Source organism: Mangrovibacter phragmitis, assembly GCF_001655675.1.
In the GTDB taxonomy this organism is placed as follows: domain Bacteria; phylum Pseudomonadota; class Gammaproteobacteria; order Enterobacterales; family Enterobacteriaceae; genus Mangrovibacter; species Mangrovibacter phragmitis.
In genome coordinates this window covers 1-115,343 of record NZ_LYRP01000005.1, presented here as the reverse complement: position 1 = coordinate 115,343, position 115,343 = coordinate 1, and the positions used below count along the sequence as shown (strand labels likewise).

General features: G+C 50.0%; 106 protein-coding genes, 1 tRNA gene and 5 pseudogenes (1 of these 112 running past the window's edge). 54 read left to right on the top strand and 58 right to left on the bottom strand.

Annotated features, from left to right (window positions below; all coding sequences use genetic code 11):
• The 3 genes in view from A9B99_RS08215 to A9B99_RS08205 are tightly spaced (at most 9 nt apart) and all read right to left on the bottom strand, a layout consistent with a single transcriptional unit that may run on beyond the window.
• Positions 1 to 1,083, bottom strand: the 5' portion of a protein-coding gene (locus A9B99_RS08215; protein ID WP_064596459.1) for an AtzE family amidohydrolase. It extends 306 nt beyond the left edge of the window; the window shows 1,083 of its 1,389 coding nt (coding positions 1-1,083); it begins with the start codon at positions 1,081 to 1,083; the stop codon falls past the left edge of the window.
• Positions 1,080 to 1,268, bottom strand: coding sequence for an oxalurate catabolism protein HpxX (hpxX, locus tag A9B99_RS08210; RefSeq protein WP_064596457.1), 189 nt, complete (start codon positions 1,266 to 1,268; stop codon positions 1,080 to 1,082). The genes A9B99_RS08215 and hpxX overlap by 4 nt, the downstream gene beginning before the upstream one ends.
• 9 nt (positions 1,269 to 1,277) lie before the next feature.
• On the bottom strand, positions 1,278 to 2,864 hold the full coding sequence (locus A9B99_RS08205; RefSeq protein WP_064596455.1) for a gamma-glutamyltransferase family protein: 1,587 nt from the start codon (positions 2,862 to 2,864) through the stop codon (positions 1,278 to 1,280).
• A gap of 113 nt (positions 2,865 to 2,977) precedes the next feature.
• Here A9B99_RS08205 and A9B99_RS08200 point away from each other — a divergent pair, with 113 nt between their 5' ends.
• From A9B99_RS08200 to uraH, 5 genes and pseudogenes are all read left to right on the top strand, one after another.
• Entirely contained in the window at positions 2,978 to 3,817 is an 840-nt protein-coding gene (locus tag A9B99_RS08200) for a MurR/RpiR family transcriptional regulator (protein WP_064596453.1), read from the top strand.
• Positions 3,818 to 4,028: 211 nt separating this feature from the next.
• A complete protein-coding gene (locus A9B99_RS08195; RefSeq protein ID WP_064596452.1) occupies positions 4,029 to 5,273 on the top strand; it encodes a pyridoxal-phosphate-dependent aminotransferase family protein in 1,245 nt (414 codons plus the stop codon).
• 11 nt (positions 5,274 to 5,284) lie between these two features.
• Positions 5,285 to 6,517, top strand: a pseudogene (gene hpxK / locus A9B99_RS08190) (allantoate amidohydrolase); the annotation flags it as partial.
• On the top strand, positions 6,506 to 7,027 hold the full coding sequence (gene uraD, locus A9B99_RS24175; protein ID WP_269448061.1) for a 2-oxo-4-hydroxy-4-carboxy-5-ureidoimidazoline decarboxylase: 522 nt from the start codon (positions 6,506 to 6,508) through the stop codon (positions 7,025 to 7,027). The pseudogene hpxK and the gene uraD, both read left to right, overlap by 12 nt.
• Entirely contained in the window at positions 7,024 to 7,359 is a 336-nt protein-coding gene (uraH, locus tag A9B99_RS08185) for a hydroxyisourate hydrolase (RefSeq protein ID WP_064596450.1), read from the top strand. Before uraD ends, uraH begins: the two co-directional genes overlap by 4 nt.
• A gap of 45 nt (positions 7,360 to 7,404) precedes the next feature.
• Here the strand turns inward: uraH and A9B99_RS08180 are convergent, their stop codons facing one another.
• Both A9B99_RS08180 and fadE read right to left on the bottom strand, forming a co-directional pair.
• Complete coding sequence (locus A9B99_RS08180) at positions 7,405 to 8,178, bottom strand: amidohydrolase (RefSeq protein ID WP_064596449.1); 774 nt, start codon at positions 8,176 to 8,178, stop codon at positions 7,405 to 7,407.
• A 135-nt stretch (positions 8,179 to 8,313) separates the two neighbouring features.
• Positions 8,314 to 10,758: an acyl-CoA dehydrogenase FadE gene (gene fadE / locus A9B99_RS08175; RefSeq protein ID WP_064596448.1), complete on the bottom strand. Its 2,445-nt coding sequence runs from the start codon at positions 10,756 to 10,758 to the stop codon at positions 8,314 to 8,316.
• A gap of 226 nt (positions 10,759 to 10,984) precedes the next feature.
• Between fadE and lpcA the strand changes: the two genes are divergently transcribed.
• The gene (gene lpcA / locus A9B99_RS08170; protein WP_064596447.1) at positions 10,985 to 11,566 is read left to right on the top strand and encodes a D-sedoheptulose 7-phosphate isomerase; all 582 of its coding nucleotides are present in this window, start codon (positions 10,985 to 10,987) and stop codon (positions 11,564 to 11,566) included.
• An 80-nt stretch (positions 11,567 to 11,646) separates the two neighbouring features.
• Complete coding sequence (locus A9B99_RS08165; RefSeq protein ID WP_064596525.1) at positions 11,647 to 12,414, top strand: class II glutamine amidotransferase; 768 nt, start codon at positions 11,647 to 11,649, stop codon at positions 12,412 to 12,414.
• Here the strand turns inward: A9B99_RS08165 and dpaA are convergent.
• On the bottom strand, positions 12,385 to 13,122 hold the full coding sequence (gene dpaA, locus A9B99_RS08160; protein ID WP_064596445.1) for a peptidoglycan meso-diaminopimelic acid protein amidase: 738 nt from the start codon (positions 13,120 to 13,122) through the stop codon (positions 12,385 to 12,387). The two genes, A9B99_RS08165 and dpaA, sit on opposite strands and share 30 nt — an antisense overlap.
• 508 nt (positions 13,123 to 13,630) lie before the next feature.
• On the opposite strand from dpaA, the gene A9B99_RS08155 reads away from it, so the two are divergent.
• The 8 genes from A9B99_RS08155 to dinB all read left to right on the top strand — a co-directional run bounded on the left by A9B99_RS08155 (position 13,631) and on the right by dinB (position 21,068).
• Complete coding sequence (locus A9B99_RS08155; RefSeq protein ID WP_064596443.1) at positions 13,631 to 14,974, top strand: Na(+)-translocating NADH-quinone reductase subunit A; 1,344 nt, start codon at positions 13,631 to 13,633, stop codon at positions 14,972 to 14,974.
• Between the two features lie 2 nt (positions 14,975 to 14,976).
• The gene (locus A9B99_RS08150; RefSeq protein WP_064596441.1) at positions 14,977 to 16,215 is read left to right on the top strand and encodes an NADH:ubiquinone reductase (Na(+)-transporting) subunit B; all 1,239 of its coding nucleotides are present in this window, start codon (positions 14,977 to 14,979) and stop codon (positions 16,213 to 16,215) included.
• Entirely contained in the window at positions 16,208 to 17,002 is a 795-nt protein-coding gene (locus A9B99_RS08145) for a Na(+)-translocating NADH-quinone reductase subunit C (RefSeq protein WP_064596439.1), read from the top strand. The genes A9B99_RS08150 and A9B99_RS08145 overlap by 8 nt, the downstream gene beginning before the upstream one ends.
• Positions 16,995 to 17,633, top strand: a complete 639-nt coding sequence (locus A9B99_RS08140) for an NADH:ubiquinone reductase (Na(+)-transporting) subunit D (RefSeq protein WP_064596438.1) — start codon at positions 16,995 to 16,997, stop codon at positions 17,631 to 17,633. The genes A9B99_RS08145 and A9B99_RS08140 overlap by 8 nt, the downstream gene beginning before the upstream one ends.
• A 6-nt stretch (positions 17,634 to 17,639) precedes the next feature.
• Positions 17,640 to 18,236 (top strand): NADH:ubiquinone reductase (Na(+)-transporting) subunit E, encoded by a 597-nt coding sequence (gene nqrE, locus A9B99_RS08135; protein WP_064596436.1) that lies wholly within the window; start codon positions 17,640 to 17,642, stop codon positions 18,234 to 18,236.
• A gap of 12 nt (positions 18,237 to 18,248) precedes the next feature.
• Positions 18,249 to 19,472 carry an NADH:ubiquinone reductase (Na(+)-transporting) subunit F gene (gene nqrF, locus A9B99_RS08130; protein ID WP_064596434.1) on the top strand — a complete coding sequence of 408 codons (1,224 nt, stop codon included), beginning with the start codon at positions 18,249 to 18,251 and terminating at the stop codon, positions 19,470 to 19,472.
• Between the two features lie 14 nt (positions 19,473 to 19,486).
• Positions 19,487 to 19,711, top strand: coding sequence for a (Na+)-NQR maturation NqrM (nqrM, locus tag A9B99_RS08125; RefSeq protein ID WP_036104449.1), 225 nt, complete (start codon positions 19,487 to 19,489; stop codon positions 19,709 to 19,711).
• A gap of 301 nt (positions 19,712 to 20,012) precedes the next feature.
• Positions 20,013 to 21,068, top strand: coding sequence for a DNA polymerase IV (dinB, locus tag A9B99_RS08120; RefSeq protein ID WP_064596524.1), 1,056 nt, complete (start codon positions 20,013 to 20,015; stop codon positions 21,066 to 21,068).
• Positions 21,069 to 21,316: 248 nt separating this feature from the next.
• Here the strand turns inward: dinB and pepD are convergent, their stop codons facing one another.
• Positions 21,317 to 22,774 (bottom strand): beta-Ala-His dipeptidase, encoded by a 1,458-nt coding sequence (pepD, locus tag A9B99_RS08115; RefSeq protein ID WP_064596432.1) that lies wholly within the window; start codon positions 22,772 to 22,774, stop codon positions 21,317 to 21,319.
• 267 nt (positions 22,775 to 23,041) lie between these two features.
• Here pepD and gpt point away from each other — a divergent pair, with 267 nt between their 5' ends.
• The 3 genes from gpt to crl all read left to right on the top strand — a co-directional run bounded on the left by gpt (position 23,042) and on the right by crl (position 25,315).
• On the top strand, positions 23,042 to 23,500 hold the full coding sequence (gene gpt / locus A9B99_RS08110) for a xanthine phosphoribosyltransferase (RefSeq protein ID WP_064596430.1): 459 nt from the start codon (positions 23,042 to 23,044) through the stop codon (positions 23,498 to 23,500).
• A gap of 111 nt (positions 23,501 to 23,611) precedes the next feature.
• Positions 23,612 to 24,856 (top strand): esterase FrsA, encoded by a 1,245-nt coding sequence (gene frsA / locus A9B99_RS08105; RefSeq protein WP_064596428.1) that lies wholly within the window; start codon positions 23,612 to 23,614, stop codon positions 24,854 to 24,856.
• 57 nt (positions 24,857 to 24,913) lie between these two features.
• On the top strand, positions 24,914 to 25,315 hold the full coding sequence (gene crl / locus A9B99_RS08100; RefSeq protein WP_064596425.1) for a sigma factor-binding protein Crl: 402 nt from the start codon (positions 24,914 to 24,916) through the stop codon (positions 25,313 to 25,315).
• A 99-nt stretch (positions 25,316 to 25,414) separates the two neighbouring features.
• Here crl and phoE read toward each other — a convergent pair whose 3' ends face one another.
• Positions 25,415 to 26,494, bottom strand: a complete 1,080-nt coding sequence (gene phoE, locus A9B99_RS08095) for a phosphoporin PhoE (protein ID WP_064596422.1) — start codon at positions 26,492 to 26,494, stop codon at positions 25,415 to 25,417.
• A 287-nt stretch (positions 26,495 to 26,781) separates the two neighbouring features.
• On the opposite strand from phoE, the gene proB reads away from it, so the two are divergent.
• From proB to A9B99_RS08080, 3 genes are all read left to right on the top strand, one after another.
• Positions 26,782 to 27,885, top strand: coding sequence for a glutamate 5-kinase (gene proB / locus A9B99_RS08090; protein ID WP_064596420.1), 1,104 nt, complete (start codon positions 26,782 to 26,784; stop codon positions 27,883 to 27,885).
• 10 nt (positions 27,886 to 27,895) lie between these two features.
• The gene (gene proA, locus A9B99_RS08085) at positions 27,896 to 29,149 is read left to right on the top strand and encodes a glutamate-5-semialdehyde dehydrogenase (RefSeq protein WP_064596418.1); all 1,254 of its coding nucleotides are present in this window, start codon (positions 27,896 to 27,898) and stop codon (positions 29,147 to 29,149) included.
• 113 nt (positions 29,150 to 29,262) lie between these two features.
• Positions 29,263 to 29,338 (top strand) — tRNA-Thr (locus A9B99_RS08080).
• A gap of 14 nt (positions 29,339 to 29,352) precedes the next feature.
• On the opposite strand, the pseudogene A9B99_RS08075 reads toward A9B99_RS08080, so the two are convergent.
• Positions 29,353 to 29,691, bottom strand: a pseudogene (locus A9B99_RS08075) (tyrosine-type recombinase/integrase); the annotation flags it as partial.
• A gap of 4 nt (positions 29,692 to 29,695) precedes the next feature.
• Between A9B99_RS08075 and A9B99_RS24485 the strand changes: the two are divergent.
• The 5 genes and pseudogenes from A9B99_RS24485 to A9B99_RS08055 all read left to right on the top strand — a co-directional run.
• Positions 29,696 to 29,782: pseudogene (locus tag A9B99_RS24485) on the top strand (hypothetical protein); the annotation flags it as partial.
• 593 nt (positions 29,783 to 30,375) lie between these two features.
• The gene (locus tag A9B99_RS08070; protein WP_064596416.1) at positions 30,376 to 31,557 is read left to right on the top strand and encodes a deaminase domain-containing protein; all 1,182 of its coding nucleotides are present in this window, start codon (positions 30,376 to 30,378) and stop codon (positions 31,555 to 31,557) included.
• 341 nt (positions 31,558 to 31,898) lie between these two features.
• Positions 31,899 to 32,357, top strand: coding sequence for an STM2901 family protein (locus tag A9B99_RS08065; protein WP_064596414.1), 459 nt, complete (start codon positions 31,899 to 31,901; stop codon positions 32,355 to 32,357).
• Positions 32,351 to 32,683 carry a DUF1493 family protein gene (locus A9B99_RS08060; protein WP_064596412.1) on the top strand — a complete coding sequence of 111 codons (333 nt, stop codon included), beginning with the start codon at positions 32,351 to 32,353 and terminating at the stop codon, positions 32,681 to 32,683. The genes A9B99_RS08065 and A9B99_RS08060 overlap by 7 nt, the downstream gene beginning before the upstream one ends.
• Before the next feature lie 18 nt (positions 32,684 to 32,701).
• Positions 32,702 to 33,188: pseudogene (locus tag A9B99_RS08055) on the top strand (Hcp family type VI secretion system effector).
• Positions 33,189 to 33,220: 32 nt separating this feature from the next.
• Here A9B99_RS08055 and A9B99_RS08050 read toward each other — a convergent pair.
• A complete protein-coding gene (locus A9B99_RS08050; RefSeq protein ID WP_064596410.1) occupies positions 33,221 to 33,400 on the bottom strand; it encodes a site-specific integrase in 180 nt (59 codons plus the stop codon).
• 273 nt (positions 33,401 to 33,673) lie between these two features.
• Here A9B99_RS08050 and yafN point away from each other — a divergent pair, with 273 nt between their 5' ends.
• Both yafN and A9B99_RS08040 read left to right on the top strand, forming a co-directional pair.
• A complete protein-coding gene (yafN, locus tag A9B99_RS08045; protein WP_064596408.1) occupies positions 33,674 to 33,967 on the top strand; it encodes a type I toxin-antitoxin system antitoxin YafN in 294 nt (97 codons plus the stop codon).
• Positions 33,964 to 34,368 (top strand): type II toxin-antitoxin system YafO family toxin, encoded by a 405-nt coding sequence (locus tag A9B99_RS08040; RefSeq protein WP_064596406.1) that lies wholly within the window; start codon positions 33,964 to 33,966, stop codon positions 34,366 to 34,368. The genes yafN and A9B99_RS08040 overlap by 4 nt, the downstream gene beginning before the upstream one ends.
• 612 nt (positions 34,369 to 34,980) lie before the next feature.
• Here A9B99_RS08040 and A9B99_RS08035 read toward each other — a convergent pair.
• Positions 34,981 to 35,658 carry a hypothetical protein gene (locus tag A9B99_RS08035; protein WP_064596405.1) on the bottom strand — a complete coding sequence of 226 codons (678 nt, stop codon included), beginning with the start codon at positions 35,656 to 35,658 and terminating at the stop codon, positions 34,981 to 34,983.
• 897 nt (positions 35,659 to 36,555) lie between these two features.
• Between A9B99_RS08035 and gap the strand changes: the two genes are divergently transcribed.
• Positions 36,556 to 37,557, top strand: coding sequence for a type I glyceraldehyde-3-phosphate dehydrogenase (gap, locus tag A9B99_RS08030; RefSeq protein WP_064596521.1), 1,002 nt, complete (start codon positions 36,556 to 36,558; stop codon positions 37,555 to 37,557).
• Between the two features lie 69 nt (positions 37,558 to 37,626).
• Here the strand turns inward: gap and A9B99_RS08025 are convergent, their stop codons facing one another.
• Genes A9B99_RS08025 through A9B99_RS08010 form a run of 4 tightly spaced genes read right to left on the bottom strand, consistent with a single transcriptional unit; the run spans position 37,627 to position 42,422 of the window.
• A complete protein-coding gene (locus A9B99_RS08025) occupies positions 37,627 to 38,445 on the bottom strand; it encodes an alpha/beta fold hydrolase (protein WP_064596403.1) in 819 nt (272 codons plus the stop codon).
• A 48-nt stretch (positions 38,446 to 38,493) separates the two neighbouring features.
• The gene (locus A9B99_RS08020) at positions 38,494 to 40,125 is read right to left on the bottom strand and encodes an MFS transporter (RefSeq protein WP_064596401.1); all 1,632 of its coding nucleotides are present in this window, start codon (positions 40,123 to 40,125) and stop codon (positions 38,494 to 38,496) included.
• Complete coding sequence (locus A9B99_RS08015) at positions 40,109 to 40,540, bottom strand: DoxX family protein (RefSeq protein ID WP_064596518.1); 432 nt, start codon at positions 40,538 to 40,540, stop codon at positions 40,109 to 40,111. The genes A9B99_RS08020 and A9B99_RS08015 overlap by 17 nt, the downstream gene beginning before the upstream one ends.
• Before the next feature lie 4 nt (positions 40,541 to 40,544).
• Positions 40,545 to 42,422: an amidohydrolase gene (locus A9B99_RS08010; protein WP_064596399.1), complete on the bottom strand. Its 1,878-nt coding sequence runs from the start codon at positions 42,420 to 42,422 to the stop codon at positions 40,545 to 40,547.
• 272 nt (positions 42,423 to 42,694) lie between these two features.
• Between A9B99_RS08010 and A9B99_RS08005 the strand changes: the two genes are divergently transcribed.
• The 5 genes from A9B99_RS08005 to A9B99_RS07985 all read left to right on the top strand — a co-directional run bounded on the left by A9B99_RS08005 (position 42,695) and on the right by A9B99_RS07985 (position 49,935).
• A complete protein-coding gene (locus A9B99_RS08005; RefSeq protein ID WP_036104379.1) occupies positions 42,695 to 43,381 on the top strand; it encodes a hydrolase in 687 nt (228 codons plus the stop codon).
• A gap of 62 nt (positions 43,382 to 43,443) precedes the next feature.
• A complete protein-coding gene (locus tag A9B99_RS08000) occupies positions 43,444 to 43,686 on the top strand; it encodes a DUF1427 family protein (protein WP_051691267.1) in 243 nt (80 codons plus the stop codon).
• 2 nt (positions 43,687 to 43,688) lie between these two features.
• Positions 43,689 to 43,943, top strand: coding sequence for a XapX domain-containing protein (locus A9B99_RS07995; RefSeq protein WP_064596515.1), 255 nt, complete (start codon positions 43,689 to 43,691; stop codon positions 43,941 to 43,943).
• Positions 43,944 to 43,981: 38 nt separating this feature from the next.
• Positions 43,982 to 44,365: a response regulator transcription factor gene (locus A9B99_RS07990; protein ID WP_064596397.1), complete on the top strand. Its 384-nt coding sequence runs from the start codon at positions 43,982 to 43,984 to the stop codon at positions 44,363 to 44,365.
• A complete protein-coding gene (locus A9B99_RS07985; protein ID WP_064596395.1) occupies positions 44,365 to 49,935 on the top strand; it encodes an ATP-binding sensor histidine kinase in 5,571 nt (1,856 codons plus the stop codon). Before A9B99_RS07990 ends, A9B99_RS07985 begins: the two co-directional genes overlap by 1 nt.
• Here A9B99_RS07985 and A9B99_RS07980 read toward each other — a convergent pair.
• From A9B99_RS07980 to A9B99_RS07965, 5 genes are all read right to left on the bottom strand, one after another.
• Entirely contained in the window at positions 49,932 to 50,552 is a 621-nt protein-coding gene (locus A9B99_RS07980; protein WP_064596393.1) for a response regulator transcription factor, read from the bottom strand. The genes A9B99_RS07985 and A9B99_RS07980 overlap by 4 nt on opposite strands.
• 573 nt (positions 50,553 to 51,125) lie before the next feature.
• Positions 51,126 to 51,605, bottom strand: a complete 480-nt coding sequence (locus A9B99_RS07975) for a hypothetical protein (RefSeq protein ID WP_064596391.1) — start codon at positions 51,603 to 51,605, stop codon at positions 51,126 to 51,128.
• 45 nt (positions 51,606 to 51,650) lie between these two features.
• Positions 51,651 to 51,788 (bottom strand): ash family protein, encoded by a 138-nt coding sequence (locus A9B99_RS24170; protein WP_231889166.1) that lies wholly within the window; start codon positions 51,786 to 51,788, stop codon positions 51,651 to 51,653.
• Between the two features lie 253 nt (positions 51,789 to 52,041).
• Entirely contained in the window at positions 52,042 to 52,488 is a 447-nt protein-coding gene (locus A9B99_RS07970; RefSeq protein WP_064596389.1) for a hypothetical protein, read from the bottom strand.
• Positions 52,489 to 52,679: 191 nt separating this feature from the next.
• Positions 52,680 to 53,513 carry an oxidoreductase gene (locus A9B99_RS07965; protein ID WP_064596387.1) on the bottom strand — a complete coding sequence of 278 codons (834 nt, stop codon included), beginning with the start codon at positions 53,511 to 53,513 and terminating at the stop codon, positions 52,680 to 52,682.
• Between the two features lie 196 nt (positions 53,514 to 53,709).
• Here A9B99_RS07965 and A9B99_RS07960 point away from each other — a divergent pair, with 196 nt between their 5' ends.
• The 3 genes from A9B99_RS07960 (at position 53,710) to A9B99_RS07950 (ending at position 56,206) form a co-directional block, all read left to right on the top strand.
• Complete coding sequence (locus A9B99_RS07960; protein ID WP_369935528.1) at positions 53,710 to 54,618, top strand: AraC family transcriptional regulator; 909 nt, start codon at positions 53,710 to 53,712, stop codon at positions 54,616 to 54,618.
• Between the two features lie 135 nt (positions 54,619 to 54,753).
• Entirely contained in the window at positions 54,754 to 55,230 is a 477-nt protein-coding gene (locus tag A9B99_RS07955) for an NUDIX hydrolase (RefSeq protein WP_064596510.1), read from the top strand.
• Between the two features lie 85 nt (positions 55,231 to 55,315).
• The gene (locus tag A9B99_RS07950; RefSeq protein ID WP_064596385.1) at positions 55,316 to 56,206 is read left to right on the top strand and encodes an oxidoreductase; all 891 of its coding nucleotides are present in this window, start codon (positions 55,316 to 55,318) and stop codon (positions 56,204 to 56,206) included.
• A gap of 99 nt (positions 56,207 to 56,305) precedes the next feature.
• On the opposite strand, the gene A9B99_RS24165 is transcribed toward A9B99_RS07950, so the two are convergent.
• Entirely contained in the window at positions 56,306 to 56,497 is a 192-nt protein-coding gene (locus tag A9B99_RS24165; RefSeq protein WP_064596383.1) for a YnfU family zinc-binding protein, read from the bottom strand.
• Between the two features lie 321 nt (positions 56,498 to 56,818).
• Between A9B99_RS24165 and cspE the strand changes: the two genes are divergently transcribed.
• Together cspE and ymcF are read left to right on the top strand one after the other, a co-directional pair.
• On the top strand, positions 56,819 to 57,031 hold the full coding sequence (cspE, locus tag A9B99_RS07940; RefSeq protein WP_064596381.1) for a transcription antiterminator/RNA stability regulator CspE: 213 nt from the start codon (positions 56,819 to 56,821) through the stop codon (positions 57,029 to 57,031).
• Positions 57,032 to 57,050: 19 nt separating this feature from the next.
• Complete coding sequence (gene ymcF, locus A9B99_RS24160) at positions 57,051 to 57,233, top strand: cold shock small protein YmcF (protein WP_231889165.1); 183 nt, start codon at positions 57,051 to 57,053, stop codon at positions 57,231 to 57,233.
• A 283-nt stretch (positions 57,234 to 57,516) separates the two neighbouring features.
• On the opposite strand, the gene A9B99_RS07935 is transcribed toward ymcF, so the two are convergent.
• The 3 genes from A9B99_RS07935 to A9B99_RS07930 form a co-directional block, all read right to left on the bottom strand.
• A complete protein-coding gene (locus A9B99_RS07935) occupies positions 57,517 to 60,696 on the bottom strand; it encodes an HD domain-containing phosphohydrolase (RefSeq protein WP_064596379.1) in 3,180 nt (1,059 codons plus the stop codon).
• A gap of 309 nt (positions 60,697 to 61,005) precedes the next feature.
• Positions 61,006 to 61,098: a YoaK family small membrane protein gene (locus A9B99_RS23815; RefSeq protein WP_156519022.1), complete on the bottom strand. Its 93-nt coding sequence runs from the start codon at positions 61,096 to 61,098 to the stop codon at positions 61,006 to 61,008.
• Positions 61,099 to 61,396: 298 nt separating this feature from the next.
• Positions 61,397 to 63,295, bottom strand: a complete 1,899-nt coding sequence (locus A9B99_RS07930; protein ID WP_064596377.1) for a methyl-accepting chemotaxis protein — start codon at positions 63,293 to 63,295, stop codon at positions 61,397 to 61,399.
• Between the two features lie 524 nt (positions 63,296 to 63,819).
• Between A9B99_RS07930 and A9B99_RS07925 the strand changes: the two genes are divergently transcribed.
• Entirely contained in the window at positions 63,820 to 64,455 is a 636-nt protein-coding gene (locus A9B99_RS07925; RefSeq protein ID WP_064596375.1) for a DsbA family protein, read from the top strand.
• Positions 64,456 to 64,673: 218 nt separating this feature from the next.
• On the opposite strand, the gene A9B99_RS07920 is transcribed toward A9B99_RS07925, so the two are convergent.
• From A9B99_RS07920 to A9B99_RS07905, 4 genes are all read right to left on the bottom strand, one after another.
• Positions 64,674 to 66,293, bottom strand: coding sequence for a carboxylesterase/lipase family protein (locus tag A9B99_RS07920; protein WP_197499263.1), 1,620 nt, complete (start codon positions 66,291 to 66,293; stop codon positions 64,674 to 64,676).
• Between the two features lie 22 nt (positions 66,294 to 66,315).
• Positions 66,316 to 67,671, bottom strand: a complete 1,356-nt coding sequence (locus A9B99_RS07915; protein ID WP_064596373.1) for an aryl-sulfate sulfotransferase — start codon at positions 67,669 to 67,671, stop codon at positions 66,316 to 66,318.
• A 629-nt stretch (positions 67,672 to 68,300) separates the two neighbouring features.
• Positions 68,301 to 68,843 (bottom strand): chorismate mutase, encoded by a 543-nt coding sequence (locus A9B99_RS07910; RefSeq protein WP_156519021.1) that lies wholly within the window; start codon positions 68,841 to 68,843, stop codon positions 68,301 to 68,303.
• Between the two features lie 348 nt (positions 68,844 to 69,191).
• Positions 69,192 to 70,619, bottom strand: a complete 1,428-nt coding sequence (locus tag A9B99_RS07905) for a hypothetical protein (protein ID WP_156519020.1) — start codon at positions 70,617 to 70,619, stop codon at positions 69,192 to 69,194.
• Positions 70,620 to 71,203: 584 nt separating this feature from the next.
• On the opposite strand from A9B99_RS07905, the gene A9B99_RS07900 reads away from it, so the two are divergent.
• The gene (locus A9B99_RS07900; RefSeq protein WP_064596368.1) at positions 71,204 to 71,656 is read left to right on the top strand and encodes an acetyltransferase; all 453 of its coding nucleotides are present in this window, start codon (positions 71,204 to 71,206) and stop codon (positions 71,654 to 71,656) included.
• A gap of 11 nt (positions 71,657 to 71,667) precedes the next feature.
• Here A9B99_RS07900 and A9B99_RS07895 read toward each other — a convergent pair whose 3' ends face one another.
• Together A9B99_RS07895 and A9B99_RS07890 are read right to left on the bottom strand one after the other, a co-directional pair.
• Complete coding sequence (locus tag A9B99_RS07895) at positions 71,668 to 72,252, bottom strand: helix-turn-helix domain-containing protein (protein WP_064596366.1); 585 nt, start codon at positions 72,250 to 72,252, stop codon at positions 71,668 to 71,670.
• Positions 72,253 to 72,496: 244 nt separating this feature from the next.
• Positions 72,497 to 73,405, bottom strand: a complete 909-nt coding sequence (locus A9B99_RS07890; RefSeq protein WP_064596364.1) for a LysR family transcriptional regulator — start codon at positions 73,403 to 73,405, stop codon at positions 72,497 to 72,499.
• 160 nt (positions 73,406 to 73,565) lie between these two features.
• Between A9B99_RS07890 and A9B99_RS07885 the strand changes: the two genes are divergently transcribed.
• On the top strand, positions 73,566 to 73,973 hold the full coding sequence (locus A9B99_RS07885) for a nuclear transport factor 2 family protein (protein ID WP_064596362.1): 408 nt from the start codon (positions 73,566 to 73,568) through the stop codon (positions 73,971 to 73,973).
• Positions 73,974 to 74,137: 164 nt separating this feature from the next.
• Here the strand turns inward: A9B99_RS07885 and A9B99_RS07880 are convergent, their stop codons facing one another.
• The 19 genes from A9B99_RS07880 to A9B99_RS07790 all read right to left on the bottom strand — a co-directional run bounded on the left by A9B99_RS07880 (position 74,138) and on the right by A9B99_RS07790 (position 90,360).
• A complete protein-coding gene (locus tag A9B99_RS07880; protein ID WP_064596360.1) occupies positions 74,138 to 75,367 on the bottom strand; it encodes a beta-ketoacyl-ACP synthase in 1,230 nt (409 codons plus the stop codon).
• Entirely contained in the window at positions 75,364 to 76,095 is a 732-nt protein-coding gene (locus A9B99_RS07875) for a 3-ketoacyl-ACP reductase FabG2 (protein ID WP_064596358.1), read from the bottom strand. The genes A9B99_RS07880 and A9B99_RS07875 overlap by 4 nt, the downstream gene beginning before the upstream one ends.
• Positions 76,092 to 76,568 (bottom strand): ApeP family dehydratase, encoded by a 477-nt coding sequence (locus tag A9B99_RS07870; protein ID WP_064596357.1) that lies wholly within the window; start codon positions 76,566 to 76,568, stop codon positions 76,092 to 76,094. The genes A9B99_RS07875 and A9B99_RS07870 overlap by 4 nt, the downstream gene beginning before the upstream one ends.
• The gene (locus tag A9B99_RS07865) at positions 76,565 to 77,734 is read right to left on the bottom strand and encodes a beta-ketoacyl-[acyl-carrier-protein] synthase family protein (protein ID WP_064596355.1); all 1,170 of its coding nucleotides are present in this window, start codon (positions 77,732 to 77,734) and stop codon (positions 76,565 to 76,567) included. The genes A9B99_RS07870 and A9B99_RS07865 overlap by 4 nt, the downstream gene beginning before the upstream one ends.
• Before the next feature lies 1 nt (position 77,735).
• Positions 77,736 to 78,323, bottom strand: coding sequence for a DUF3261 domain-containing protein (locus tag A9B99_RS07860; protein ID WP_064596353.1), 588 nt, complete (start codon positions 78,321 to 78,323; stop codon positions 77,736 to 77,738).
• Positions 78,320 to 80,629: an MMPL family transporter gene (locus A9B99_RS07855; protein ID WP_405027743.1), complete on the bottom strand. Its 2,310-nt coding sequence runs from the start codon at positions 80,627 to 80,629 to the stop codon at positions 78,320 to 78,322. Before A9B99_RS07855 ends, A9B99_RS07860 begins: the two co-directional genes overlap by 4 nt.
• Positions 80,616 to 81,221: an outer membrane lipoprotein carrier protein LolA gene (locus A9B99_RS07850; RefSeq protein WP_064596350.1), complete on the bottom strand. Its 606-nt coding sequence runs from the start codon at positions 81,219 to 81,221 to the stop codon at positions 80,616 to 80,618. The genes A9B99_RS07855 and A9B99_RS07850 overlap by 14 nt, the downstream gene beginning before the upstream one ends.
• Complete coding sequence (locus tag A9B99_RS07845; RefSeq protein ID WP_064596349.1) at positions 81,218 to 81,640, bottom strand: acyl-CoA thioesterase; 423 nt, start codon at positions 81,638 to 81,640, stop codon at positions 81,218 to 81,220. The genes A9B99_RS07850 and A9B99_RS07845 overlap by 4 nt, the downstream gene beginning before the upstream one ends.
• Positions 81,641 to 81,643: 3 nt before the next feature.
• A complete protein-coding gene (locus A9B99_RS07840; protein WP_064596347.1) occupies positions 81,644 to 83,335 on the bottom strand; it encodes a glycosyltransferase family 2 protein in 1,692 nt (563 codons plus the stop codon).
• Positions 83,326 to 83,679: an ApeI family dehydratase gene (locus A9B99_RS07835; protein ID WP_064596345.1), complete on the bottom strand. Its 354-nt coding sequence runs from the start codon at positions 83,677 to 83,679 to the stop codon at positions 83,326 to 83,328. The genes A9B99_RS07840 and A9B99_RS07835 overlap by 10 nt, the downstream gene beginning before the upstream one ends.
• Positions 83,666 to 85,030 (bottom strand): AMP-binding protein, encoded by a 1,365-nt coding sequence (locus tag A9B99_RS07830; RefSeq protein WP_064596343.1) that lies wholly within the window; start codon positions 85,028 to 85,030, stop codon positions 83,666 to 83,668. The genes A9B99_RS07835 and A9B99_RS07830 overlap by 14 nt, the downstream gene beginning before the upstream one ends.
• Positions 85,027 to 85,560 carry a COG4648 family protein gene (locus A9B99_RS07825; protein WP_064596504.1) on the bottom strand — a complete coding sequence of 178 codons (534 nt, stop codon included), beginning with the start codon at positions 85,558 to 85,560 and terminating at the stop codon, positions 85,027 to 85,029. Before A9B99_RS07825 ends, A9B99_RS07830 begins: the two co-directional genes overlap by 4 nt.
• A 51-nt stretch (positions 85,561 to 85,611) precedes the next feature.
• Positions 85,612 to 85,872, bottom strand: coding sequence for an acyl carrier protein (locus tag A9B99_RS07820; protein WP_064596341.1), 261 nt, complete (start codon positions 85,870 to 85,872; stop codon positions 85,612 to 85,614).
• A 13-nt stretch (positions 85,873 to 85,885) separates the two neighbouring features.
• Positions 85,886 to 86,143, bottom strand: a complete 258-nt coding sequence (locus A9B99_RS07815; RefSeq protein ID WP_036104525.1) for a phosphopantetheine-binding protein — start codon at positions 86,141 to 86,143, stop codon at positions 85,886 to 85,888.
• Complete coding sequence (locus A9B99_RS07810) at positions 86,124 to 86,927, bottom strand: lysophospholipid acyltransferase family protein (RefSeq protein WP_064596339.1); 804 nt, start codon at positions 86,925 to 86,927, stop codon at positions 86,124 to 86,126. The genes A9B99_RS07815 and A9B99_RS07810 overlap by 20 nt, the downstream gene beginning before the upstream one ends.
• On the bottom strand, positions 86,924 to 87,646 hold the full coding sequence (locus A9B99_RS07805; protein ID WP_064596337.1) for a beta-ketoacyl synthase chain length factor: 723 nt from the start codon (positions 87,644 to 87,646) through the stop codon (positions 86,924 to 86,926). Before A9B99_RS07805 ends, A9B99_RS07810 begins: the two co-directional genes overlap by 4 nt.
• A gap of 64 nt (positions 87,647 to 87,710) precedes the next feature.
• Positions 87,711 to 88,769, bottom strand: coding sequence for a class I SAM-dependent methyltransferase (locus tag A9B99_RS07800; RefSeq protein WP_064596335.1), 1,059 nt, complete (start codon positions 88,767 to 88,769; stop codon positions 87,711 to 87,713).
• 68 nt (positions 88,770 to 88,837) lie between these two features.
• Complete coding sequence (locus tag A9B99_RS07795) at positions 88,838 to 89,224, bottom strand: lipoprotein (RefSeq protein WP_064596501.1); 387 nt, start codon at positions 89,222 to 89,224, stop codon at positions 88,838 to 88,840.
• A gap of 356 nt (positions 89,225 to 89,580) precedes the next feature.
• On the bottom strand, positions 89,581 to 90,360 hold the full coding sequence (locus A9B99_RS07790) for a helix-turn-helix transcriptional regulator (protein WP_064596333.1): 780 nt from the start codon (positions 90,358 to 90,360) through the stop codon (positions 89,581 to 89,583).
• A 160-nt stretch (positions 90,361 to 90,520) separates the two neighbouring features.
• Here A9B99_RS07790 and A9B99_RS07785 point away from each other — a divergent pair, with 160 nt between their 5' ends.
• From A9B99_RS07785 to A9B99_RS07765, 5 genes are all read left to right on the top strand, one after another.
• Entirely contained in the window at positions 90,521 to 91,288 is a 768-nt protein-coding gene (locus A9B99_RS07785) for a class I SAM-dependent methyltransferase (RefSeq protein ID WP_064596499.1), read from the top strand.
• A 321-nt stretch (positions 91,289 to 91,609) separates the two neighbouring features.
• Complete coding sequence (locus tag A9B99_RS07780; RefSeq protein ID WP_064596332.1) at positions 91,610 to 92,839, top strand: MdtA/MuxA family multidrug efflux RND transporter periplasmic adaptor subunit; 1,230 nt, start codon at positions 91,610 to 91,612, stop codon at positions 92,837 to 92,839.
• A complete protein-coding gene (locus A9B99_RS07775) occupies positions 92,836 to 96,042 on the top strand; it encodes an efflux RND transporter permease subunit (protein ID WP_064596330.1) in 3,207 nt (1,068 codons plus the stop codon). The genes A9B99_RS07780 and A9B99_RS07775 overlap by 4 nt, the downstream gene beginning before the upstream one ends.
• Positions 96,042 to 99,143: a multidrug efflux RND transporter permease subunit gene (locus tag A9B99_RS07770; RefSeq protein ID WP_064596328.1), complete on the top strand. Its 3,102-nt coding sequence runs from the start codon at positions 96,042 to 96,044 to the stop codon at positions 99,141 to 99,143. The genes A9B99_RS07775 and A9B99_RS07770 overlap by 1 nt, the downstream gene beginning before the upstream one ends.
• A gap of 3 nt (positions 99,144 to 99,146) precedes the next feature.
• Positions 99,147 to 100,547, top strand: coding sequence for an efflux transporter outer membrane subunit (locus tag A9B99_RS07765; protein ID WP_064596325.1), 1,401 nt, complete (start codon positions 99,147 to 99,149; stop codon positions 100,545 to 100,547).
• Between the two features lie 33 nt (positions 100,548 to 100,580).
• On the opposite strand, the gene A9B99_RS07760 is transcribed toward A9B99_RS07765, so the two are convergent.
• The 6 genes from A9B99_RS07760 to A9B99_RS07735 form a co-directional block, all read right to left on the bottom strand.
• A complete protein-coding gene (locus tag A9B99_RS07760; protein ID WP_064596323.1) occupies positions 100,581 to 101,531 on the bottom strand; it encodes a Gfo/Idh/MocA family protein in 951 nt (316 codons plus the stop codon).
• Between the two features lie 124 nt (positions 101,532 to 101,655).
• Positions 101,656 to 102,819 (bottom strand): acetylornithine deacetylase, encoded by a 1,164-nt coding sequence (gene argE / locus A9B99_RS07755; protein ID WP_064596321.1) that lies wholly within the window; start codon positions 102,817 to 102,819, stop codon positions 101,656 to 101,658.
• Positions 102,812 to 103,486 (bottom strand): DUF1028 domain-containing protein, encoded by a 675-nt coding sequence (locus A9B99_RS07750; protein WP_064596320.1) that lies wholly within the window; start codon positions 103,484 to 103,486, stop codon positions 102,812 to 102,814. The genes argE and A9B99_RS07750 overlap by 8 nt, the downstream gene beginning before the upstream one ends.
• Entirely contained in the window at positions 103,483 to 103,917 is a 435-nt protein-coding gene (locus tag A9B99_RS07745; protein ID WP_064596318.1) for a RidA family protein, read from the bottom strand. The genes A9B99_RS07750 and A9B99_RS07745 overlap by 4 nt, the downstream gene beginning before the upstream one ends.
• Before the next feature lie 33 nt (positions 103,918 to 103,950).
• On the bottom strand, positions 103,951 to 105,219 hold the full coding sequence (locus A9B99_RS07740; RefSeq protein WP_064596316.1) for a flavin-containing monooxygenase: 1,269 nt from the start codon (positions 105,217 to 105,219) through the stop codon (positions 103,951 to 103,953).
• Between the two features lie 178 nt (positions 105,220 to 105,397).
• Entirely contained in the window at positions 105,398 to 106,318 is a 921-nt protein-coding gene (locus A9B99_RS07735; protein WP_064596314.1) for a LysR substrate-binding domain-containing protein, read from the bottom strand.
• A 515-nt stretch (positions 106,319 to 106,833) separates the two neighbouring features.
• Between A9B99_RS07735 and A9B99_RS07730 the strand changes: the two genes are divergently transcribed.
• The 7 genes and pseudogenes from A9B99_RS07730 to A9B99_RS24155 form a co-directional block, all read left to right on the top strand.
• Complete coding sequence (locus tag A9B99_RS07730) at positions 106,834 to 108,354, top strand: amino acid ABC transporter permease/ATP-binding protein (protein ID WP_064596312.1); 1,521 nt, start codon at positions 106,834 to 106,836, stop codon at positions 108,352 to 108,354.
• 28 nt (positions 108,355 to 108,382) lie between these two features.
• Positions 108,383 to 109,255 carry a phytanoyl-CoA dioxygenase family protein gene (locus A9B99_RS07725; protein WP_064596309.1) on the top strand — a complete coding sequence of 291 codons (873 nt, stop codon included), beginning with the start codon at positions 108,383 to 108,385 and terminating at the stop codon, positions 109,253 to 109,255.
• A 21-nt stretch (positions 109,256 to 109,276) separates the two neighbouring features.
• Positions 109,277 to 110,113, top strand: coding sequence for an ABC transporter substrate-binding protein (locus A9B99_RS07720; protein ID WP_064596306.1), 837 nt, complete (start codon positions 109,277 to 109,279; stop codon positions 110,111 to 110,113).
• Positions 110,114 to 110,155: 42 nt separating this feature from the next.
• Complete coding sequence (locus A9B99_RS07715; RefSeq protein WP_064596304.1) at positions 110,156 to 110,887, top strand: class II aldolase and adducin N-terminal domain-containing protein; 732 nt, start codon at positions 110,156 to 110,158, stop codon at positions 110,885 to 110,887.
• 96 nt (positions 110,888 to 110,983) lie between these two features.
• Positions 110,984 to 111,601 carry a LysE family translocator gene (locus A9B99_RS07710; RefSeq protein ID WP_064596302.1) on the top strand — a complete coding sequence of 206 codons (618 nt, stop codon included), beginning with the start codon at positions 110,984 to 110,986 and terminating at the stop codon, positions 111,599 to 111,601.
• Positions 111,602 to 111,735: 134 nt separating this feature from the next.
• Positions 111,736 to 112,233 (top strand): hypothetical protein, encoded by a 498-nt coding sequence (locus A9B99_RS07705; protein ID WP_064596300.1) that lies wholly within the window; start codon positions 111,736 to 111,738, stop codon positions 112,231 to 112,233.
• A gap of 123 nt (positions 112,234 to 112,356) precedes the next feature.
• Positions 112,357 to 112,638, top strand: a pseudogene (locus tag A9B99_RS24155) (Bcr/CflA family drug resistance efflux transporter); the annotation flags it as partial.
• Between the two features lie 96 nt (positions 112,639 to 112,734).
• On the opposite strand, the gene A9B99_RS07695 reads toward A9B99_RS24155, so the two are convergent.
• The 3 genes from A9B99_RS07695 to A9B99_RS07685 all read right to left on the bottom strand — a co-directional run.
• Complete coding sequence (locus A9B99_RS07695) at positions 112,735 to 113,676, bottom strand: GGDEF domain-containing protein (RefSeq protein ID WP_064596496.1); 942 nt, start codon at positions 113,674 to 113,676, stop codon at positions 112,735 to 112,737.
• Between the two features lie 22 nt (positions 113,677 to 113,698).
• On the bottom strand, positions 113,699 to 114,505 hold the full coding sequence (locus A9B99_RS07690; RefSeq protein ID WP_064596494.1) for a hypothetical protein: 807 nt from the start codon (positions 114,503 to 114,505) through the stop codon (positions 113,699 to 113,701).
• Positions 114,506 to 115,001: 496 nt separating this feature from the next.
• The coding region (locus tag A9B99_RS07685) for a fumarate hydratase C-terminal domain-containing protein (RefSeq protein WP_197499262.1) at positions 115,002 to 115,343 on the bottom strand (342 nt) is incomplete at its 5' end.

Below are 115,343 nucleotides of genomic sequence, written 5' to 3'. Positions count from 1 at the left end.
CAACGGGAGTGTTATATCGCGGAACCAGGCCCGGAAGCGTTGTGCCTGGGTATACCAGGCTGAAGGCGTCATCGCACCCGCAAGCAGACGATCTCTGGAATTTGGTTCAAATTCTTCCGGCTTTGTGCGCAGCAAAGGTAAATAGTGGTTGCCACCTTCTGCAGCAGAGAGCAGGAAAGCGGCTGAACGTGCCATTTCGGCCTGCGGCAGTGTAATGCTCTCTGCTGCCTGTAATCCTCTGGCAACCCGGTTGACGGCATCTCTGGCATCGTTATCGCACCAGGTGTCAAAATAATCGCCCAGAACAACGCAACGTAAAGGCCGTTCCGGCGTCAAATCTTGCCCGATTAATGCCGGGGCGCGGCGCGCCTGAAAGTGATCATGAGGATCATCACCCTGAAGCACATCATAAACCAGGGCCAGATCTTCCACATGGCGCGCCATAGGGCCAATATGATCAAGGCTCGCGACAAAAGGCTGGCTACCACTGCGGGAAAGACGGCCGAAGGTCGGTTTCAGGCCAAAAATGCCACACAACGAGGAAGGCACACGAATTGACCCGTTGGTGTCAGTGCCCAACGAGAAATTCACCAGCCCGGCGGCAACTGCAGCGGCAGAACCACCAGAAGACCCTCCGGCGACCCGGCTAAGATCATGGGGATTATGGGTTGCCCCATAGTGTGTGTTCTCGGTAGTAAAGCCGTAGGCATAAGCATCCATATTGAGTGCCCCTGCCAGGGACGCCCCTGCGTGCTGTAATTGCCTGATGGCGAAAGCATCATGGCTGGCTGGTGGGTTATCGCGAAATAATCGGGCACCGGCCAGAGTGGTTATCCCGCTAATATCAAATAAATTTTTAACAGCATAGGGAACACCCGCAAGTGGGGGGAGTTCCTCATTACGGGCAATGCACTGGTCTGTATGTGCGGCTTCATCCAGCATGCGCTGCTGGGTAACATGGGTAAACGCGTTGATAGCCGGATTCATGCGTTCAATGTCTGCAAGTGCCTGTGTTGCCAGCTCAGTGGCAGAAAATGATTTCTCGCGCAGGCCTTGTTGAATATCACTTATCCGCAAACTCATAACTGATATACCCCTGCGACTTCCTGGCGCTGGTCCAGCTTAAAGTCCATTAATGGTTGTGCCATCTCATTAATACGGCGCAACTGTACTTCCAGCTCTGCCCGGCGTGCATCATCCAGCGGCATATCCAGTATTTGGGCCATTAACGTAATATAGCCAGGCCAGTCAAAATCGGTTGTTTGCATGTTCTCTCCTTAAAATCCGGCGGCACTGCCATTGCTGCGTGGGTCGTAAGCACCTTCCAGCATACCGTTGGTATGGCGCACAATTGCTCCGGCATGGCCAACGGCCTCGCTGAAGTCATCCAGCGCTTCCACTTCGTGGCCCATGGCGCGTAAGGCTTCAAATGTTCGTGGGCTGAAGCGGTTCTCCAGTTTCAGGCTGTCGGAAGATTGCCCCCAGGTGCGGCCCAGCAGCCAGCGGGGAGCGGAAACGGCTTGTTGAAGTGGTACACCTTGCAGTACATAGCGCGTAAACAGTGCGGCCTGGGTTTGTGGTTGCCCGTCACCTCCCATTGAGCCGTAAACCATTACTCTGCCATCGGCCAGGCGCACAGCCGCCGGGTTGAGCGTGTGAAAAGGTTGCTTGCCAGGCGATAAGGCCAGAATATGTTGGGGATCCAGGCTGAATGCTGCCCCGCGGTTTTGCCACAGCACACCGCTTTGAGGCAGCACCACTCCGCTGCCAAATTCATGGTAAATGCTCTGAATAAAAGAAACCGCTAATCCGTTATTATCAATAACGCCCATCCATACGGTATCTCCCGGGCCTTTACCGGTTCCCCAGGGAGCCGCCTGGTTATCATCAATTTCAGCTGCCATATTTTCTAAATTTTCCGGATCAAGCAGACTTTGTACCGGGCGGGTAACATGGCGAGGATCCGTAATATACTGATCCCGAAGAGCAAATGCTTTTTTCGTGGCTTCAACAATCCGATGAATCGTTTGTACTTCGCTCGCCTGTGTCATTTCCATCCCGGCTGTAATACCCAGAATGGCCAGCGAAACCAGCCCCTGAGTCGGAGGCGCAAGGTTATAGACATCACCTTGTGGGTGAGACAGGTGTAATGGTAACCGGCGGTGGGCACGGTGTGCGGCCAGGTCCTGCAATGTAACCGGGATGCCCAATTCTTCCAGTTCCTGGGCCATCTGGCTGGCGAGGGGGCCGCGGTAAAAACTCTCCAGGCCTTCTGTTGTTAAACGCGTGAGTGTTTGCGCCAGGCGTGGCTGACAAAAACGGCTACCGGCAATTGGCACTTCACCGCGGGAAAGAAATGTCTGCGCGAATCCCGGCACGTTTACCAGCTCATGGTATTTCCCCTGAGTGGCAATCGCCTGTGATTGCGTGACGGGTATCCCGTCTGACGCATAGCGAATGGCATCGGCCAGTAAACGGGAAAGAGGAAGTTGCCCGCCACCTAATTCCTGTGAAATCTGCAGCGCTTCCTGCCAGCCACTGACAGTACCTGGCACGGTTAGTGCAGCACGAGGGCCACGGTGAGGAATATGTGTTTCATTGGCGTAGAATTCCATTGAAGCCAGGGAGCCTGCCGCACCACTCGCGTCGATGGCGACTGGTTCGCCTTCAGGTGGAACAATTAACCAGAAACCATCGCCACCAATACCATTCATATGCGGGTAGGTGACGGCAATGGTGGCAGCCGCAGCCACCATGGCTTCAATTGCATCACCACCGTGACGTAATACGGACAGGGCGGTTTCACTCGCCAGGTGGTGTGGCGTAACTGCCATACCTGAAGGGGCCATGTTGCTTTGTATCATCGTTTATGTCTCTTGCTCAGGGGTACATTAATAATAAGCAAGAGGCGTTCCAGAATGACGCGAAATGTTTCATTATACTCAAGTCCGTTGCAACAAAAGTTACAGGAGAATCCATGAAACAACTGGATGAGCGTCTTAGGGCCAGCTATGCCCAGCTTTCCCCACAAGAACAGCGAGTGGCCGGGTTTATCATGGATCACTTCGATGACTTGATAAGCTATAACAGTGCTGAACTGGCAAGGCTGAGTGGGGTTTCGAAAGCGACAGTCAGCAGGCTGTTTAAACGCCTGGGGTATGACCGCTATAAAGTCATGCGTGATGAATTACGTACATTGCGCCAAAGCGGTATGCCCCTGACAGAAAACCGTGATGCGGTGCAGGGCAACACACTGCTGGCACGTCACTATAAACAAGAAATGGCGAACCTGACGCACTGGGTCAACACCCTTGATGCTACACAATTCAGCAGTATTATTTCTGCTTTGGCGGCCGCAAAACGTATTCTGATTGTTGGCTTACGTAACAGTTGGCCTGTCGCTCTGCACCTGCGCCAGCAATTGCTGCAAAGCCGTGGCAATGTCTATGTACTTCCTCAGCCCGGGCAAACTTTGTCTGAAGAGTTGGTAGACATCAGCCCCAGTGATTGTGTTGTTATGGTGGCCTTTCGCCGCCGCCCGCGCATTATCCGCCCAATACTCAATGACCTGGCGCAGCGTGGTATTCCGCTGCTGGTCATCAGTGAGCCGCAGGCCAGTACTCTGAAAGGCATTGGTGGCTGGCATCTTGAAGCTCCACTCGACAGCGTGTCGGCATTTGATTGCTACAGCAGTGCAATGAGCCTGGTAAATTTATTGGCAAATGCACTGTTACACCACAGCCTGGCAGATGGCAGGCAACGTATCCATCAGATAGCGGAACTGTATGGTTCTCTTGATGAACTGGAACAACGTTGAATTGCACTACCGTGGTGCCATTGCACCACGGTAGTGCTCGTTTTTGGGTCGTTCTTTCTCATTGTTCCTGCTGTAACTTTTCTAAAAAATAAATATTTTACCTGTAGTTATGGCGCTGGTTGTTTTTGTTTTGCTATGGCACATTAGTTGCAGAAGTTTTTATTAAGAATCTTTTGTTTCACTGAGAATTGTCCATATCAAAGGAATCATCATGTCCGACACCCAGCTATATCCACAAATCAATCCTCCTCACCGGTTATTGATGGGACCGGGTCCAATTAATGCTGACCCTCGCGTTTTACGTGCTATGTCCAGCCAACTGATCGGCCAGTATGATCCGGTGATGACGGGATACATGAATGAAGTGATGGCTTTATACCGAGGTGTCTTTCGCACTCAAAACCAGTGGACGATGCTGGTGGACGGCACATCTCGTGCCGGTATTGAAGCCGTGCTGGTGTCAGCAATTCGTCCTGGCGATAAAGTTCTGGTGCCCGTTTTTGGCCGTTTTGGCCATTTGTTGTGTGAAATTGCCCGGCGATGCCATGCAGAAGTGCATACCATTGAAGTTCCCTGGGGAGAGGTATTTACCCCGGATCAAATCGAAGATGCTATCCGGCAGGTGAAACCCCGTCTGCTGCTGACGGTTCAGGGCGATACCTCAACCACAATGTTACAGCCGTTGGAAGAATTAGGTGCGATTTGCCGTCGCCATGGCGTGTTGTTTTACACCGATGCCACAGCTTCGCTGGGGGGGAACCCATTGCAGGCAGATGAGTGGGGCCTGGATGCCGTTTCCGCGGGGTTACAAAAATGCCTGGGCGGGCCTTCCGGGAGTTCTCCGGTAACGCTCAGCCCTGAAATGGCCAGTGTCATCAGCAAGCGGCGTTGCATCGAGCAAGGGATACGCAGTGCATCTCATGAAGATGGCGACGATGAAATGATCTGGTCCAACTATTTTGATCTGGGCATGATCATGGATTACTGGGGACCAGAGCGCCTCAACCACCACACTGAAGCAACCAGCATGTTATTTGCCGCGCGCGAGTGCGCACGCATCATGCTGGAAGAAGGCATGGACAATATTATTGCCCGCCACGCGTTACACGGCCGGGCCATGGTGGCTGGCATTCAGGGCATGGGCTTGTCAGTATTTGGTGATATTGCCAATAAAATGAACAATGTAATGGGCGTGGTTATTCCGGAAAATGTTCATGGCGAAGCGGTGCGCAAAACACTACTGGAAGACTTCCATATTGAAATTGGCACGTCATTTGGCCCATTGCAGGGCAAAATCTGGCGTATTGGCACCATGGGCTATAACGCCCGTAAAGATTGTGTTCTGCAAACGCTGGCGGCGCTGGAAGCCGTGCTTAACCGCCAGGGCTTTCGCACCACGCAAGGTGCGGCGATGCAGGCTGCATGGGATATCTATGATGCGGAGGCGCGCCCATGACAGTAATGGCAATGCCCGACGAACAATCCCGCCAGGCGGCCAGCCGCATTATGGCGCGCAGCGATACGCTGGCGTTAATTTCTCAAACCCCGGGGCAACTTACCCGGGTTTTCCTGTCGCCTGAACATCTGCGCGCAAATCAGCAAGTTGCCCGCTGGATGGAAGAGGCGGGTATGACCACCTGGCAGGACGCCACTGGAAATATCTGTGGCCGCTATGAAGGCGCAACGGAAGGCGCGAGTGCTGTATTACTGGGCTCACACCTGGATACTGTCAGAAATGCCGGGCGTTATGATGGCATGCTGGGAGTACTGACAGCCATTGAAGTGGTTGACTGGCTTAACCGGCAAGGAAAACGCCTGAACCAGGCAATTGAAGTCATTGGCTTCTCTGACGAAGAAGGTACGCGCTTTGGCATTACCTTGCTGGGTAGCCGGGGAATAACCGGAACCTGGCCGGAAAACTGGCTGGAATGCCAGGACAATGAAGGTATTACTGTTGCTCAGGCGATGGTACAGGCAGGGCTTGATCCCGCAAGAATTGGTATGGCGGCTCGTAACCAGGAGGATTTTACCGCCTATCTTGAACTGCATATCGAGCAGGGACCGGTGCTGGAGCAGGCTGATTTCCCGCTGGGTGTAGTGACAGCAATCAATGGTGCTCACCGTTTGCGTTGTTGTTTTACCGGCCAGGCCGGGCATGCCGGTACAGTACCGATGGCGCATCGCCATGACGCACTTGCCGCCGCTGCCGCCTGGATTCACCGGGTGGAACAGATAACCCTGGCAAGCGGTGGCGACAATGTAGCAACGGTTGGTACGGTTAACTGTTTGCCAGGCGCCGTCAATGTTATTCCTGGCTCAGTGGAACTGACCCTGGATATTCGCAGCCCATCGGATGACAGCCGGGATGCACTGTTGTCGCAATTGCTGGCACAGGCAGAAAACATCGCCAGTCAGCGAGGGTTGTCCTTCACTCACGACACTTTCTATTCTATTCCGGCAACGCCATGCTCCCCGATATTACAGGCAGCATTGAGTGAAGCGGTTGCTTCTGCTCAGGGCAAAGCGCTTTCTCTGCCAAGCGGGGCAGGGCATGATGCTATTGCTGTTGCAGAGCGCTGGCCTGTCGGTATGTTGTTTGTTCGCTGCGAGAAAGGCATCAGCCATCATCCGGCAGAATCGATAACTGAAGCTGATGTTGCTGTCGCGATGAAAGCATGGAGCCAGGCGGTGTGCGCGGTTGCAGAAGCCCCAACGCCACTGGTGCGGTTTAACCAGGCGGATAGCCAGGCTGCAACGGCTATGATTCAGGCTTGCGTTGCAATTCCTGCCTGGCAGGATGCGCTGGTTGCCGGCCGGCCTTATTCGTCGTTTACTGCATTGAAAAAGCACGCTGTTGCGTTAGCTGCAACCTGGCAAACAGCAGAGCTTAATCAGGCGCTCAGTGCTCACCCCCGCATTGGCGAGCGGCCAACAGGTAAGAGTGAGGAAGCGCAGTTATCGCGCGGCGAACAGGCTGCGGTGAATACTGCAGACCAGGAGCTTGCACAGGCGCTGGCAAAAGGGAATGCCGATTACGAAGCGCGCTTTGGGCGAGTTTTCCTTATTCGTGCAAAAGGGTTATCCGGGCACGATATTTTGCAGGCGTTACAGCGCCGGATGAAGTCGAACCCGGAACAAGAAACTCAGGAAGCGCTTGAGCAGTTACGTCAGATTACGTTATTACGCCTTGAAGGAGTTTTCTTACCATGAGTACGCTCAGCACACATATTCTGGATACGGCTATCGGGAAACCGGCTGTGGGTGTATTGATTAGCCTGGAACAGCTTCAGGCGGGTGAGTGGGTAACGTTAACACAGGGTGAAACAGATACCGATGGCCGCCTGAAAAACCTCGGCGGTGGGGAATTAGGGCCTGGGCAGTACCGGCTGGTCGCGCAAACCGGTGAATATTTTGCGGTTACACAACGTGAAACGCTCTACCCGGTAGCGCAAATTGACCTGATTTTGCCTGCAGATAATCTGCACTACCACTTACCCTTTTTGATTTCCCCCTGGTCATGGTCAACCTACCGGGGAAGTTGAATGCAGGCTAAAACCCCCTCATGCCAGTGCATGAGAGGGCGTGCATCACGGGTTAAGCGTGAAGTTATCCGCATCACGCCAGGCCGGGAATTTTTCCCGGTACTCCTGCAACGCAGTGAGTGAGAGCTCGGCATCAATACGGGCAGCATGGTGAGGATCACAGGAGGCAATGATTTCCCCTTGTGGTGAGATAACCCGGCTGTCGCCCCGGTAATGGTGGCCATTGCCATCGGTTCCCACCCGGTTACAACCTGCAACCCAGGCCTGGTTTTCAATGGCCCGGGCAGCCAGTAACGTTTGCCAGTGCTGTGAGCGGGGCGCTGGCCAGTTGGCAACATACAAAGCCAAATCGTAATCACCGTGGTTGCGAGACCACACCGGGAAACGCAGGTCATAGCATACTAACGGTAAAATCCGCCAACCACGCCATTCAACAATTACTCTGGTATTGCCAGCCTGATAATACTGGTGTTCATCTGCCATACGGAACAGGTGCCGTTTATCATAATGGCTGACTCCACCTTGCGGAGTAACCAATAAAAAGCGGTTCACCGCCCCTGATTCGGTTTGCAATGCGGCACTGCCTGCAATCATTGCGTCACACTGGCTGGCCTTTTCTTTCATCCACTCAATAACCTGGGCTTCAGGCATGGACTGCTGTGCGGCTTCCATCGCAAATCCGGTCGTAAACATTTCAGGCAGGACAATCAAATCTCGCCCTGACAGCTTATCCATCACCACATCAAAATGGCGCAAATTGGCGGAACCATCCATCCAGACCAGCGGTTGTTGCAACAGGGTAATTTTCAAACCAGACACCGTCAGCGCTCCACATTTATTCAGCGATTATCACACTGTATCAGACAATAACGCGTTTGACCGCGAATAAAAACCGCACCTGTAGCCAGGTGCGGTTTGCGATATGTGTAACTGTGGTAACGGATTTAATGCAAATCAGGCAGCCTGGTCTTTATGGCTGGGCTCGTGAAACTTTACCGGCTGAGTCGCCAGCGCGTCTGGCTCAAACTCATCGACGTTAATACTGCGTAACCGGCTGGCTTCCGCCTGTTGCAATATTTGTGCTTCTTCTTCCGTTATTTCCCCGGCAGCCAGCGCTGATTTCGCCAGTGCGTCAAGGCGGGTAAATGACAGGTTTTTACCCCGGCTTTCGCAGATCCGTTTATGAACGGGCTCAGCGGCAATAACATCCTGCAGCGCGGCCTCCATCAGGCCTGCCGGGTTATGCTCGCATGGCTCCAGAAACTGACCGCGTCCGAGACGGTCACGGGTCGCGCTGGGTTGTTGCAGAATTTGCGCAACCTTGCTGTCCAGTTTATCAGAGGGTGCCTGATGGCGGCGGCCAAGCGGGAACACCACCACACGCAACAAACGGGCAACGGCTTTATTCGGGAAATTACGTAACAGGTCGTCAATGGCCTGTTCGGCCTGATACAGTGCATCCTGAACTCCCCAGTGCACCAGTGGTAAATCTTCCTGGTGGCGGCCTTCATCTTCATAGCGTTTCAACGCCGCAGAGGCCAAATACAACTGGCTGAGAATATCGCCAAGCCGCGCCGAAATACGCTCACGGCGTTTCAGGCTCCCACCCAGAACGGCCATAGATACATCTGACAGTAATGCCAGGTTGGCACACAGCTTATTCATTTGTTGGTAATAACGGCGGGTAGCATCGCGTGTTGGTGCAGCACTGGTACGGCCATTCGTCAGGCCCAGCCAGAAGCTGCGTACTTTATTGCTGCCCACATGGCCAATGTGGCGGAAAAGCAGTTTATCAAACGCGTTCACATCATTATTTTGGGCTGCGGCCATTTCATCCAGAACATACGGATGGCAACGAATCGCGCCCTGGCCGAAAATCATCATGCTGCGGGTCAGAATATTGGCACCCTCAACGGTAATGGCAATAGGCGCGCCCTGGTAAGCCCGGGCAAGGAAGTTGGATTCACCCAGCATGATACCTTTACCGCCTGCCACATCCATGGCATCAATAATGGAACGCTGGCCACGGTGTGTGCAGTGGTATTTCACAATTGCCGACAGCACTGCCGGTTTTTCACCCATAACAATCGCGTAGGTAATTAATGAGGCAGCGGCATCCATCACCCAGGCATTACCGGCAATGCGCGCCAGTGCTTCTTCAATCCCTTCCATTTTACCAATGGAAACTTTGAACTGGCGGCGAATATGCGCATAAGCCCCGGTTGCCATTGCAACAGATTTCAGGCCACCAGTTGAGTTGGATGGCAGAGTAATCCCGCGTCCGACAGACAGGCATTCAACCAGCATACGCCAGCCCTGGCCCGCCATTTTCGGGCCACCAATAATATAATCGATAGGGACAAACACATCGTTACCACGCGTAGGGCCATTCTGGAAAGGCACATTCAGCGGGAAGTGGCGGTGACCAATTTCAACGCCTGGCGTAGAAGTTGGAATTAACGCACAAGTAATGCCCAGCTCCGTTTCTTTGCCTAATAAGTTATCCGGGTCAGAAAGTTTAAACGCCAGTCCCAGAACCGTAGCAATGGGCGCCAGGGTGATATAGCGCTTATTCCAGGTCAGGCGCATGCCCAACACTTGCTCACCTTGCCATTCACCCATGCAGACAACGCCCGTATCCGGAATTGCTCCTGCATCAGACCCGGCTTCCGGGCTGGTAAGCGCAAAACAGGGAATTTCCTGGCCACGAGCCAGGCGTGGTAAGTAATGGTTTTTTTGCTCTTCAGTACCGTAGTGTTGCAGTAATTCACCCGGCCCAAGAGAGTTGGGAACGCCAACTGTAATAGCCAGAATGCCAGAAACGCCTGAGAGCTTTTGCAATACTTTAGCCTGTGCGTAAGCCGAGAATGCCAGACCGCCATACTCTTTCTTGATAATCATCGCGAAGAAACGATGTTCTTTCAGGTAAGCCCATAATTCTGGAGGGAGGTCTGCCATTTCATGGGTTATCTGAAAATCATTCGCCATGCGGCAGGCTTCTTCTACCGGGCCATCCAGGAAAGCCTGTTCTTCGGGGGTTAATACGGGCTGTGGGTAGTTATGTAATTTTTTCCAGTCAGGTTTCCCCTGAAACAGGTCACCTTCCCACCAGGTGGTACCGGCATCAATAGCCTCTTTTTCGGTACGCGACATAGGGGGCATCACTTTGCGGAAAGTGCGAAATACTGGCGCTGAAATCAACGATTTGCGCATGGGGGCGAAATTAAAAGGCACCAGCATAATCAATAGCGGTAATAGCACCCAGGCAGACCAAAGCCCGGCAGCAGCAAGACCTGCGGTCCATAGCAACAGAATCAGGCTGCTCAGCGGCAGCGACAGACGGTGATAAAACACCGCACCGAGCAAAACAAACGTTGCAACAATACTCAATATCAACATAAGAAAAGCTCCCTTCTTGTAGGAGGTCTGACCACTTGATGTAATTATGGTTGTAGTGGATGTGCATTTCTTTATCAATCTCTTTACAAAATAATTACAACCTGGTTCACAATGTTCACTACCGGAGTCTGAAAAAAAACGTTTCATCCGGGCAGCAGCGCTTCTCGCTGTTCACGCTATCCGGTAAACTTCGGATTGATATTTTTAATACTGAAGGATATTCCATATGTACCAGGATTTGATTCGTGGTGAGCTGAATGAAGCAGCCGAAACTCTGGCTAACTTTTTGAAAGATGATGGAAATATTCATTCCATTCAGCGTGCGGCAGTGATGCTGGCAGACAGCTTCAAAGCCGGGGGCAAAGTGCTCTCTTGCGGTAATGGCGGTTCTCATTGTGACGCAATGCATTTTGCTGAGGAGCTTACCGGGCGCTATCGTGAAAACCGTCCTGGCTATCCGGCAATCGCTATTTCTGATGTCAGCCACCTTTCCTGCGTCAGCAATGACTTCGGCTATGACTATGTCTTTTCCCGTTACGTAGAAGCTGTTGGCCGTGAAGGGGATGTACTGTTGGGTATTTCTACTTCCGGTAACTCAGGCAACGTGATTAAGGCTATTGAAGCGGCAAAAGCGAAAGGCATGAAAGTCATTACGCTGACGGGTAAAGATGGCGGCAAAATGGCGGGCAGTGCTGATGTGGAAATCCGTGTGCCGCATTTTGGCTATGCAGATCGTATTCAGGAAATCCATATTAAAGTTATCCATATTCTGATTCAGCTAATTGAAAAAGAGATGGTAAAAGCCTGAGCCAGCTAAGGGCAATGGCGCAGTAGCTCTTGGCGGCACAGGTTTTGCGTATTGTGCCGCTGGCAGGTGTGAGGTGTTTTATGTGTGAATTGCTCGGGATGAGCGCGAATGTGCCCACCGATATTTGCTTTAGTTTTACCGGGCTGGTTCAGCGTGGCGGCGGAACCGGTCCTCATAAAGATGGTTGGGGAATTACGTTCTACGAAGGGAAAGGGTGCCGGACCTTCAAAGATCCACAACCCAGTTTTCGTTCGCCCATTGCCCGCCTGGTGCAGGAATATCCCATCAAATCATGCTCGGTAATTGCGCATATCCGTCAGGCCAATCGTGGCAAAGTTGCGTTGGAAAATACCCATCCTTTTACCCGTGAGTTGTGGGGGCGTAACTGGACATACGCACACAATGGGCAACTGAAAGGCTACCATTCTCTGGATACGGGGCATTTTCGCCCGGTAGGGGAAACGGATAGCGAATATGCTTTTTGCTGGTTACTGCACAAGCTTAACGAGCGCTACCCGCGCACGCCTGGTAACATGCCTGCGGTGTTTCGCTACATTGCACAACTTGCGGGGGAACTGCGGGAAAAAGGCGTATTCAATATGCTGTTATCCGACGGGCGTTATGTCATGGCCTATTGTTCCACCCGGTTACACTGGATAACCCGTAGAGCACCATTTGGCGTAGCGACCTTACTGGATCAGGATGTCGAAATCGACTTCCAGAAAGAGACCACACCAAATGATGTGGTCACTGTTATTGCGACACAGCCTTTAACCGGCAATGAAACCTGGACTCAAATTGAGCCCGGTTCATGGGCACTATTTTGCCTGGGGGACCGTATAGTTTGAGGCCAGTTGCGGTTGGGTGGCGTTCATATTGGGCGCGCCCACAACATAATGGCCATTGACCACGGAAACCACTGGCGGCTGGTGGTATTTGGCAAAATAGTCGTAACCAGGTTTCAGTTCTTCCCAAAACTTAATGTAGTAAGAGTATTTATGACGCGCCATATTGGCGTCTGTCATGCGGAAAGGGAAGATATTCACTTCAACCCGCTGTTGCCCAAAAATAATAGCACCGGTAACAAACTGGAATATTTCATCAATATTCGAGTTAGTCATTGCATAGCAACCAATGGATACACAGGCACCATGGATCATCAGGTACTTGCCGTCATACCCGTGTTCCCGGTCATAGGTGTTAGGGAAGCCAATGTTAATCGCTTTATAAAAGCGGCTGTCAGGCTTTAGTTGGCTGCGCCCAACAGAATAGAAGCCTTCAGGGCTTTTAAAATCGCCCATACGCCGTTTTGGCCCCAGGCCACCAGAATAGTCGCAGATGTGATAGCTGTTCATCAACTGATAGCGTTCACCCATCTTGACGTACAGTTCAAGAATGCGTTCTTCCTTGAAGATCTGGATATAAACCGGAGAGCCCATTAATTGCTTTTTCATTTCTGCGCTAACGGGTTTTGCCATTGAGCCACCGGAAATGTCACTGGCAAACGACAAGAGGGGCATCAGAAGCATCGCAAATACAAGTGCGATTTTACGCATACTGCTATATTCCTTGATAAACCTGAAAATCATCGCCAGATTGGCTAAGAGGACCCAAAATCAGATTATTCTGCCTGATCGGGCTCACATTAACACCACTGTTAATTTTCGCAAGCCCTTGAATGGGCTGTTTGGCAGATAATTGTGTAATGGTTGTTATGACAAGCATATTTTTATTCTGCACTTTGCGAGTTTGTTCTCACTCCCTGATTTTGGATTGGGTTTTTGGCATGCAAGACTGACGATTAATGGTACTATCTTGCGGGCTAAAAGTAGCTTCATAGTTAAACCCGGTGAGTTGATTGATGGCCGGCGGATAAGATAAGAAAGGACGCTTTCCTGGGATTCACAAACGGCACACACCTTTTGGTACAAGGCGTGCCGTGCGTATTTTACTGCATTGTTACTCCTCCTTCTCTTAACCCTCAGGCTGTACACCTTTCATCACTACTCTGGCGTCAGTGGCTTTATGCTGGCGGAATTACGTTAAAAACTGCGTGATAACCATATGATTAAAATTAAAAAAGGTCTCGACCTGCCCATCGCAGGCCGGCCCATCCAGAAAATTTATGATGGTCCCACCATCAGTCATGTGGCTGTGCTCGGCGAAGAATATGTCGGCATGCGCCCTTCTATGCGAGTCAAAGAAGGCGAACAGGTCCGTAAAGGGCAGCCACTCTTTGAAGATAAAAAAAATCCCGGGGTTATTTTTACTGCGCCTGCCAGTGGCACTGTGGTTGCCATTAACCGTGGTGAACAGCGCGTGTTGCAGTCAGTCGTCATTAAAGTTGAAGGCGCGGAGCAGGTGACTTTTAACCGCTATGAGCCAAATGACCTCGCTGAACTCTCCCGGGAAACGGTAGAGCAACAGCTACTGGTTTCTGGGTTATGGGTAGCATTACGCACGCGTCCATTCAGTAAAGCCCCCACTCCGGGTTCAGAACCCCTGGCCATTTTTGTTACGGCAATAGATACCAACCCGCTTGCCGCAGACCCACAACTGATTATTCACAGTGAACGGGAAATGTTTAATGCCGGGTTGTCGGTACTTGCCCGCCTGACCAAAGGCAAAGTGCATGTTTGCCAGGCAAGTGGTGGCAAACTTGGTGGGCATTCATCTGGTCAGGTTACATTTAATGAGTTCGCCGGGCCTCATCCCGCTGGTCTGCCGGGTACTCATATTCATTTCCTTGAACCGGTAAGCCTTCAAAAGCAGGTCTGGCACCTGAATTACCAGGATGTTATCGCCATCGGTAAGCTGTTTATCAATGGGGAATTATCTTGTGAACGCGTTGTGGCGCTGGGAGGCCCGCAAGTACAAAATCCGCGCCTGGTGCGTACCTGCCTTGGTGCATCACTGGAAGAACTGGTAAAAGGCGAACTGGCCGAAGGTGAAAACCGTGTTCTGTCAGGCTCTGTCCTTAACGGGCACATTGCACAAGGCCCGCATGCCTGGTTAGGCCGTTTTCATTTGCAGGTCTCGGTATTACTTGAAGGGCGCGAGAAAGAGTTGTTCGGCTGGGTCATGCCGGGTAAAGACAAATTCTCGATTACCCGTACCACCCTGGGTCACTTCCTGAAACATAAACTGTTTAACTTCTCGACAGATACCAACGGTGGTGAGCGCGCAATGGTACCTATTGGTAACTATGAGCGTGTGATGCCTCTCGACATTCTGCCCACCTTGCTGCTGCGCGACCTGCTTGCTGGCGATACAGACGGCGCTCAGGCGTTAGGGTGCCTTGAACTGGATGAAGAGGACCTCGCATTGTGCACCTATGTGTGCCCGGGGAAATATGAATATGGCCCGGTATTACGCCAGGTATTAACCCGTATCGAGCAGGAAGGATAACCATGGGCTTAAAACAGTTATTTGAAAAGATTGAGCCGCATTTTACTAAAGGCGGCAAGCTGGAGAAGTATTATCCCCTGTTTGAAGCGACGGCAACAGTGTTCTATACACCAGGGACAGTCACTAAAGGCGCATCGCATATTCGTGATGCCATTGACCTGAAGCGCATGATGATTCTGGTCTGGTTCTCTGTGTTTCCTGCCATGTTTTGGGGAATGTATAACGTTGGGCAGCAAACTATCCCGGCGCTTAATAAACTCTATTCTCCTGAACAACTGCAACAGGTTATCGCCAGTGACTGGCATTATACTGTTGCCCAGTGGCTGGGAGTGAGTTTCGCACCCGATGCTGGCTGGTTAAGCATGATGCTACTGGGAGCCGTTTTCTTTGTTCCCATCTACCTGACTGTTTTTATCGTCGGTGGTTTCTGGGAAGTGCTGTTTGCCATTATTCGCAAGCATGAGGTGAACGAAGGTTTCTTTGTTACCTCGATTCTGTTTGCGCTGATTGTTCCGCCCACATTGCCTTTGTGGCAGGCGGCACTGGGGATCTCGTTTGGTGTGGTTATTGCTAAAGAGATTTTTGGCGGCACCGGGCGTAATTTCCTCAACCCTGCACTGGCCGGTCGTGCCTTTCTGTTCTTTGCATACCCTGCGCAGATTTCAGGAGACCTGGTCTGGACGGCTGCCGATGGCTTCTCTGGCGCCACACCGCTTTCACAGTGGGCAAGCCACGGTGGGCAGGCGCTGGTAAATGTCACGACAGGTCAGCCGGTCACCTGGCTGGATGCTTTTCTCGGCAACATTCCCGGTTCCATTGGTGAAGTCTCTACACTGATGATAATCATTGGTGGGGCCATCATCATGTTTGGCCGCGTGGCTTCCTGGCGCATTGTGGCTGGTGTTCTTATCGGGATGATAGCGACCGCAACCTTATTCAACCTGATTGGCTCTGCCACGAACCCTATGTTCGCGATGCCGTGGTACTGGCATTTAGTCCTGGGTGGTTTCGCTTTTGGCATGATGTTCATGGCAACCGATCCCGTTTCCGCCTCTTTTACTGACAAAGCCAAATGGAGTTATGGCCTGCTGATTGGCGTCATGTGTGTCTTGATAAGGGTAGTAAACCCGGCTTACCCGGAAGGTATGATGCTGGCAATTTTGTTTGCTAACCTTTTCGCGCCGTTGTTCGACTACCTGGTAGTGCAGGCTAACATCAAACGGAGGAAATCTCGTGGCTGAGAAAAAAAGTAACGATAGCATCGGCAAGACATTGCTGGTTGTGCTGCTACTTTGTCTGGCCTGTTCCGTTGTGGTGGCAGGTTCTGCCGTAGGGTTAAAACCGCGCCAACAGGAACAGAAGTTGCTGGATAAGCAACGTAATATTCTGGATGTTGCAGGTCTGGTGAAACCGGGCATGAGCAGTGAAGCTGTGAAGAAAATTTACAGCTCGCGCATTGAACCGCGGTTGCTGGATTTGCAGAGTGGCCAGTTAACAGACAAAGATCCTGCGTCATTTGACCAGGCAGCAGCATTGCGCTCCGCCGACCAGAGTATTGCGTTGAGTGCTTCGCAAGATCCGGCAGGCATTAAACGGCGCAGTAATTTGGTTGAAATTTACCTGGTAAAAGGCGAAGACAACAAAATTCAGGAATTAGTGTTGCCAGTATATGGCAATGGTTTGTGGTCCATGATGTACGCCTTTGTAGCGCTGGATATCGACGGCCGTACTGTCAAGGGAATCACCTATTACGACCAGGGAGAAACTCCGGGGCTGGGTGGTGAAGTTGAAAACCCGAGCTGGCGGCAAAAGTGGGTGGGGAAAACACTGTTTGATGATAGTGGTAAACCTGCTATTCGCGTAGTGAAAGGTGGTGCGCCACAAGGCGATAAACACGGTGTGGATGCCTTATCAGGTGCAACGCTGACCTCAAACGGCGTGCAACACACCTTCGATTTTTGGCTGGGTAAATTAGGTTTTGGGCCATTCCTGAAACATGTCCAGGAAGGGGGGCTGAACAATGGCTGATGCTGCTGGTTTGAAAGAAATTAAACGGGTAGTTGTTTCTCCGTTAGTGGACAACAACCCGATTGCCTTGCAAATTCTTGGGGTTTGCTCCGCGCTTGCCGTTACGACCAAACTGGAAACGGCGTTTGTGATGACGCTGGCAGTAACGCTGGTTACGGCGTTTTCCAGTATGTTTATCTCCATGATTCGCCACCATATTCCTAACAGTGTGCGTATCATAGTGCAGATGGCAATTATTGCATCACTGGTGATTGTCGTGGACCAGTTGCTCAGGGCTTTCGCTTACGAAATTTCCAAGCAGTTATCAGTATTCGTCGGCCTGATTATCACGAACTGTATTGTGATGGGGCGTGCTGAAGCCTATGCAATGAAATCCCCGCCACTGGCAAGCTTTATGGACGGTATCGGTAATGGCCTGGGTTACGGTGTCATTCTGATTATCGTTGGTTTTTTACGTGAACTGATTGGCAGCGGGAAACTGTTTGGTGTCACTGTGCTGCAAACCGTACAAAACGGTGGCTGGTACCAACCAAATGGCATGTTTTTGCTCGCACCCAGTGCGTTTTTCATCATTGGCCTGCTGATTTGGGGAATTCGCACCCTCAAACCCGCTCAGCAGGAAAAGGAGTAACCGCCAATGGCTCACTATATTAGCTTGTTTGTCCGCGCTGTTTTTGTGGAGAACATGGCGTTAGCCTTCTTCCTTGGCATGTGCACCTTCCTGGCTGTATCCAAAAAAGTCTCCACGGCATTTGGCCTGGGCATTGCCGTTACGGTGGTGCTGGGCATTTCTGTACCCGTGAATAATCTGGTCTACAACCTGGTTCTGCGTGATGGTGCGCTGGTCAGTGGCGTGGATCTCAGCTTCCTGAACTTCATTACTTTTATTGGGGTGATCGCGGCACTGGTGCAGATTCTGGAGATGATCCTGGATCGCTTTTTCCCTGCGCTCTATAACGCGCTGGGGATCTTCCTGCCATTAATTACGGTGAACTGCGCTATTTTCGGTGGGGTTTCGTTCATGGTGCAGCGTGATTACAACTTTGGTGAATCGATTGTTTATGGCATTGGTTCAGGTGTGGGCTGGATGCTGGCGATTGTTGCTTTGGCAGGTATTCGTGAAAAAATGAAGTATGCCAATGTACCCGCAGGGTTGCGTGGTCTGGGCATTACCTTTATCACCACCGGGTTAATGGCACTGGGCTTTATGTCTTTCTCTGGTGTGCAGCTATAAGGGCGGAAATGTATGGAAATTATTCTTGGCGTAGTGATGTTTACGCTGATTGTCCTGGCGCTGGCGCTGTTGATTCTTTTTGCAAAATCAAAGTTGGTCAACTCTGGTGATGTTCTGATTGAAGTAAATGGCGATGCTGACAAACAGTTTCGCGCGTCAGCTGGCGACAAACTGCTGAATACGTTATCCGGGCAGGGCATTTTTGTTTCATCTGCCTGTGGTGGCGGTGGTTCCTGTGGCCAGTGCCGGGTGAAAATTAAGCAAGGTGGGGGCGATATTCTGCCTACTGAGCTTTCCCACATATCAAAACGTGAAGCCCGCGAAGGTTGCCGCCTGGCCTGCCAGGTTGCAGTAAAGCAGGATATGCAAATTGAGCTTCCGGAGGAAATTTTCGGGGTCAAAAAATGGGAATGCGAAGTTATCTCTAACGATAACAAAGCCACTTTCATTAAAGAGCTGAAGTTACGGATTCCGGACGGTGAAGATGTACCGTTTCGGGCTGGCGGTTATATTCAGATTGAGTGTGACCCGCATGAAGTGGCGTATAGCGATTTCGATGTACCAGAAAAATACCGTAGCGACTGGGATAAATTCAATTTATTCCGTTACCGCTCTGTAGTGAAAGAACCCTGTGTTCGTGCTTATTCCATGGCGAACTATCCGGATGAAAAAGGCATTATCATGCTGAATGTGCGTATTGCCACGCCGCCGCCAGCAAAACCTGATCTCCCACCGGGCATTATGTCTTCGTATATCTGGTCACTTAAGCCTGGCGATAAAGTGACGATTTCCGGGCCATTTGGGGAGTTTTTCGCCAAAGAAACCGATGCGGAAATGGTATTTGTGGGTGGTGGTGCGGGAATGGCGCCAATGCGTTCTCATATTTTCGACCAGTTAAAACGCCTCAGCAGCAAGCGTAAAATCAGCTTCTGGTACGGTGCGCGCTCCATGCGTGAGATGTTCTACCAGGACGAGTTTGAACAACTGGCACGGGATAACCCGAATTTCACTTTCCATGTTGCGTTGTCTGAACCGCTGCCAGAGGACAACTGGACAGGGTACACCGGGTTTATCCACAATGTTCTTTATGAAAACTACCTGCGGGATCACGAAGCGCCTGAAGACTGCGAGTTTTACATGTGTGGGCCACCAGTAATGAATGCTTCTGTCATTCGTATGCTGAAAGAACTGGGTGTGGAAGACGAAAACATCATGCTGGATGACTTCGGCGGCTGATAAGGGGAAGAAAAGTGCTCACTGTTTTTGTAGCCACATTTGCCATTTTTTTACTGGTTATTCTGGGTATGTCTCTTGGCTGGTTGTTTAAGCGCAAGGCAATCCAGGGGAGTTGCGGTGGCATAACAACGTTGGGGCTGGAAAAAGTGTGTAACTGCCCGGAACCTTGTGATGCGCGTAAAAAGCGTATGGCTGAAGAAGCCCGGGCAGCACAACGCGAGAAAGCACGTATTCTCTAAAAGTAAGCCTTTACTTACCTGCCCGCTCAGCCGGGCAGGTAAGTAGCATGTATCACTGCTGTTCTGAGCCCGGTTTTTCTGGCTGGTTTTATCCTGGCCTGAACCTGAATCCTTCACCTGATATCTTTGGTCTTAGTCCTTTTACTTGACTTCTCTTTGAAGCCTTCCTGGGCTTAACGGCTTTATTACTGAAGAGTAAGCACTGACTTACTCTTTCTCACCCCATCTGGTAAGAAAATCACTATTACACTTCTCACTGCCAATAAACATGCTGTATATTTACACAGTGATTGGAGGGGGAATGCGTAAAATAATACATGTCGATATGGACTGCTTTTTTGCAGCCGTCGAAATGCGCGATAACCCGGCACTGCGCGATATTCCCCTGGCAATAGGGGGCAGCCGGGAAAGACGTGGCGTTATCAGCACCGCGAATTACGTTGCGCGTAAATTCGGTGTGCGTAGTGCTATGCCAACGGCTACCGCACTGAAGCTGTGCCCCCAACTTACATTATTACCCGGGCGTTTTGAGGCGTATAAAGAAGCATCACGGCATATTCAGTCGATTTTCTCTCGTTATACCAGCCTCATAGAACCCCTTTCATTAGATGAAGCCTATCTGGATGTGACGGACAGCACCCTCTGCCAGGGGTCAGCAACCTTGATTGCTCAGGAAATCCGCCAGACGATTTTTAATGAGCTTCAGCTAACCGCTTCTGCTGGTGTGGCTCCGGTTAAATTTCTGGCAAAAATAGCCTCAGACCTCAATAAACCCAATGGGCAGTATGTGATAACTCCCCGGCAGGTACCTGAATTCCTCGCAACCCTTAAGCTGGGGAAAATCCCCGGCGTGGGTAAAGTTACTGCCGGGAAACTGGAAAGTATGGGCTTACTCACCTGTGCGGACGTTCAGCAGAGTGACCTTGCACTACTGTTACGCCGTTTTGGGAAGTTCGGCCGGGTTTTGTGGGAACGCAGCCACGGAATTGATGAGCGCGCCATCAGTAACGACAGGCAGCGTAAATCGGTAGGTGTGGAGCGCACGCTGGCAGAAGATATTCATGACTGGCAGGCCTGTGCTGACATTATTGAACAGCTCTATCCTGAACTGGAACGCCGTCTGGCAAAAGTAAAACCTGACCTGCGCATAGCCCGCCAGGGCATCAAACTGAAGTTTGATGATTTTCAGTTAACCACTCAGGAACATATCTGGCCGAGCCTGAATAAAACAGACTTACTGGATACCGCGCGCAAAACCTGGGAAAGCCGCCGTGGTGGGCGGGGAGTACGGCTGGTGGGGTTGCATGTAACATTACTGGACCCGCAACTGGAACGCCAGTTAGTACTGGGGCTGTAACTGCTTCAGCATCAGAACACCATGCCGGTAAAGTTGGTTGGCTATGGCACAAAAAACGCCCTGTGTTAGCAGGGCGTTGAGTCTGATAACTCACCTCATGTCCGCACAGAACGAGAGGATGTCACCCAATAAAAACCAGGAAAATCAATTCATTGATTTTCGGCTGCTAACCAAAAAGAAGGAAAAACCACGCTTTTTCCTTCTTTTTCATCAATCTGAACGCCCTGTGTTAGCAGGGCGTTGAGGGTTTATTTAGCCGGGATTGATTTCAGCAACTCGGTCAGCAGCACCCAGTACTGGCCTACACTTTCGATATGCACTTGCTCATCGGGTGAGTGTGGCCCGGTGATGGTTGGCCCAATAGAAACCATGTCCATGTCCGGGTAAGGTTTTTTGAACAACCCGCATTCCAGGCCTGCGTGAATCACCATGATATTTGGCGTTTTGTTGAACAGGCGCTGGTAAGTTTCCCGCACCAGATGCATCACCGGTGAATTGGCATCTGGCTGCCAGCCAGGGTAACTACCTTTGGCGACAACATCTGCGCCGGCTAATTCGCCCAGGGAAGTCAGCATGCTGACAACGTAATCTTTCCCGCTGTCGATCAGTGAGCGAATCAGGCAAATAATTTCTGCTTTATTCTGCTCCATCGTAACGACACCGACATTCAGGGAGGTTTCAACCACGCCTTTAACGGCATCTGAATTGCGGATAACACCATTCGGTGTGGCATTCAGCAGGCTGATGAACTTGTCCTGGCTTTCACGAGTGAGAGCGGCGTTAGTCGTGGTAACCGGCTCAAGCAGAATAGTGAGGTTTTTCTCAACAGCAGCCAGCTCATTTTTCAGTGTGGCAAGGTAAGACTCAACCTGTTGTTTGAATGCCGCCACCTGCTCCTCTGCAACCGCAACGACGGAGAAAGCTTCACGCGGGATAGCGTTGCGCAACGTGCCGCCGCTGAATTCCACCAGGCGAAGCCCCAGATTACGTGCGTTATCGCTCAGGAAGCGCGCCAGCAATTTGTTTGCGTTACCCAAACCCACATGGATCTCACCACCGGAGTGGCCGCCTTTCAGACCTTTAAGCACCAGATTAAACGCCTGATAGCCAGCAGGAATGGCTTCACGGCTTAATGGCAGCGTGGTGATAAAATCAATCCCACCGGCGCAACCCATATAAATCTCGCCTTCTTCTTCGGAATCGGTGTTGATCAGAATATCAGCCTGCAACCAGCCAGATTGCAGACCAAAGGCGCCATCCATACCGGCTTCTTCTGTCATGGTCAGCAGCACTTCCAACGGGCCGTGCTCAACGCTGTCGTCAGCCAGAACCGCCAGAGCTGAAGCCATACCGATACCGTTATCCGCGCCGAGCGTAGTGCCACGGGCTTTTACCCATTCGCCATCAATCCAGGGCTGAATCGGGTCTTTAGTGAAATCATGAACGGTGTCGTTGTTTTTCTGCGGCACCATATCCAGATGAGCCTGTAATGCAACAGGTTTGCGGTTTTCCATACCTTTGGTGGCAGGTTTACGCAACAAAATATTCCCAACCTGATCACGCTCTGCGTGCAGGCCTTTGTCTTTTGCCCAGGACAGGATGTGTTCAGCCAACTGTTCTTCATGATAAGAAGGGTGAGGGATAGAACAAATTTTCGCGAAAATATCCCACAAAGGTTGGGGAGATAACTGGGACAGTTCAGACACGACGAGTCTCCTTGACAGCGAGTTGCCAGTCAGTGCTGGCAGCCCGGGTTAAGCAAATAAAAAGAACCGGTAACTTGCGGGTAACCGATCCTTGCACGTTGGCGTGAGAATACCATTATATTATCCGGGTGGGGGTGTTTCCGGGCACAAAAAACTGCGCAGCTTTGCGCAACACTGGTTTTTAGTGCGCCAGATCTCTATAATCTCGCGCAACCCAATTTTCCCCTGAACACTTTTTAAGCCGTTTTTACTGGCCGGGACATTCACATGAGCGAAAAATACGTTGTCACCTGGGACATGCTGCAGATTCACGCACGGAAACTGGCAAGCCGCCTGCTGCCTGCTGAACAGTGGAAAGGCATTATTGCTGTGAGCCGTGGGGGCCTGGTGCCAGGTGCGCTGCTGGCCCGTGAACTGGGCATTCGCCATGTTGATACCGTGTGTATCTCCAGTTATGACCATGACAACCAGCGTGAAATGAAAGTACTGAAACGCGCAGAAGGCGATGGCGAAGGCTTCATCGTTATCGACGACCTGGTTGATACCGGTGGCACTGCGGTTGCGATTCGCGAAATGTACCCGAAAGCACATTTTGTTACTATTTTTGCCAAACCTGCGGGCAAACCGCTGGTTGATGATTATGAAATTGATATTCCACAAAATACCTGGATTGAACAGCCGTGGGATATGGGCGTTGTCTTCGTACCGCCGTTAGCTGGCCGTTAATTCAGCCTCATCAGTTTGGTAAAAACACGCGCCCGTTTGTCGGGCGTTTGTTTTTTTTAGCGCCTGACAAGATACAATAGGCAACATGACCTGTTCATGGAGGCCGTCATTATGTCAGAGGAAAACCTCAGCGTTTCGTTATTTAAGCCCCGTTTTAAGCACCCGGAAACTTCCACTCTGGTGCAACGTCCTCGTAATGATAAACCCCCCATGGTTGAGTCCACTCTGGATGGGTCGACGGTGCCTCACTGGTACCGCATGATAAACCGACTGATGTGGATTTGGCGTGGTGTGGACCCGCGAGAAATCATTGAAGTGCAGGCCCGTATCGCCGTCTGTGATGCTGAGCGCACCAGAGATGACTGGATAGACACCGTTATTGGTTACCGCAGTGGGAACTGGATTTACGAATGGTCCCGCCAGGCGATGTCCTGGCAACAACAGGCGACTCAGGAAGAGAATAACGCGCAGTCAGGCAAACTTTGGCTCAAAGCCGCAAATCTGTACAGCATTGCCGCTTATCCTCACCTCAAGGGAGACGAGCTGGCAGAACAGGCGCAAACCCTGGCTAACCGGGCTTACGAAGAAGCCACTCTGCGTCTGCACGGTGAATTACGCCAGCTTGAATTTCGGATCCCGGGCGGCAGCCCGATAACTGGCTTTTTGCATATGCCTGAAGGTGAAGGCCCCTGGCCGACAATTCTGATGTGCGGCGGGCTGGATTCACTGCAAAGTGATTACTATCAACTTTTCTCCCGTTACTTCGCTCCGCGCGGTATTGCGATGTTGACGATTGATATGCCCTCGATTGGTTTCTCATCTAAATGGAAACTGAACCAGGATTCCAGCCAGCTTCACCAGCATGTTTTGCAGCACCTCACCAATATTCCCTGGGTTGATCACACCCGGGTTGCCGCATTTGGTTTCCGTTTTGGTGCCAATGTGGCTGTGCGCCTGGCCTACCTGGAAAGCCCGCGTCTGAAAGCTGTGGCCTGCCTGGGGCCGGTGGTACACAGCCTGCTGAGCACTCCTCAGCGCCAGCGCAATATTCCGGATATGTATATTGACGTGTTAGCCAGCCGCCTGGGTATGATGAATGCCACCAATTCTATTTTAAGCACAGAGTTAAATCGCTACTCACTGAAAACGCAGGGTTTACTTGGGCGTCGCTGCCCCACGCCAATGCTTTCCGGCTACTGGGATAATGACCCGTTCAGCCCGGAGGAAGACTCGCGTTTAATCGCGTCGTCATCTTCAGATGGTAAGTTGCTCGCAATACCTTTTAACCCGGTTTATCGCAACTTTGATAAGGCACTGAATGATATTGTCGACTGGATCAGCAAACGTCTGGGTTAAAGGATTGATAAATTCTGTTTATTTGGTAAAACATTTAAACGACTAAAGGAGACCAAAATGACGTTACCAGGTGGACACCCACGGGGCCGGTTGCTAAAAAAATTTGCTGCCCTTGGCCCGTATTTGCGTGAAGAACAGTGTGACGAGAACCGTTTCTTTTTTGATTGCCTGGCGGTGTGCGTTAACGTGAAGCCCGCTCCCGAAAAACGTGAGTTCTGGGGCTGGTGGATGCAAGTAGAGGCGCTTGAGACACACTTTGCCTATTCCTATCAATTTGGCTTGTTTGATAAAGAAGGCGTTTGGAATCCGTCTCCTGTTAAAGATAAAAATACAAACGAGGAAATTGAGAAAACACTGCGCACTTTCCATGCCAACCTCACCAAACTGCTGGATTCCTTTAATATCAAACTGCTCCCCGCCGAAGACTTTGACGAAAAACCAGTGCAGCTTTCTGCCTGAATTCACTCCATAAAAAACCCCAGTAGCAAGCAGGGCGCTATTGGGGGGAAGCAGTGGTATTGCTGCCCGCCATATTTATGGCGGGCTGTTTTAATGCCATCAGAACTGGTAAGTCATCCCCACAGCCACGATGTCGTCGGTGCTGATTTTAAGGGCGGTTGTTTTCGCGTTTTTATCAATCTGGTTGATTTTGTAATCAACAAACGCGGACATGTTTTTATTGAAGTAGTACGTTGCGCCCACGTCTACATAGTTAACCAGGTCCTGGCTGCCAATCCCTTCGATATCTTTCCCTTTCTGGGAAACATAACCAATGGATGGACGCAGGCCGAAGTCAAACTGATACTGCGCAACAGCTTCAAAGTTCTGTGTTTTGTTCGCTGCACCCATAAACGCGGCTGACGTACCGCTGATTGGCGTCATGTTACGGGTTTCAGAATACATGACTGCCAGATAAATATTGTTGGCGTCATATTTCAGGCCAGTTGCCCAGGCTTCTGCTTTATCGCCAGTACCCAGTACCTGTTGTTTCTGCAACAGGGTACGGTTAGAAACGGTATACGCACCGCCAACACTCAGGCCAGTATCGCCGATGGCATAAGTCAGTGCAGAGCCGAAACCATCGCCATTATCTTTGCTGTAAGAGCTACGGTCATTTTTACCCTGGTACTGCAGGGTTAAATCCAGACCATCAACCATCCCGAAGAAATCGTTATTGCGATAAGTTGCCAGGCCGCTGGAGCGCTGGGTCATAAAGTTATCGCTTTTCGCGGAGGAATCACCGCCGAATTCCGGGAACATATCGGTCCAGGCTTCTACGTCGTACAGCGCACCCAGGTTACGGCCATAGTCCAGCGAGCCATACTGAGCGAATTTCAGGCCAGCAAACGCCAGACGTGTTTTCTGGCTGGAGGTGCTTTCTGGTTGGTTACCAGCAAACTGTTCTTCCCAACGGCCATAACCAGTCAGTTGATCGTTAATCTGAGTTTCACCTTTGAAGCCCAGACGCACGTAAGTTTGATCGCCGTCTTTACTGGAATCGTCGCTGAAGTAATGTTCAGCTTTCACTTTGCCGTACAAATCCAGTTTATTACCATCTTTGTTGAAAACCTCTGCTGCGTGAGAAGCGGAAGCAGTCATTACACCCATCATCATTAATGCCAAAGTGCTCTTTTTCATTGGTCTTTCCTGTTTTGTTTTTTAACGCGCGACAATCGCGGGCAAGAGGAGCCCGGAGAAAACAGGGAGTTTTTTAACGTTATGGGATGAAAGAATTATGACATTTGCAGAAAAATTCTAAAATTTTGTCATTTATTTTTACTGTCATTAACATGTAAACATTACCCGGTATTTTTCCTCATTTTGCTCTTTTTCCGTTGTTTTCCCTGCTGCCTGTTGGCAAGGCTCGCGAGTCCTGTTACAACGTCATCAGTTTTTCTTTTTATTTGTTGAAACGGCAGAACACCATGAGTAATAGCCAGACACTGGTGGTTAAACTGGGAACCAGTGTATTAACTGGCGGCTCCCGCCGCCTGAACCGGGCCCATATTGTTGAATTAGTGCGCCAGTGCGCGCAGTTACACAGTGCCGGGCACCGGATTGTGATTGTCACCTCTGGCGCTATTGCGGCAGGGCGTGAGCATCTCGGGTATCCGGAATTGCCTGCAACCATTGCGTCCAAACAATTGCTGGCGGCAGTGGGCCAGAGCAGGCTGATTCAGTTGTGGGAACAGTTGTTTTCCATTTACGGTATTCATGTAGGGCAGATGCTGTTGACCCGAGCTGACATGGAAGACCGCGAGCGTTTCCTGAATGCGCGTGACACACTGCGTGCGTTGCTGGATAACCGCATTGTGCCGGTTATCAACGAAAACGACGCTGTTGTCACATCGGAAATAAAAGTGGGCGATAACGACAATTTATCGGCACTGGCCGCGATTCTTGCAGGCGCAGATAAATTACTGCTCCTGACCGACCAGCAAGGTCTGTTTACCGCAGATCCACGCAATAACCCCACCGCCGAACTGATTAAAGAAGTGCATGGCATTGATGACACATTACGGGCTATTGCCGGAGACAGCGTGTCTGGCCTTGGCACCGGTGGCATGAGTACCAAACTGCAGGCGGCTGATGTCGCCGGGCGTGCAGGTGTTGAAGTGGTAATTGCCGCGGGCAGCAAACCTGGGGTTATCAGCGATGTGATGGAAGGTATCTCTGTTGGTACTCGTTTCCACCCTTTAGATACGCCGCTGGAAAACCGCAAACGCTGGATTTTTGGTGCGCCTCCGGCGGGTGAAGTGATCATTGATGATGGCGCGCTCAACGCGCTGGAAGCCCGTGGCAGCTCGCTTTTGCCTAAAGGTATCAAAGAGGTGACCGGCAATTTCTCCCGTGGCGAAGTTATTCGCATTCGCAGCCTGGACGGGCGCGATGTGGCCCACGGCGTCACCCGCTATAACAGTGATGCACTGCGCCGTATTGCTGGTCACCACTCACAACAAATCGACGCCATCCTTGGTTATGAGTATGGTCCTGTCGCCGTTCACCGCGACGATATGATAGTCAAATAAGGAACGCCGGATGCTGGAAGATATGGGTAAAGCGGCCAAAGCCGCGTCTTACCGCCTGGCGCAGTTATCTGCCCGGGAAAAAAATGCTGCGCTGGAAATGATTGCCGACAACCTGGAAGCCCAGGCCGCAACCATTCTTGCTGCCAATGAACAGGATCTTGCTGAAGCCCGTGAAAACGGCCTGAGCGAAGCCATGCTGGACCGCCTGCAACTCAACCCTGCGCGGTTAAGCGGTATTGCCAGTGATGTTCGCCAGGTGTGCCGCCTGGCAGACCCGGTGGGGCAGATGATTGATGGCGGAATGCTGGACAGCGGCCTGCGCATTGAGCGCCGCCGTGTTCCCCTGGGCGTAGTGGGCGTTATCTATGAAGCCCGCCCTAACGTGACTGTGGATGTGGCGTCCCTGTGCCTGAAAACCGGTAATGCCGTTATTCTGCGTGGCGGGAAAGAAACCTGGCGCACCAACGCCGCAACCGTGCGGGTTATTCAGTCTGCACTTGAAGCCTGTGGGTTGCCTGCCGGCGCAGTGCAGGCCATTGAGAGCCCGGATCGTGCCCTGGTCAATGAAATGCTGCGCATGGATCAGTATATTGACATGCTGATCCCACGCGGCGGCGCTGGCTTACATAAATTGTGCCGTGAGCAATCGACTATTCCGGTGATCACCGGCGGAATTGGTGTCTGCCATATTTTTGTCGATGAATCTGCTGATATCGCTCCCGCCCTGAACGTGATTGTCAACGCCAAGACACAACGCCCCAGCACCTGCAATACGGTTGAAACGCTGCTGGTGCACACGGCAATTGCAGACCGTTTCCTGCCAGAACTGAGTAACGTCATGGCACAGCGTGGCGTAACGCTGCATGCCGACGCGGCTGCGCTGGTGGCATTGTCGTCCGGCCCGGCAACTGTTGTACCTGTGAAAGCGGAAGAATACGACAACGAATTCCTGTCGCTGGATTTGAACGTGAAGCTGGTAAGCGGCCTGGACGATGCCATCGACCATATCCGTGCGCATGGCACACAGCATTCCGACGCGATTCTGACGCGCACATTGCGCAATGCCGACCGTTTCGTGAATGAAGTGGATTCCTCAGCCGTTTATGTGAATGCCTCCACACGCTTTACCGACGGCGGGCAGTTTGGCCTGGGAGCGGAAGTGGCTGTCAGCACACAGAAACTGCATGCCCGTGGCCCGATGGGCCTGGAAGCACTGACCACCTATAAGTGGATTGGTTACGGCGACGATACAATTCGTGCGTGATCTCACCGGGGTGATGCAAAAATAGCCGTTTGATTCACAGAGTTATTGACGCATCCCCCGGTTAGTTTTAACCTTGCAGCCCGTGAGTTACGCTCGTAACCACATCCAGCAGTGCCGATATAGCTCAGTTGGTAGAGCAGCGCATTCGTAATGCGAAGGTCGTAGGTTCGACTCCTATTATCGGCACCATTAAAATCAATTAGTTATTCATCATTAGTACCATCCTTATTTTCGATGTGGGACATATTTGGGACAGAAATCTCAAAAATCGAGTCAATTTGCCGCGCATGTTCAGTCAGATGATTAGGTGCCAGGTGAGCATACCGGCGAACCATTTCAATTGACTCCCATCCACCCATTTCCTGTAATACCGAAATAGGTACTCCGGCCTGAACCAGCCAGCTTGCCCAGATGTGCCGCAGGTCATGGTCTTGAATCCCTGTACGTTTTAATGCAACCCTTCATGCTGTATTCGTGTCAAAACGCATCTTCCTGACAGCAGATGATTTGGTTCCATTTGGCCTGGTGCTGCTTTCCCTGTAGTCGCTGTTCCCTCCGCTGAGTGAAGCGCGTGAGTGGGTGGATAAATTTACCCACTGGTACAACGAAGAGCACAGTCACAGCGGGATACGGTATGTGACGCCGGGACAGCGTCACCGTGGTGAAGATAATGCCCTGCTAAAACAGCGTGATGACCTGTACCGGATGGCACAGAAAGCCTATCCCGAACAATGATCAGGCAGAACGAGAAACAGGCAAACGGAAGGCCCGGTAACACTGAATCCGGCGCGGCAAAAACAGGCTACTTAAATTAACCCGGGGGCCAACTACCTTGACACTTACCGGTATCTCCAGGCCGGTTAACAGAAAGATCGACTTAACCTTTTTTTGAATTGAGCTGTCTGTGTATTTTGTTAACCGATTTAGCAACTGGCACTCCTTATGCTAAGCTAATTTATGGCTGGTTGTGGTCATTTTTAATAGTCTGGCTTTGTGCCTGGCCCGACCACAGGGTTGAAGCCAAAGATCAAGGGATATCTTGTTTGCCCGGACGACATTATATTGACAATGCTTTCACAGCGTTTGGTAGTGTGTGACAGGGAATACAGCTGTTTTATTCCGGCCATAAAAATACTTAACTTTCAGAAAAATATCAGTCAACTGCAAAGGTTATTTATTTTTCAAAGGCAGAACATTGAATAGAACCAACCTAAAAGGTTTGAGATATGTATGAACAAATCAAGATGCTGAAACAGAATAAATGCAGGGCGGTTATTCATTCTATCTCTCAGCGGAAAGGGGTAAACAGACAAGGTTTTTGCATTGCAGATAATCGCCTGGAAAGTGTTGCACAAAGAAAAACTCAGGAACCAGGTAACGATTTTTCTATCCAGAAACATAATGATAAAGAAAACGTTGCGAATAGCTCTAAGCCAACTTTTGAAAACAATTCGTATTATTCAATAGATGTTGAAAAATCATATGGTAATTCGGATAAATATACCCAGTTAAGAGCAATTAAAAATAACTCATTAGAACTAATTCCAGAGCAGGTTCGAAATGCTGTATCAAGATATAGTGTAGTGCAAAGGAAAGGCACAGTAGAAGGTTTTTTAAACAAAGTAGTATATTATGTACATCAACTTGAACGTTATAGCCATCAAGGATACCCTAATTATGGAAAGCGTACGCGAGGGGATGTAGAAAAAATCAGAACATCACTCATCAATGATTATTCATCATTAAGTGAAGAAGAACAAACGCGATTGAACAACGGTGACTTTAACTGGGATAATGTACCAAATTATTTTGAATATGGATTAGACAAAAAACTGATCTATTTCCATGCTACCAATCTAAACCTGGAACCAGTGAGCTCTGTAAGTTATCAACAAGGCATTTCTGGATACCATCAGTCACATCTCGTGCCAAAACTTGATGATTATGAAGATAGCAACCGTAATTATGCTACGCTTTACTACGATATTACTGTCAGATTTTCTATATCTGGAAGACCACTGACTTTGAATTACTCAGGCAGTTATGCAGGACGTAGTGGGAAATACGAAGTCGGTCACAAGTTAAGGGCTCCGGCGCAGCGAGGTTTTGGAACTCATCAGGTTGTCTCCACGGATTATGATGATCAGCACTTTCAAACATTCGTTGATCACCACGAAAGGGATTTTGATTCAGAAGTGGCTGTTTTTGAAGACCTTAGCCAAACGATTAGCAAAGATTTACAAAGGAGAGGTATTCCACATTATACAACCGAGGGGAATGTGAATCTATTTACAGATAGAGCAACATGTAATTCATGTACTGCTTTAGCTATGCAGTTTCAAAATGCCTGGAATGTTACTGTGAATGTCAAACATGGCGGTGTCGATGATTATAAGGGTTATGTATGAAGAAAATATTAGAGTGATAAAAAATATTCTGTCCACTCTTTGCTATCAGAGACACTCCTGATCCTCCCCACCATTAGTGGACACGCGACTAAGCGCAACAACCGTAAGATCCATGCCCGTAAATTTCTGGCAACTCCAGAGGGTAAATCCTGGTTAGCTCAAATGCGGGAAGAAGAAGCAGAAATCAAATTAGCCAGGGCTGCTAATACGATGTTCTGATCTGGTTTATCACCTTCATTTTGTTTCACAGAATCAGACTTTTCCCGGAAGAAATTTTTCCTCTATCCGGTTGCGTAGGTGTACGATAAGCGAGAAAATCATTAGGGATTATAGGGTTACTGATGGATACAGTAGAAGAGCTAAACGGAACGTACTTCTATGCGGGAAAATCAAATCTTACCGCCTCTGAATTGTTTTTCATGATTTTCTGCGAAACAACAGCGGATCATTTTGGGATTGATGATGTTGTGGCTGTTGTCGCCCTTTACAGTGGTGTCAATAACCAGAAAACCCGAACGAAACCTAAAGGCGCAAAAGGAGGTACTTCGCGAGTATCAAAAACAATGCGGAAGTTTTTCAAGACCGCAAAATTTCCTTATGGGATAAAGTTGCTAACGTGGGTTGGTGGTTATACGCCCTGGACGGCTGAGCGGCGAATGGTAGCGAAAGTGAGTACCTTTGTAGGGCGAACTATTCCCCTTGTCGGTGAAGTTATTTTATTGGCTGATGTGTCACAGATCACCTACTGCGCTATACGTGACTATAACCGCATAGCACGGGGCAACGATAAATTATGGTAGATGACATTGAGCAACGTATTTTTGAATTGGCAAGGCGCTATAATGGTGTTTATTTATTTAACAACGAGAAAAAGCAAAGGTTGTTAACGAGGGACACTGATTTTGATACTGACATGCTGTTAGATGTTGGTGAAGCTGAAGATTTGATGGACGAATTTTTTAAAGAGTTTCAGGTGGAAAGAGGCCAATTTAAGATTGAAACATACTACCCTGACGAGCCTTTTTCATGGAATCCGTTCAAGAAATTTCCCCCGATCCCCGTTCCAGATTTCACTATCGGTATGCTGATCGAGTCAGCTAAAGCCGGGAAATGGTTATACGACTAATTGCAAGGAGCTTAATAAATGGCTGTACCTGTTCACCTAATTTTAAAAGATGATGGCGGTTCCCAGATTATGGGATCTTGTGATGTTCACGGGCGTGATGGAAGCATAGAGCTACTCAGTTTGCAGCACGGCATAGTTATTCCCACAGACTCACTCACTGGTAAAGTTACTGGTTCCCGTCAACACTGCTCATTCAATTTCACCAAAGAAATTGACAGTTCATCGCCGTACCTGTTTAAAGCAGTTGCCACAGGGCAGACACTTAAAACCGCTGAATTTAATTTCTACCGGATTAATTACAGTAGACAGGAGGAAATTTATTACACGATCACATTTAGAAAATGTGAAAGTGGTTAGCCATAGCCCTGTTATGCATGATACCCGCAATGTAACAGGTACAGGGCACATGGAAGATGTTTCCTTGAGCTATGAAAAAATTACCCATCTTTATAAAGAGGGTAACATTCTTCACTCTGATGCGTGGAACGAGAAGAAACAAGCCTAACAGAATAGAAAGGAGCATTAGCCCCCCTTTTTTCATTTTAGCTCAACATAGCTCTGCAACTCTTTCACAATACGCTCAGGCGCTGATTTAGAATACATGGTGAAACTTTTCGTAGTTCCAGAAGAGTGACCAACCAGCAACGCCAGGCGCACTTCGCCAATTCCGGCTGCGTTTAGTTTACTGAACACGGCAGGGCGGTATGAGTGAAACACTTTGTTTTCACTATCTGCCAGAATGCCACGTTTGAGCCGTCCAAAGTGGTTTACATGCCAACTTGATCACGTTTGGTGATTAGCACGATAGACCAATAATAGTTCTACAGCTTTCTTCGTTTCTGACAGCGTTTCGCGTTTCAAAACGTCGCAGTTTATCTTCTGTTCTTTAGTAGACTTTAATCGCCTCCGCACATTTAATAAACACAAAACTAGATGTACGCTTTCATGTGCATTATAATGTATATAATAAAACATGCTTTCAGGTGAGCTATGGAACGCATCCTCGCAGAAAAATCTATCAACATCACCGAGTTAAGAAAAAACCCGGCTAAATATTTCATTGATGAACCGGTTGCCGTTCTCTCCAACAACCGTCCCGCTGGCTACATGGTCAGTGCCAGGGTGTTTGAAGAACTGATCGATCTGTTGGAAGAGAAGCAGGGCAGGGTTCATACCGCTGCGCGGTTCAGGCCAACGGCTGAGCGTTTAAGTGATATTGCGGATAGTGGGCAGAGACTGTTGCAAAACGCCTCAGATAAGGATCTGACCGAGTTCACGGAATGAGTATCAGGATTTTCAAGTCAGCACTGATCCGTCAACAATTAAGCCAACAAGAGCTTGATGATTTGGCGGCGGATTTTCTGTCCTATAAAAAGGATGGCGTGTTGCCAGATACCTTTGGGCGTGATGCGCCTTACGATGATGATCGCACCTATCCTTTGGTAAAAGAAGAGCAGGTGGCCCACATTCATCTTGCCGATGCAGATGCCCCTTTTCCGAAGTTTTTACGTCAGTTCAAACGAACCAGCGATCAGGCCCATTTGGTATACTGCCAAGGTGCGATGGATCCCGATGCCTATCTGCTGATTATCATCCTTAAACCCGAAGCGCATAAAATGGCATGCAACAATAACCATATGCATAAGATCGGGATGATGGCTGAAGCATTCAGGATGAAACATTAGGTTATTCAAAAAATACCCAGCCATTCAGGGCAGAAAAACATATGGGGGCATCATTGGGGGCATGTAGGTAGTTGAAACATAACATTAGTTAATAATATCAATGTTATATGAGTCAGGTTTAGTTCCTATTATCACCATTTCAACTTCCCAAAACGACCGTATTTACCCATAACCACCCTGATTTTATAAATATTTTCCCGTTTTTTAGTCCCTCGCCGTTCGTAACCACCCAGTAGAATTCGACACAGAGTGCGTACAGGATTGTGTATATGTCCCTGTTCAGTCCTGGATTCCTATACACACGCCATTAAACGATATGCAGATTCCCCGCCACGTCTGCCTGTTTTCCGGGGCGTTGTTAATGCACCTGCATTAACAGCCCCTGCCAGCATAAAAACTGGAGGGACTACAGGAAGAGTATCGGCTGATGGCTGAAACACCGGAAGTCTCAAAAATTGCATGGAACTAAAATAAGTATGCTTACACTCACCGCTGGCTTGAATTCATGCTGGAAATATAAAATTTCGTTGAACCGAAACAAAAAGTTCAGGCGACAGACCAGAAGCGGTTAGCCGGGTAAGGCATGTGGGGCAACGGGTCTGTCTCACAGCATCATTTTGCTAACAGGCGTGGTAGCTGGCTTTCCAGTTCAAGCAGGCAGAAATCCATCATTTTCTCTGTTTCCTGGGTAACTTTGGCGTAATTGTTTGCCTGCCAGTCGTTCAAAGGCGCAGTGACATGTGTTGGCTCACATTCGGATATCACGTAATTGCTGAACATATTGCCACCTTCCGGGCGTTTATAGAACTTAACCCGGTAGGTTAAATCGTAGTTACTGTCATTGGCAGATAAATTGGTGTATACCAGCGACCACTCAGATGCGGCAATAAACAGTGGCTGGGTCCAGGTATAACCGTTGCCATTTTTTGCCAGCCAGTCCCGAATTTTGTTTTCGGCTTTCGGGCCAAAGTAATGGGATGTGGGCTCCGGGAGCGAATCGATGGTAGTGCCTTTGTAGTTGTGTTTATCGAAAGAGTTGGTGCTGATTCCGCCACCCAATATGGCGCTTGCTATTGCTATTCCCATTCCGGTGCCCGCGTGTGCCGGGGTTACTTCACGCAATGCGGTATCTGCGTAGCGGTTATTGTTCAATTCCGTTGGCGCAAAAATAGTCGCTACTTGCACTGAACTACCGTTAGCCGCTTGTACTGCATGTGGATGAAGATTCCCTGCGCAACCAGTCAGAAAAGCTAAAGACAATACGCCAGTTATTAACAGATTGTTTTTCACTTGTTACTTTCCCTATATAAATGACAGAATGATTTTTATTATCAACCTTGCCAGTAAAGTTATTCCCTGAATCCAGGAGTACCCTATGTATAACGGTTGGAATGGCGATATCTTTAATCTGTTTTTTGCGATATGAGAAATTTTTCTGAGCGACAGGTTATTTTATTTTGTTATTCTTTTTCGAGTGGCTAATTGGTTTTTTAAATTATCCAAAGCTAAATTTTTATTGTTAATCGCGGTTAGTTAATGATTTTTATCTTAGGGGTGTTAGTGTGCTTATATTGGCTGTTAAGTCACCATATGACTGGTTAAATGAAGTTTAGCTATTAATATGACCGCCTGGCTTTCCTGAGCGTTATTCGCTATTGAAGTTCAAGGTGGACAGAAAGTTTCACTTTGCAACTACTGCTGGTTTTGGACATCATAATCGTATATTTCATGTTGCTTTAATAACGGTATATAGCATGGTCACTGAAGTCGTCAGCCCCAGCCTTAACCTCCCCGGTAGAGAGTACAACGGATAAAACTTCAGACGCGGAACACATTCTCCGAAAATACTGAAAAAAGAATAAGATAATAGTGATACAGAAAAAACAATTATCTCATTGTATACCTATCCATTTGTATAACTATCTTTTGGCATATGCATCATTGATAGTGATCCTGAACAAATAAAACAGTCAGCTGGCTCTGGCTAAGTCTTGCTGTCACGGCAATGGGAACGCTCTTTTCTCCCGGAGAAAATGGAAGGGTTCCGGCATCTGAATATTCATCTTAGTCCAGCACCCAGGCTGATATTTTTCATTAGACCAGTAAGGGATGACTGGCAGTGAAGATATGGATGCTATCTCTCTGTCTGTCGCTAATACCTGCTTACTTTTACCTGGAGTTTCTGTCATGAAAAAAATTGGTATCAATGGTTTTGGGCGTATTGGCCGGTTAGTTCTGCGCCGCCTCATTGAACAAAATGAAGATGTCACTGTTGTTGCGATTAATGACCTGACTTCACCGGATATGCTGGCTTATTTACTGAAGTATGACTCTAACTACGGTGCTTTTCCTGTACCGGTGAGTGCTGATGGTGAAAGCCTGGTGGTTGGCAACCACCATATAAAGGTTTTTGCCGAGAAAGAGGCGAAAAATATTCCCTGGGGAGATTTAGGTGTTGATGTAGTGATTGAGTGTACAGGGTTTTATACTTCTGAGCAGAAAGCTCAGTCTCACCTTGATGCGGGCGCTAAAAAAGTGCTTATCTCTGCACCCGCAGGTGAGATGAAAACGATAGTGTTTAACGTTAACGATGACACGCTTACCGCTCAGGACCGCATTATTTCTGTTGCATCCTGCACTACCAATTGTTTGGCACCTATGGCTAAAGTTATCAATGATAACTTTGGCATTAAAGTTGGCACCATGACCACTGTGCATGCCTATACCGGAACCCAGGCACTGGTTGATGGCCCACGTAGTAAAGATTATCGGGCATCCCGGGCTGCTGCTGAAAATATCATTCCTCACACCACTGGGGCTGCCAAAGCGATTGGGCTGGTTATCCCGTCGCTGTCTGGCAAGCTCAAGGGGCACGCGCAACGTGTACCAGTAAAAACAGGTTCGGTAACAGAGCTGGTATCTGTTCTGGAAAAGCAAGTTACTGTAGACGAGATAAACGCCGCTGTAAAAAGCGCTTGTGAAAATAACGAGTCGTTTAAGTATACCGACGATCCTATCGTTTCTTCCGATGTGGTCGGTTTACCTTTTGGATCTGTTTTTGATTCTACGCAAACGGAAATAAGTGAAGCCGGGGGGATCCAGTTAGTGAAAACGGTCTCATGGTATGACAATGAATACGGCTTTGTGACTCAGTTAGTGCGTGTTTTGCATAAATTCGTCAATCTGTAATTAATTACTTTTATTTATACCCCAGAAGCAAAAGCAGCTTTTGCTTCTGGGGTATTTAGTTCAGTGGAATTAACGCTGCAAAAATGCCAGCAAATCCTGATTCAGTTGTTCCTGGTGGGTAACGGCAAAGCCATGTGGGGCATTGTCATATACTTTGAGCTCTGAACCCCGGATCATTTCTGCAGATAACCTGCCCGTCGTCTCGAAAGGAACCACCTGGTCATTGCTGCCATGAATAACTAATGTTGGAACATCCACTTTAGCTATATCAGCACGGAAATCTGTTTCTGCAAATGCCGTAACACAATCAAGCGTGCCCTTAAGCGATGCCAGCAGGGCAATATTGAGCGTCTGGTGCATGACACCTTCAGACACCTGCTGCCCAGCATTAGTGCCATAAAAAGGTGAAGCAAAATCACGAATAAATTGAGCCCTGTCTTTGCGTAGCCCATCACGAATACCAGCAAAAACAGATAAATCCACACCTTGCGGGTAGTCTTCAGCTTTACCAAATATTGGGGTGACGGCTCCCAGTAGCACCAGTGCTGCAACACGGGATGTCCCATAATTGCCGATATAACGCGTTACATCGCCACCACCCATTGAAAACCCGACTAATGTAATCTCGTTGAGATCAAGATGATTAATCAGATCATTAATGTCAGAGGCAAATGTGTCATAGTCATACCCATTCCAGGGCTGGTCCGAGCGGCCAAATCCCCGGCGATCAAAAGCAATAACGCGGTAGCCCTGTTCTGCCAGAAAGTTCATTTGGCTGTCCCACATATCCGCATCAAGAGGCCACCCGTGGCTGAAGAGCACTGGCTTGCCGGTGCCCCAATCTTTGAAGTAAATCTGAGTACCATCTTTAGTTGTAAATGTGCTCATTACATAAACCTCTTATTTATTGAGTGGTTGATATTTGGCATTGCATCGTCAGAACGGAGCAACCAAATAACGGACTTCAGGTACCTGTTCTCCCTGATGGAAGGTATTCACCCGGGTCTGAATTTTTTTATCATCCATGGTGTAACGCTCCTGTTCTCGTAAGTGTTCCATCCAGGAATCAACAACGAATGTTTCAACAAAAATACCGGGTTGCAGTACATCTTCATAAATAGCCCAGTTAATCGCCCCACTTCGGCGCCTCATGCGCCGCATGTCCTGCATACATACTGTGAAATCATGTGCATCTTCGCGGCGAATACGGTATTCGTAGCTCACCATTACCGGGCCACGGCTGTGATGCACGTTCGGTTGTAATGTGCTGCTATTACGGTGGGTGGCGATATCAAGATCGAGGTCAGGGTCTTTATCAAGCCGCCAGCGCCAGACAACAGTGCAGGACAATATCAGCCCAATAGCGGCGGTACTGAGAGAGAAAGGGATTGAATAATGAGCGGCCAGTTGACCCCATACTGTGCTGCCGATGGTCATTGAGCCAAAGAATGCCGTGAGATAAACGGCGAGTGCCCGGGCCTTAACCCACCGGGCGGCACTACGTTGTGCACCCAGGTTGAGAGTCGAAAGAATGGTTATCCAGGCTAAACCAATAAAAAACTCACACAGGTTGAGCCACCAGAAATGGCGAATAAAAGCCATGCCCAGCATCATCAGGCCGAATAACACACTGGCCTGCATCATTAATGCATCGGCACTAAACCTTTTGCGTAACCTGGGCATCAACACTGCACCACTAATGGCCCCAACACCTATGCTTGCCAGCATCATGCCATAGCCGCCTGGCCCCTGGTGCATTTCCGTCCGTGCCACCAGGGGCAATAAGGCCCAACCTGCACTACCAAAAAGAAAGAAAGCACAGGTGCGTACCAGCACATTACGGAAAACGGGGGCAGCATAGATGTAACGCAGACCAACACGCACCGCCTGGAAAAAATGCTCAGGCGGCAGGCGCTGTATAGTTGGCTCGGATTTCCAGCGATACAGCACCAGGGCAACACCCGTTACGGATAATGCATTGAGTAAAAACACGAGCCAGGGGCTGGTAAAGGAGAGGATCAGGCCGCCAAGTGCAGGGCCAATCGCCCGGCTGATATTAATGCCTAGTGAGTTAAGCGCAATGGCGGGGCCCAGCTCATCTTTAGTCACCAGGTCGGGCACAATGGCCTGAAAAGGCGGGGAGCTCATTGCAGCTCCGGTACTCAACAAAAAGGCGGCTAACAATAACACCCAGGGGGTCACTAACCCGGCCGCTGAGAGCAACGTTAAACTGGCTGCCACAATAAATACCCATACCTGCGAAAAGAGTAAGTATTTACGCCTGTCAACGATATCGGCCATTACGCCTGAAGGCAGGGCAAATAAAAACATAGGCAGGCTACTACTGGCCTGAACTAAGGCGACGGCCAGGGGATCACTACTTAGCGTGAGCATGCTCCAGTTGACGCCAACATCGTTCATCCATGAACCAATATTAGAAACTACAGTTGCCAGCCAGAGCGTACGAAACACGGGTTGTCTGAGTGGTTGCCATGGTGACGAAGGCCGCACTGTAACGGTATCATCCTGCTCCGGGCTGGAACTTTGGATATCATTTACTTGTGCCATAGTGCAGCCCTTGTTTGGTGTTATTGCCTATGCGCCAGCGCCCCGGTCCTGTAATTGCCTGTGTAATGAAAATTATCAGCAATAGCCAGCCAAACTGCCCCTCAGCAACAGACCAGTCAGGGTGAACAAACAGCATGGCTACCAGCAGGACACCAATAACAGGCAAACAGGCAAGCCGGGCCCATACCCCAAGAATTATCAAAACCGGGCAAACCACCTCAGCAAGAATGGCAGGAAGTAAACTCATATAAGGCCCCATGCCAAAAGGATCTTCAATACGAGCCAGCTCAGCATGGAAGTGAAGTACTTTGGGTAAACCATGGACGTACAGCAGTAGCAAACTACTACTGAGTCGCAGGAAGAACAGCCCCAGATCAGTCTGGGGCGCAGATGAGATAAACGGTATTGTTTTCATGGTATTAAAATGCAAAGCAGCTGCAGCCGAGCGCACCCCAAAAGGCGTTCTCTTCTGACACAGGGATGTTGGCACCACGGGCGATATCATGCTGGTGGCTGTGAACACTGCAAGGGCCGTTACACTGGTGTTGCCGGGGCTTTAAGCCAGCGCGGGTCACAGCTCCTGGGGGGGCACTACGGTAGTGACCAGGTACATTAACAACAGGCGACCACTCCGGCAGGACAGGTATTGCTGGTGGTGCTTCAGAGCTAAATGAGCCTGCGGCATAAACAATGTTGCCATCCACCACAGTCAGTACTGATTCAATACCTTTTATTTCATCTTCCGGAACACTGAAAAAGTTCTTACTCAATACCGCTATGTCGGCCAGCTGCCCAACTTTTATCTGGCCTTTTTGCCCCTGCTCACTGGAGAACCAGGCACTACCCTGGGTCCAGAGCATTAAGGCTGTGTCTCGATCGAGCCGGGCGTTGACGTCATACATTTGCATTCCGCCAACAGTACGGCCAGATACCAACCAGTAGAGCGCAGTCCACGGGTTGTAACTGGCAACACGAGTGGCATCGGTTCCCAGTCCCACGGGCACACCGGTATTCAGCATTTTAGTGACTGGTGGAGTATGTGCTGCTGCTTCGAGCCCATAGCGTTCTGCAAAATACTCACCCTGGAATGCCATGCGGTGTTGAACGGCAATGCCGCCTCCCAGAGCTTTAATACGGTCAATATTTTGCTGGGTTACCGTTTCTGCATGGTCGAAAAACCAGTGAAGGCCATCAAAAGGAATATCGCGGTTCACTTTTTCAAACACATCCAGCATTCGGCTAATTGATTCGTTGTAGGTTGCATGCAGCCGAAATGGCCAGCGGTGCTCTACCAGATGGCGCACCACGCGTTCCAGTTCATCTTCCATACCGGGTGCTAAATCTGGGCGTGGTTCCAGGAAATCTTCGAAATCGGCCGCAGAAAATACCAGCATTTCACCGGCACCGTTATGGCGGAAATAATCACTTCCCTGGCCCGGAGTGAGCATATCAGTCCATTTTTCAAAATCTTCCAACTCATGGCCGGGGCGCTGAGTGAACAAGTTATAAGCAATACGCACCGTCATCTGCTGTTCACTGTGTAGTTTCGCAATGACTTCATAATCTTCTGGGTAGTTTTGGAAACCGCCGCCAGCGTCAATTGCGCTGGTGATACCCAGCCGGTTTAATTCACGCATAAACTGGCGGGTCGAATTAATCTGGTGATCCAGCGGAAGTGTTGGGCCTTTTGCCAGGGTTGCGTAGAGGATCATGGCGTTAGGGCGGGCGATCAGCATGCCAGTCGGGTTGCCATTACTGTCGCGCTGAATTTCGCCTCCTGGAGGATTGGGCGTGTCTTTGGTATATCCCACAACATTGAGTGCGGCGCGGTTCAGTAAAGCCCGGTCATAGAGGTGAAGAATAAATACTGGGGTGTCGGGAGCCGCTTCGTTAATTTCCTCAAGTGTTGGCATCCGGCGCTCGGCAAACTGAAACTCTGTCCAGCCACCTACTACTCTTACCCATTGAGGTGATGGAGTGCGCTGTGCCTGTTCTTTCAACATACGTAATGCATCAGAAAGCGAGGGAACACCCTCCCAACGTAATTCCAGATTGTAGTTCAGCCCGCCACGAATCAGGTGCAGGTGGGAGTCATTTAACCCCGGGATAACTGTGTGATCCTTCAGGTCGATGACTTTCGTTCCTTCATCATGATGTTCCATGATTTCAGCCAGGCTACCTACAGCCAGGAATTTCCCGTCACGGATCGCTACCGCTTGTGCTTCGGGGTTACTGCGATCAACCGTGTGAAATTTCCCGTTGATTAAAATCAGCTCTGCTTTACCAAGTGCCACCATAGCGCCTCCTGAACTGTGATGTCCGAATATTCGAACAGGAAAGATGCTGTCGCCTGTCGCCAGCATGAATGAGTTCAGGATTATGGGAATGAGAGATTAACACCGTCTAGTTATACAGAAGGATACTTATACGTCTGTATACCTATACGCAGAGATAATAGTGCGGAATTTTATTGCCCCCTAACATTGGCCCTGAGGTGACCAGTGCCAGGTCACATTTGCTCCGTAGCATGTTTTGCGGAAATCCGTTAATAACCTCAATGGGTAAACTCATGTCCAACTCTAAGCTTGAAGTCCTCACTCCCAATAACAGCCAGATTATTTTTATTGATCAGCAACCACAGATGGCATTCGGTGTGCAGTCAATCGACCGGCAAGTGCTGAAAAACAATACTGTTGCGCTGGCTAAAGCAGCAAAGGTTTTTAACATCCCGACAACTATCACTACTGTCGAAACAGAGAGCTTCTCTGGCTATACCTATCCTGAACTGCTGGATGTTTTTCCCGGGCTGGACATACTTGAGCGTACTTCCATGAACTCATGGGATGACCAAAAAGTGCGTGATGCACTGGCGGCAAATGGCAAGAAAAAGGTGATTGTTTCAGGTTTATGGACAGAGGTCTGTAATAACACTTTTGCATTGTGCGCAATGCTTGAAGGCGGCTATGAAATCTACATGGTGGCTGATGCTTCTGGTGGTACATCAAAAGAAGCTCACGATTATGCCATGCAGCGCATGATTCAGGCTGGCGTTGTGCCAGTGACCTGGCAGCAGGTTATGCTCGAATGGCAGCGTGACTGGGCTAACCGCGATACCTATGACGCCGTAATGAAAATTGCTAAAGAACATTCTGGCGCTTACGGCATTGGTGTTGACTATGCCTACACCATGGTGCATAAAGCGCCTTCTCGCCAGGTGAGTGAACACCGCACTTTGGCACCTGTTTCAGCACGTTAATTGCCATCTACACATTGCCAGTATTGACCAGCACCCGGTGTGCTGGTCAAGGGAGCATTCCAATGAATCCAATGATGATTTCTCTGGGGGCAGGGGTGGTAGTTGGCCTCTTTTACGCACTACTGCGTGTACGCTCTCCGGCTCCACCTGCTGTTGCGCTGGTGGGGTTATTGGGCATGATTATCGGTAGCCAACTGATTGCCCAGTTACAACCTCATGGTCAGGCAAGCTCACTCTTTTCACATAGCAAGCCGTACACGGTTGCTTATGCACCTGTGTCGGAACATGTTGGTAAGGAGAACTGATGATGCTGAAATCCTATGTTATCTCGCTGATTACAGGAATTCTGGCGGGTCTGTTATACGGTCTTATGCATGTTTCATCACCTGCGCCGCCGATTATTGCGTTATTGGGGTTATTTGGCATGTTAGTAGGGGAACAATTGGTGCCACTGGCGAAACGGCTTATTAACCGCCAGCCCATAACTCTTGCCTGGTTTCGCCACGAATGTGTGGCAAAAATTAGTGGTACGCCACTGCCGGACGAAGAAAAAACGCCCTGAGGAAAATCCTCATTTGTTAGGAACTGCGAGGATTCAGCATGGTGCTGCCACAGCAAATTGTCATCGTTGATGATGAACGCTCAGTCCGTAATGGCCTGAGCAATTTACTGCATTCTGAAGGATATACCACCAACCAGTTCGAGTCGGGCGAAGAATTAATGCGCGATATTATGGCTTTGACTGGCACCGCTCTGTTAATTGTTGATGTCAGGCTGAAAGGCATGAGTGGTTTTGAGCTCTACGCGATACTGAAAAAACATTCTATTCTACTACCAGTGATATTTATTTCTGCGGAACAAGATGACTCAGTACAAAACTATGCTCATTCACTGGGGGCGGTGACCTTTTTGCGTAAGCCGATAGATGTTGACATATTACTGGACATTATCCGCGATGAGCTGTCTCAGGGGAAAGCATATTGATGGGCATTATCTCTATTGAGCAGGATGATAATAAGGAACAGTACATATCATTGCCGGGTGATATCAACCTGATACAACTGGTACAGGAAGGCTGTATTGTGTGGCTGGCGGGGCAAAATGCCACCGGTGAAGCGGTGATTATTGCCATGGGGGCCACTGAAGAGGTAGCGTTTAAGGCAGCTCAATTATTAAAAAATGAACTAACGTTGTCTTCTCACCTTTTGCCTGGCTGGGCAGTGAAACCATCTGGCTATACCCGCCATCTTGGGCGTTATGCCCTGGTCTACCCATACTTTGATTACCACACGCTGGCTGAAGTTATTGGCACACCACCTGCGACAATAACTGAATTTCTGCACCGGGCCATTCAGTTATGTTTACCACTAAGACAACTTCACCATCAGGGGATTGTGCATGGTGATATTAAACCTGCTCACCTGTTCCTGAACCATGATGGTACCTACCGGCTTGGTGGTTTCGGCATGGCAACCGTAACCAATAACACACAACTAAAAAATGATGTGCGGGCTTCAGGAGGCACCCTGGCGTATATGTCGCCAGAGCATACAGGCCGAACATCTTACCCTGTCAGTGATCTGAGTGATCTTTATAGTTTGGGGATTGTTCTCTATGAAATGCTGACGGGTAAATTACCCTTTGGTTCTTTACAGGCCGGGCCGTCTGAGTGGATTCACTACCATCTTGCCACCCCTCCACGGCCCCCGGAATTTGTTCGCCATGATACACCCCCTGTATTGTCAGTGATTATTTTGCGCCTGTTGGCTAAATCACCCACAGATGGATACCAAAGCATTGATGGCTTGCTGGCTGATTTGCGCCGCTGTAAAGCAACGATAACCTCTCAAGGAACGATAGAGTCTTTCACTCCCGGGCTTCAGGAACGTTTTACTGCCAACTATCGCGTCGAAAGTTTATTTACGGAACATGCTCAGGGTAAGTTGTTGATCAAAGCCTTGGATGAGGTTCAGCGTAGCGGATCTCATCAATTGGTCATGATCCGTGGAGCCCCTGGTTCAGGAAAGTCCGCCATTATCGCTTCTGCACTGAAAAAACTGCAGCATAAGTCGATTTTGTTAACTGTCGGCAAAGCAGATCCGCATTCTCCACAGGCTCCCTATGCTGTACTGGCTAATCTGATTCGTTCCTTGGTGATGTATCTGCTTGGTTTATCGGCTACCGATGTCTCGGTGTGGCGGGCTCGTTTATTACTGGCTTTGGGTAAAGATGCGGATTTAGCTATCGAGTTGGTTGCGGAATTTCGGCAGATATTAAACATTTCCCCAACGAAGCCGTTATCTGATTCCTTGCCGGATGAACGTGAGCGTTTTATCCATGTAGCATGCTCAATCGTAAAAGTTTTTGCGTCGTCAGGAAAACCGCTGGTAATGTTGATTGACGATGTGCATTGTGCCGACCACGCCAGCTTGCAACTGTTGGAAAACATTGTGCAGCGTTATTCACATTTACCGCTGCTGTTGGTCATTGCGTACCGTGATGCCGACCCTGCGCCTTGCTCTCTTATATCAGAGATGCTGACCAAAATTCGCAGTTCAGCTGCGCGAGTAACCGAAATTACACCAATGCCGCTGAATACCAAAATGGTTGCACGCTGGCTGGCTGCAAGATTACATATTCGCCCTTGCAGTATTAATGAACTGGCTCAGTTGGTTTATGAAAAAACAGCGGGTAACCCACTTTTTGTACAAGTATTTTTTAAGCAGGCCGTCGATGATGGACTTATTTTTTGCACTTATAAGCCACTGAAATGGCATTATGACCGGGCCGCATTATTTGCTTGTGCTTCAACCGATAATGTTGCCAGCATTATTGTGCGCCAATTGGAGCGAATGCCCGAGTCTACTCGCCAGTTGTTAGGACACCTGGCTTGTTTGGGTGGCAAAGGTGAGTTGGGCTTATTAAGCCGGGTGTTAGAAATAAATCAGGATGATATTCAGCAAGGGCTCAGGCCTGCTATTAGTGAGAAATTCATCGCTATTATTGGTGATGAATATACATTTACCCATGCACGGGTGCATAACGCTGCTTTTTTATTGATAAGTGATGAGCTAAAACGACACATTCATCTTAAGTCCGCAAGTGTGTTGTCTGAAGATGCTTTAGAGACAAACAGTAATGAAACCCTGATTAAAGCTGTACATCATATTTCAATGGTGACAGAAGCCAGGTTCAGTACAGAGCAACGGCAAATTTATTTTCATCTAAGCTTCAATGCAGTACAACTTGCCCGCAGAGCGGGCGATTATATTTCAGCTATGCGTTATATCAAAACAGCACGCGCACTGGATACCAGTCGCCTGGCCCCGGCTTTTTTTGCGCTTGGCGTTGAGGAGGCAGAATGCCAGTTTCGGCTGGGAAACCTGGATGCTGCACAATCACTGTGTACGTCACTTCTCAAAGAACCGGGTAGCCTTACTCAAAAATCAGTAGCAGCTTGTCTTTCAGCTGAAATCCATATGCGGCAGTCTGATAATTTCCTTGCACTGGAAACCGCACTGGCCTGGCTAACCGTATTTGGTATTCAGTTTAATCGTCACCCTGATGTAACTGAATGCCATACGGCATGGCTGAACTTACGTTCTCGCCTGGGCGATGTGCCGGAAATGAGCATTGGGGCATTGCCAGTAATGGTTGATCAAGAGCAAGAAGCCATTCTGAACTTGTTGGCCAGCACTATTTATGCGTCTTCTTATGATTGCCCCGAATTACATTTATTGCTGGTGTGTAAAATTCTTGAAATCACACTCGAACACGGTATTACGGGTGCATCGGTATTTGGTTTGTCGTGGTTTAGTGTACTGATTATCGATCGTTACCAGGAATACCATTACGGCTTTAAATGTGGATCGTTAGCTGCCAGGTTGGCAGAACAACATGATTTTTTGCGTTTCAAAGCACGGACACTTTTGCCACTTGATCAGATTGGTATCTGGACACAAAAGCTGGAGTTTTCAATTGATTGTGCGAAAAAAAGCTTTGATGTCTCTGTTGCTCATGGCGACAAGTCCTTTGCCTGTCTTTCATTACGCCACCAGGTGATGAATTATTTGACTCGTGGTGATTATCTTGAATCAATCCAAACAACTATCGAACGTGGTCTGGCTTTCACGCAAAAGTCTTTCTACCCCGATGTTGAAAATGTTTTATTGATGCAAAAGCAACTGGTTGTTTATTTACGAGGGAATCATGAGGGTAACAACTCTAATGGCGAGTGTATTTTCTCTGAATATTTAATCGGGAGTGAACCTGGTCCTGTTTCAGGCCCAAAAGCAATGGTTCTGTTCTGGTCATGGCTTTACCGGGGAATGGCGTATTTTTTTGCCACAGAATACTCTCTTGCATTGTCTTCTTTTTCCAAAGCACACCAACTGGTCAATTCAGTACCCGGATATATCTATCTGCTCGACCTTTATTTTTACAGTGCACTGAGTTTGACTATTCCTCTGCCCTCAGGGGCTGAGTCTTCTGCCATTGTTACTGCGCGGAAATATGCCGTAAAAATAACACAATGGGCACAACTCAACCCGGATTTATTCGCCGATAAAGCGGCTTTACTGGCTGCTGAGTTAGCGCGTATTGAGGGGCGTGAAGGCACTGCGCTCAGGCATTATGACGAGGCGATTAATCTCTCTTCCCGAAACGGTTACGTTCACATCACTGCACTGGCATACGAGTTAGCTGGGTATTGTGCCAAAAGCTGGCAGTTAGATGTTGCTGGTGACGCATATATAAAAGGTGCAGTCAGTAACTGGCGAAATTGGGGAGCACTGAGCAAGGTCTGCCAACTTGAACAGCGCTATTTACATTTGGCTGTGCAAAACCGCAGTAATGCAGGTACAACCATGCAATTCGAGGATGAAGCGATTCGTGATTTAGAAAGTGTCGTCGCTGCTGTGCGTGCGTTAACAGAAGAGATAAACCTTGACCGCCTGATTCAGACTCTTATGCGCATACTGCTGGAAAGGTCGGGGGCACAGCGATGCATGTTAATACGTATCACAGATGGGAATCTTCCCGAGATTGAAGCGCGGGCAGAAGCAAATGTTGATGGTGTAAAAGTGGTAATGGTGAAAGAGCAACCAGAACAAAGCGATTTACCGCTCTCTGTGTTATCTGCCGTGATTCGTACCGGACAGGAAATTCGCACGGGTAAGCCGGAGGAATTTAGCCCGTTCAGCCATGATCCTTACCTGGTTTCTTCTGGCGCGGCAGTTATGTGTGTACCGATGTTCAAACAGGCAAAAATGGTGGGCGTTCTCTACCTGGAAAACCGGCTGATGCCCGATGTATTCACTGCTGAACAGTCACATATTGTAAAAACCCTTAGTGCCCAGGCTGCCGTATCAATCGAAACAGCCCGGTTATATGCAGAGTTGCTGGAAGAGAATATTCACAGGCGGCGAGTAGAGAAACAACTGCGAGACAGCCAGACGTCGCTCATGCTTGGGGAAAAAATAAGCCATACAGGTACCTGGAGCTGGGAAGTCGAACAGGATCAGATGCATGTCTCTGATGAATATGTCCGCATACTTGGCTTGTCTCAGCAAGTAAGCATGTTCTCCATGGCTGATTTTATGACATTTGTTCATCCTGACGATCATAAAGTAATTAATGAGCTGGTTCAGGAAAGTGTTCGTAATGGTGTAAACATGCAGGCTGAGTTTCGTATATTTCGGCTTGACGGAGAATGCCGTTTTATTAAAGGTATTGGTGAACCGGTTGCTAACTGGCCGGAAACCAAAGAGTATTTTGGAACGATTTCCGACATCACGGTTCAACGGAGGGCTGAAGATGCTGCGCGCTTAGCTCATGCTGAACTGGCCAGAGTGTCACGGGCTACAACGGTTGGGCAACTTACGGCTTCAATTGCCCATGAGATCAATCAACCTCTGATGTCTATTGTCTCTCATGCGGGGGCAAGTTTACGCTGGCTGAAAAGAGAGCAAAGCCATATAAACAATGCCTGCTTTAGCCTTGAGGAAATTCTCAATGAAGGGAAACGGGCTGGCGATATTATCCGTGGCCTGCAGTCTTTAACGCGTAAACAGGAGTCGGTCTTCTCCAGAGCCAATTTGCATTCTATTGCCCGTGATATTCTTGCTCTGTCACGCGCCGAAATTGAAAGAAAGTGGATTGCTTTGCAGATAAAGCTGGAGGCCAGTTGTGCTGATATATGGTGCGACTGTATTCAAATTCAGCAAGTACTGCTCAATCTGGTGGTTAATGCTATTGATGCTATGGGTAGCATCACGAACCGGCCGCTGGTACTGACACTTGTAACATCCAATCCTGAACCAGGTATCATTTGCGTCGAAGTGCTGGATACAGGTGAAGGCATGGCAGATGAAGTAAAAGGCCGTATCTTTGAATCATTTTACACTACAAAACAAGAAGGTATGGGAATGGGGTTGGCTATTAGCAGCAGCATCATCAAAAAACACGGTGGTGAATTACACGGGGAAAATCGTTCAGGGGAAGGCAGTATTTTCTGGTTCACTCTGCCTGTATTACCTCCTGACGCTCCGGGTTAACTTCGGCGGGTATTGCGAATATTCAGTCGTTCAGCTGCACGAACCAGGTCAGAAAGGGAGCGAACGTTCATTTTTTCCATTACCCGGCGTTTATGCACTTTTGCAGTGATTTCACTGATCCCCATTTCCGCAGCGATTTGTTTATTCAGCAGACCACTTATTGCCAGAATCATAGCCTCACTTTCTCGCGGTGTTAAAGACTGGTAACGGGTGGTCATTTCATAGTGTTCCTGTGACACCGTAAAGTTACTCACCGCCTGCTGTAACGCTTCGGAAACGACCTCAATCAGTTGGTCAGGGATGACGGGTTTGGTAAGAAACTCGCAAGCGCCGGTTTTCATTGCGCGTACCGTAACTGGAATGGTTCCAAAACCGGTCAGAAAAATTGTTGGGATCGTAACCCCTCTCTCATTGAGTGTCTGAACCACGGTAAAACCATCTGCATCTGGCATATTAATATCCAAAATCAGGCAGCAAGGATCAGAACCTAACGAATGACTAAGAAATTCTTTGGCAGAGGGAAAAGCGATAACCTCATAATCTTCTGCCGTCAGTAGATTGCTGAGAGCAGCTCTTACTGACTTATCATCATCAACGATATAAACCATTTGATTCATACGGATTTCTTCTCAATCTGAATTTCGAGGAACGGCATGATAATGCTCAACATTCAATGTACTACGAGAAGGTAAAGCCCGGCATCGTGTGCAAAAGGGAATTAATTGTGAATATTGTAACAAAAAATACCACAATGATAATCATTATTATTGGTTAATGTTGCAATATGGTGAATGTTTTTCAGACTATTCACAGGTATTTTTATACTTATGACCGTTTTTTTGCGTTAAACACCACCTTGCCAGGCAAAGCCAGCGGAATGGCACATTCCTGCAGGGTATCTGCCAGATGTCCACAGTGGCGTGCCAGTACGGTGAACTCTGTCTGTATCTTCAAATGGTAATGGGGCTACTGGTGGCAATGTTTTTCTATGTATTAACAATAAAGCTAATCATGAAAACCGAGGTGTGTTAAATCCCCGCGCCAGCATATATGTAGCATCCGGATGAAGGTGGTATATATATCAAGAGTTCTGTTGATATTGCGAATACATAAAGCTGCCAGGTAATGAACAGGGCCACTATTACGCAGCCCTGTTTTATCTATTATTTTACCCGTATGAGCAACCGGTGTTATACGCTGCCAGGGGTGTCAATCCACGCTCTGCCTTGCGGCGTGTTGCGCCAGCGCGGGGCGCATAACAGGCTGGCGAACTGGCTGACCACATCGTTTAGTAACCCGCGCAGTGGCTGTGTACAACCTGGCGGCAGTGTATGGCATGCCAGCAGTTGCGATAACGCCAGTGCGTAATCACACAGTTGTTCGCTGTCTGGCGCGAAACCGATGGTGGCTGGCTCCGGGTTTTCTGGTGCCATACTGTCTGTTGTCAGGCTTTCAGCCAAATGTGCGGGAACAGGTTCCAGCAATGTGGGGCGTAACAGGCTGAGGCTGGTATTCAGCCTTTCACACAGTGCAAGGCGTAACAGTGGATCAGTACATTCCAGCAGGGCATCTGCCAGGTGTTCACAGTGGCGTGCCAGCACGGTGAAATCTGTCTGGTCACAAACGGGCAGGGTAAGTAAAGAGTGGATGAAACAAGAGGTTGTAGCCATTAGATAACGCTCTCCGATAGACTGATAATCCACCACAGAAAGGTCTCAATCTTTACTGGTGGTGGGCTGAACAGAGTTGAGACTACCGGCTATCAGAGAACCCGGCGAACCTTTCGGTTCCCCTGCGCAGCCCACCATAATTTGGGTGAGCGAGGTCGCAACACATAGTACACGCAGCAGCATGTAGTGTCTTCTGATAGATCGGGGTCTCAATCCCGGCACCTGATTATGCAGGTGCCGGAAAACAATACCGTTTTTGCTGCTTTCGGGCAAGCAAACGCCTGCGGCCATGCTCGCAAAAACCTCTGAAATTACATGTAATTCAGGCCAGAAGGCCTGACGGTGTTACGGAGATACTGGCAGGCAATAGGTTTTGGCCTCAGGCTCCAGTGGGTTGTCGATGGGTTTTGCAGTGTCGCAGGCGGTTATATGCTGGTCAGCATGGCGGGCCGGTAAAAAATAAAACAATAATAAACAGGATCAATACAACGCATGTTAGCGCGGCCCATACCAGAAAGGCGTAAAACACCAGCGTACTGCTGCCAAAAAACAGTGCACCGTTCACGCACCAGGAACTCTCGTTGCACAGCCCGCCAATAAAGGCACTCAGCAGTGCAACAGCGGCCAGGCCAATGCCTGTGGTAGTCAGCACCGTATCAATATTGGGCCAGTGTTTTTTGGCGGGGGCGGGTGGCTCTTGCCCTTTCAGGCCAGCAATTAACCCACTTTTAACGGCAGAGACTTTCTCCGCAACCACGCGTTCCAGTGAATGCGCGGGGGAAGTAAATGGCCCTGCGGTGAAATGAAAAATACTGAGTATCAGCGCACAGGCACCCAATAACATACCTGCATAACTCCATTTATTTTCTAAGAATCTATTCATCACATCCCTGTATGGCTGGAAAAAGAGTGGCTCTATCAGCATAGTGCATTCAGGTAATACTCAGGAAAATATACTGTTTTCAGTACCACTGAACAAATGTTCCTGGCAACCGGGCAACACCTTGTGCTGACAGCAAATGAAAAAAGCCTGAGCCGCACAACCGGCATTCAGGCTCCTGGTACTGCCTGACTTTACCCGTCCGTAGAACGGCTTAATGTTTCCCAGTGGTCAATATCGTGCTGCATTTGTTGGAGCTTCTCCCGCACCAGTTGTACGGCATCACTCCCCAATAGCAGTGAAACCGGCGGCTCAGGGCTGTTAATTAACTGTAACATGGCACTGGCGGCTTTTGCCGGGTCTCCTGGCTGGTGCCCGCTGCGTTTTTCACGCGTTTCCCGTATTGGGTTAAAGCTTGCGTCGTAATCACGGATGGTGCGCGCAGAACGCACCATCGAACGCCCCGCCCAGTCAGTACGAAATGAACCGGGTTGAACCGCAGTCACGAAAATATTAAACGGTTTGAGCTCTTTACTCAGAGTTTCAGAAATACCCTGCAGGGCAAATTTACTGCCACAGTAATAGCTGATGCCCGGCATGGTAATAAAACCGCCCATCGAGGTAATGTTCAGAATACGCCCGGCCCGGCGTGCCCGGAAATAAGGCAAAAATGCTTTAATCATTGCAATGGCGCCAAAGACATTAACGTCAAACTGGTGGCGGGCTTCACTCAACGGTGATTCTTCCATCACGCCTTCATGCCCGTAACCGGCATTATTCACCAGCACATCAACCGCACCGATTTCCTGTTCGATAGTGGCGACAAGTGTGTCAATGGCCGCTACATGGGTTACGTCCAGGATATGCCCAAAACTCTGGCCCGGGGCCAGGGCGTCAAATGCCTGTTTTGCCTGCTCAGTGCGTACTGTTCCCACCACACGGTGCCCGGCTTTGAGTGCTTCTTTGGCTAGTGCCTGCCCAAAGCCGCTACTCACACCGGTAATAAAAAGTAATTTTGCTGAGTTCATGGTTCGCTCCTGGTCAAAAGGGATACACAGGATAGAATTCAGCGCGTCGTAGCGGTATCCCGGTTCCTCTGTAATGTTTGCCTGTTCCTCTGACCTGGCTGGACACGGTCTGGTATTGAATGCGATGCTGAATGCCCGAATTCCACTTTGCCAGAGCTTTGCTATGACCCTGTCTTCTGCACAAGTAAACCGCCAGATGGTGGCGCTGTTAGACCAGTTAACACCGCAGGAAGGCTACAACATCACGCCGTTAGACGATGTGCGGTTTTTACGGTCCAACCGCCCGCTACTGCGTACACCCGTGTTATATGAACCAGGTATCGTGATTGTTGTCCAGGGCAGCAAGCGTGGTTTTCTGGGGCGGGATGTCTATTTATATGACGCCCGGCACTACCTGATGGTGTCCGTGCCGGTGCCTTTTACGATGGAAACCGATGCCAGTGCTGAAGAGCCGATGCTGGCGATTTATATGCGGCTGGACTTCCGCCTTGCGGCAGAGCTGATGCTGGCGCTTGATGGCAGGGGGAAAAGCCCTGCTGCTCCCCCGCGCAGTATGGTGTCCAGCCCGATGGACTCACAACTGAGCGCTTCGGTGCTACGTTTTCTGCAGGTGATGTCTTCCCCGCTGGATGCAGAAATTCTTGGCCCGGCGATGGTGAGAGAAATTTATTACCGCGTATTTACCGGCGCGCAGGGGGAAACGTTGCGTAGTGCGCTGGGCATGCAGGGGCAGTTTGGTAAAGTGGCGAAAGCGTTACGCAAACTCCATGCGGAATATGCGTCGCGTCTGGATGTGGCGGCACTGGCGAAAGAAGCGGGAATGAGCCAACCAACCTTTCACAGCCATTTTAAGACCGTAACAGATACCTCACCCATGCAGTACCTGAAATCAACCCGGTTGCACCAGGCCAGGCTGCTGATGCTAAGAAACAACCTGACAGCCTCTGCTGCCTGTGCTCAGGTTGGGTATGAAAGCCTGTCGCAATTCAGCCGTGAATTTAAACGCCTGTTCGGCCTGTCTCCCACTCACGAGATTGAGCGGATGAAGCATAATTTTGCACTGCCGGCACCGGCCACACCTTCTGCCTTTGTTTCTTCACATTAACCCGACAGGTTGCGTAAACTGAGTGCCCCCCGAATCGCTTACGCTGAGCGGTTTACCCGCGCGCCTTTTCTGAAAAGTGCTGAATGCGGGGTTTCGGGGCTGAACATAACGCTGGTGATTAAGGATATTGCTGTTATGAGAACCCGGCCTTCTGCCCGGTTGTTAATTATCAACCCGGCCCATCAGGTTTTACTGTTTCGTTTTGAGCATCACGATGATGCCCTTGCAGGGCAAGGCTATTGGGCCACACCTGGCGGCGGTGTTGAAGATGGGGAGTCTTTTGCCCAGGCCGCAGTCAGGGAGTTGCGCGAAGAAACTGGCATGATACGGGATACCGTTGGCGAGCCGGTTGCACAAAGCGCTTTCGAAATGCTGTTACCCAGTGGGGAACGTGTTCTGGCAAATGAACGTTTTTTTGTTATTCGGGCAGGTAACAGCGAAATCAGCCATGAAGGCTGGAGCCACCACGAACAGCAAGTCATGAAACAACACCGCTGGTGGAGTATGCAGGCGCTCGCTGGCAGCCAGGAAATAATCTACCCGGCAGATATTATCCAAATCCTGTCTGGTGCCGGTGTGTTCCCGGCGTTGGGTGCCCGGCAGGGGGAGTGAGTGTTTTTGTCATCGTCCCGTGGTATAGATGGTTTTATGTCACTCAGACCACCTGCGTGGTGGCAGATAAACAGGGGAGAAGAGGATGTCAGCTAAACCCAGTATTGCACTTATTGGCCCGGGCGCAATTGGCACCACTGTTGCGGCAGCACTCCATGAAGTGGGGCGCACACCGGTTATTTGTGGGCGTACTGCCCACGCACAACTTACTTTGCGTGCTGATGACGGGCAAATTGTCGTACCTGGCCCGGTGTTAACCAATCCTTCAGAAGTTGAACAGCCTTTCTCGCTGGTGTTTGTTGCGGTGAAAACCACGCAAATGGCTGCAACGGCGCCGTGGTTGTCAGCCCTGTGCGATGAAAACACAGTGGTTTGTGCGCTGCAAAACGGTGTGGAGCAACAAGCCCAGTTTGCGGAATATGTGCCCGGCGTGGCGGTGCTGCCATCGGTTGTGTGGTTTCCGGCTCAGCGTGAGCCTGATTACTCAGTCTGGTTGCGGGCAAAACCACGGCTGACACTGCCGGAAACACCGCATACTGCTGTGGTGTTGGCCGCACTGGAGGGGACGCGTTGCGAAGTGGATGTCGCCGCGGATTTCACCACTATTGCCTGGCGTAAATTGCTGCAAAATGCCGTTGCCGGGTTGATGGTGCTGTCTGGCCGGAGGGCGGGGATGTTCACCCGGCCAGACATCACTGCGCTTGCGCTGGACTATTTGCGAGAGTGTTTGCTGGTGGCGCGCGCCGAAGGCGCACAGCTTAGCGATGAGGTGCCAGCGGAAATCGTTGCGCGTTTCCACCAGGCCCCGGCTGATTTAGGCACCTCTATTCTGGCCGACCGGGTGGCCGGGCAAACCCTCGAATGGGATATCCGCAATGGCGTGATACAGCGTTACGGGCGGGTTCATGGTATCCCCACGCCGATAAGCGACGTGATTGTACCACTTCTGGCAGCTGGCAGCGACGGGCCTGGTTGATGGCTTATATGTAACAACAAGGTTTAATTTTCGCCTGCCTGTATGAATAACAGGCAGGGTTCAGCCGCCAGTTTATGGCAACACATTTACTGCATCGGGTTATTTTTTCAGGGAAAAAACGGCGGGCCTTGCGTGAGTTTCAGGCGGCTGGAAGAGGCCATTACAGAATGGGCAAATAAGCATTTTCTTTTTGTTTACCCGGGATGTACTGTGCTCTGATTTTTTGGCGCATTTGGGGCATTCGATGGCGGTGAGGAAGGATTTTTGAGAGTCTTTCTTAAAATTTTGCATAGAGTTTCTTCTGTGATTAACTGCCTACAGCTTAACGTGTTTGCCCTGTGAGATCCCAGAAGTTTATGCAGATATCTTTTTTGCCTGAGAAACTGTCAATAAAGTGTAAATAAAAAAATAAGCCTTGTTATCCTGGAAGATGTATGCGTTAATCAGCACCGATTTGATACACAGAATCATTATAAGTCGTTCGAAAAGTAGCCCTCATTTCTAAAGTGTATTCCTGCGAGTACCCCTTCTTCTTGAGTCTTCTCTGTAACACGCCGATTGATATCTGTAATTAAATCATTTAAGTAAATGTTTAATTAATAAGGTAAAAACATGTCTAACAAAATTATCGGCACCGTTAAATGGTTCAACGAAACTAAAGGTTTCGGTTTTATCTCTCCTGAAGATGGCAGCAAAGATGTATTCGTACACTTCTCCGCAATTCAGAGCAACAGCTTCCGTACTCTGGCTGAAGGCCAGAAAGTTGAGTTTTCAGTAGAAGATGGCCAGAAAGGCCCGTCTGCTGCAAACGTGGTAGCACTCTAAGGACATCATTCGTCCTGTATTGGGGCATCTCCGTTGCCCACGCTGCCAGGGTTCGCAGTATCGTGTGTCGTCTTTCGATGTTAAGCACTGCAACCCGTTTGGTGCGAAATGCATTTTTTGCAAAGCGGATATGGTGTCTGGCTCAACTGTTTGTTCACTGATCAATAAAGTGAACGTAGCACAGGTCAACATTCACCAATAGCAAAAGCCCGGTTCTGATACCGGGTTTTTTAATGCCTGTTATATTGCGATTTTGCGGCTTCCTGCGCCTTTTTTCTCTTCTGCTACAGCCAGGTTAATGAAGCTATCTCATTACTCTATTCGCGTATTGCGCCTTACTCTGCCTGCGCTCTCTACTCAACACTCCGCAGTAACAGGTTTAGCATCGCTGCATAAACCTGCGTTTAGCAACGCCATGCCAGCTTGTACGCCTGGCGGGAAATTTGAGAACCAGTCCACAAAATAACCCTTTCACCCGCGGTGAATTACGCTTTCAGGTAACGCTGAATATCTACGTCATCTAACTGGCCTGGCTCCAGGTATTGCTCGGCATAGCGCTGATAAATACCGCTGGAGAGTAACAATTCAAACAGGTCTTTATCCAGGTGCTCGTCTTGCACCATCATATGTAAAATATTAATGGCTTCACTCAGTGTTTTGGCTTTTTTGTAAGGCCTGTCTCCGGCAGTCAGTGCTTCAAAGACATCGGCAATAGCCAGGATGCGGGCTTCCAGTGACAGGTTTTCCGCCGTCAGTTTTTTCGGGTAGCCGGTGCCTTTTAATGTTTCATGGTGGCCGCCAGCAATTTCAGGTATCCGCGCCAGCTCTTTAGGAAAAGGTAGGGCTTCCAGCATACGTATTGTGGCGATGATATGTTCGTTAATCCGGTAACGGTCTGCTTCTGTCAGCGTACCTTTCTGAATCGACAAGTTATGGATCTCACCCAGGTTGGCCTGCAGCGCCGGAGGCGTCATCCTCATGTCGTTGCTCAGTAAAATGGCCGGGTCTTTTAGCCACGGGAAGAGATGCTCTGGCTTATCGTCCAGTAACTTCTCTTCTGCGGGGAGTGGTTTTTCAGCAATATTAGCCAGGTGTTTTACTTCTTCGGGTGACAGTCCTTCCCGGTCACTAAAGTGGCGTGTCCAGGTTTGCGCGCCAATTTCACGAATACGGGTAATTTTATCGTCACTCATAAATTCTGAACCGATATTACTTTGAGCGATAAACGTAAAGTCATCCGTTAACTGTTGGTGTCGTGCCTGGCGGGCAGCCTGTAATGCCTCTTCTGGTTCACCGGAAGCCTTGCCTTGCCAGTAGAGAATGTCAGCATCACGCCACAGCACCTCGAACCGGGTACGAATTTCATGAATACGGTTAAAGATAGTTTCCAGCTTACTGCCTTTATCAATAATGTACTCTGGCGATGTGACTTTCCCGCAATCATGTAACCAGGCGGCGATTCTGAATTCCCGCCACTGGTCTTCGTTAGCGAAATGAAATTGCCGGAACGCCGGGAGCTGGCTTTTATCGGCGGATTCAGCCAGCATCATTGCGATAACCGGTACCCGCGCACAGTGGCCCCCGGTGTAGGGGGATTTTTGGTCAATGGCTTTGGCAATCAACTGAATAAAGGCATCCATCAGCGCCTGCTGGTTGGCGTGATAGGCTTCCAGCGAGAGCGCCATACTGTAAATCGAGTCAGATAAATGGTGCAGTTCATTAATGCGGCTCGGCACCGGGAGCACATCGCGAAACCGCCGCTGGCGAATTTTTTTATTTTCCAGAGAAAGCAGGCGTACCGGAGTGACAATCATGCTTGCGAGGTACAGTATTGCAGGTGCTAACAAAGCAAGGCACAGCAAAGTGATAGCCAGGGACAGGTAGACTTTTTTCATGTAAGGGCCGAGCAGCACGTCTGTTGGCACCATAATACCGAGGTAGTGAGTCTGCCGGGCATTTGATACAACGGGCTGTACAAAAAGTGTATAGCGGCTGCTATCAATAACCACGTCTTGTGATACTGCCGTGTGGGTGTTGTTTGCTTGTGCGGCAAGGCTTACAAAAGCGGGCGAAGGCACAATACCGGCAACCAGAGTGCGCTGTATTGCAGAAGACGGGCTGTCTGTCAGCCAGCGGTTTGCCAGCGTGGTTTTTTCTTCCGGAGTAAGAGACTGAATAGCTTTATTCAGTACATCACGTAATAGCGGTTTATCGGCGCTTACCAACATAGCCAACGCGGAATTGCTGTTGTCGGAAAATAACGGCACCGGGTTATGAATTTTCAGCCCAGGAATACTGTACAGCCCGGCTAAATAACGGGCGACATCCCGGGTTTCCAGGGCGGCATCAGCTTGCCCGTCGGCGACAGCCTGTAAAGCGGCCAGTGAGTCTTCCACGCTCATCAGTTTGATTTGAGGAAAATGAGTGAGTACCTCTTCCGCCAGCGACCAGCCCGCAGGTATAGCCAGCGTCCGGCCCTGTAACCGCGGTAATGTATTGAGCTGGCGGGCATTGACCCGGGTAATTAATGCGGGGGGCGCGGTGTGCCAGGACTGGGTAAACAACCCCCATTTGGTTCGTTGAGGTGTCCGGAAAATAGCTGGCATCACATCCAGCTTGCCCTTTCGGAACATCATGGTGAGGGTGTTCCAGTCAAAACCATTTATATATTCAAGCCGTAACCCGGTTTTGGCCGCCAGCATATTCATCAGATCAATAGCATAGCCCTGTGGCATGCCGCTCCAGGAAAAGTCATAGGGTGCCCAGTCAAGCTCATTAGCAACGCGCACTGTGCCCATTTTTGCTACTGCCTGAGTCTCTTCGGATGTAAGGGATATGGGGCTGGCCTGTTCTGAGGTGTGTTTGGGTTGCAAACTGAGTGACTGAGCTGCGACATTGCCATCATTATCAAAAATAAAAGTCTCACTGTGTTTAAATAAGCGGTTTTTTTGCAAAAAGACCGACAATGTATCCAGTGAAATATCGACAGCCAGAACATTCTGGCTGGTGCCAATACGCCGGGCAAACGTCACCCCGGAAGATTGCGTGGTATGAAATACATAAGGCTCAGTTTTTATTGTGGCATTACTTGCCATGGCATTGAGATACCAGGGCCGGGTATTTGCGACATACTGGCTGGTGCTTTGTGTCTGGTGGGTGAGTGTGAAAGCATCGTTATAAAAACGGGATTGTTGCTGCCCGCCAGCAGGCGTATTGCGGATATTGACTATCAGCCAGCGATCCTCCGCCGTCGCCCCTAATACATTACGTAAGTTCTTATTGCTATTGAGATTAATTAATTCATACAAATCGCCATTACCATAGCCGATATAAATGGCATACACCTGCGGGTGCTGGCGTATTGCCTGAGCCATGGCAGGAGTGATGGGGAGCAGGGGCTGGGATGTGTCTTGTTTTTCCAGACCTGGAAATTGCGCAAACAGTGTGGTCAGGCCGCTGGTTTCGCTGTCCAGTGAATGTATTTTATCACTGACATTCAGTGCAGTATGGGTAAATAAAGTCCGGGCGGCATCCTTGGCAAAAGACTGTGCGAAATAAAACTGCATTGCCAGGGCAACAGCAATAATTAACAGCGATAACGCAACAAAAATAGTGACAACTGTTAGCTTCATGCTGAATTTGGCATGACGAAGTTTTTCAAGCATAGTCCGTAGCCTTCTTGCGCATTGTTTTTGTTTTATCCATTCTCATTTAGTGCACCCAGCCCTGCAGACAACATGGCTGATACACCAATGACATTGGCTAGTTAATTTTGCTGGGGGGAACGCACTACTATAACTGGCAGTTTATTACCAGTTCACTATTTAACTGTAGATGAGTTCGGCGTGGATACCATCACACATCTGGGTGATGTCGCAAAAAAAAAGCCTTGTGACTCAGCAGGTAGTCGTTGGCAACAGGGAAAAGCAGAAGGGGATAACCCTGCCTCGCTGAGCAGGGCTCTGGTGATCTGTTTATGAGGTGGCGTAACCGCTTGCCACAAACCAGGTAATAAAAATGACAGCGACGAAAAAAATAGCAATCGGGAAGAGTATCCCAATTTTCATACCGATATCTCCCGCAAATGAAGTCAGTGTGGTTACAGCCATTTATTGTTAAATGGTCATAACATTCTACCAGAATAAATTACGTTATACCGACCATGTTCTCATGGATTAACACAAAGAGATGCTGGTAATCTCAATTTCTTGATTAGAAAAGTGAAGTCACCTCTGGCCTTTATCGCTGCGAGCAAAAGCACAGCAACAGGCAATGCGGAATATGATTTTCAATGTAAGATAGCCCCAGAAGAGGCTATCTTATCAATCTGAGGCCGACGGTGCAGGGTCGGCGCTATTTTGTCTGTCAGAGCTTGAAGCTGCCAACGACATTCTCGAGTTGTAAGGTTTGTTGTTCCATGGACTGCGCGGCGGCCGCCACCTCTTCGACCAGCGCAGCGTTCTGCTGTGTTACGCTATCGAGCTGGTTGACGGCGATGTTGATCTGGGCAATTCCGCGACTTTGTTCATCGCTGGAAGAACTGATTTCTGAGATCAGCACACCGACGCTTTCAACTTTCTCCATCAGGCCGTCCATTGTTGTCCCTGCCTGACGAACCAGCCCGCTACCCTGCTCAATGCTGCTCACCGATTCTTCAATCAGTTTTTTGATCTCCTGAGCTGAGCGGGCACTGCGCTGCGCCAGTGAACGAACTTCACCAGCCACCACAGCGAACCCACGCCCGTGCTCACCCGCCCTGGCCGCTTCCACTGCTGCATTAAGCGCCAGGATGTTGGTTTGGAAGGCGATGCCGTCAATCACACTGATGATTTCCACCACTTTAGAGGAGGACTCATTAATGTTATTCATTGTAGAGACGACTTTGTTAACTACACTGGCCCCTTGTTTCGCGGTCGCTGAAGCCTCTTCCGCCAGCTTGTTCGCCTGCAATGCGTTCTCTGCGTTAAGGCGCACGGTGCTGGTCAGTTCTTCCATGGACGCTGCCGTTTCCACAATTGAGGCCGATTGATCTTCGGTGCGTGAGGAGAGGTTCAGGTTACCGCTGGCAATCTGGCGCGAAGCCGAAGATATCGCCATTGAGCTATTCCCTACCTGTTGCATCAGCTCATTCAGGAACGAAATAAACTTATTGAAATTGTTGATAATGGCGTTAAATTCCGGGCTCTTACTTTGTGCAAGACGTTGCGTTAAATCTGCCCCGCCGCTGGATAGCGTTTCAATATTACGATTGAGCAACGTCACATTATGGAAAATATTACGCACAATAAACATCATAATAAAGACAATAAGTATTCCGATAATCGCCTGTACAATGGTGAGTTTGGTCATAATAGCATTAGACATACTTACCAGGTGGCTGCTCGGAATATCAACCGCCATGAACCACGGGCTGCCGCTGATGGGCAGAACGAACAGTGAATGTGCGCCGTCTGTACCTTCATAGCTTCCGCGCATTTCTGTTGTTTTACCCTGGCTTAACAGGCTGGCTAACGGTGCCGCAGCCGGAATGCCGAGATCACGGACGTTTGAGAGTGCTGGTTTATCCTGTACGGAAGAGCCGTTACCAACGATTTTGCCGTCTGCTTCAACAATTAGTACGCTACCGTTTACCGCTTTGCCCATTTCGACAGCCAATTGGTTAAAGAAGCCCAGTGTTACGTCGATGGTCGCCACGCCCCAGACTTTACCGTCTTTCCAGATAGCCATGGCGCAGTTAGTTCGCGGCTGTGGGCTGGCCGCATCCTGATAGGCTTTCGCCCACGCACATTCGCCTTTTGGCGCATTCATGCCGTCTTTATACCAGGGTTGTTCCCAGTATTTTGCCGATTCCGGCTGGTTCCATACGGTGTTGACCTGCAGATTACCGCTTGCGTCACGGGCATAGAAGGTGCTGAATTTTTCCCGGGCCGGATCACGCTGACCAGGCAAAGGCCAAATCCCACCACCGAATACGTTTAAATCGCCATATTGGTTAACCAGAAGCGGTAAAAATTCGTCGATTTGCTGACTTTGCAGCCCGGCAACCAGCTCAGTGATTGAGCGTTGCTGAGCCTTAACGCGGTTCATCTGCTCTTTAATCGCGTTACTTTGTAATTTAACCGTCGCCTGAATATTTTCAGTCTCAGTTTCAATGATTTGTGGAGCAACAAATTGCTTGATAACAATATAGGTAACTATCAATAAAATAACGAAAAAGCTTATAAGTAATAGGCCTATTCGACCTTGGGTATTTTTCCATATCATTATTGCAGCACTCGGTTTGGTTGTCTTATGTGTAATAACGACATTTATTAGCAATTCTTTAATTTAAGTTGGCTGTGGCTTCATCTAGAGTGCATTCAATAATGGCAAAATAACGGTTTATAAAAAAACGCTCTGTTGTTCATATTTTTTAATTTGCTGTGCCTTATTTCTATAAAAGATAATATTGCCGCAATGCGTTATCTCCCATGGATGCAATTACTTTGCTGATATCACTATGATTTTCATCAATATGCATACATCCTGATGAAACCGCGCAGGACGGACAATGGCATACTCGTTCGTACCCTTATTAATTCGGCAAGGTGTGGACACTTTGGAACGGAAAACCATGTTGCAGTGAGGTGCTGTTAAGGAGAACTGTGCATGAATGCGTTCCTGACTGGTCATTGCCCAAAATTCTGGTTCGTCGCAGTTCTTTTTCCCTGAAAAATTCAAAAAAGCTCTGACTTTCTGCAGAGTAATATTAAAGTGTTCTTAACTAAACCAACATTCGGTACAGACTTGTGACAAAGACGCTTTATTACCTTTTTGACCCTTTATGTGGCTGGTGCTATGGTGCCACGCCCGCAGTCACTTACCTGCGCAATACGACAAATGTCGTGGTTCAACCCTTGCCTGCGGGGTTGTTCTCAGGTGACGGTGCCCGCACAATGGATGACGATTTTGCGGTATACGCCTGGAGTAATGACCAACGTATCCAGTCAATTACAGGCCAGCCTTTCACCGAAAAATATCAGGCAAAGGTTCTGGCCAACCGTCAGCAAAAGTTTGACAGTGGCAATGCCACTGCCGCACTTACCGCCGTGGCACTTACTGAACCGGAGCGTGAACTGGAAGCCCTTTCAGCAATTCAGAAAGCGCGTTATGTGGATGGTCTCGATGTAACCTCGCAAGGGACGCTGGTCGGTATACTGAATGGGTTGAAGCTTGAGGAGGCTGCCAGTCTCTTTATTTCGTCAAGTGAGATATTGCATGCTCATATCCAGGCCCGGGCAAGCCATGCTCAGAGGCTAATGCAGGCGTTCGGTGTTCGTGGCGTACCTGCCTTTTTTGCTGAAACTGGGGGTGAAATTCGGTTGATCCAGACCTCCGCAGTCTACCAGGATCACCAGGCCCTTGCCCGACAGTTAACCGACTGAGCGTGTATCGTTCCTGAGGGAACCGGAGTGTTATGGGTATCCGCATATGGACTGCGGATACCCAGCCATCACAAGGGCGTATGCGTGATTAAAAGACTTGATATGAAATGAAAACGCATCCTCCTGAGCACGTAATTCCTGGGCACAATCCGGTGCCGTTATCTGCTGAGGTGCCTTTCACAAACCCACTGTCAATATCATTTACTGGCGCATTATTTTTAGAACCGGAACTTTTCCCACAGAGACGCGATTTGTGGATCCATGCTGGTCGCCACGCTACTGGTTGTGTTGAACATCATCGTTTGTTTATCTTTATCTGAATATTGCGGCCACCCCGGATTGCCATATTTAGCAAACGAGACCCAGGCGTTATTGATACTTTCAGACAAGGACACCGGCGGATTTACCCCGACAAAGTTTTCTGCCTCTTTTGTATGAATCGTCCCGAACGTAAAGGGGACGTCTACAAAATGCGCAGCCCCCAGGCGGCCATGGTAAGCGGGTGACCGCCAGGAAAAGTTATAAAACCATGTGTTCTGGTTTTTGCTCATAATATTGGCTATTTTCAGTGCAGGCATTCTGAATGTGTAGTCCGACATTATCTGAGCGTAAATGTCACCCGGGCTCTGCGCATTAATACTGTTTTTTGCATAGGCCTGAAGAGTTCCTGAGGGGAGACCCATTTGATGTATGACAGTGCTCACATCCTTTTCCGTGAACTTTTGCAGACCGCCGCCGGGGACCAAATATAATCTGGACTCACTGTCGGTGCTGCCTACGATAACCGGAACGCGGTTACTGTCACTATTAGCCAGGTCTTCTATTGGGCTCCTGACGATGATTTTATTGTCGGCAACTGGCAAAAATGCAGTACCTCCCAGGGAAAGCTTTCCCCACCGGGCAGGATCTTTGATTTGATTTCCAACTTTTAACACATTCTGAACCAGCGCCTCAAAAGGCACCCTGGCTACAGCTTCGGGGTCGGCAGAAATCCCCAGATTCCGGGAAAATTGTTCGGTTATTCGTGTTGCATCGGCAGGGCTAATCCACTGCACTGGAGGGCTCTGCAAAATGGCCTGCTGATAAAGCCCTTTGGTCTCTGGGTTTCCTAAATGTATGGCAACACTACCCGCACCGGCGGATTGTCCGAAGAGTGTCACTCTGCCAGGATCCCCTCCGAAGTTCGCGATATTTCGCTGCACCCATTTAAGTGCAGCAATCTGGTCAGCTATACCACGGTTGTCAGGACGATGGGCGAAATGCATAAATCCATCTACACCCACTCTGTAGTTAACCGTGACTATCATCACGCCTTTTTTAGCAAACACGCTTCCGTCATACACAGGCTCAGTCGCATCTTCCCTGATCCAGGCCCCTCCAGGGATCCAGACCATAACCGGTATTTTCCCTTTGATATCATCAGGGCGCCATATATTGAGGGTTAAGTCGCCAGCCCGCCCAACTAATGGTTGCGCGGAGGTCCTTCCCGGTTGTGGCACTGGCGAGTCAGACACAGTTTTTTTTATACCTTGCCAGGGCTGCATGGGCTGGGGATTCTGAAACCGTCGTGCAGCGGTAAAAGGATTAGCCGCATATGGGATCCCTTTATAAACACTGATACCGTCATCAGTGCGATATCCCTGAACTTTGCCCGACTCAGTAGTGACAACAGGGGCCGGTTCCATGGCAAAAGAAAATGAACTAACAACAAGCAATGCACTTCCCAGTAAAGTTTTCATTCGTATTCCTGTAGAGTTTGTTGCGCTAATACTTTGATTATACCCAATGTTTGTAATGTTTTTCACATCGGGGTTGCATACAAAACGCACCTGCCACATATCTTCCTGGAGGCAGAACAGGCTAGCGCGGAATCCAGTTCAGAGGTACGGCCTGAGCGCGATAGGTGAGATTACTTTCTACCGGATGGCCTGTGGTGCCCCCCGGCCCGATGCCGGTGAATGGGACAATATATTCCCAGACTATCTTCCCTGTAGGAGTTACCTGGAAGAAGCGCCCATCGATCCCTTCGTCAATCAGAGTATTTCCATTAGGGAGGCGTTGTGCTCCACTGACGAATGGACTAAAGAATGTAGAATCGGGATTACCGCTCATACTGGCAGTGTACTGCCAGACAATTTCCCTGGTCGCAGGGTCTATCTCCAGAATACGTGATCCTCCCAGCAGGGCTCGTGGAGCAATAGGGTAACCGGCTTCACCCTGGTCGTCGAAAACAAGGATATTCCCCGCACCAGGCAATCCCTCAGGAATCATATGAGCGTTATGCTGACCACTCATCTGGTTGACGGGATGAGGAAGTTTACCCGTTTCGGCAGGCGTCAAATGAGGATAATTTGGTCCAATCCTCCAGACAATACGGCCAGTCTTGCGGTCTATAATGGCAATGAAATTGGCGTTACGTGAACTGAAAATGATGTTCTCAGCTGCAAAACGTTTGTCTCCTGCCATTTCCCAACGATTTGGACCAAGAGCAGCCATAGCATTCATATGCAGATAGTCAGGACCGTTAGTTGCTGTGACCAGCTTCATTTCCTCTGGAGTGAAGCCAAATTCGTCCAAATGGTCAGTTGCTGACCATTGCCATACGACCTTACCAGAAGGGGTTATCTCATAAATCACGTCATCAACAATTTTGCCGATTTTAAAACGCGGATCCTCTCGCATCCTGTCGGAAAGGATGAGCATGTTGCCGTTGGAGAGTAATTCCCAGTCGTGATGTTGTAGTGCTGCCCCGACAGAATCAATGCCACTCCACTGCCAGATAACGTTTCCATTCCAGTCAAGAAGGCCAAATGTCTTGTTGATCTTTGCAGTCTTGCGCCCGGGCACGAGTCCGATTCCTGCCAGATTTGGCATCCGGGACGCATCCACCATATCAAGAGTCATGCCAACGACGCCCTTACGCCCACCAACAAGAGAGGGATCGACTATTCGCGCAGGTTCACCTTTGTGCTCCCACTGTTTGACAACCAGGCCGTTGATATCAATCAAATAAGTTTTGCCGGATGTGCTGAACATGACATCACAGACATAGGTCGCTGACTTATCGTGGATAGTTACGCCTGTTGGAAAGACGGTTGGCATTGAGAAAGCACTACGGGAATGCACAAGTGCGGCAACAGTGACTGCAGCTCCAAGGCCAAGGAATCCCCGACGGCTAAGGCCGGCTTGATGATATGTCGATGTGGTTTTGCTCATATTTTTCCGTCACTTAGTTTGTAGTACAGAAAGCAATACTTACTCTAAATAGCTGTGCAGAATAGTCTGTTACGTAAAGGGAACTTGTTTACGCTGCCAGGTTAGTGTGTTTCAGGGCCGCACCCACATTGTGTATCGCGACTCGCTTAACATTCGGTTAAAAAGGAAAAAGGGGCGCTATAGATGATGTGCTTGAAAAAATATCACGGCGCAGCCGGTTTTTTATGAAGATTCTGTGGAAGTTCACCTTAATTCTGGTTGCGGAGCCATTCCTGTGCCTGACGAAATTTCGGGCCTGCCACAATGCCCTGTGCCGCAGTCAGCCGCCTGAGATCATGAGTGAAGGAGATCATGTGCCCCGAGAATTGACAGAAAAAGACCTGCTGGGTAATGGTTTCACCGTCAGGAACGTATCCCGGCTCAGGGAAGTGCTAAACAGGGATGAATCCGTGCACATCAAAGGTAAAATTCGGTCTCAGATATATTCCAGGAAACATCGTTCAGGGGGATGCATTTCTATAGTCCGGCCCGCCACCTCAAGATGTAAGTCCAGTGCGGAGCAGTATTTTGACTGCGCTGTCGAAGCGGAAGAACGCGTCTGTTGCGGCGGGGACTTGACCTCCGTTTCGTTAACTGGCTCGCTCAATGCGCGACAGGGCTGACAGCAGATTATTTTTATCCGCAGCGCTAAGTCCTGGTGCCGTCATCTGCGATATAAGCCACGCCATATCGGCTTCGGTAAAGGAGCCGGCCATCAGACGCTGGCTGATGGCCGTCATCAGCCGATTATCAGTCTGTTGTATCTTTTGTCTGGTATCCGCAAGTTCGGTAACGTGAACCCTGGCCTGCGGTGTGGCCAGCCAGTCGGCCAGGCAGCGGTACTGAATTGCCTTCCCGGCATTCATCAGAGCATGGACAAAAGGGACAACGGTGTCGGAAGCAAGCCCGGCGTCCTGAGCATTTTGTCTCATACCGTCTATGACAACTTTCTCCCGCGACAGGTCTTCAACGGGTAAGTGATGCTGCGCTTTATAGCCAGCCACCGCTGGCATTAACAGCATGCGTTCATTCAGTGCGGATGACAGTTCCTCGAGCGACACGGAGGTCACTGAACTGGCAAAAACTGTACTGCACATAAACAGTGAAGAGAGGAAAATGGCAAAAGAGTGCATAATGAATCTGCTCAGTTGGATGAAAGGCTGATATTAAACTACACGCTTAATAATAACATTGTGTGATTATTTTATTTCAATAATATAACAATAGGTGAAAGTACTGTTTCTGCCATAATTTTAACTCCACATAAAGCATTTATGTGCTTTGGCGAAGGTGAATCAGTTGTCGTTTGTCTAATTCACAAGCGCCACCACAGGCACTAATAGCGCCCGACCCGGTTCGGTGAATTCGCATTCAAAGCGTGGTGGAATTATCGGGGGGATTACCCTGCGCCCCTGACCCTGTATTTAATTCAGAAGGCTGGTTAATTTTTTGCAAAGATAAAATCATATTTTATCAATTGGTTATGGAAATTTATCACTAAAGGTGGCGATAAATTTTGCTATGAGACTTTTTAGTTTGGATATCCATACATATTTGGCCATATCAGCAGGTTGCAAACGGCGATCATGATTAGCCAGGTTTTTATCCATGTCCTCAAGCATATCAATACGTAGATCCAGCCCAGTACGGCGTTCCGTGCCATGTGACACTCGTTTTTTCTTGTCGCTACCGGCTGAAATGGTGTTGTCTACCGCTTCAATATTGAAGTACTCTTCAAAAGACATCAGCAGGTTATAAAGAATTTTGATTGCTTTTTCCAATTCACTGTCTTCCCGCACTTTCTGTGGAGAACGATAGAACTCACTCAACACCTGACCCCAGGCAAAGCGTAAATTGGTATTGAAGGTGCGATCATGTGTGGTACGTTTGTCAGGCTCAGCAGATTTATTAAGGGTACTAATGACCATTTTTACCGAGTTCCAGTTAGGTCCCAGTCCTGATTTAACATTTTGAATAGATTCTTCAGAAACGTTCAACGCCGTTTTGATATGCCCAAACTCATGGGAAAGTACCGCTACGGTGTCCAGAGTGGCATCGTTGCCCACAAACTCATCCCGAGTAACGATATTCAAGTTCAGCTGTTGTTTGATAGCGGCCATCACATTGGTGGAAAAGACAGCAGTTCCTGAGTTTAAGTAATCTAACGCATCAGGGGCTATATTGCCTTCGCGTTGGTTAACTTTCTGTTCCAGTAATTCAGTAAATGCCCTGGCAAGCCAGTCTGCGTCCTCATTGGCTTGTGCGTAGTCACTTATGGATTGGTTCTCCTCCATCAATAAATCCAGGTTATCTCTCCAATCCGTCGGAACTTTGCCCGCCCGTCCAGTGACATTGCCATAAATAGCGTTCTCAATGATACCCTGGATTGCATTTCTATGTTCTGCAAATACAGGCGGTGCGAGCATCACCATTTCTGTTTGTACAGGCTGTTTTTCATACCTTTTTATACGAGTCTCAGTCGAGCCTTCTGCTTTGACCAATCCAAATGCATCATCCTTTATATTCTTTTCGTATTTGGTTAGTGCCTCAGCGTCAAGCTCTTCTTCCCCAGGCGTGTACTCAGCTATGACACCTCCAGCTCGATCAATCGCATCGTCTTTAAAAATATTATCCCAGGCTGAGAGACTGCTATGGACAAACGCTCCAGTAGACTCATCAGAGCTATCAGGAACTTTTCCATTTACCGTTTTAAATCCACGAAGCTGCGTCACTCCACTCAATACTTGAGGGCTGGCGTGCACAATGTCTTGCCTCTTATTTTGGGCTATCGATTCATGTCGCTTGTCAACAAAATGAAGTCTTGATTCACCGCCACTTATCTTTTTAGAAAAATTACTGGCAACTGAACGAATTGTATTTTTTTTCGGCCTGTCTGTTTTCTCATACATATCCCAATCTCACTGTTTATATTAATATTTATATCTTATGTGAAATTTCATATAAAATAAGAATTACCGCAAGCCGACCTTCGAACAATAATTTACTCCTTAACACACTCGTACACTATTCTTGAGTCGACACCTTAAAGCGGTCATCCATTTTCATGTCTTACGCCAGTGATATAACGCCGGAATCATTCAAAAAATATTTTCTTTTCTGAACGGCTGGCAAATGCTGAAAATGAAGTCGTCCTTTTTTCATTCTGGTTTTTTACAAGATGCGTATGCAATAAACAAATAATAGTACTCTGTAACTGCAGGTCAATTTTTCAGCGGTTCTAAGCTAAAAAGTTGACCTGAATAGTAGGTCATTTTGAAGGAATTCAGTTTGAATTGTACGATCTGACCTGGCACAAAATATCCAACATCCTCGGTGAAGAGGCTCAGCCCAACCAGTGTGTTAGCACTTCTCATAAGGAACGATAAGATATGAAATAAATTTACTATTGTGAATTTATTTTTACGATAGTAAATTAAGGCGGACTCATTTTTATGTAAATACGCGAAGTGATAACCACTTTAAGGTAGGTAAAATGTTAAAAATCAGAATGTCACGACTCTCTGAAGTGTCAGAAATCATCCAAATTTGGAAAAATTCAGTAGATGCTACACACGACTTTCTGACAGCCCACGACCGACAAGAGATCGAAAAAGAAGTTGTCAGCTTTTTTTCAGAAACCCCTGTATGGGTAGCTACAAATCAGGAAGATCAACCGCTAGGGTTCATGTTTTTGCATGAAGGCCATCTGGAGGCGCTTTTTGTAAATGCTTCTGCTCGTGGGCTTGGCGTCGGAAAACTGTTGATCTCACATGCGCTGGCTGTTCATCCTGATTTAAGCGTCGATGTAAATGAACAAAATCAGCAAGCTGTAGGGTTTTATCAACATATGGGCTTTCTTGTTTCAGGGCGTTCCGAACGGGACAATCAGGGAAGGCCCTATCCTCTGTTACATCTAAGCAAGGCTAATGTGATACACCTCCTTTAGTAGAGGTAATATCATTGATTTTTTTGACTAAAAGCGACGATGTAAGAACAGCTCCGCTGACTATCAGGATTGTTCATTTGGTACCCGCTTGCAAAGGTAAGGGCAAGGCAGTCACCAGCTTGTAAATGGTGAGTCTGATGATTGACCCGAAAATCAAGGCTGCCACTCAACATCCAAAGTGTTTGCCCGGAAAGATGCTCATTCGCGGAGGCGGGTATCGTCAACTCCCCCTTAGCAGGAATCTCAACTCTTATAAGTTCCGGGCATGCCCCCGCTGGGGACAGAGACCAGCGAGTAATACCTGATTGTTCATCCGTCCAGTGCTGCTGCTCATGAGCAAAGAGAACAAGTGAGTTCTGATGTAGCTCAAGCTCTGCGAAAAGCTTTGATAGCGTAATATTCATCGCGTTAGCTAACCGACTCAGTATCGTTGCACTGGGGCTGGAGGTGCCTCGTTCAACTTTGCTAATCATGGCCTGACTGACGCCCGATCGTTGAGCAAGCTCGGTGACAGTCAGGTTGCGAGCTTTTCTATGTTTAAGCAATAAACGAGCAATGTCGCTATCTAGTATCTGATTTTTAGATGTTTTATCCATTCTCACTCCCACGTTCGCCAGCCTGATTATGCCATTACATAAATTGGGCCGAAATAAATGATTTTCCAGGTCTAAATATTCAGCTTTCTGAGAGTTGATTATCGCTTAAACGTACCTATGGTCTGAGAGTTAGACTTGGCAACTGTAATGTCCGTATTTGGCTGTGAATTCAACCGATGGATGCAACACACTTATTGAACCGCTCTGTGGGGGATCGCGTCATCTTCCGGGCAGGGCCATCCGCTTAAGTGACAAGATAATCGCCAAAATGGGCGAGCATAAAGTCAACGAAGACGCGCACTTTTGGCGTCATTTTTCGGTTGCTGGGCCACATTATATGGATAGTATCGGAGCCGGTTACGCAGGTATCCAGTATTGTTTTCAGATGCCCCTCAGCAACCGCGCTCCTGGCAGAGAAGTCGGTTACGCAGGCTATACCGCGCCCCGCAGTGGCCATATATAGCAGCGCGTCCAGGCTATTACATACCATCGTCAGGGGAAGTGAAAATCCTTCGGCTGCGAAATCTGAGTGTTCCAGCGGCCACGGGTACACCTTTCCGGTAGGCGTTGAGCGATAGTGCAGGCATTCATGATTCAAAAGATCGACCGGTTTCACGGGTACACCTTTTTCTTTCAGATAGGCCGGTGCAGCGACCAGGATAGCGCGATAGGGGCCCAGCGGGCGGGAAACCAGACGCGAATCCCGAAGCGAGTTCCCCCGTATAACCACATCAAATCCTTCATCAATCACATCGACAAGCCGATCGGTAAAATCTAGGTCGAGTTCAATCCCGGGGTGGTGTGCCATGAACGCCGACAGGACGGGCAGCGGCAGCCCTGCCGAAAGAGCCAGCCCCACCTTTAATCGTCCACGAGGGTGTTGAGTCAGGCTGTTGAGTTCATCTTCTGCCGCCTGAAGTTCCCCCAGAATGCGGCTGCACCTTTCGAGAAACATCTCACCTTCCGAGGTAAGATGGACGCTTCTTGTGCTGCGTTGAAAAAGACGCACTCCAACACGTTCCTCAAGTCGGGAAATACTTTTACTGACAGCGGAAGCAGAAATGCCGAGGTTTCTTCCCGTTTCGGCAAAATTCCGTGTCCGCGCAGTGTGGACAAAGACTTCCAGTCCCCCCAGCGCGCTGAAACTCTCCACAATTTACCCCCGGAATATTGATTACCGACATTTTTGTCATATCTGAAGTGAACGTTATCCCCGTTAATGCCACACGGTCAATAGCGTTAGGATGGGCCTGAAAGGTGGCTGGTCTTTTACCTGTTACCGGTTTAAATCCATCTGTGAGGAGAAGTATTTCATGGTCACTACTGAACATCTCGATGCGTATCTCAAAGCCATGGGCAGCCGTCATGTTGAAGGAACCCGGGGCCACATCGCGGATAACGTTACACTCCGCAGCCCAATCGTTCCTGCTCCCTTTGAAGGGAAAGAGCAGGTTGTCAGAGTCCTTACCCAGCTCCTTGACACCGTTGACGCCTTTGAGCCAGAACTTCTTTTGCGTGACGGATCAGACTTTGTCGCCGTTTTCACTATCAGGTTCGGCGACCACACTATTGATGGGATGGATCACATACATCTAAACGATGCCGGACTTATCGACAGCATGACTGTGGCTTGGCGGCCGCTGGCGTCAGTGGTCGCAGTGCAGCAAAAACTTGCTCCGAAACTGGGAGGCAAACCGATGAAGCTGGTTACCCTGGAATAACCCGGTTTAAACACAGGCCACGATGGCAGCAGAATCGTGGCCTCTGCTACAAATACGAGTGGCGTCGCTGGGGCCAGCACCTGTTTAGCCTTTGGTGTAAAATACGACATTCCGCTTTAGTGATTTTAACCCCCGGCGAACAATTCCCCGGGGGCGCCACACAGTCAGGCCCAGCGTTTAATAATGATGGATGTGTTGATACCGCCGAATGCAAAGTTATTGCTCTGCAGGTATTCACAATCAATGTGGCGGGCTTCGCCAATAATGTAATCAAGCTCACCGCACTGTTCATCTGGTTGGTGCAGGTTAATGGTTGGCGCAAACCATCCTTCCCGCATCATCTCAAGGCTCATCCAGGCCTCCAGTGCACCACATGCGCCAAGGGTGTGCCCAAAATAGCTTTTTAACGATGAAATCGGCGTTTTATTTCCAAAAATTGCTGCGGTGGCCTGGCTTTCTGCAATATCCCCACGGTCCGTGGCTGTGCCGTGTGCAGATATATAGCCAATATCGCTGGCAGATAATCCGGCAATATTTAATGCTTTTTCCATACACACTTGCATGGTGGCCTTCTGCGGTTGAGTAATATGTGCCGCATCACAGTTGGTGGCAAACCCAACAATTTCACCATAAATGGTGGCGCCACGGGCTTTGGCGTGTTCCAGTTCTTCAAGAATCAACGAGCCTGAACCTTCACCAATGACCAGCCCGTCGCGGTTTTGGTCAAATGGGGAAGGGGTGGTGTGTGGCGCGTCATTACGCTGGCTGGTGGCGAATAACGTATCAAATACTGCCGCTTCAGATGGGCACAACTCTTCAGCGCCACCGGCCACCATAACAGTCTGATACCCGTGGCGAATGGCTTCCCAGGCATATCCAATGGCCTGGCTACCCGATGTACAGGCGCTGGAAGTGGGAATGACTCGCCCGCGCAGGCCAAAAAACAACCCCGTATTTACGGCGGTGGTGTGTGGCATCATCTGCACATAGGTGGTACCGGTAATATTATTAGTGTGCTTTTCTGTGAGCATGGTGGCGAACTCACTCACCGGCCCGGTGCTCCCGGTAGAGGAGCCGTAAGCGATGCCGGTTTCTCCGCTGGTGAGTACCGGGTCGTCAATCAGCCCGGCCTCAGTCAGTGCCAGTTCAGTAGCGCGGGTGGAGAGCAGTGAAACCCGGCCCATAGCGCGAATGCGCTTACGTGTATAATGGTCTGGTAGTGTGAAATCATCGATTGGCGCACCCAGTAACGTATGCAGCCCGTCATAAACCTGCCATTCTGGCATTTTACGTACAGCATTTTTGCCGGCCAGTAAGCGGCTGGCAACGTTTGCCCAGTTTTCCCCAAACGCAGTTACCCCACCCATGCCAGTAATGACAACACGCCTTGTCATAACATACCTCCGTTTATAGAAATCACCTGGCGAGTGACATAACCGGCGATATCAGACATTAAATAACTGGCCAGCCCGGCAACCTCTTCGGCTTGCCCCATTCGTTTCATGGGGATCATGGACATAGCTTCTTTCATTGCAGTTTCTTCAAGTGCGACCATTCCCGTATCAATCAGACCGGGAGCAATGCAGTTGACAGTGATTTTGCGTTTTGCCAGCTCAATGGCGAGGGCTTTGGTCGCGCCAATAATGCCCGCTTTTGCAGCGCTGTAATTTACCTGCCCACGGTTGCCCATCACGCCAGAAACCGATGAAAGCGTGATGATCCTTCCGCCCTGACGGGCACTGATCATGGGCATTATGCAAGGGTGAATAACGTTGTAAAAACTATCCAGATTGGTATGGATAACACGGTCCCAGTCGTCATCGCTCAGGGCGGGAAACGCGCCATCCCGCGTGATCCCGGCATTACTCACAACCCCGTACCAGGCACCGTGAGACTCAATATCCTGTTCAATAACTTCCTGGCATTGCTGGCGGTTGGCAACATCGAAACATAAAAGCCGCCCCTGGCCGCCAGCCTGTTCAATGGCATCCAGTGTGGCACGCGCGCCAGAGGCATCGCTGTGATAATGCACTCCGACAATAAAACCATCTGCCGCCAGTTGCCGGGCAATGGCCTGGCCTATGCCTTTACTGGCACCAGTGACAAGCACGGAACGTTTCATGGCGTTTTTCCCTGTTGAAAAAGTGAAGCTAATTCCTCGCTATCGGGCTGGAAGGTATTAATGCGCCCGGTTGCCAGGGTTTGATTAAGGTGGCTGATTGTGCATTCAAAACTGCCGAAGCGGGCATCCTGCATCAGCAGGCTGACATGGATATCCAGTATTACATCAGCCGGGAATTCACCTGCAGGGCAGGTATATTCGCGGGCGCCCAGCACCATACCCAGTGCAATGCTTTGTTGACCACGTTGCTGGCGGTGCCAGCCGGACCAGACCCCAACGGTTTGTGCCATCAGTTCCAGGCCGTACCAACCGGGCAGGGTATGTTCCGCTGTCAGAAAAGGCGCTAACACCCCAGCAGAGTGAATAGCGACCCGGCAATCGGCACTGTTATCGGCCACGCTGACGACTTCATCCAGCAGTATCATGGGGGATTCATGCGGCAGATAGTTGCCGGGTGGCTGGTAGCGGCTCATGAGGTTCTCCCTAAAATAATACTGGCGTTGTTTCCCCCAAAGGCGAACGAGTTTGACATGATAATGGGGCGAACCAGGGGCTGTGATTGCTGGAGAATGCCACAGGGCGGTAATGCCGGGTCGAGTGGCGATAGCGTAAAGTCCTGGGCTGGTAAAGGCAGCCTCTGGCGCAAAATCAGGGCGCTCAGTGCTGCTTCAGTAATGCCTGCTGCGCCCAGTGTATGGCCGGTCAGGTGTTTGGTGGAGCTGCAAGGTATTTTGTCGCCAAATAAATCATGCACTACCCTGGATTCTATCTGGTCGTTAAGACGGGTGGCGGTACCGTGCAGATTGATATACCCAATCTCATTTGCAGACAGCCCGGCATTATCCAGCGCCTGCTGGATTGCCTGAATCGCACCTTTCCCTTCCGGATGCGGGGCAGAAATATGCCAGGCATCGCTGGATTCCCCAACCCCCAGTAATGCGAGATCCTGTGGTGTTTTGGTCAGCACCATCAGTGCCGCACCTTCGCCAATGGTGATGCCGCTTCGGTCACGGCTGAATGGCTGGCACAGACCAGGTGAGAGCGATTCAAGGCTATGGAACCCGTTAACCGGCATACGGCTCAGCGTGTCAGCGCCGCCAACAATAGCAATATCGGCAAGGCCCGCCGCAAGCAGGCGTTGCCCGCTGATAATAGCCCGGGCGCTGGATGAACATGCGGTGGACAGCGTAAATGCCGGGCCCGTGGTGCCAAGCCATTTACTGAGAAAACGCGAAGGGTCACCTAATTCTTGCTGTGGGTAGCGCCAGTGCTCGCTGGGCTGGCCTGTCAGGCTCAGGCGCACATGCTGGTCACCTTCATCCAGCCCGGACGTGCTGGTACCCATCACAATAGCGATTCGCGCCAGCCCGTATTGTGCAATGGCCTGGTCAACGGTGGGCTGGATTTGCGCCAGTGCCGCCAGCAGCAACTGGTTGTTGCGGGTGTGATGCGCATGGAATGTCTCGGGAATGACTGGCAGCTCGCCGTCCACTCCGCCCAACACCGCCTGCGGGTGGCCGGACAACCACCCAGCTCGTGGGCGCATGCCGGGGGATTTACCCTGCACCAGGTGTTGTGCCACCCCGGCTGCGGTATTCCCCAGTGCATTAATCACACCGATGGCAGAAATATAAATCATATCAGTCGCCCAGATATTGAATGGTGATGTGGTATTTAAACGCGTGTTGCTCAATGCTTATTGGTTCACGGCGACCTTTGCGTTGTATATAGGTAATATCGGTGATTAACGCCCCTTTAGCGTTACGCAGTTCGCGTTTATCGCCTTTGTCCTGCAGTGTCCAGCCGCGGGGTAATTGTGGTTGCCATGCACTGAGCGGCCAGTGGCTGAGCATAACATCTGCCAGCACCTGGCTTGCAGGGGGCAATTGTGGAACCACTATTGACTGTTCGGTATGCAACCCGGTTTTGTCATAGGTCACTAAAAATAACCGAATACCAATAGATGACAGCCCTGCCAGCGCGATTTTTTTATCGTCCGCATTCAGCATCACCAGCAGTGACTGAGTCTTGCCGTTAAAAGACCCGGTGAGCAATTGTTGGGAATTAACCGCCGGAGAAATGCCCGGCGCAGGTAGCGTGACGCGGGTACCCGGTTCCAGCCAGGCCTGAGGCCGCCCGGCATCACTTGCGTTTTTGTGGTAGCTGCACCCGCTGATTAACGTGGCGGCAAGGCACAAGAAGGTAGAGAACAACACACGTTTAATCATTTCACTTTTCTCTTTTTATGGGGCATGGCAAGTGGGGAGAGCAGCCATGCTGAGAAAATGCCACTGACCAGGACAATACCAAAGCTGCTGATTGCCTGCGTCGTGCTGAAGACCAGCATGCCGAGGGTTAATAATGTGGTCAGCATTGCCAGCGTGATTGCCAGCAATGAGGTTACCGGGGTGCCGCGCGGGTTACTGAAAAACAGGGTGTAGTTAATCCCAATCCCCAGAACCAGAACCAGGGCCAGTAATGAAAACAGGTTTACAGCATGCTGGCTGAACGCCAGTACGGCCAGGCCACAGCCTAACGACAGTACAGACGGAACCAGGGTGACCAGCCCCTGACGTAGCCCCTGGCGGAAGATGGCACTGGCTGCAATGACCGCCAGCGCTACCAGTAATAAGCGGGTAAGCACCGTGCGGTAATGGGAAAAGAGCGTGTCGAAAGCCGCTTTACGGTCCACCCAGCTCACGCCAGGTAATTGCTGCGCAATGCCTGCCATAATCTCACTCTTTTGAGCATCCACCCCGTCTACCGGTACCAGAACACCACTGGTTCCGTCAGGAAGCGTCATCCACATCAACCGCCAGCCTTCACTTGCCGGGCTTGCCAGCCATTGAGGTACGGTAACCGGCATGGGCGTCAGGTCTGGCGTGAACGACGTAATCCCCGCCTGGCTTAGCGCCTTTTCTACTGTGGGGGCCGCCTGATGCAGCAGCGCTAAATCCGCTGCCTGGCGTTTTAATGAATTCAGGCCAACAGTGCGGTACTGGTGAATAACCCCTTGTTGCCGGGCTTTATCCAGTTCAGGCTTCAGGGCTTCCAGGCGTTCCAGTGTTTGTTGGGCATTCTTGCCATACACCACAAACCACTTTTGTTCGAGACTTTGCCCGGTTAACCGGGTGATGGTTTTTTCCTGAGCGAGTAATGACTGTGGCAGCGCCTGGAGCTGCGTGATGTCATCATTGATGCGCACCTGGCTGAGGCCTGCCAGGCACAGGCAAAACAGCCCGCAAGGCAACCCAATACGCAGTATGTTGTTACGCCGCCATGCTGCCAGCCAGCGTAGTAACAATGCCATCGCGGGGACCGGGCGAACAGGCAGACGCTGGCTTAGCCACGGGTGCCAGAACAGAACTGTCAGACAGGATGCACTCAAACCGGCTGCTGCAAATACCGCCATCTGGCGTATTCCCGGGAAGGGCGTGAGCATCATCAGCAGGTATGCGGCAATAGTGGTCAATAATGCCAGCAGCAGGGCATTACGCACTTTGGCCAGGCTTTCCCACGGGGTTACGGCTTCGCCATGCACCATGCGCTCAGTTAAATAATAGAGTGAGTAATCAGCTGAAATCCCAATAATGCTCATGCTCATCACCAGCGTCATCAGGTGTAATTCACCAAAGATAAGCAGGGTCATCAGTGTACCGGCCAGTGCGCCTGTGGCAATGGAGAGCAGGCATAACAGCAACGGGCGGAGTGAGCGGAAAGTGGCAACAATCAGCAGTAGCACTCCAATAATCGTCACCGTGCCCAGAGAGGACATATCCCGTTTGGCTTGCTGGCTGGCATAATCACTGTAAAAAACGGTGCCCCGGGAAAGTAGCCGGGCGTCGGGGTAAGCTGCTTTCAATTGTTGCTCCAGTGCCGCCAGCGTGGTGACAAGCTGGTGGTTCTGGTGCATATCAAAAGCGTGGCCTGCCAGTTCGCCATGTATGAGATACCAGTAACGCCCCTGGTCATCCTGGGTGACCAGCCAGCCATCCATCAGGCGGAGTTTCTGGCCGCTTTGCGCCTGTGCCAACTGTGCGCCACGCATCAGCATCAGCGGGTCGTTGTGCAACTCTTTGGCACTGACTCCGGAAAATGCTGAGTAGAGTTGGCCCAGCACCCACTGCGCCTGCGCGCTTCCTCCATGTTCAAGGCGTTGCCTTGTCGCACTGTCAATCAGCCCATTGCGGTGTTGCCAGTAAAACGTGCCCCAGGCTTGCTGACTGGCCGCGTCCATTGGCCCTTTTACCTTGCTGAATAACGGGTTGTGTTGCAGGGCATTCAGCCAGAACCGGGCGGCCTGAGGCCGTGCTTCTTTGCCCGGGCTTACCAGCCACACCAGTTGTTTATCCAGGCGCGTTATAAATGCATCGTTCAGTGCCGGTGGCATATTGCCTGTGGCCTGCTCTGGCAACATCGCCAGTACGCTACTGTTTATTTTGGCTCCTGGCAGAATGCAGAACAATGCTGCCAGCATGGCGAGGCAAACCGCCGCCCACAGGTAAGCCGGAGTGCGGGAATTAGTGTTCGTCAAAGCGTTTACGCTCTTCATCGGTAAGTGTTGCGGGCGTTAAACGGTGGTCAGAAAGCACTATCCGGGTTTGGTCACCTTGCTTGTCGTAGAGTTGAATGCTGTCAAGCCAGGTCTGCCCGGCCAGGTCGATTGACGTGAAAATTTTATCCAGCGGTGTGGTGATGGGTTGTAAACGTAACGACCAGCGCCCTTGTCCTTTATCCTGAAAATCAAGACGGAAGTTTTGTTCCAGTACACTTCTGTCGGCCTGAAACAGCGCGCGCAATAAATGGTTAAACTGAAACATTTGCGGATTATTTTCAGCCGTAACCACTTGTGGTGGCTGCCCGTTAATGATTTGCACCATACGGGTATTATTCAGCATCAGTAGCATAGAAAAGGGCGATTTCTGGTCCCATAGCAACCCCTGGTCACGGGCAATCAGCATATCTCCCTGAGATAACAGCGGCTGAGGCATATCTTTGATAGTGCGGGTCTGCTCAAAATGCGCACGGATAACCGGCGTTTGCGTGAAACGCTGTTGCAGTTCATCCAGCGTAATGGCACAGGCAAAATGGCTGAACAGAGTGAAGACGAGTGCCCAGTATTTCATTGCGTAACTCCCATACGTTCAAACAGCACCGGCGGGCTGATAAAACACATTTCCCGGCTGGCTTCTTCTACGGCAACCTGAATGGTATAGCCCGTGGTGGTACGCTTCCCTGAAGCATCATCAAAAATTTGGTAGTCAATGCGCAGGCGGTTTTCATATTCGGTTACCTGGGCCCGCACGCGAATTTTTTGCTCAAAAGTCAGTACATCGCGATATTTCACCCGGGTATCGACTACGGGCCAGACATAACCGGATTCTTTCATTTGCCGGTAACCATAATTGAACTGGTTGAGCAATGCTTCGCGGGCAATTTCGAAATACCGAAAATAGTTGCCGTGCCACACCACACCCATCATATCGACATCATGAAAAGGAATGGTCAGCGTGACTTCCGTGGTGAAACGTGGGTTGTTTAACACCTGTTACTCCTTATCGTCGGCGTCGGGCAGGCGCCAGAAATCAAAAAAGTTGAACCAGTCCAGTGGTGACATGAGGGCGTAATGCTCCAGCCGCTCAGCATAACGGTCAATAGTCTGCTGTAATGCCTGTTGACGGTTGCCCCGGGGGAGCAATAGCGGGTTGGCGAATGGTTCACAGTGGATGCACAGTTGCCCGTGTTGCGAAAGGGCAAACAGCAGGAAGACCGGGCAACGCAGAATGGAAGCCAGAATAAATGGCCCTTGTGGAAACGGCGCCGGATGCCCCATGAACTGGCTCCAGGTGACCCGCCAGTCACCACGTTGCGGGTTAACGGCCAGACGGTCACCGACAATGGCAACCCACTCTCCCTGGTCGAGCTTTTCTTTGAGCAACATGGCGGTTTCTGGCCCGATATCATTGACCGGGATCAGGTTCAGCCCCGCTTGTGGCGCCATCTCTTCCATGATTTGTTTAAACCGTTGCGCATTTTCATGAAACACCAGGGCATTAATGGTTTTGTCGCCCTGCAACTGAGCGAGTGCCCGGCAGACTTCAACATCGCCCAAATGGGAAGCCAGTAATAACTGGCCCTGAGGTGAGGTTAAGTCCAGGTGTTCCTGCGCGCCGGGGGCGAACTGAATCTGCTTACCTGGCTGTAATTCACCCCGCCAGCTGGCAATTTTATCCAGCATAGACTGGCTGAAACGCAAAAAGTGAAAATAACTGTTGAGGTGCGGCGGGACCGGTCGGTGTTGTTCCGCCAGCCGGGTTTTTACCCGGTTCAGCCACTGTTGTGATGCAGCACGCGCCCGGCGCGCCAGTAGCCAGTAAACCGCGACCACCGGCCACAGTAAAACTGAGAATGCATTGCGCCCAAGATACTGCCAAACTTTCAGCATGATACGCATTCCCCACAGCCCACTGACTTCCTGCTGTTTTGCCCAGTGCTGAGTGTGGCGCTGGCGTAGCAGAAGGGCAGGAAGGCGGGGCAACATGCCAAAAAACAAACGCGTATGCATACACGAGATACGCACATTGTCTTTAAACGCGTCAAAATGCGATAACCCATCTTCCGGGTAAGTCACGCGGGTTGGGACAAAATGGCTGTTGTGCCCTTGCCAGTAGAGGCGAACCATGACTTCTGTATCAAAGTCCATCCGTTTGCCTAATGTGACCTGGTTTGCCAGGCGCAAAGTAGGGGCAATTGGGTAGACACGAAATCCACACATGCTGTCTTTCAGTTGCAGTGACAGGGTTTCTATCCACACCCATACGTGGGTTATCCAGCGGCCATACAGCCGTGAACGGGGAATGGAGTCGTCATAAATGGGCGCTCCGGAAATCAGGTCGTCCGGATATTGCTGAGCCAGCGCCAGCAGTGCAGGAATATCTTCAATGGCGTGCTGGCCATCGGCATCGACTTGTACCGCGTGGGTAAACCCGTGTTGTGCCGCCACAGTTAAACCGTGGACAACGGCCGCGCCTTTGCCCGCGTTTTGTGGCAGGTGGATCAGTTGCACATTCTGGTTGCCATTCGCCAGCGCTTCCAGTTGGCGCTGTGTGGCCGAATCACTTCCGTCGTCCACAATAAAACAAGGCAGAGCGAAAGGGGACAGCCGTGACAACACCCCGGCCATCATTGCGCCGTGGTTATAGCAAGGAATGACAACGCAGGGGGAGAAGTTTACCGACATAGTTTTATCTTCCCGCTACTGGCTGCATGGCGCTCATCACCCTCATGGCGGTGATAACTGAACGTAAGTATTTGCTTTTCAGGAAACCAGCGAATGACCAGGGTGACAATGTTGCCAGGCAGCAGTGGCGACTGAAACTTCACGTTCTGAATACTGAGAAAGCGAAAACCCGGAGCCAGTACGGTTATGGCGTAGTGCATCACCCAGTCAAGTTGGGCGACACCTGGCAATAAAGGTTGTATGGCAAAATGCCCGCGAAACCACAACAGTTCAGGGTCAAGGGCCAGCACAAGCTCTGTCTCATTGGGCTGCACTGTGGTGCGCGCAATTTCACGAGGTCTCATGGAATAGTTCCTGTAATTGCCCGTAGACACGTTTATTCATGCTGTTGACCGGGATTTCTTGAATAACTCGCCAGTAACGCGGTATGGCAACAGGCTCAAGCCAGGGCAATAAAGCCTGCCGCCAGGCGAATTCCAACGTTTTTTTGTTTGATGTACACCATAAAGCGTAATGTGCTTCATCCAGCACCAGCAAAGCGCCGATGCCCTGGCGGCCACCCCGGGATAAAGGGAGTGCGGCGGCGTCTTTCACGCCGTCCAGCTCCAGCAGGCGCTGCTCAACTTCCGTTAATGAAATCCGTTTCTCTTCGATTTTCACCACCCGGCCCCGCCGCCCGGATAACTGGAAACTGCCGTCATCATTGAGTTCCAGCATATCGTCCAGTATCAGTCCTGACGGGTTGTCAATCAGTGGGGAATGGGCAATGTATTTCTCGGCCTGATGCGCAAAATAAACACCCGGGAAGGGAACCCATGGTTGTAGGTCCTGCTCTCTGTGCCGCCACGCTAAAATCCCGGTTTCAGTACTACCATAGATTTCATCAACCGCGTGACCCAGCCAGTCGCGGGTATATTGTACATCATGCCAGGGCAGCATGCCGCCAGCGGAAAACGTCATGGCCACTTGTGGTGCGGGCAACTGGTTATCCAGGCGTTTAAGAAACGCCGGGCTACTGATAAATACATAACGATATTGCGGGGTGAGTGCCGCCAGTTGTTCGGCGTAATACAGCATGGCTGCATGCAGTGGCAGGCCTAACGCCATCGGCAGAACAATACGAAAGGTGAGGCCGTATAAATGCTGAGGAACCACCGATGCAACCACCCGGCAATCCTTCACCTGCGGGGCAAACCGGGCAGCCAGAATTTGGGCTTCCTGATCCAGTGTGGCAATACGCTTCACAACCCGCTTGGGTTGCCCGGTTGAGCCTGAGGTAAACAGCTCGATAAACTGGTTATCATCAATAACCGGAAGTGGTGGTTGCTCTGTAATCGTTGCTTCACCAGACGAGGAGACAACCAGCAAGTTTTCAGGCCATGACAGCGGTTTGTCGCTCAGTATCCCGTCAAAAAACACACACTGTTCTTTTAGCAGTGCGATACGGGAATGCCCGGGAATAACCGGAATTTTTCGCGCACAGAGCGTTGCCAGTAACGCAACAATAAACAGGTAACTGTTTTCAAAGCACAATGCCCAGCGTTCGCCCGGGTGGTTGTTGAGTTGGGCCAGCAGCTGTGCGACATCATAGCGCAGCCGGGCTTGTGTCCAGGTGTTATCGCCAAGCCAGGCAATGGGGGTGGCGTCAGCACGCGTATTACCCAGCCACTGAGACAAGGGAAGTGTGTGTGTCATGGTCTTTCTCGTTTCATTACCCTGCGGCGCACCAGCCACTCAGCAGCCATTAAACCACCCATGAGAAAATAAGCGATTAGCCCGTTCCAGGTGGTCCAGAGCGCCAGATCCCCTGACAGCGCTGTACCAAGCGCGATGCTGCCGTTAGCGACAAAAAATACGCACCAGACTTGTGTGACACGGCGGGTGTACCGCACCCCATCTGGCGGCAATTGTGGCTCTTTCAGGCGTGCAATACGCTCAACCAATGGCATGGATGTAAAAAGTGATCCACCAAACAGCGCCAGCATGACCAGGTTTACAACTACCGGGTAGAAAAGTAGTAACTGATGAGTGCGCAACACAAAACTGGCAACGCACAGTACTAACCCGGCGGCGGCTGCACTCAGTGCGACGAGGCGCAAAGGGCCTGTTCTTCGCCGGACTTGCCTGAGGCGCAAAACCAACAGCAATGCCATTACAGGGAGTAACCAGTGCAGGCCGTTATGTGCCAGGCCAAACCAGACGAAAAAAGGCCATGCCAGCAGCATTAATGCCGTTATCAGCACCAGCAACCGTTGATAAAAATGCCGCACGGCAAATCAATCTTCTTTCATTAATCGTTCGACGGCATCTACAACATCCTGCACCGTGCGAACAGCTTTAAATTCTTCCGGTTTGATTTTTTTGCCCGTTTTTTTCTGCACATGCACAATCATGTCGACGGCATCAATGCTGTCGAGTTCAAGGTCTTCATACAGGCGGGATTCAGGGGTGATACTGTCTGCATCTATCTCAAACAATTTGCACAGCAGTGCTGAAACTTCCTGATAGATTGCGTTCTGGTTAGTGTGTTCAGTCATAATGAATGCATTCTCAGGAGCGTTGGGAATTGATAAACGCGGCCAGGGTCGCGACGGAATAGAAGTGTTGGCGCATCTCTTCGCTTTCAGCAGACAACACGACACCGTACTGGTTTTTTACCGCCAGACCAAGCTCCAGTGCATCAATAGAATCCAGGCCCAGACCATCGCCAAACAAGGCGGCTTCTGTATCTATATCGTCGGCTGTGAGTTCATCTAAATTCAGTGTATTAATAATGAGATTTTTAATCTCAAGGTAAAGCGCTTGCATCATTCATCCCCAAAAATGGATCATTAACTATTTGTAATTGCTGTAAAAGGTGCTTATTAAGTTGCCTTACTGCTCGTGTTGGTACTTGAGAGCTGGCATGAGTAAAGGGTTTTACCGCAATGCGTTCTTTTACCAATACCGTAAATTCGGGCCTGGTGGGCGGAACGTTATACCAGTGGCTCTGCTTATCGAGCAGGTGTTCGCTACAATGGATTGTCACGACACGTAAATCACACTGGCAACGTACAGCTATATTTGCGGCACCCCGTTGTAACACCATGTCCTGCCCTTGCCGTGAGCGGGTTCCTTCAGGAAAAATCAACAACGTTTCTCCCCGGGCCAGCCGCTTCTGGCTTTCAGACAGCAGTGTGTCGGCTTCGCTATTAATCAGGTAATCGGCCGCCCGAATGACTCCACTGACAAAGGGATTTTTCAATAGCCTGCTTTTAACCAGGCAGTCTGTCTCCGGCATTACCGACGCCAGCAAAACATAATCTATCAGCGTTGGATGGTTTGCTACCACCAGACAACCGCGTTCCTGCTTTAATATATCGGCACCTTCAATGCGATAATTTAGCGTTCCTGTGTATCTTGCTATCCATAAAAAACAACGAAAACTGGCAGAAATACTGCGCCTTGCCAGGCAGCGTCGTTTATTTTTATTACGCACGACGACCAGTAACAAGTTGAACCAGACTAAAGACAATACCAGACCACCCAGGCCAAACAGCGCAAAACACAACCCGGTAGTCATCAGCCGCCAGGCCTGGTTAAGCCGTTTCATGAACGGCTCCAGTGCCAGGTTAAACGCTCACCGGGTATGCTGAATTCGGGTTCGCCACAGAGGTAATGTTGCAGAAATTGCAAACTTTGCGGTAACGCGGCTTCTGCGCCATCAGCATCGCTGGTTGTTTCGCAGGACAGTTCTTGCCCGGGGGCAATGACCAGTGCGGTAGCAAATGCCCAGCATGGCATCGCGGCAGGCATACCTGAATGGTAAAATTCTGGTAAAGCACCGTCAAAATCGACAATTAATACGCGTTGGTAACCGGCCTGCAGCAGGCAGATAACTTCGCATAAGCCTTGCTGGAAGGTATCCATACCGGCAGATAATGAAGATGTGACAGCAGGCTGCCGGGCGGCAATAGTCAGATTACCAACCGCAGAATTATGCACAGACATAGCAAAATCAGTTGGCGAGACCGGTTGGCCTTCTGCCAGCGCATTCAGAATACGGTAATTGCGCTCCAGTTCGCCGTGTCGGCTGGTGTAAAGCACTGCGTCAATGTTGTGCTTACGCAACATGTTAAGTCCACATTCAACCGCCAGTTTGCTGCCTGAATTCAGGCGCCTGGCAGTCATCATGGGTAATGCTGTGAGTTTTGCCTGGGGTGCGTTGGGGTCTATACCACAAGGATGCTGTGCCCAGTGCAACCACTCTGTTGCCTCGCTAAGTCCAGGAGCCCGTGCCTGCCAGTCAATAATATCAAGTGCAAATTTCATCAACGCGCTTCTGCGATAAAACTGTTATTTAGTAGGTCAGACCATTCTCAAAGCCTGCCGCGTATTAAAAAGGCTCGCATATCAACAAGGTATGCCCGATACCCAGATTGTCATGGCGTTGTTTTACCTGGAATCCAGCTAACTCAAGGTAGTGATTAAATTTTTCCAAACTGTAAAAGCGGCTGTTACCATTTGCCATACAGGTAAAGTATAACGAAGTGGCATTCAGGCTGAAGGCTGCTGCCTCAAACTTTTGTACGTCCCAAAACAGTTCCATTATATACAATTGCGCACCCGACTTCATTATTCGTGCTATTTTGCTTAAAATAGCGACAATTTGTTCAGGTGAAAAACAATCCAGAAATTGGCTCATCCACCATATATCTGCGCCATCAGGCAAGGGTTGATTGCTGAGCATATCAATTTCGTGGCAATGAATCCGATGGAAAAATCCCACTTTTTCGATGTTCTTGCGTGCCAGCGCAATTTGTTGTGGCAGATCCAAAATAGTGACGGCGATATTTTCATCGTATTCACAGCAACGTATCGCCAGTTTTCCGGTATTTCCGCCGATATCAAATAAGGTGCGTGGTTTTGCGGCAAAAATGAGCGGCAGAATGGTATTGAATGCGATATCTGAATAGTAATGGTCAAACGCAAACCAACTCTCCCGGGCGGGTGAGGGGAGTTGAGATAAGACAGGGTAAATAGTCGGTTCATCACTGAACACTTTCAGGCCTGCAGGTTGTGCTTCTTCCAGAGCCTGGGACAAATAGTACATGCCCTGGTAACAGACATCCTGAGTGAAATCCATGTTGACGCGGGTCATCGGGTCATGCAGCAGAAAATGCCCAACTTTAGATAAATAATAGCAGGATGTTTTGCGGGTGATGATCCGGCCACTCAAACCACAATCCAGCAAAACACTGGCCGCATATTCGCTGAGCGGGCTCTTTGCGACAATTTCTTCCAGTGTCGCCCCTGTTGACCCTTGTTTATCCAGAAAGGCAAGGATCCCCGAATTACGTAAGCATAATGCGGTTTGAAATAACATGGGGGCGAAAGCTATCCGTTGTGCTTCGGTAATGGCATCCAGCGCGCTGAGTGTATCCTGCTCGTACATCAAGAATAACCTTGTCCAGTATCAAAGTAGACAACCGGGCAGTGCGCCCGGTTAGCATCTGTTAGTGCTTACATCGTACCGCTGGCCAGGTTTAACTGTATCGCCCTGTCCAGGTTACTGATCCAGCGGTTATAGGTTTTATGAATTTTTCCGCCGGATGCGCGCAGGTTAATGCTGCTGACGTAGTTAATGGCATAACTGTTTGCAGAATAGGTGATGCGAACTTCAGCAACATGCCCATGAGATTGCTGGCGGGCAGAAATAACACCAGGTGAAGTCTCATTCATCGTCCACTTACGCTCAACGCCAGCTTTTAAGATAGCGCTTTTAACTTGCTCAGCCGAATGGCCAGCGCTGATTGTGGCATTGACATTGTCAATTGGCGCAGTACGTGCGCATCCTGCCAGCGCACCAATAACTGCAAAAGCAGTTAACCATTTAACGATTTTTTTCATGCGAACCCCATTGATAGAATCAAAAAATAATATGGTAATGATATATGGCCTGATTAGTGAAATAACCGGCACTAATAATCCTGGGCAATCATATCGGCAGGCAGGGTAATTTTGTGAGTACTATATTTAGTAGGTGACTGGCGCGAGTATCTGTGCTGAAAGGTAAAATGAAGTTTTTCCATTATACTATTAGTTCAAAAAGTGTATTGATATAAAATAACAAACTGAAAGAACGGATTATTTTTATTAAATATTTGCAGTTGTAATTATTGATTTTAGCGGCAAGACAGCCGGGGAAATAGCGTTATTAGCATGAGCGAAGATGCTTTCCCCCGACGGGTGAAAATAAATATCGCTTACTCCGGCATCAGCATGATCATTTTTACTGAGCGGTTGCTGGTTAATTGCCAGGATACCTGGCGGAACTGCTGCAATTTCCCTTGTGCATTACAGAATGTGCGCTCCCCACCTTCGCGAACCACAACCTGCTGGCGCGACCAGTATTCACGGAAGGTTTCGCTGTCATTATTCATCCGGGTAACAAAGGCATTCAGCCCCTGGTCATGCTGGTAATGCATGGTATCTGCTCTTAATTCAGCCACGATTCTGCTGGCCCGGTTTTCCCAGTCGCAAACCAGTGTTTGGGACAACGGGTGCTGAAACATAAACGTCATCATATTGGGCCGCTGCTCTGTATCCAGCCAGCCGGTAAACAGCGCCTGTGCCGCACTGTTCCATGCCAGCATGTTCCAGGTGATATCCAGTAAATAGCAAGGCGAGGCCACCTGACGTACGGATGCCAGCACTTCCTCTTCCACTACCTGAATCTGCTCCTCCTGTGGGTCGCTTTTCAGTGCCAGGTGAAATAAATACTGGCGCTGGGAAGGCTTCATTTTCAGCACCCCGGCAATATTAGCCAGAGTTTGCGCAGACACCACAATATCGCGTCCCTGTTCAATCCAGGTATACCAGGTGGTACTGATGCCACTTAATTGCGCCACTTCCTCCCGGCGCAACCCTTTGGTGCGCCGCCGTCCCATGGCTGGCAAGCCAATATCTGCCGGGGCGGTGTTTTCCCTTACTGAACGCAGAAATGCCCCCAGCGCTTTTGGCCCTGAAAATAACGTGTTTTGCATAAGGTAGTACCTGTTAATACCAGTATAAATGGCAATATTGTACCAATATAAACACTTCTCTATAGTGAGCTCAACCCCGGGGATAATGCGTTTTGCACGCGCGGTTTTCTGGGAAACTGGAGTAATGACCTGTACACATACAATCAAAAAGGCAATAGCGATGGCGATAAAACATCATGTATTAACCGGGCAACAATTTGGCTCCCAGGCTCAGGCATATTTAACCAGCCAGGTACATTCTGCCGGTGCGGATTTGGTGCGTCTGGGGGAGTGGCTGGCAGAAAAACCTCAGGCCAGTGTGCTGGATTTAGGTTGCGGCGCAGGCCACGCCAGTTTTGTTGCAGCAGAAAAGGTGGCGCAGGTTACCGCTTATGATTTATCAGAACAAATGTTGGCCGTGGTAAGCGCAGCAGCCTGTGACCGTGGTTTCAGTAATATTCAGGTAAGCCAGGGGATGGCGGAAGTGCTGCCGTTTAGTGACAGTTGTTTTGATGTGGTCATCAGCCGTTATTCCGCCCATCACTGGCACGATGTTGGCAAAGCAATGCGCGAAGTAAAACGGGTACTGAAGCCAGGTGGCACGTTCATTATGATGGATATCGTCTCACCGGGCTCACCGTTACTGGATACCTGGTTACAGACCATAGAAATTCTGCGCGACCCGTCTCATGTGCGCAATTACAGCCAGAGTGAATGGATGCAGTTTGCCAGTGAAAGCGGGCTGATGACCAGGCATTTGGTGTGTGACCGCCTGCCGCTGGAGTTTGCCACCTGGATTGCGCGCATGAAAACGCCACCCGTGTTATCTGACGCCATTCGGGCAATGCAGGGCACGGCTCCGGAAGAAGTCCGCCAGCATTTTGCATTTCAGGATGACGGTTCTTTTACCTCAGACACCATTATGTTCATGGCGCAGGCCAGTGCCTGACAGTTATCTCCGTGAGTTACTTTTTGTTGTTTTTAGAATTATTTTGAAATATCCAGGAGCTAATTAACTTCAAAGTTTCCTGTAACAGTAGCCCCCTGATTTACACTGGCTCACACCCGTTGCGGTCTGGCTTAAGTGGTGTGTAATTTAAGGGGGATATTGTTTTGTACCTGATGCTCTTCAGATTTTCCTTTGTGAAATTCCCACTTAAACCAGGACAAATCTGGTCAATATTAATTGTGCAGTGAATAAAGTTAGAGTGATAAAGTTTTTCGCTGTTTTTCCAACACATATTCCTTTTTCATTCACCTGAAGAGTCCAATGACAACGAATACTTCCCGGTCTGCGAGCGCGCGCTGGCTGAAATGGCTGATTATTTTGATTGTGGTGTTAATCGTTGCTGGCGTTGTCTGGCGGTTACTCCCTGGCGGCAAAGGTGTTGGGAGACCGGGTGGGGCAGGTCATCCTGGTGGGCCAGGCCGCCCGGGAATGAGGATGATGGGCGGTGGCACCACGCTGGTTCATGGTGGTGTGGCAACCAGCGCCACTGTACCGGTTTACCTGAATGCTCTGGGAACCGTGATTCCTAATGCTTCGGTTACTGTTACCAGCCGGGTAGACGGGCAACTGGAAAAAGTCTATTTCACTGAAGGCCAGAAAGTGGCTGCCGGCCAGTTGCTGGCGCAGATAGACCCGCGGCCATACCAGGCAACACTGAACCAGTACCAGGGGGAACTCAGCGAAAATAAAGCGTTATTAAACAGCGCAGAACTGACTCTGGCCCGCTACCGCAAACTCTATGCGCAGGATTCACTGGCTCGCCAGGACCTCGACAGCCAGATAGCCACAGTTGGGCAATACCGGGGGGCGGTTGCGTCTGATGAAGCCCAGATAGCGAGCGCCAAACTGGACCTGGAATATGCGCGCATTACTGCACCAGTCAGTGGCCGCGTGGGGTTGCGCCTGGTAGACCCGGGTAACATGGTGGAAAGCAGTAGTAGCACAGGCCTGGTCACCATTACTCAAATGCAGCCTGCCGCGGTGACATTCAGTGTGCCGCAAAGCAATATCCCGGTGCTGGTAAAAGCATTGCATAACGGCCAAAGTTTGCCGGCAACGGCCTTTGACCAGGACAACACCACGGCACTGGGAACCGGTGAGGTTAAATTTATCAGCAACCAGATTGATACCAGTACCGGAACCGTTGAACTGAAAGCGATTTTCCCTAATCAGGATGAAAGTTTATATGCCAATCAGTTTGTGAACCTGCGCCTGCAAACCAGCGTGCTTAAAGATGTCACGGTGATCCCACGCCAGGCGTTGCAGTTGAGTAATGAAGGCTATTTTGTCTTTGTTATCAACAAAGATAATACCGTTACACGTAAAGCGGTCACCGCCGGGCCACAAGTGAATGATGACCAGCAGGCAATACTGAAAGGTATCTCGCCTGGTGACCGGGTTGTTACCGAAGGGATTGACCGTCTGGCTAACGGCAGCAAAGTCTCCGTGGTGGGTGAAACACAAACTAAAACCGCGCCTGAGGCCAAATGAATCCGTCACGCCTGTTTATACTGCGGCCGGTCGCTACCGTGTTAATTATGGTAGGGGTGTTGATTGCCGGGATCTTTGCCTACCGCTTTTTATCCACCTCCGCGTTACCGCAGGTGGATTACCCCACGATTCAGGTCACCACACTTTATCCGGGCGCCAGCCCGGATGTGATGGCTTCATCGGTGACCTCCCCACTGGAGCGCCAGTTGGGCCAAATGTCGGGCCTGAGCCAAATGACGTCCACCAGTTCTGGTGGCTCGTCAATAATCACGCTCAAATTTGACCTGGAATTGTCGCTGGATGTTGCGGAGCAGGAAGTTCAGGCCGCCATCAACGCGGCGAATAACCTGTTACCGAGTGATTTACCTAACCCTCCAACCTATAAAAAAGTTAACCCGGCAGACAGTGCGGTAATCACCCTGGCCGCCAGCTCAGATTCATTGCCGCTGACCACCGTACAGGACCTGGTGAATACGCGTGTGGCACTCAAGTTGTCACAAATCTCCGGGGTAGGGATGGTGACACTGGCTGGCGGGCATCAGCCTGCCATTCGGGTACAGATGGACCCCAAAGCGCTTGCCGCCCACGGGCTGACTCTGGAAGATGTCAACACACTGATTAGCAACAGTAATGTAAATGGTTCTAAAGGTGGGTTTGACGGCAAATACCACTCAGTAACCATTGACGCCAACGACCAGCTGCGCACGGCGGCGGAATACGGCAACCTGATCCTCACATATCAAAACGGTGCGGCGTTGCGCCTGAAAGATATCGCGCATATTGAAGAAGGGCCGGAGAATACCTTTCAGTCCGCATGGGCAAACAACAACCCGGCGATTGTCATCAGTGTGCAACGCCAGCCGGGCGCCAACGTTATTCAGGTCGTGGATAGCATCAAGGCACAGTTACCCAAATTGCAGGCCGCGTTGCCCAATGGCGTGAAAATGACCGTGCTGTCTGACCGCACCCAAACAATCCGCGCATCTATTCACGATGTGCAGTTTGAACTGATGCTGTCGATAGCGCTGGTGGTCATGGTGACCTTCCTGTTTCTGCGCAATGTTGCTGCCACGCTTATCCCCAGCGTGGCGGTGCCGTTATCGCTGGTGGGCACCTTCGGGGTGATGTACCTCGCGGATTTCAGCCTGAACAACCTGTCGCTGATGGCGCTGACTATCGCCACCGGGTTTGTTATTGACGACGCCATTGTGGTGGTGGAAAACATTTCCCGGCGCCTTGAAGAGGGGGAAACCCCAATGCAGGCGGCACTGAAAGGTTCGCAGCAAATCGGCTTTACCATCATCTCACTGACTTTCTCCCTGATTGCCGTACTGATCCCACTGTTGTTTATGGGCGATGTGGTTGGCCGGTTATTCCGGGAGTTTGCCATTACGCTGGCGGTTTCTATTCTGGTTTCCATGCTGGTGTCACTGACGCTGACACCAATGTTATGCGCTTACTTACTGCGCCATATTCCCCCACAACAGCAGTCGCGCTTTTCCCGCAAAGGTGGTGAAGTTTTTGACAGCCTGATTCGGGGCTATGACCGGTTACTTACCCTGGTGCTCAACCACCAAAAACTGACTTTACTGGTTGCACTCGGAACCTTTGTACTGACGGCGGTGTTGTATATCGCCATTCCTAAAGGGTTCTTTCCCACCCAGGATACCGGCCTGATTCAGGGCGTGACAGTCGCCTCTCAGGATGTGTCATTCAATGAAATGGCAAAGCGCCAGCAGGCACTGGCGAAAATCATTTTGCAAAATCCTTCTGTGGAAAGTTTATCGTCCACTATTGGGATTGATGGCAGTAATACCAGCCTGAACAGCGGGCGTATTCAAATTAACCTGAAATCCTTTGATGAGCGGGATGACAAAGCAGATGTGGTGATTAGCCAGTTGCAACAGGCCGCGAAGCAAGTAGCCGGGATCCAGCTTTACCTGCAACCGGCTCAGGACTTGACAGTCAACGACCAGGTGACACCCAGCCAGTATCAGTTCACGCTGGATGATGCCAACAGTGAAGACCTGGCGGACTGGACACCCAAACTGGTGGCGGCATTACAAAAACGCCCGGAATTTAATGGTGTAGTCAGTAATTTGCAGGACCAGGGGCGTGTTGCCTGGGTTGAACTGAACCGCGACAAAGCAGCCCGTTACGGTATTACCGCCTCCGATGTGGATACCGCGCTCTACAATGCGTTCGGCCAGCGCCTGGTCTCTACCATTTTTACCCAGGCGAACCAGTATCGCGTGGTGCTGGAAGTGGCGCCGAAATACCAGCAATCGCCCGCATCCTTTGATGACATCTGGTTGCAGCCGTCCACAACGACCTCCACCTCCGACACCACTTCTGGCAGCAGTTCTAGTAGCGACAGCTCAACGAGCAGTTCGTCCTCCAGTAGTGATTCAGGCAGTGACAGCAGCACAATGGGCATGGTGAAACTGACATCCATTGCTACCATTCATGAACGCACTGGTTCACTGATGCACATGCGCCTCAACCAGTTCCCGGCGGTGATGGTTTCTTTTAACCTGAATAAAGGCTACTCGCTGGATGATGCGCAGCAGGCTATCAGTGATGTCAGCCAGCAACTCCGGATGCCAGGTGGAATCACATTACGTTACCAGGGAGAAACGGCGGCATTCCAGAGTGCCACCAGCAATACATTGTGGTTGATCCTCGCCGCGTTACTGACCATGTATGTGGTGCTGGGCATCCTGTATGAAAGCTTTATTCACCCGGTCACTATTCTTTCCACGCTGCCGTCTGCCGCCGTGGGTGCATTACTGACCCTGATCCTGGCAGGATCTGAGTTCAGCCTGATAGCGCTGATTGGGGTTATTCTGCTGATAGGCATTGTGAAAAAGAATGCGATCATGATGATCGACTTCGCGCTGGAAGCTGAACACCACCAGCACCTGAGCCCCCGGGATGCTATCCATCAGGCGTGCCTGCTACGTTTTCGCCCTATTATGATGACCACCATGGCAGCGTTACTGGGCGCACTGCCACTGATGCTGGCATCTGGCTCGGGGGCCGAACTGCGTCGGCCGCTGGGGCTGGTGATTGTTGGCGGCTTGATTGTCAGCCAGGTACTAACGCTGTTTTCCACGCCAGTGATATACCTGTGGTTTGATGGTCTTGCCCGGCGTGGCTCTGCCTGGGTTAAACGCCGCCAGCAACAGACCCGGGGCGAATAATGAACCTGACACGGCTCTTTATCTTCCGCCCGGTGGCAACGTTGTTGCTTACCCTGGCTATTCTCCTGCTGGGCGGGCTTGGCTACCGTTTGTTGCCAGTGGCTCCGTTGCCTCAGGTGGATTTCCCCACCATCATGGTTAGTGCCAGCCTGGCGGGCGCCAGCCCTGAAACCATGGCGGCAACGGTTGCCACACCACTGGAGCGTGCTCTGGGGCAAATTGCCGGTATCACAGAGATGACTTCCAGCAGTTCCCAGGGGTCAACCAATATTGTTTTGCAGTTCGAACTGAACCGCGATATCAATGGCGCGGCGCGTGATGTCCAGGCTGCAATTAACGCTTCGCGCAGTTTACTGCCCAGCAGCATGGAATCGTTGCCGACTTACCGCAAAGCCAACCCTTCTGATGCGCCTATTGTGATGTTGGCATTAACCTCCAGTAGCCGCAGCCCGGGTGAGCTCTACGACCTGGCCGAAAGTAAAATTGAGCAGGCGATGGGGCAGGTTCAGGGCGTGGGCCAGGTTTCCCTGATGGGCAGTGCGTTACCGGCTGTACGTATTGACCTGCAACCCCAGCAACTGACTCATTACGGCATTTCGCTTGATACCGTGCGCAAGGCTGTGGCAAACAGCACCACCAACCAGCCAAAAGGTATGTTAGAAGGCAAAACCCAGTCCTGGGTGGTGGACAGCAATGGTCAGTTAGATAAAGCCGCGCAGTACCGCAACCTGGTTATCTATTATCAGAATGGCAGGGCAATCCGGCTGAGCGATGTTGCCCGTGTTTATGACTCGGTGGAAGACAAATACCAGGCGGGCTTCCTGAATGCCACGCCATCGGTGATGGTAGGTATAACCCGCCAGGCCGGGGCTAATATGCTGGAAACGATTGATGCCATTAAAGCGAAGCTACCCGCCCTGCGTAAAGACCTGCCAGCAGATACCCAGTTAAAGTTGGTGGTGGACCGCTCCCCAACCGTGCGGGCATCGCTGTATGACACTGAAGAAACCCTGCTGATAGCTGTGTTGCTGGTGATTGCGGTGGTGTTTGTGTTCTTGCGTAATATTCAGGCAGTTATCATTCCCGCACTGGCTCTGCCGGTCTCCCTGATAGGCACCTGTGCTGTGATGTATATGCTGGGTTACAGCCTGGATAACCTCTCGCTGATGGCGTTAATTATTTCCACCGGGTTTGTTGTCGATGATGCCATTGTAGTTCTGGAGAACATTGCCCGGCATATTGAATCCGGCCTGAGCCCGGTGCGTGCGGCGTTACGTGGCGCAAAAGAAGTCAGCTTTACTGTGTTGTCTATGACGGTTTCCCTGGTGGCAGTATTTATCCCTATTTTGTTGATGGGCAGTATCGTGGGCCGCCTGTTCCGGGAATTCGCGGTTACTCTGACGGTATCATTGCTGATTTCGATGTTTGTTTCCCTTAGCCTGACGCCCATGCTGTGCTCACGCCTGCTGAAAGCCAAACCTGCTGTCACAAAGCGCCCGCACCCGGTTTACCAGTTTATTGAAAACCAGCTTAACAGTCTGCTTGCTGCCTATTCGCGCGGGCTGGGTTGGGTGATGAAACACCAGAAGTTCACCATGCTGAGTTTACTTCTGACGGTGCTTCTGAACCTGTTTCTCTATTCAGTAGTGCAAAAAGGGTTCTTCCCCAACCAGGATACTGGCCTGTTGATGGGCGCACTGCGGGCAGACCAGAACATCTCCTTCCAGGCAATGAAGCCGAAAATGCTGATGTTCACCAAAATCATTAAATCAGACCCGGCAGTAGAAAGTGTGATGTCATCTATGGGTGGCGGAAGGTTTGGTTCACGTAACTCGGCTAACTTCTTTGTGCGCCTGAAAGATTTTGATAAACGCTCTGCCACGGCAACAGAAGTGGCAAACCGGCTGAGTGCTAAAACTCGTCATATCCCCGGTGCACAGCTGTTTTTAATGGCCGCGCAGGATTTGCATATTGGCGGGCGGAGTGCCAATGCCACATACCAGTACAGCTTACAGGCCGATGACCTGGATCTGTTACGTACCTGGACGCCCAAAGTGCAGGCAGCACTGGCAGCGATTCCACAACTGAATAGTGTTGATTCAGACTCACAAACCGGTGGGCAGGAAGTGGTGATTCAGATAGACCGTGACCAGGCCACCCGGCTGGGTGTCAATGTCAGGATGCTGGATACCATGCTCAATAATGCCTTCAGCCAGCGCGAGATAGCCACGCTTTATCATACCCTGAATCAGTACCATGTCGTGATGACACTGGCAGATGACTACACCCGCGCCCCGGAGATCCTCAACGAACTGTACGTCGTGAATGACGATGGCGACCGCGTGCCGTTATCTGCTTTTGCAAAATTTGTCGGTGGAAATGCGCCGCTTTCTGTTGCTCACCAGGGCCAGTCTGCCACCAGTACTATCGCGTTTAACCTTAACGATGGTGTGTCGCTGGAGCAGGCACAGGTGCTGATTAAACAGGCACTGGCGAAAATTGGTTTACCGTCATCCATTCAGGCCGGGTTCCAGGGAACGGCAAAAGCCTTTGGTGAACTGACTGCCACCATGCCGTGGTTAATTGTTGCCGCTCTGGCGGCGGTCTACATTGTGCTGGGCGTATTGTATGAAAGCTATATTCATCCATTGACGATTCTGTCCACGCTGCCTTCCGCCGGGGTAGGGGCTTTGTTGCTGCTTCTGCTGACCAATACCCAGCTCACCGTGATTGCGCTGATTGGGATAATTTTGCTGATAGGCATTGTGAAGAAAAACGCCATTATGATGATTGATTTTGCGCTGGATGCTGAACGTCGCCAGGGCCTGACACCCCAGCAGGCGATAACCCAGGCGTGCCTGATGCGTTTTCGTCCCATTATGATGACCACGCTGGCTGCATTTTTTGGTGCGTTACCCCTGGCGCTGGGCAGTGGCGGTGACGCTGATTTACGCAGCCCTTTGGGGCTGGCAATTGCCGGTGGGCTTGCTCTGAGCCAGCTATTAACCCTGTTTACCACACCAGTGGTTTATCTTTGGCTGGACAGCCTCAGCCGTGGCACAAAACGCAGATGGCACCGTTTACGCCATGTGGAACCTTAATTGATGAAAAGAACGTTGCGAATCACTGCTCTGGCGCTATCGCTGGTATTGAGCGGTTGTACCGTGGGCCCGGATTATCACCGCCCGGCAATCAACATGCCGCTGCATTATAAAGAAGCGCAGGGGTGGCGACAGGCCGCGCCGCAGGATGATAAAAACAAAGGCGCCTGGTGGTTGGTATACCATGACCCGGTGCTGGACGGGTTGCTGACTCAGGTGGTTATCTCCAACCAGAATATTGCCAAATATGCAGCACAATACCGGGAAGCACTGGCGCTGGCGGCACAGTCGCGCGCCGGGCTATTGCCTTCGGTAAGCTATGATGCCAGCTCAACCCGTAGTGGTAGCCGTTCCAGTACCACCGGGCAACGCACCACCAGCAACAGTCATCAGGCGGAGCTGAGCGCCAGTTGGGAACTGGACATCTGGGGCAAACTGCGCCGCACGCTGGAAGAGAACAAAGCAAGTGCCCAGGCCAGCGCAGCCGAACTGGCGAATATGACGCTCAGTGCCCAGTCTGAACTGGCGCAGGATTATTTTCAGTTGCGGGTAATGGACGAAAAAATTGCCCTGTACCAGCAGAGTGTGGCCGCTTACCAGCGCTATCTTACTGTGATTGAAAACAAATATGGCGCCGGTACTGAATCACGCGCCACTCTGGCGCAGGCACAAATGCAATTAGAAAGTGCCCGGGCTTCCGCGCTGGATTACCAGTGGCAGCGTGCTCAGCTTGAGCACGCTATTGCATTATTAATGGGCAAAGCGCCAGCGGAGTTCAGCCTGCCGGTGGCAAAACTGGCTGCCACTTTGCCCGCTCTGCCTCAGGCTGTACCGGCTCAATTGCTGCAACGCCGCCCGGATATCGCTTATGCAGAGCGGGAAGTGGCAGCCGCCAATGCTGCAGTGGGCGTGGCGATTGCGGGCTATTTCCCGGACCTGACGCTGAGTGCCAGCGGCGGAACGTCGTCGTCGGTATTCCACAACCTGTTTGCTTTACCTTACCGGGTCTGGTCCCTTGGGCCAGAGTTAAGCGGCACGTTGCTGGATTTTGGCGCGACATCGGCACAAGTAGACCAGGCCAGAGCCGCGTATGACGCCAGCGTGGCAAACTACCGCCAGGCCGTGCTGGAAGGCATGCAGGAAGTTGAGGATGACCTGGTTGAACTGAATACATTGCAGCAGGAAGTGGTGGTGCAGCAGCGAGCCACCGCCGCCGCGAAAGAATCAGCCCGGGTGACACGCAACCAGTATGAAGCCGGCATGATTGACTACCTGGATGTCGCCACCACAGAGAACAGCAGCCTGTCAGAACAACAAAGCCTGCTGTCTTTGCAAAGCACCCAGTGGGTTGCCAGCGTGGCGCTGATAGCTGCTTTGGGTGGCGGCTGGCAGGCTACTCAATAAACCTTCACTTTTACCTGACGCAGTTATTTTCTCTTATGACTCGGGCATTTTCGCCCGGATCATATCCAGCACCTGCAGGTTACGGATACTCTCTTCCAGTGACAGGCAGTGCGCAGGTTGCTTCAGGACTGCGGCGGAAAACTGGCTGACTTCCGCCAGATAACGGTCCGACTCCTCAACGGGGATTGCGCGGCTGCCTTCATCAGTGTGCAGCCAAATATCCCCGGCATTGTCCTGGAAGGTGTCGTCAATGCGCAGTAAACCTTTAGTGCCAATAATTTCGGCAAAATTGCTGCCAAAACTGTTAAACCCGCAGTGAATATTGGCTATCAGCCCGTCGTCATACTGCAAAATCGCCGATAGCTGCGTGTCCACACCGTTATCCATCTCGCATAACACTTCACAACGAACCGGTACCCGTTGAGTGACCATGCCGACAAAATTCACCGGGTAACAACCCACATCGTACAGGGCTCCGCCACCTAAAGCAGGCTGCATTTTTATGGTACCTGGCCGGTTTAACAGGAAACGGAAAGTGGCATTGATATGGCGAATATCGCCGAGCACACCGCTTGCCAGCACGGATTTTACCGCCTGCATCCGGTGTGTGTAGCGGTACATAAAGGCTTCCATCAGGATGCGGCCATGTTGTTGCGCGGCCTTATGCATCGCGTTGCCTTCTTCGGCGGTCAGGCCTAACGGTTTTTCACATAAAACATGCTTCCCGGCTTCCAGTGCGCGTATCACCCAGGTTTTATGCAGTGAATTGGGCAGGGGAATGTAGACGGCATCAATCGCTTCATCTGCCAGCAGGCTGGCGTAATCCGGGTAGCTTTTATCCCATTCGCCAGTGGGGAGTTGCGCACTGTTACGCGAAGCTACGCCATATAAATGTGCATTAGTGGCCCGGCTGATAGCCGGGATAAGTGAATTTCTTGCAATACGGGCGTAACCCAGAATGCCCCAGTTAACCAGACCAGACATGCAAAGACTCCTGTGTCAGTAGAAGGTGACAAAATTTACTGCCAGTGTAGCGGCCAGAACAGGAAAGCTATGTGACAGCTTAAGCAAAATTAACAAAAGCTGTCATACAAGTTTGTGGCGCAGGTTAAGAAGAGGCGTCCGGGGTCTTCATCCAGGCGAACAGATTTTTCAGCATCAGCATGCAGTTATCGAGTTGTTCAATGGCAACAAACTCATCGGCTTTATGGCCCTGTGCCATACTGCCCGGGCCGCAAATCAGCGTGGCAATACCGGCATCATGAAATAAGCCAGCCTCTGTGCCGAAAGCGACAGTTGAGAAAGACTCACTGCCACACCAGCCCGACAACAGGCGGGCAAATTCAGACTGGGTCTCTGCCAGCAGGCCGGGGTAATGGCTCAGGGTGTGAAAGGTTATCTCACTTTCGCCGGCCACCTGCTTCATATCAGGAACCAGCGTGCGCCTGGTCCATGCCTGCAGTTTCTCCGCTACGGTTTGCACCTGAACACCAGGCAAATAGCGTACTTCAAAATCAAAAGAGCAGTTTGCCGGTACGATATTTAGCGCGCTGCCACCCTGAATAGTACCCACCTGCACGGTACTGAATGCCGGGGAAAAGCGTTTGTCCTGGTGTAATGCCAGTTGCTCACCCAGTTCTCCCAGATGGGCAATAACTTTTGCGGCATAACTAATGGCGTTTACCCCTTCGGGTGCCTGTGCAGAGTGGCAGGCATGACCATGAACCTGGCAACGCATTGCCAGTTTTCCCTTGTGCCCGTATACCGGCTGCATTTCTGTGGGCTCGCCAATAATACACATTGCGGGGCGGTCCTGTGCATTACGCAGCCAGTCCACCAGGCTGCGAACGCCCAGGCAGCCTACTTCCTCGTCGTAGGAAAAGGCCAGGTGTAAAGGCATGCGTAATGGCGCGGATAAAAAGGTATCAACAGAGGCCAGCATACAGGCGAGGAAACCTTTCATATCGGTACTGCCACGCCCATAGTAGCGGCCATTTTTTTCACTCAGCATAAATGGTGGAACCGACCAGTTTTGCCCGTCCACCGGCACGGTATCGGTATGGCCGGAAAGCATCACACCGCCAGGGCCGTCCGGGCCGATACGTGCATACAGGTTGGCTTTGCTCCCGCTTTCATTAGTGAACAGTTGAACCGCAACCCCGCGAGCCGCCAAAAACTCACGAATCATCCCAATCAGCGCGAGGTTGGATTCCCGACTGGTGGTATCGAAAGCCAGCAATTGGGCCAGAATATCCCGCACCGGGTTACTCATCGCCAGGCACACCGTAGCTGGGCGCTTCACGCGGGTCGAGCGCCCGGGTAATATAGGCATCCATTTGCGGCTCCCAGGCCTGCCACAACGCCAGCAATGCTTCCACCGGTGCCTGCTCAGCCCAGTCCACCCGTAAATCCACCACCGGCCAGGTGTAATCATCCATCACTTTAACGGCTGCTGAGTGCTCACTCCCTGCTTCGCCACCCATGTTTATACCTGCCTGAAGCGCGGTAATCAGTCGGGCAGCCAGTTCCCCGGTGGAGGATTCAAATGCTTCTACCATGGCATTGATAACCTGCGGGTTGGCCAGTAAGTTACCGGCAGCAACACAGTTGTTTCCCTGAGCCGTGTGGTGAATGCCTAAAGTCTGCTCGCCACTAAATACGCTTGTTGTGCCGCAGGCATCGATCACGGCGACCTGGCGATATTCGCGAAAGCGGTCTTCAGCCAGGGTTTGCCGCATGGCCTGCTCTGGTGCCAGGCCTTCTGCCATTTTTGCCAGGATCTGTTGCCCCAGCGAGGGCAGGGTAATGTTTTGGCTGGATACCGCTCCCACACCCGACAACAACCAGGGGCAACGAGAGCCGACGGCAATACTTGATGAGCTAATGGCAATGCCCAGTTGCCCGGTTTCCGGGCAACGCGCGCTAATTGAGAGTGTCATTTCACCTCCTGTGCCATTTCATCTTCAGGAATAACGGCAATGACATCTATTTCCATCAACCACTGTGGCTGGGCAAGCCCTGCAACTACTAAGCCGGTAGAAATAGGGAACACACCTTTCAGCCATTTGCCCACTTCCTGGTAGACGGCTTCACGATAACGCGGGTCAGTAATATAAGTAGTGGTTTTCACAATGTGTGATAAATCACTGCCAGCTTCTGCCAGCAATTGCTTCACATTTTTCATCGCCTGTTCAGCCTGGGCTCGTGGGTCTCCCAGCCCAACCAGGTTACCGGCAAAGTCTGTTCCGACCTGGCCGCGTACATAAATGGTGTTGCCCGCGCGCACAGCCTGACACAGGTCATTATCCAAAACCTGGTTTGGGTAGGTTTCTTTAGTGTTAAACATCCGGATGCGTGTATGTGTTGGCATGATGGTTTTCCTGTTCACAAAGGGTAAAGGGGCTCAGGCCTCGGTATCATCCGGGCGATAGTGCTGGTACTGGCGCTGAATGGCGATTTGGTCGGCAATATATTTCGCATCGTGCCACACTCCCCAAATAAAGGTGGAACCGCGACGGGACAACCAGGGTAGCCCCAGGAAATACACGCCTGGCTCGCTGGATACTCCCCGGTGGTGCTGAGGATGGTTTTGTTGGTTAAAGGCGTCCACTTTGAGCCAACTGAAGTCCGTAGCGTAGCCTGTTGCCCAGATAATGGTGCTGATACCGGCTTGTTGCAGGTTCAGGGTTCGTACCGGGTGGGTCATGCAATCCGGGTCGGGCATGAAATAGCGGGCCTCTGGCTCTGGTGGCAAGTCCAGCCCGTGGCGGGAAATATACAGGTCTGCGGCATCCAACAGGGCGAGGTAAGATTCGTCACCCGTGCGGATATGTGTTGCCAGGTTATCCTGGAAAGCCACTACACCCTGATGAAAGCCTTCAGTCTGGCCCGCCAGGGTAATGCCCTGGTGAGCAAGCTGGCGAAAATCGACGGTATGCCCGCCGCGGGCACCACTCACCGCAATGGTGACATGCTCTTTGCCGGGCTGGTTTGCCGCTGCATCCCACAGGCCCAGCACGCCCAGCCACCATACGAAATCCCGGCCACGGTAGGTGCGTGGTGGCCGGTCATGCGCGCCAACGGAGAGCCACACTTTTTTCCCGGCGCGGTTCAGTTCATCGGCAATTTGCACCCCTGAAGAACCGGCTCCCACAACCAACACACCGCCGTCTGGCAGTTGCTCCGGGTTACGGTACTGAGCTGAGTGGAGTTGCAGGAGTGCGCTGTCTTGTGGCGCGATAGCGGGGATAACCGGCCGCTGAAAAGGCCCGGTAGCCGAGACAATACGCTGTGCTTCAATAATGCCTTGCGATGTCTCAACCCTGAACCCCGGCCGCCCTTTAAGGCGTGTGGCACTGAACACTTCCACTCCAGTGCGAATGGGTGCTTTGAATTTGTCGGCATAAGCTACAAAGTAGTCAGCCACCTGTTCTTTGGCTACAAAGCTGTCCGGGTGGCTGCCGGGGAAGGTCATCCCCGGGAAGCGGTCATGCCAGGCGGGGCCATTGGCAACCAGAGAATCCCAGCGCCCACTGCGCCAGGCTTCGGCGATACGGTTTTTTTCCACAACCAGGTGCGGTATTGCCAGGCGGGTTAAATGTTCACTCATTGCCACGCCAGCCTGGCCTGCGCCTACAACCAGCGTATCTGTTGTTATTACGTTTTCTGTCATCTCTGGGTCCTTCAATTACCATGAATCGGCAACCAGGCCGATGTTGATAAAAACCAGAGTATGTAACTCAGCTGTTACGGTAAATTATTATAAAACGAGTGTCTGAATAGAAATTTATGAGGCAATCAGGTGTAAATAAATACGCCAGCATTGACGTATCTATTTAATAGACATTTATTTAGTGGCTTGTGAGTGCTGGTTGTAATTCAGCGTTACGGCAGTAATCCATAAATAACTGTGCCGGGCGCGTGGGTTCGTTATTTTGTAACCAGGCCATGATAAGCGTGGAGGCTGGCATTTCATCATCAATATCCATTTGTACCAGTCGTTCTCCGTCATAAGTGATATCTGAGCAAGGCCGGGTAACCAGCACGGAAAAACCCAACCCCTGGGCGACCATGCAACGAACCATCTCAATTGATGGAGAGCTGTAAGCGACTTCCGGGTTAAATCCTTTTTCTTTGAAGATGTTGATGAAATAATTTTTGCTGGGTACGGCATCCAATAAAATCATTGGTTCACGGCTTAATTCCTGCAAAGTAACACTTTTGCGGTTTGCCAGACGGTGGCGTTCAGGAAGCAGAGCGTAAGGTTTATGTGGCGCGTTAAGCGCTTCTTTGTGAATGGTATTGCCTAATTCAAGATCATATAAAAATGCCAGGTCAAAGCGCCCACGGTGCAGGCCGTGCATTAATTCATGTTGCTCACCGTCATACAACTGAATAGTAATTTCCGGGTAGATTTTGGTGAAGCCTGCCACCAGTTTGGGCATATACAAGGGGGCTGCAGATTCAAAACAACCGACTGAGATAGTACCGGAAACCATATCTTTATCTGCCCGGGAATTCTGCTCAAACTCGTAAGAAAGGCGGAGTAACTCTCTGGCTTTCTCATAAAAACGGCGACCGCCAGAAGTCAGGGATACCCCCTGTGCATGGTGGCGAATAAACAGTTGCTGGTCGAAAGTATCTTCCAGATTTTTAATCGCGATGGAAATGGAAGGTTGAGCGATATGTAGTTGTCGTGAAGCTTCAGCGATGCTCTCTGTCTCAACGACAGTGACGAAATACTTCAGTTGCTTAAGTGTAAATCGTGTCATAGCAGAGACCATTTAATAAATATTGTTACTGACTTAATCGGTATAGTTTCAGGCTAACCAGTCCTGCAAGCATCATGCCAGTGAACATACCACCACCATTATTCTCTGGTTTATGAATGCATTACTTTCTCTGGCCTTTTTACGTGATGAACGTAATTGAGGATGTGGTTTCTCAAGGTTATTTTTTATTTTGCACCAAAATAATACGCACGCCCTTATTTGATTCATTAATTGCACTCTGGTTGTGCGTTTTAACGTTTGATTAGGGTGTGCGTTTTTTTATGTGTGTAATTGTTTTTTTATTGTTGATTATATGTGGGTGTGAATATTCTGTGTGTTTTCTATGTGTTAACCAGTCTGCATAGTTTTTTTAAAGTTAAAGACAAAAAATTTACTAGTTGCCACCATCGCAGGAGTGCCGACATAGTGTAACTCAAAGATGATTACGGTAAACGCCCCATTATTGCCCATGGGGTATCGCGTAATTCCATTATTTTAAATGAGCGAAATAGCCCATGACTTTTGACTGGAACTACATGTTGAGTCTGTTCAGTGATGCAGACTTTTGGCGGGCCACCTGGACTGTTATTAAGCTCAGTCTTTTGACCTGGGGCGTCAGTATTGTATTTGGTTTTCTTCTTGCCCTGGCGAAGCAATCCTCCCATTTATTTTTACGCCTTCCTGCACGGTGCTATATCTGGTTATTTCGCAGTATGCCGTTGCTGGTATTGCTTATTTTTGTCTACAACCTGCCTCAGGCTTTTCCTGGGTCTTCCGTGGTTCTTGGTGACCCATTTTGGTCCGGTTTGATTGCCATGGTCCTGAGTGAGGCCGCCTATGTAGCTGAGATTCATCGTGGTGGGTTGTTGTCTATTCCGAAAGGGCAGGGTGAAGCGGCACGGGCTCTGGGGTTACGTTATGCCGGTATTCAATGGCGAGTGGTCATTCCCCAGGCTTTGCGCGTGGCATTACCTGCTCTGGCAAATGAATATATCGCGATTGTTAAGCTCAGTTCGTTAGTGTCGGTTATTTCCCTGACCGAAATTCTGATGGTAGGGCAGCGGCTTTATTCGCAGAACTTTCTTGTGATGGAGACCATGGCTGCGGTTGCATTTTATTACGTGCTGATTGTTACGGTATTTGATTTCCTGCTGAAACAACTGGAACGTTATCTGGATGTTACCCGGCGCAATACCAGCCGTGAAGTTGATGCCACCATGCTGGCATTGGCAACACAGCAACCGGAAAGCACAAAACGCCTGACCAGTGCAACAGACGGGCCCGCATTGCAGGCATTTAAACTGCAAAAAGCATACAACAATGTGGAAGTTCTGGGGGCGGTGAGCCTGAACATTCACCCGGGTGAAGTGGTGTCGGTAATCGGCCCGTCAGGTTCTGGGAAAACCACACTGATTCGTTTGCTGAACGGACTTGAGCAAATTGATAACGGGGAAATTAAAATCAATGGACAGCCCTTTATTCATCTTGACCGGAGTAACCGGCAGAAACCGCGCTTTACAGAGCATGCTGAACACCGTCTGAATATCGGTATGGTGTTCCAGAGCTTTAACTTGTTTCCGCATTTATCTGTGATGAACAACCTGTTGTTGGCACCACGTTACCACCGTCTGGCTCCTGAATCTGAATTAAAACAACGAGCCTGCGAACTGCTAAATAAAGTAGGCATGCTGGAACACGCCTGGAAATATCCTCACCAACTTTCTGGAGGGCAACAACAACGAGTGGCGATTGCCCGCGCGTTGATGATGCGCCCTCAAATCATGCTGTTTGATGAGCCTACATCGGCACTTGATCCCGAAAAGGTTAACGAGGTTTTGCAGGTTATCGAAGCTCTCGCCCATGAAGGGATAACGATGGTGATAGTGACTCACGAAATGAATTTTGCTTTTAAAGTTTCTGACCGAATTGTCTTTATGGAAAAAGGGCGTGTGGTATGTGATGACACACCTGCCGTATTGCGTGAGGGGCTGAACCCGCGTGTTGGCGCGTTCCTTAAAGATGTCTCCCTTGCTTAATGAACCCGTATTTTGAGAGGAACATGTTGTGATTGAACAGTGGCAAATTGAACAGTTTCATCAACAAGGTTTTCTGGTAGTCGAAAATGTATTAACTGTCAGTGAAATCAATGCATTGCAACAAGACTTTGATACCTGGGTTGAAGACAGCCGTCATCATGATAATGCCTGGGGCGAGACACTGGATGGTCGTGCACGCTTTGATCTGGAAAGTGACCATAGTCCGGAACATCCTTCTTTACGCCGGGTAACATCACCAACCGAGATATCTGCGTCTTACCTGCACACCGCGTTGAAGTCACGTATGGCAAAGATTGCGGCCCAGTTAATCGGCCATAACGGCACGCGGTTTCATCACAGCAAAATCAATTCCAAATTGCCACACACTGCGACACAGGTGAAATGGCATCAGGATTTTTTATTCACGCCTCATAGCAATGACAGCCTGATAACGGCGCTTTTGATGGTCAGCGATGTTACGCCAGAAAATGGCCCACTCAACGTCATTCCGGGCAGCCACCAGGGGCCGCTTTGGTCTCACTGGCAGAATGGAAAATTTACCGGGGCTGTGGAAGAGACGGTTGTCGCACAACATTGCCAGGAGCCTGTAGCCTGCTTTGGCCCCTCTGGCTCAGTGTGCTTTATGCACACCCGGTTGCTGCATGCATCAAGCCCGAATGAAACGGAACATCCGCGAACATTATTCATTACGGTATACGCCGCTGAAGATGCGTTGCCTTATGGAGAAAACCCGTTACCCAGTATTCATACCGGCACACTGGTTGCGGGTGAAGAGAGCGGTCTGATTCGCAGTACAGACAACCAGTTACGTTTGCCGCAAAAACCCCGTGGTGCATCCTTTTTTGTTCAACAGGCCGGAAACGATCTTGCCAGTGCCTGATATTTTATCTTTGGAGGTTTTATGAAACAGCTACGCACTTCGCTTCGCCCTGTTGTGTTATGCCTGGTTGGCGCGGCCACCGCTATGGCGTCATTCAGTTCACTGGCATTTATGCAGCCCGGAAAAATTATCGCGGGTTCCGATATGACGTTTTACCCCTATGAATACATGGAAAATAATCACCCGGCTGGGTTTGATATTGAATTTCTGAATGGCCTGGCGAAAGTGATGGGGCGCAAGGCTGAAAACCTGGATACCCGTTTCCCTAACCTGATCCCCGGTTTACAGGGAGGACGTTTTGATATCACCAACTCGTCAATGTATATCACCGCTGAACGCCTGAAAGTTATTGATATGGTGCCTTATCTTAAGAGTGGTGAGTCCATCCTTGCATTGAAAGGCAGCAGTTATCAGCCTAAAAAACCTGAAGATTTTTGTGGCCACAAAATTGGTTCAATGGGAGCCACTTCCTGGCTCCAACAGTTACATAAGCTTTCTGACGACTATTGCGTGAAAAAAGGGCTGAAACCTATTGCGCTGAGCGAATTCACCACCGATCCACAAACCACTCAGGCGTTATTATCTCATGCTGTTGAGGCGCAGATAACGGATGCGGCTGTGGCCCGTGGTGTCACGGCCAAACTGGGTAATCGTATTGTTATTTCCTCCGATACCCTGATTTATCCGGTGCTCAATGGTTTTGGGGTGAAGAAAGGCAACACAGAAGTTAAGCAGGCGCTGGAAAAGGCGCTGGCGGCATACCAAAAAACACCGGAGTACGCTGCATTGCTCAAAAAATATAATTTCCAGGCCCCCACGAAAGCAGACCTGAAAACCTTGATGCCACAGGCTCAATAACAGCTCCCGGTTTTCTTCGTTTCCTGTAAGGTGAGGTAATTTATGGCGCTTTCTCATGAAGAACAAACGCGTATCGACCTGGCTGCCACATTCCGCATCATTGCGCATGAAGGTATGCATGAAGCGGTTGCCAATCACTTCAGTGCGGCATTATCGCCAGATGGAAAACAGTTTTTACTGAACCCAAAGTGGATGCATTTTTCCCGCATTCGGGCCAGTGATTTGCTGTTATTACATGCTGATGACCCGCAAGCGGCACAGCGTGAGGATGTGGATGCAACGGCGTGGGCTATTCATGGGCAAATTCACCAGCGTTTGCCTGATGTCAAAGTGGTGTTGCATTTACACCCGGTCTACACCACCAGTGTAGCCTGCCTGGCGCACCCACATATTCCGCCAGTCGACCAGAATACGGCGCGTTACTTTAACCGTGTTTCTTTCGATTCACTGTATGGTGGCATGGCTGATACAGTACAGGAAGGCGCACGCCTGGCCGGGCTTTTGGCAGGTAACAAACGCCTGATGATGGGCAACCATGGCGTTCTGGTGACGGCGCCAGATATTGGCGAAGCATTTGATGATATCTGGACACTTGAGCGGGCCTGCCAGATTTTGGTTACCGCCTGGTCCACCGGGCAACCGTTGCGCATACTTGCTGATGAAGTTGCGGAAAAAACAGCTCAAGACTGGGAAAAAATTGCCGATTTTTCACGCCAGCATTTTGAAGAAATGAAACAACTGATGATTCGCCAGGATCCATCTTTGCTTGATTGATTATCGCGGCCCATGGAAGGGCGTGAGATTTTTTTGTATAAAAAGCTTGTCTGTACGGGGGGATTTATGTAATTTCCACTCTTTCGGAGCTCGAAAATGACGGTCACTGATTCCCTTCTTGCCTACTCCCTTGCAGCCTCACTTTTGACAATCACGCCTGGTCTTGATACCGCACTGATTTTACGCACGGCAACCGTTGAAGGTAGCCGGAAAGCGTTTATGGCTGCGCTGGGGATTAATACCGGGTGCTTTATTTGGGGCGCGATGGTCGCATTTGGCCTGGCGGCACTACTGGCTGTTTCTGAACTGGCTTACATGCTGTTGAAATGGGCTGGTGCGGTGTATTTGTGCTGGCTTGCTTTTCATATGTTACGTACCCCTGTAACGCCTCAATTAAACGAAGGCGAGGGAACTGCCCGGCACGGTAACTGGTTTATCCGTGGGGTGCTGGGCAACGTGTTGAATCCTAAAGTTGGTGTGTTTTATGTCTCTTTTTTGCCGCAATTTATCCCGATGGGGCACAATCCGGTAGAGTGGACTTTCTTGCTGGTATCCATTCATGTGGTGTTGGGGACACTCTGGTCACTCACGCTTATTAATGCATCACGCCGTGTGGCCCATATTCTGAAAAAGCCTGCTGTGGCTCGCTGGCTTAACCGTATTACCGGTGGTTTGTTTTTGCTGTTTGCTGCGCGTCTCGCTGCATCTTCCTGAAACTGTTTCATTCTTGCGTGATTTTTCTGCGATGAGAATTGCAGAGTTATTCGAAGCACTATTTTCCCTTGTCAAAAAACAGGGGATAATTCGTGTTAACAGGAAGAGTGTGTTCAGGTAAGGAAACATAACGTATGAGTAGTATGCCCAAAATCACCAGTGTGCGTGTTTGTCGCCTCAAAAATCGCTACCCACATCAGGGCTCACGGGATTATTTTTTGCAGAATCTCGGCCTGCGGGTGGGGAAGCTCGAAGTCGATGTCGCCGATATCCGGGTAAACCTTGCCGCATTAACCACACGCTCTGAACAGTTTGCTACTAAATCTGATATTACCGAGTTGCGTGGTGAGTTACGTGCTGAAATGGGTGAGTTGCGTGAGGAGTTGCGCGGTGAAATGAGTGAGCTGCGTGAGGAGTTGCGCGGTGAAATGAGTGAGTTGCGTGAGGAGTTGCGCGGTGATATGGGGGAATTACGTGGCGAAATGGCCGCCATGCGCGGTGAAATAAACGGTTTTCGTGGTGAGTTTTCGGGTATGTTACATAAGGCGATACACAAACAAACGGTGCTGGTCCTGACTATTGTTCCTGCTTCCCTGGCCGCTATCGCCGGGGTATCTGCATGGTTCACTTAACTGGTGTAGCACACCGTTCCTTTCTGTTGTGTTTCTTTCCTGTCTCCTGGGCCAGGGCGGGAACGCCTTCCCCCGCAAAAACACCTGTCGCCCTTATTGCCATTCTCGGTGCATTAATTGGCCGGGATTGCCAGTATTGTGATTACTGTTTTTTATCTTCTTTTCTATGAACGGGATAATCGCGGCAATATCCACATCGGCTGCGCTGGATGAAGTGCTACATATCGCTGGTGCTGACTCTGCTTTGACAGGGGCGTTGCAATATGGCAATGGTATTATTCCATCACTGTTACTGGCTTTCTTCCACGACGGTACACCTGGACAATGGCCTGGATTATTGCCTTGTTCACACTTGCCAGTTTTCTGGTGGTATTACCTGCAAAGGCAAAACGTACGGTTGCCTGAGTGGCAATTACGCACAGAGCATTGCTGGTCAGAAAGAAGGTGAGCAGGTTGCTCGCCGTTAATGCCAAAAGGCCACGTAGGTGTGGCCTTCATGAGTTACTGCGCTTGTTTTTCAACACAGTTACGGCCATTTTGTTTGGCCCGGTAAAGTAACTGGTCCACCTTGCGAATAAATTCGGTCGGTTTTAATGATTCATCTGGCATGGCAGTGAGGCAACCTATGCTGGTGGTGACAAGCCCCTGGTGTGGTGAACCTTTATGCTCAATGGCTTGTTTGGCGATAAGTCGTTGGCAACGCTCTGCAATATTGCCTGCCATAACAGCATCAGCATTGGGCAGGATAATGATAAACTCTTCGCCACCATAGCGGGCAACCAGGTCACGTGGGCCTTCAAGGGCCAGGCTCAGGGTTTGTGCGACACGGATCAAACACTGGTCTCCCTGAATGTGGCCGTACATGTCATTAAACTGTTTGAAGAAATCGATATCCAGCATCAACAGTGACAAAGGGGTTTTTCCCCGTCGGGCGCTTTCCAGCTCCACGGCGAGCGTGGCGTCAAAGCGGCGGCGGTTAGCAATACCTGTAAGCCCGTCTTTGTAAGATAAAGCTTCGAGCTCTTTTTGCAGCGCAATGAGTTTTTCCTCTGTTTTCTTCCGTTCACTGATATCAAACATGAAACCAATCAGGCTGTCTGGTTCTCCATTTTCCTTGCGCACCACATGCACGACATCGCGGATCCACACATATCCATTATCTTTTGTCAGTGCCCGGTAATCGGCTTCATGATCTACGCCAGCCTGAGACTGGGCAATGCAGAAGTTGACCACACGCTCCCGGTCTTCAGGATGAATACGCATTGCCCAGTCTTCAGCAGAAACCCAACTGGCCTGTTCCCAGCCTAAAAGTGGTTCGATTTGTGGGCCTATATAGGCGAATGACATGGTTGACCAGTCTATTTTCCACGGAATAGCCAGGGTCGATTCCAGTAACGTTTTATACACTGCGTTATCGCTGGTGAGTTCACTGATGTCTGCCATAAAACTCTCTCCAAAAAATAAATTAACCAGGCATGACCGGGCGACTGTGTACTGTTGCCAGAGCATTCCAGTACCAGTAGAAGTACCCGTTGTTTTGTTGTAATAGCGTGTGTGTTGTTATGCTGTTTTGGCGAATATTACCCCAGCATGCCAGTGCCGAATTACGGTTATTATGCAAATCAAGGCAAACCTGGTTGGGCAGTGCTGGCTTGGGCGGAATATACAATGCGTCGCCCTGTTTTACCCACAGGTCTGCGACACGAATAATAGCCTGTTCAGGCCAGTAACGGCCTACCGAAACCACCAGAGGTTGTAGCGGGTCTGTGGAAGCGAACACATGGGGAAAATCGTGGTGTTCAAGATCAGTGCAGGAAACAGTCAGTAGCGTATTGCCCGTGCCCTGGTAGGGAGACCAGTGGCCGGCAAATACACCATAATCATATTCTACATATTGTAGTGGGTTTACCGGGCTGGAAACCTGAATCGCCTGCCCGGGTTGAATCAGCGTCGCTCCAAATGCCGCCGCAATAGCCGGGGTGGCCCAGAAAGGCTCAAAAACCACTTCTGTCGCGCTGAATCCCAGCTGTGTTTCTGTACCCCAGGGTGGGTTCGGTATCACTTTCACAATATCCGCGACAACATAAGGTGTGCCCATGGCAATTGCCGGGTTGGTGGGTACAGCTTCCACACGCACTATTTCGGGTGCGGGTTCGGCAACCCAGACTGGCCCATTGGGCGTGTTACAAAACCAGGGTGTCAGAGCGAGATTGATGTCCTCTTCATTTTTTTCCTGAATAAATAAGGGTGCGGCGAAGTGTGCGTCAGACATGGTTTGCATTATCCATTATTGCTGATGTACCAGGTGAATTGATGGGCAGACAAATAGTGTTCCAGTTTATTGTTAGTTTTGTCGGGTGGAACAAGGAAAATTATGCCGTGGCGGAAATGGCTGAGCTATAAGCAAGATGGGTGAATAGTGTTAAATATTGATAACAATAAAGGTGACAATATGGCTGTTTATCTGGCTGATACCATGCGGTGAAAGAACTTTCTTGCAGGCCGGTTTTGCCGGGCTGTTTTTCCAAAAAATATGGCTCACTGTAGTGAGCCACGAGGCTGATGGTAAACCTCATGCCCGCACAGAACGAGAGGATGCCACCTAATAAAAAACAAGGAAAATCAAATCATTGATTTTCGTCTGCTAACTAAAAAGAAGGGAAAAACACATTTTTTCCTTCTTTTTCATCACGTTTATGGCTCACCGTAGCGAGCCATAAATGTGACGCAGTCTATGTGGCAGAGCTGTGAACGGCTTGCTCTGTTAGTTATTTCATTCCACAGTTATCGCATTTGTTGGTGATTTGCTGAAAGAAATCGTTACCTTTGTCGTCCACCAGGATAAACGCCGGGAAATCTTCCACCTCGATTTTCCAGATAGCTTCCATACCCAGTTCCGGGTAAGCCACACACTCCAGGCTCTTGATACTCTGTTGCGCCAGCACCGCCGCCGGGCCACCAATGCTGCCCAGGTAGAAGCCACCGTGTTTCTTACAGGCATCCGTCACCTGCTGGCTGCGGTTGCCTTTCGCCAGCATAATCATGCTGCCACCGTGGGACTGCAGTAAATCCACATAGGAGTCCATGCGCCCGGCTGTGGTTGGGCCCAG

What these genes read in the sequence shown, in the direction of transcription:
- hpxX (WP_064596457.1), bottom strand. Translation starts at nt 1,268, where the DNA reads ATGCAAACAACCGATTTTGACTGGCCTGGCTATATTACGTTAATGGCC.
- A9B99_RS08205 (WP_064596455.1), bottom strand. Translation starts at nt 2,864, where the DNA reads ATGATACAAAGCAACATGGCCCCTTCAGGTATGGCAGTTACGCCACAC.
- A9B99_RS08200 (WP_064596453.1), top strand. Translation starts at nt 2,978, where the DNA reads ATGAAACAACTGGATGAGCGTCTTAGGGCCAGCTATGCCCAGCTTTCC.
- A9B99_RS08195 (WP_064596452.1), top strand. Translation starts at nt 4,029, where the DNA reads ATGTCCGACACCCAGCTATATCCACAAATCAATCCTCCTCACCGGTTA.
- uraH (WP_064596450.1), top strand. Translation starts at nt 7,024, where the DNA reads ATGAGTACGCTCAGCACACATATTCTGGATACGGCTATCGGGAAACCG.
- fadE (WP_064596448.1), bottom strand. Translation starts at nt 10,758, where the DNA reads ATGTTGATATTGAGTATTGTTGCAACGTTTGTTTTGCTCGGTGCGGTG.
- lpcA (WP_064596447.1), top strand. Translation starts at nt 10,985, where the DNA reads ATGTACCAGGATTTGATTCGTGGTGAGCTGAATGAAGCAGCCGAAACT.
- A9B99_RS08165 (WP_064596525.1), top strand. Translation starts at nt 11,647, where the DNA reads ATGTGTGAATTGCTCGGGATGAGCGCGAATGTGCCCACCGATATTTGC.
- dpaA (WP_064596445.1), bottom strand. Translation starts at nt 13,122, where the DNA reads ATGCGTAAAATCGCACTTGTATTTGCGATGCTTCTGATGCCCCTCTTG.
- A9B99_RS08155 (WP_064596443.1), top strand. Translation starts at nt 13,631, where the DNA reads ATGATTAAAATTAAAAAAGGTCTCGACCTGCCCATCGCAGGCCGGCCC.
- A9B99_RS08150 (WP_064596441.1), top strand. Translation starts at nt 14,977, where the DNA reads ATGGGCTTAAAACAGTTATTTGAAAAGATTGAGCCGCATTTTACTAAA.
- A9B99_RS08140 (WP_064596438.1), top strand. Translation starts at nt 16,995, where the DNA reads ATGGCTGATGCTGCTGGTTTGAAAGAAATTAAACGGGTAGTTGTTTCT.
- nqrE (WP_064596436.1), top strand. Translation starts at nt 17,640, where the DNA reads ATGGCTCACTATATTAGCTTGTTTGTCCGCGCTGTTTTTGTGGAGAAC.
- nqrF (WP_064596434.1), top strand. Translation starts at nt 18,249, where the DNA reads ATGGAAATTATTCTTGGCGTAGTGATGTTTACGCTGATTGTCCTGGCG.
- dinB (WP_064596524.1), top strand. Translation starts at nt 20,013, where the DNA reads ATGCGTAAAATAATACATGTCGATATGGACTGCTTTTTTGCAGCCGTC.
- gpt (WP_064596430.1), top strand. Translation starts at nt 23,042, where the DNA reads ATGAGCGAAAAATACGTTGTCACCTGGGACATGCTGCAGATTCACGCA.
- frsA (WP_064596428.1), top strand. Translation starts at nt 23,612, where the DNA reads ATGTCAGAGGAAAACCTCAGCGTTTCGTTATTTAAGCCCCGTTTTAAG.
- crl (WP_064596425.1), top strand. Translation starts at nt 24,914, where the DNA reads ATGACGTTACCAGGTGGACACCCACGGGGCCGGTTGCTAAAAAAATTT.
- phoE (WP_064596422.1), bottom strand. Translation starts at nt 26,494, where the DNA reads ATGAAAAAGAGCACTTTGGCATTAATGATGATGGGTGTAATGACTGCT.
- proB (WP_064596420.1), top strand. Translation starts at nt 26,782, where the DNA reads ATGAGTAATAGCCAGACACTGGTGGTTAAACTGGGAACCAGTGTATTA.
- proA (WP_064596418.1), top strand. Translation starts at nt 27,896, where the DNA reads ATGCTGGAAGATATGGGTAAAGCGGCCAAAGCCGCGTCTTACCGCCTG.
- A9B99_RS08070 (WP_064596416.1), top strand. Translation starts at nt 30,376, where the DNA reads ATGTATGAACAAATCAAGATGCTGAAACAGAATAAATGCAGGGCGGTT.
- A9B99_RS08065 (WP_064596414.1), top strand. Translation starts at nt 31,899, where the DNA reads ATGGATACAGTAGAAGAGCTAAACGGAACGTACTTCTATGCGGGAAAA.
- A9B99_RS08060 (WP_064596412.1), top strand. Translation starts at nt 32,351, where the DNA reads ATGGTAGATGACATTGAGCAACGTATTTTTGAATTGGCAAGGCGCTAT.
- yafN (WP_064596408.1), top strand. Translation starts at nt 33,674, where the DNA reads ATGGAACGCATCCTCGCAGAAAAATCTATCAACATCACCGAGTTAAGA.
- A9B99_RS08040 (WP_064596406.1), top strand. Translation starts at nt 33,964, where the DNA reads ATGAGTATCAGGATTTTCAAGTCAGCACTGATCCGTCAACAATTAAGC.
- gap (WP_064596521.1), top strand. Translation starts at nt 36,556, where the DNA reads ATGAAAAAAATTGGTATCAATGGTTTTGGGCGTATTGGCCGGTTAGTT.
- A9B99_RS08025 (WP_064596403.1), bottom strand. Translation starts at nt 38,445, where the DNA reads ATGAGCACATTTACAACTAAAGATGGTACTCAGATTTACTTCAAAGAT.
- A9B99_RS08020 (WP_064596401.1), bottom strand. Translation starts at nt 40,125, where the DNA reads ATGGCACAAGTAAATGATATCCAAAGTTCCAGCCCGGAGCAGGATGAT.
- A9B99_RS08015 (WP_064596518.1), bottom strand. Translation starts at nt 40,540, where the DNA reads ATGAAAACAATACCGTTTATCTCATCTGCGCCCCAGACTGATCTGGGG.
- A9B99_RS08010 (WP_064596399.1), bottom strand. Translation starts at nt 42,422, where the DNA reads ATGGTGGCACTTGGTAAAGCAGAGCTGATTTTAATCAACGGGAAATTT.
- A9B99_RS08005 (WP_036104379.1), top strand. Translation starts at nt 42,695, where the DNA reads ATGTCCAACTCTAAGCTTGAAGTCCTCACTCCCAATAACAGCCAGATT.
- A9B99_RS08000 (WP_051691267.1), top strand. Translation starts at nt 43,444, where the DNA reads ATGAATCCAATGATGATTTCTCTGGGGGCAGGGGTGGTAGTTGGCCTC.
- A9B99_RS07995 (WP_064596515.1), top strand. Translation starts at nt 43,689, where the DNA reads ATGCTGAAATCCTATGTTATCTCGCTGATTACAGGAATTCTGGCGGGT.
- A9B99_RS07990 (WP_064596397.1), top strand. Translation starts at nt 43,982, where the DNA reads ATGGTGCTGCCACAGCAAATTGTCATCGTTGATGATGAACGCTCAGTC.
- A9B99_RS07985 (WP_064596395.1), top strand. Translation starts at nt 44,365, where the DNA reads ATGGGCATTATCTCTATTGAGCAGGATGATAATAAGGAACAGTACATA.
- A9B99_RS07980 (WP_064596393.1), bottom strand. Translation starts at nt 50,552, where the DNA reads ATGAATCAAATGGTTTATATCGTTGATGATGATAAGTCAGTAAGAGCT.
- A9B99_RS07975 (WP_064596391.1), bottom strand. Translation starts at nt 51,605, where the DNA reads ATGGCTACAACCTCTTGTTTCATCCACTCTTTACTTACCCTGCCCGTT.
- A9B99_RS24170 (WP_231889166.1), bottom strand. Translation starts at nt 51,788, where the DNA reads ATGCTGCTGCGTGTACTATGTGTTGCGACCTCGCTCACCCAAATTATG.
- A9B99_RS07970 (WP_064596389.1), bottom strand. Translation starts at nt 52,488, where the DNA reads ATGAATAGATTCTTAGAAAATAAATGGAGTTATGCAGGTATGTTATTG.
- A9B99_RS07965 (WP_064596387.1), bottom strand. Translation starts at nt 53,513, where the DNA reads ATGAACTCAGCAAAATTACTTTTTATTACCGGTGTGAGTAGCGGCTTT.
- A9B99_RS07960 (WP_369935528.1), top strand. Translation starts at nt 53,710, where the DNA reads ATGGTGGCGCTGTTAGACCAGTTAACACCGCAGGAAGGCTACAACATC.
- A9B99_RS07955 (WP_064596510.1), top strand. Translation starts at nt 54,754, where the DNA reads ATGAGAACCCGGCCTTCTGCCCGGTTGTTAATTATCAACCCGGCCCAT.
- A9B99_RS07950 (WP_064596385.1), top strand. Translation starts at nt 55,316, where the DNA reads ATGTCAGCTAAACCCAGTATTGCACTTATTGGCCCGGGCGCAATTGGC.
- A9B99_RS24165 (WP_064596383.1), bottom strand. Translation starts at nt 56,497, where the DNA reads ATGCAAAATTTTAAGAAAGACTCTCAAAAATCCTTCCTCACCGCCATC.
- cspE (WP_064596381.1), top strand. Translation starts at nt 56,819, where the DNA reads ATGTCTAACAAAATTATCGGCACCGTTAAATGGTTCAACGAAACTAAA.
- A9B99_RS07935 (WP_064596379.1), bottom strand. Translation starts at nt 60,696, where the DNA reads ATGCTTGAAAAACTTCGTCATGCCAAATTCAGCATGAAGCTAACAGTT.
- A9B99_RS23815 (WP_156519022.1), bottom strand. Translation starts at nt 61,098, where the DNA reads ATGAAAATTGGGATACTCTTCCCGATTGCTATTTTTTTCGTCGCTGTC.
- A9B99_RS07930 (WP_064596377.1), bottom strand. Translation starts at nt 63,295, where the DNA reads ATGATATGGAAAAATACCCAAGGTCGAATAGGCCTATTACTTATAAGC.
- A9B99_RS07920 (WP_197499263.1), bottom strand. Translation starts at nt 66,293, where the DNA reads ATGTGGCAGGTGCGTTTTGTATGCAACCCCGATGTGAAAAACATTACA.
- A9B99_RS07915 (WP_064596373.1), bottom strand. Translation starts at nt 67,671, where the DNA reads ATGAGCAAAACCACATCGACATATCATCAAGCCGGCCTTAGCCGTCGG.
- A9B99_RS07910 (WP_156519021.1), bottom strand. Translation starts at nt 68,843, where the DNA reads ATGCACTCTTTTGCCATTTTCCTCTCTTCACTGTTTATGTGCAGTACA.
- A9B99_RS07905 (WP_156519020.1), bottom strand. Translation starts at nt 70,619, where the DNA reads ATGTATGAGAAAACAGACAGGCCGAAAAAAAATACAATTCGTTCAGTT.
- A9B99_RS07900 (WP_064596368.1), top strand. Translation starts at nt 71,204, where the DNA reads ATGTTAAAAATCAGAATGTCACGACTCTCTGAAGTGTCAGAAATCATC.
- A9B99_RS07895 (WP_064596366.1), bottom strand. Translation starts at nt 72,252, where the DNA reads ATGGATAAAACATCTAAAAATCAGATACTAGATAGCGACATTGCTCGT.
- A9B99_RS07885 (WP_064596362.1), top strand. Translation starts at nt 73,566, where the DNA reads ATGGTCACTACTGAACATCTCGATGCGTATCTCAAAGCCATGGGCAGC.
- A9B99_RS07880 (WP_064596360.1), bottom strand. Translation starts at nt 75,367, where the DNA reads ATGACAAGGCGTGTTGTCATTACTGGCATGGGTGGGGTAACTGCGTTT.
- A9B99_RS07875 (WP_064596358.1), bottom strand. Translation starts at nt 76,095, where the DNA reads ATGAAACGTTCCGTGCTTGTCACTGGTGCCAGTAAAGGCATAGGCCAG.
- A9B99_RS07870 (WP_064596357.1), bottom strand. Translation starts at nt 76,568, where the DNA reads ATGAGCCGCTACCAGCCACCCGGCAACTATCTGCCGCATGAATCCCCC.
- A9B99_RS07865 (WP_064596355.1), bottom strand. Translation starts at nt 77,734, where the DNA reads ATGATTTATATTTCTGCCATCGGTGTGATTAATGCACTGGGGAATACC.
- A9B99_RS07860 (WP_064596353.1), bottom strand. Translation starts at nt 78,323, where the DNA reads ATGATTAAACGTGTGTTGTTCTCTACCTTCTTGTGCCTTGCCGCCACG.
- A9B99_RS07850 (WP_064596350.1), bottom strand. Translation starts at nt 81,221, where the DNA reads ATGAAATACTGGGCACTCGTCTTCACTCTGTTCAGCCATTTTGCCTGT.
- A9B99_RS07840 (WP_064596347.1), bottom strand. Translation starts at nt 83,335, where the DNA reads ATGTCGGTAAACTTCTCCCCCTGCGTTGTCATTCCTTGCTATAACCAC.
- A9B99_RS07835 (WP_064596345.1), bottom strand. Translation starts at nt 83,679, where the DNA reads ATGAGACCTCGTGAAATTGCGCGCACCACAGTGCAGCCCAATGAGACA.
- A9B99_RS07830 (WP_064596343.1), bottom strand. Translation starts at nt 85,030, where the DNA reads ATGACACACACACTTCCCTTGTCTCAGTGGCTGGGTAATACGCGTGCT.
- A9B99_RS07825 (WP_064596504.1), bottom strand. Translation starts at nt 85,560, where the DNA reads ATGCTGCTGGCATGGCCTTTTTTCGTCTGGTTTGGCCTGGCACATAAC.
- A9B99_RS07820 (WP_064596341.1), bottom strand. Translation starts at nt 85,872, where the DNA reads ATGACTGAACACACTAACCAGAACGCAATCTATCAGGAAGTTTCAGCA.
- A9B99_RS07815 (WP_036104525.1), bottom strand. Translation starts at nt 86,143, where the DNA reads ATGCAAGCGCTTTACCTTGAGATTAAAAATCTCATTATTAATACACTG.
- A9B99_RS07810 (WP_064596339.1), bottom strand. Translation starts at nt 86,927, where the DNA reads ATGAAACGGCTTAACCAGGCCTGGCGGCTGATGACTACCGGGTTGTGT.
- A9B99_RS07805 (WP_064596337.1), bottom strand. Translation starts at nt 87,646, where the DNA reads ATGAAATTTGCACTTGATATTATTGACTGGCAGGCACGGGCTCCTGGA.
- A9B99_RS07800 (WP_064596335.1), bottom strand. Translation starts at nt 88,769, where the DNA reads ATGTACGAGCAGGATACACTCAGCGCGCTGGATGCCATTACCGAAGCA.
- A9B99_RS07795 (WP_064596501.1), bottom strand. Translation starts at nt 89,224, where the DNA reads ATGAAAAAAATCGTTAAATGGTTAACTGCTTTTGCAGTTATTGGTGCG.
- A9B99_RS07790 (WP_064596333.1), bottom strand. Translation starts at nt 90,360, where the DNA reads ATGCAAAACACGTTATTTTCAGGGCCAAAAGCGCTGGGGGCATTTCTG.
- A9B99_RS07785 (WP_064596499.1), top strand. Translation starts at nt 90,521, where the DNA reads ATGGCGATAAAACATCATGTATTAACCGGGCAACAATTTGGCTCCCAG.
- A9B99_RS07780 (WP_064596332.1), top strand. Translation starts at nt 91,610, where the DNA reads ATGACAACGAATACTTCCCGGTCTGCGAGCGCGCGCTGGCTGAAATGG.
- A9B99_RS07775 (WP_064596330.1), top strand. Translation starts at nt 92,836, where the DNA reads ATGAATCCGTCACGCCTGTTTATACTGCGGCCGGTCGCTACCGTGTTA.
- A9B99_RS07770 (WP_064596328.1), top strand. Translation starts at nt 96,042, where the DNA reads ATGAACCTGACACGGCTCTTTATCTTCCGCCCGGTGGCAACGTTGTTG.
- A9B99_RS07765 (WP_064596325.1), top strand. Translation starts at nt 99,147, where the DNA reads ATGAAAAGAACGTTGCGAATCACTGCTCTGGCGCTATCGCTGGTATTG.
- A9B99_RS07760 (WP_064596323.1), bottom strand. Translation starts at nt 101,531, where the DNA reads ATGTCTGGTCTGGTTAACTGGGGCATTCTGGGTTACGCCCGTATTGCA.
- argE (WP_064596321.1), bottom strand. Translation starts at nt 102,819, where the DNA reads ATGAGTAACCCGGTGCGGGATATTCTGGCCCAATTGCTGGCTTTCGAT.
- A9B99_RS07750 (WP_064596320.1), bottom strand. Translation starts at nt 103,486, where the DNA reads ATGACACTCTCAATTAGCGCGCGTTGCCCGGAAACCGGGCAACTGGGC.
- A9B99_RS07745 (WP_064596318.1), bottom strand. Translation starts at nt 103,917, where the DNA reads ATGCCAACACATACACGCATCCGGATGTTTAACACTAAAGAAACCTAC.
- A9B99_RS07740 (WP_064596316.1), bottom strand. Translation starts at nt 105,219, where the DNA reads ATGACAGAAAACGTAATAACAACAGATACGCTGGTTGTAGGCGCAGGC.
- A9B99_RS07735 (WP_064596314.1), bottom strand. Translation starts at nt 106,318, where the DNA reads ATGACACGATTTACACTTAAGCAACTGAAGTATTTCGTCACTGTCGTT.
- A9B99_RS07730 (WP_064596312.1), top strand. Translation starts at nt 106,834, where the DNA reads ATGACTTTTGACTGGAACTACATGTTGAGTCTGTTCAGTGATGCAGAC.
- A9B99_RS07720 (WP_064596306.1), top strand. Translation starts at nt 109,277, where the DNA reads ATGAAACAGCTACGCACTTCGCTTCGCCCTGTTGTGTTATGCCTGGTT.
- A9B99_RS07715 (WP_064596304.1), top strand. Translation starts at nt 110,156, where the DNA reads ATGGCGCTTTCTCATGAAGAACAAACGCGTATCGACCTGGCTGCCACA.
- A9B99_RS07710 (WP_064596302.1), top strand. Translation starts at nt 110,984, where the DNA reads ATGACGGTCACTGATTCCCTTCTTGCCTACTCCCTTGCAGCCTCACTT.
- A9B99_RS07705 (WP_064596300.1), top strand. Translation starts at nt 111,736, where the DNA reads ATGAGTAGTATGCCCAAAATCACCAGTGTGCGTGTTTGTCGCCTCAAA.
- A9B99_RS07695 (WP_064596496.1), bottom strand. Translation starts at nt 113,676, where the DNA reads ATGGCAGACATCAGTGAACTCACCAGCGATAACGCAGTGTATAAAACG.
- A9B99_RS07690 (WP_064596494.1), bottom strand. Translation starts at nt 114,505, where the DNA reads ATGTCTGACGCACACTTCGCCGCACCCTTATTTATTCAGGAAAAAAAT.